Genomic DNA, 111,759 nt, shown 5'->3' on the forward strand with positions numbered 1-111,759 from the left:
TCGCTCTGTCCGACGCGATCGACTGGGCAGTGGAGAAGCGCCTCGTCTCGGCGAAGGCGACGCCCCTCACCGACTCGGTCTCCGCCGTGTCAGTGGGGATCGTGTCGGGGAGGCCCATGCTTGATCTGGCATACACGGAGGATGTCCGCGCCGAGACGGACATGAACATCGTGGTGAACGGCTCCGGCGACTTCATTGAGGTGCAGGGGACGGCGGAGGGGGCTCCGTTCAACCGGGACGAGCTCAACGCCCTGCTCGACCTGGGTGTCCTCGGCGGTTCCCGGCTGGCTCAGCTGCAGCGCGAGGCGTTCGCGTGAGCGGGTTCCCCGTCGTCCTGGCCACCCACAACGCCCATAAGGTGACCGAGTTCCAGGAGATGCTCGCCCGCGAGGTCCCCGGGCTCACCGTGCTGCCCTACGACGGGCCCGAGCCGGTCGAGGACGGGACCAGCTTCGAGGAGAACGCGCTCCTCAAGGCGCGGGCCGCAGCCATCCACACGGGCCGGATCGCCCTGGCCGACGACTCCGGCATCGCCGTCGACCTGCTCGGCGGCTCGCCGGGGATCTTCTCCGCACGATGGGCCGGCAGCCGGAAGAGCGACGAGGCCAACCGTCACCTGCTCCTGGAGCAGCTGTCCGACATCGCCGATGAGCACCGAGCCGCGCATTTCGTGTGCACCATCGCGGTGGTCGTGCCTGACGGCCACGGTGGTGTCGCGAGTGAGCGGATCGCGGTCGGTCGGTGGGACGGGCGCGTCGCGAGAGCGGAAAGCGGGGACAACGGCTTCGGCTACGACTCTGTCTTTCTCCCCGACGGGGTCGAAGGGTCAGCAGCCGAGCTGACTCCCGATCGCAAGGCCGCGCTCAGCCACCGTGCCCGAGCCCTGGGCGCGCTCGTTCCGATCCTCGCCGAGCTCCGCGGCGCCTAGCCCCGGGGCGTGGCCGCTGCGGGGGCGGTCTTCGCCTTCCTCCTGGCCGAGTAGTAGTGCCAGCCGACGGGGATGATCGTCGCCAGCACGACCACGATGAGGATCAGGTCGATGTAGCTGGAGACGAACCGGGCCAGCGGCGGGATGTAGCCGAGCAGGTACCCGGCGAGGGTGACGCCCGCCCCCCACAGGCTCGCGCCGATGAGGTTGAAGAGCGAGTAGGTGCTGTAGCGCATGCGCGCGGTGCCCGCGGCGACCGGCACGAACGTCCGCAGGATGGGGACGAATCGCGCGAGGATGACGCTGAGGCCGCCGAAGCGGTCGAAGAATCCCTGAGCCTTGTCCACGTTCTCTTTCGAGAACAGACCGGTCTCCCTCCGGTCGAAGACCCGTGGGCCCAAGACCTTCCCGATGAGGTACCCGACCTCCCCACCGAGGAACGCGGCGAGCGCGATCGCCGCACAGACCCAGACGATGTCGACGCCGATTCCCGGGGTGTGCGCCAGGAGGCCCGTGGCGATCAGAAGCGTGTCTCCGGGCAGGAGGAACCCGACGAGGAGCCCTGTCTCGCTGAAGATGACGAGACAGACGACCAGGAGGGCGTAGGGGCCGGCCGCTGCGAGGATCGTCTCGGTGTCCAGCCAGGGGATCAGGGCATGAGGGTGCATTGTGCTCCGTGTGAGGAGGGCGGGCGCGGCGTGGGCCGCGCGCGGGCGCGCGATGGTGCGTCCGTTGCCGATAGTACGCCGCCGGTCCTCATCCCCGCGGGCGCGCGTCGTCGTCCTCGCGGCGTACCCGGTGGCGATGAGCGCGTGCGCTGCGTCCCGGCTGCGGCGGCGGCGACGGTAGCCTGAGGGCATGTCCGTCTCCGAGCTGTCGCCGAGCGCCCAGAACTATCTCAAAGCGGTGTGGGGTCTGACGGAGTGGTCGAACGCACCGGTCACGCCGAGTCTCGTCGCTGAGCGGACCGGACTGAAGCTGTCGTCGGTGTCGGACGCCATCCGTCGGCTCACCGCCCAGGGGCTGCTCTCGCACGCCCGCTATGGCTCGGTCGAGCTGACGGAAGCGGGGCGGGGGTATGCGCTGGCGATGGTCAGGCGGCACCGGCTGATCGAGGCGTTCCTCGTCAGCGTCCTGGGCTACTCCTGGGACCAGGTGCACGATGAGGCGGAGCATCTGGAGCATGCCGTGTCGGACTTCATGATCGACCGGATCGACGCGTTCCTCGGGTTCCCGTCGCGCGACCCCCACGGTGACCCCATCCCCACGGCGGACGGGACGGTGAGCATCCCCACGGCGTCACAGCTGAGCGAGCTCGGCCCGGGTGCGCGGGTCGTCGTGGAGAGGATCTCCGACTCGGACTCCGCGCTCCTGCAGTTCTTCGAAGGGCACGGCATCGTCGTCGGTGCGGAGCTGGACGTGGCCGAGGGGCCTGCCTTCTCGGACGCGATGGGCGTCCGAGTCGTCGGGCGGCCCGGGGCTGTGACGCTGGGCCGGACGGCGACGGACGCGCTCTACGTGTCGCTCGCCCCCGCCTGACCGCGAGTGGTCGTGGACGGTGTAGCGCTTGCCCGTCCCCGATCGAGTGCGGCGCGTCTGCGCCGTGCCGCGATCCGGCTGCCGAGGAGGCCGTGGCGCGGGCCGAACAGGTAGGCGAGGGCGAACGCCGTCCCCTGTGCCAGGACGATCATCCCCCCGGATGCGGTGTCGAGGTAGTAGCTGAGGTAGAGGCCGACCACGGCGCACACGGCCGACATGGCTGGGGCGATCAGGAGCATGCGAGAGAAGCGGTCGGTGAGCAGGTACGCGGTCGCCCCCGGGATGATGAGCATCGCCACGACGAGGATCACTCCGACCGCCTGCAGGGCGACCACGGCGGTCAGCGCGAGCAGTCCGAGCAGAACGGCGCCGAGGACGCGCGGGTTGAGCCCGATGGCGTGCGCGTGTGTCGGGTCGAAGGCGTACAGCGTGAAGTCCCTCCGTTTCGTCAGGAGCACGATCAGCACGACGGCGCCGAGGACGACCACCTGCACGAGGTCTCCGACGGAAACGCCGAGCAGGTTGCCGAAGATGATGTGGTTGAGGTCGGTCTGCGACGGGGTGATCGAGATCAGGACAAGGCCGAGGGCGAACAGCGTCGTGAAGACGATGCCGATCGCCGCGTCCTCCTTCACCCGGCTGGTGTCGCGCACGGCCCCGATCAGGGCCACGGCGAGGAAGCCGAACACGACGGCACCGAGTGCGAAGGGCGCCCCGACGATGTAGGCGAGCACCACCCCCGGTAGCACGGCGTGCGAGACCGCGTCGCCCATGAGAGACCATCCGATGAGGACGAGCCAGCAGGACAGGACCGCGCAGACGACGGAGGCGATGAGCGCCGTCGCGAGAGCTCTGACCATGAAGTCATAACCAAGCGGCTCGAGAAGGACGTCCAGAAGTGTCATCGTGAGCCCCCGTCCGAGAGCACATCGAGGCCGAAGGCGAGCGCCAGGGCATCGGGAGTGAGAACCTCCTCCGGCGAGCCGTGCAGCAGGACGCGGCGCATCAGCAGGACGGCCTCGTCGGCGAGGGAGGGCAGCGCCTGGAGGTCGTGGGTGGAGACCAGGATGGTCGCCCCCTCGGCGGCGAGCTCACGGAGCAGGCGCGTGATGGTGGCCTCCGAGCGCTTGTCGACCCCGGCGAAGGGCTCGTCGAGCAGCAGGATGCTCGCGCCCTGGGCGATGCCCCTGGCCACGAAGGCGCGCTTCTTCTGCCCGCCGGACAGCTGGCCGATCTGGCGGTCGGCCAGCTCGGTCAGCTCGACGCGCGCGAGCGCCTCCTCGACGGCGGCGCGGTCCGCGGGGCGGGGGCGTCGGGTGAGGCCCATGCGGCCGTATCTGCCGGTCATGACGACGTCCCTGACCGAGAGGGGGAAGCTCCAGTCGACGTCCTCGCTCTGCGGCACGTAGCCGATGACGCCGGCCGATCGCGCGGCGGCGGGGGGAGCGCCGTTGATCAGAACCGTTCCGGCGTCGGGCTTGACCAGGCCCATGATCGTCTTGAACAGCGTCGACTTGCCCGAGCCGTTCATGCCGATGAGCCCGCAGATGCGCCCGGCGTCGAGCCGGAGGGTCGCGCCGTCTAGTGCGAGTACCTCGCCGTAGTGCACCGTGACGTCCGTGACGTCCAGTGCCGCGGTCATCGGCTCTGGCCCGTCAGCGCCTCGGCGATCGTGTCCGCGTCGTGCCGGATCAGGTCCAGGTACGTGGGGACGGGGCCGTCGGCGGCCGAGAGCGAGTCGACGTAGAGGGTCCCGCCATAGCTCGCATCGGTCGCCTCGACCACCTGCTTCATCGGGGCATCGGACACGGTGGACTCGCAGAAGACCGCGGGAACGTCATTGTCGCGCACGAATTCGATGGCCGAGGCGATCTGCTGCGGTGTGGCCTGCTGCTCCGCATTGACCGCCCAGATGTACTTCTCGGTGAGCCCGGCGTCGCGGGCCAGGTAGGAGAACGCGCCCTCACAACTGACGAGGGCGCGCTGGCTCTCGGGCAGGGTGGCGAGCTCGTCGACGAGGTCGTCCTGGACCTGCTGCAGCTGGGCTTTGTAGGCCTCGCCGTTGTCCGCGTACTCGGCGGCGTTGGTCGGGTCGAGCTCGCTGAACGCGGTGACCATGTTGTCGACGTAGATCTGCACGTTGAGCGGGCTCATCCAGGCGTGCGGGTTGGGGAGCCCGGCGTACGCGTCTTCGCTGATGTCGATCGGTTCCACCCCCTCGCTGACGACCACGTGGGGCACGTCGATGCCGTCGACGAACTGAGCGAACCAGGACTCCAGGTTCATCCCGTTGTCGATGATGAGCTCGGCGCCGGCCGCGCGACGGATGTCGCCGGGGGTGGGCTCGTAGCCGTGGATCTCGGCGCCCGGCTTCGTGATCGACTCGACCCGCAGCTCGTCCCCGGCGACGTTCTGCGCGATGTCCGCGAGCACGGTGAAGGTGGTGAGGACCAGGGGGCGGTCGTCATCGGCCTCCGGCGCCTGGGTGCTGCAGGCGGCGAGGGGGAGCACGAGGGCGGCGAGAAGGGGAAGGAGAGCTCGTCGGGGGGTGTGCGTCATATCGGGTTTCCTCTCCGTGCGCCGGGCGGACCGTCGGTCCTGTCCCTGCAGTGTGCTCTGATCGCCACGGTCGTTCGTGGCGGCGACTCACAGCCTAATGTTCGTGGCAACGTAGTTTCAACTCATGTGCGAGCGTATGTCGTGGGCGGGCGCAATCGACGCCACTCGGAGCCGGGTCGGGCACGAGAGAACGCCCGTGCGGCGGAAGCGGTCACATCGCGGAAGTGGATCGGAGGGGCCGTCGCGACGGCGCTGGCCCGCGGATGCCCCGGCTGGACATCAGGGGAATGCCGATGGCGAGGCCGCTCCGCACGATGATCAGGGCGCCAGGGGAGCAGCCGCTCCGGGGCCGGACGCCGGGAACGCGCCGGCGTGATCGCCGCCGTGGGGGACCGTGCGGGAGAAGGGACTTGAACCCTCACGCTCGAAAGCACAGGAACCTAAATCCTGCGTGTCTGCCGATTTCACCACTCCCGCGTCCCCCCAGAGTATCCGCCCACCGAGGTGCCGTTGTGGACATCGCGCCCGGAGGGCGATCCGCTGTCGCATGATGTCGGGCGTGGAGCGGGCAGTGGAGGACGTGGTCAGGCGCGTGCAACGGCGCATCGGCGCGGATGCGGACAGGGACGAGGTCGCGGAGCTGGCCAGACGCGAGAGCGCCCGCCGTGCCGAGCAGGGTCGTGCGGGGCGTGACACGGCCGTGCCGGACGAACGCGCTCTGGAGCGGAGCGCGCTCGCCGCGCTCCTCGGCTACGGCGCGCTCCAGCCACTCCTGGACGACCCGGCGGTCGAGGAGATCTGGATCAACTCGCCGCGGGCGGTGTTCGCGTCGGCCGGCGGCGTCACCCGGCGTGTTCCCCTCGAGCTGACCGCCCAGGCCGTGAGAGAGACGGTGGAGCGCATGCTGCAGACGACGGGGAGGCGCCTGGACCTGAGCTCCCCGTTCGTCGACGCCTCGCTACCCGACGGATCGCGCCTGCACGTGGTCATCCCCGACATCACCGCGGGGGACTGGGCCGTCAACATCCGCAAATTCCTGCGAGGCACCGGTGACATCGACGCGCTGGTCGGCAGAGGGATGATCCCGGCCGATGTCGTCGGTTACCTTCGCGGGCGCGTCGCGGCCGGGGGCAGCATCGTCGTATCCGGTTCCACGCACACGGGGAAGACCACGCTGCTCGGGGCGATGTTGACGAGTCTGTGCGCCACCGAGCGCATCCTCACGGTGGAGGAGACCTTCGAGCTGTCGATCCGCGTCCCCGACCGCGTCGGGCTTCAGGGCCGCGAGGCGAACCTCGAGGGCAGTGGCGCCGTGGACCTGCGGCGGCTGATCCGCGAGGCGCTCCGTATGCGACCCGACCGTCTCGTGGTCGGAGAGGTCAGGGGCGCCGAGGCGCTCGACCTCCTCATCGCCGTCAACACCGGTGTCCCCGGCGGTTGCACCGTGCACGCGAACTCCGCCGGCGACGCGCTGCGCAAGCTCACCCTGCTTCCGCTGCTCGCGGGAACGACCGTCGACCGCGGCTTCGTCGTCGAATGCATCGCCGCGGGAATCGACACCGTCGTCCACTTGGAACGGGACCGCGACGGAGCGCGTCGTGTCGCCGAGGTCGCGCACCCGGAGCTCGGCGATGGCGGGCTGACCGCGCGAACCGTCTATCGTGCCGAGCAGGTGCCCGGAACACGGGAGGGGCGACCGTGACCGCGCTCGCCCTGGCCTTTCTCACCGGTACGGGTGCCGCGCTCCTGGCGTGGAACCTGATCGCGCCTCGGCGTTCCGTGTCCGATCGCGCGCGGAGCCGAGCCTCGCGGCGACGGGTGCGGGCGGCGCTCGCCGAGGCCGGGCTCGGGCGTGTGCCGGTTCCGGTCGCTCTGATCTTCGGGGTCATGCTCGCGACGCTGTGTGCCGCCGTCCTCGGCGCCGTCACGGGGGTCCCGGCCGTGGCGGGTGCCGGGGCATGCCTCGGCGTGGTGATCGAGGTCGCCTGGGTTCGCGGTCGCGTGCGGCGCACCCGCGAGGCGCGGAGGGCGGAGTGGCCCGACGTGATCGATCAGTTCGTCGCCGAGCTGCGCGCCGGGCGCACCATCGCGAGTGCGGTGGGCGAGGTCGCCGACTCGGGGCCTCGCGGTATGCGTGACGGATTCAGCCAGATCAGTGACGAGATGACGGCCTCGGGGGACACGGATACGGCGCTGCACCGGGGCAAGGGCGTCTTCGCCGACCCGGTAGCCGACCGTCTGCTCGAGACGCTCCGGATCGCGCGCTCCGTCGGCGGGACGGACACCGTCAGGGTTCTCATCGAGCTCGGCGCTTATGTCAGGGAGAACGAGGCCGTTCGGCGCGAGGTGCACTCCACGCAGGCCTGGGTGCGCAACGCCGCCGTCCTCGGTGCGGCAGCACCGTGGCTGATCCTCGTGCTCCTGTCCACGCGTCCCGAGACGGCGGCGGCGTATCGCAGTCCGGCGGGGACCGTGCTCATCGTCGCGGGGGTGGCCCTGACGCTGGCCGCGTTCGCGGCGATGCTCGCGATCGGGCGCCTGAGGGACGAGCAGAGGTGGGTCGGGTGACGTCGATCGAGTGGGGTGCGATCGGGTGGGGCATCGTTCTCGGGCTCGGCGCGTGGATGATTGTCGGCGCCGTTCCGCGGCTGTCGCGGCCTCGTCTGGTCGAGCGAATCGCCCCGCACCTCCAGGACGTCTCCGCCGGTGCGAGAGCAATCGTTCGGCGGCGTGCGGCAGAACCGTCCGGGGCGTTGCGGGAGCTTCTCCGTCCGCTGTTCGATCTCGCTGTTGTGATCGTGTCCCGCCTCGGAGCGACGGAGCAGAGGATCGAGCGCCGGCTGCGCATCGCCGGCGTCACGGAGACCGTCGACCAGTACCGCCGTCGCGTGGCCGCCGTGGCGCTCGCCGGCGTCGGGGTCGGGCTGCTCCTCGCCGCAGTGCTGTGGGCACTCGGCCGCACGGGCTTGGAGTCGCTCCTGCCCGCGACGGTCGTGCTGGTCGCGCTGATCATGCCCGAGGTGCGGCTGCGAGCACGCAGTCGTCGCCGTCGCAGAATGATCGAGCAGGAGCTGCCGGTCGTGCTCGAGCTGATGAGCCTCGCCCTCACCGCGGGGGAGAGCGTACGCAACGCCGTATCCCGGCTGGCGGGGCAGAGCAACGGCGTCGTCGGCGAGGCGCTCCGTGCGGCTGTTGCGCGGACCGCCGCGGGGATCCCGCTCAGTACGGCGCTGACGACGAGCGCGTCGGCCGTCGACTCGGCCGAGTATGCGCGGGTCGTCGATCAGCTGGTCCTCACACTGGACAGGGGAGCTCCCGTGGCCGAGGTGCTCCGGGCACAAGCGGGTGACGCCAGGCAGAGCGAGAAACGTCGACTCGTCGAGGAGGCGGGACGCCGTGAGGTCGTGATGATGGTCCCGCTGGTGTTCGTGATTCTCCCGTTGTCGGTCGCGTTCGCCGTGTTCCCCGGGATCTTCGTCATCGACGCGGGCCTGCCGTGACCGGCGCGGCGCGGCGCGGCCGAGGTATCCGGGGGAACGGCGGTCGAGGGCGGGCGCGGTCGCCGCCGAAGGTCCGCAGTGAGAACACGCGGAGGCGGGCCGGACCCCGCCCGACGGGGACGCGATGACAGCACGACACGATGACGGCACGACACGATGACGGCACAACAGGAAGACGGAGAGTGATCAGGATGCGATGGACGACAATGCGGCGCCGGCGAACAACGATGGGACGCGGCAGCGCGTGGACAGCCCTCGGCGGCCCCCGCCGCGGCCCTGCCGCTCCGACCAGTGCGGCGTTGCAGGGGGCACCCGGTGGTGGCGAGCCCAGTCCCTCTGAGCGCGGCGATGTCCCCGGCTGGGTGCTCATCACGCTCATGACGACGGCATTGGTCGTCGCGATCTGGGCGCTTGCGGCTCCGGCGCTGACCGCACTGTTCGAGCAGGCGATCTCGCGTGTGTCCGAGCTGTGAGCGCTCCGCGCCGTCGAGGGCTCTCGGCCAGCCGGCGCCGCGCCGCGGTCGATCGCGTGGTTGGTTCGGGTCGCCGCCACGCGGTCGGGGGTCGGACGCTGACGCGTGGGTGGCCGACCCCGGTCGACGCCCGACGCGGTGACGACGGCTCCGCGCTGGTCGAGTTTCTGCTGGTCGCCGCGCTTCTGCTGACGGTGGTCGGTGGGATCGCGCAGCTGCTCGTCGTGGTGCACATCCGGGCGGTCGTGAGCGATGCGGCCGCGGATGCCGCCCGAATCGCCGCCTACGCCGACGGGGATGACGACGAGGGGCGCCGGCGTGCGGCGACGGTGATCGGACACTCGCTCGGACGGGAGGTCGCCGCCCAGAGCTCCGTCCGCGTCCATCGCGACGACCGCGGGGTCACGGTCGAGATCGACGCGCCGGTGATGGCCATCGGCTTCACGGCGCCGGTCGGCGTGTTCACCGTCGCGGGGTCCGCCCTGCTCGAGCGCGTCGAGGCGTCGGCATCCGATCCGGGAGGACGCTCAGCGGAGAACGTTGCGTCCCGTGGCGAGGGAGTCGGGGATGGGGGAGGGGCATGAGCGCGGGGACTTCCCTGATCTCGTCACGAATCCCGCGCCGCCGGGCCGTCGAGGGCTCTGATGTCCCGGCCCCTCGATGCAGGGGGCTTTTCCGGGGGGACGACCGCGGTTCCTCCAGCATCGAGTTCCTGTTCACCGCGCTGATCCTCCTCGTGCCGACCGTCTACCTGGCCCTCGCGCTCGCGGCGATCCAGGCGTCGGACGCGGCGGCCCGCTCCGCCGCGGTCGGCGCCGCGCGGTCGTGGGCGCGCAACGGGGACCCCGTCGAGGCGAAGCGGGTCGCGCAGGAGTCGCTGCAGCACCGCGTCGATGGTCCGGAAGTGACGGCTATCGACCTTGCCTGCGCTCCGACCGCCTGCACCTGGCCGCAGGGGGTGGCCTCCGCCACGGTGACGCTGAGCGTGAGTCTCCCCATCGTCCCGGCACTGCCAGGAGTTCCGGCGTTGACATCGGTGAGCGCGACGGCTGACTACCCCGTGGCCCGGTTCGGACGGGACGGCGCGACGAGATGACCGGTGCGGTGCGTCGGGCCGCCCCGGCCACGCAGGACACGCGGAGGCACAGCGCGACCGGGCGGGACGACGGCACCGTGCTCGTGCTGACCCTGTTCGTCGCGCTGCTCCTGGTGGTTCTCTGCTTCGGGGTCACCAGCCTGAGTGCCGCGCACGGCGCGAGGCAACTTCTCCAGTCCCAGGCCGACGCCGCAGCGCTCGTCGCCGTGGACTCCGTCGATCTCACTGGCGTGCCGGAAGCGACGGGCCGGGGTGACGCCCCCGCGCTCCGGATCGAGGTGGCCGAGGCGGAGCGGGCCGCCGCGGGCTTCCTCGATCGGACCGACTCCGCAGCGGACATCGTCGCGGTGATGTCGTCAGACGGCCGAACCGTGACGATCGAGCTCACCGAGCGATGGAGTGTGCCCTGGTTCGGCGACGTCCTGGCGGCCGATGTCGTCATCGAGGCGACCGGCAGGGCACGCATCGTGGTGAGGTGACCCGCATCGGTAGCGCGACCGCGGCCCTCGGGACCGGCGCCTCCATGGAGGGCACGGCACCGTTGCGCCGCGTGGCGGGGCGGCGCTGCTCAGTCGAGCTGCGCCGCTCAGGCGGGCAGCGCCGACGGTCGGGCCGGCGCCGTCGGGCCGGCCGAGCACCGACGGGTGGGGCAGCGGCCGTCAACTATGCTGGGGGAACCATGATTGACCTCGATCTCGGCGACGCCATCGCCCATCTCCGAACCACCTTCGCCGACATCGTCCAGGTCGTGAACCCCGACGACCTTCGACGTCAGATCGCGGAGCTCGAGGAGCAGGCGGGCGCTCCCGACCTCTGGGACAACACCACGCACGCGCAGAAGGTCACCAGCTCCCTGAGCCACCGGCAGTCCGAGCTCAACCGCGTCACGAGTGTGCAGAGCCGCCTCGACGACCTCGACGTGCTCATCGAGCTCGCCGTCAGCGAGGACGACGAGGACTCGGCGGCCGAGGCGCGCGACGAACTCCGCGCGCTTCAGGAGGTCGTCAACGACCTCGAGGTGCAGACCCTGCTCAACGGGGAGTACGACCCGAGGCCCGCGGTCATCACGATCAGAGCGGGCGCGGGCGGCGTGGACGCAGCCGACTTCGCCGAGATGCTCATGCGGATGTACCTGCGCTGGGCGGAGAAGCACGGCTTCACCGCGACGGTCATGGACACCAGCTACGCGGAGGAGGCGGGCGTGAAGTCGGCCACCTTCGAGATCGACGCGCCGTATGCCTTCGGCAAGCTCAGCGTCGAGGCCGGCACCCACCGCCTCGTGCGCATGTCGCCGTTCGGTGCCGCGGGCAAGCGGCAGACCAGCTTCGCAGCGGTCGAGGTGATCCCGCTCATGGAGGAGACCGAGTCGATCGACATCCCCGAGAACGACATCAGGGTCGACGTGTTCCGCTCCTCGGGGCCCGGTGGTCAGAGCGTGAACACGACGGACTCGGCCGTCCGCCTCACCCACCTCCCGACGGGGACCGTGGTGTCGATGCAGAACGAGAAGAGCCAGATTCAGAACCGGGCCGCCGCGATGCGGGTCCTGCAGTCCCGCCTCCTCCTGCTGCAGCGCGAGGAGGAGAACGCCAAGAAGAAGGAGCTCGCTGGCACCATCACGGCGAGTTGGGGCGATCAGATGCGCTCCTACGTCCTCGCGCCGTACCAGATGGTCAAGGACCTGCGGACGGAGCACGAGGTCAACTCCCCGCAGACCGTCTTCGACGGCGATCTGGACGGGTTCATCGCCGCCGGAATCCGCTGGCGCAAGCGTCCGAGCGACGACTGACCCGGCGCCGGCGCCCTGCACAGTTTCCCGCCGTCGCCCATCGTCCGGCTTCGGGTGTGTCCGACCCGGTTTCCGGGCGCCTCGCCGTAGGCTGACCTCGTCATGATTCGTTTTGAGAACGTCACCAAGAACTATCCGGGCAACCCCCGGCCGGCGCTGGACGACATCAACCTCGAGGTCCAGCGCGGCGAGTTCGTCTTCCTCGTCGGCGCGTCCGGGTCCGGGAAGTCGAGCTGCCTCCAGCTGATCCTCAAGGAGGAGCGCCCGTCCGAAGGCACGATCTTCGTCCTCGGCAACAACCTCGGCTCGATCTCGCACCGCAAGGTGCCGTTCTTCCGTCGCGACCTCGGCGTCGTGTTCCAGGATTTCCGGCTGCTGCCGAACAAGACGGTGTTCCAGAACGTGGCGTTCTCGCTGCAGGTGATCGGCAAGTCCCGCGGCTTCATCCAGGAGGCCGTCCCCGACGTGCTCGAGATGGTCGGGCTCGGCAACAAGAGCGACCGCCTGCCGAATGAGCTGTCGGGCGGTGAGCAGCAGCGCGTCGCCATCGCGCGCGCCGTCGTGAACAAGCCGCAGATCCTTCTCGCCGACGAGCCGACAGGCAACCTCGACCCGGCGACGAGTGCGGGCATCATGAAGATCCTCGAGCGGATCAACGCCGGCGGCACGACCGTGGTCATGGCCACGCACGAGGCCGGCATCGTCGACAAGATGCAGCGCCGCGTCATCGAGCTCGTCGACGGCAGCATCGTGAGGGACGAGGTGCGGGGCGGCTACGGACAGACGGCCGCGATCCCCGAGCTCACGCCCGAGATTCTCCTCGGAGCCCAGATCGATCAGGCCAGGCGCGACCTCGCCGAGGCCACCCGCCAGGCCGAGGACGAGGCCAATCGGGCTCGAGAGGCCCACGAGCGGGCGACCAAGGACGCGGAGCTCGCGGGCCGCCCCCGATTCGGTGCCGAGGACCCGGCCCCGTCCGCGCCCGTCGCGCCTGCGCGACCCGAGCTGTCGCGGACGGAGTCGACGGACGTCGACGTGGAGGAGCACCTCTCGCTCGCTCAGGACCTGGGGCTCCGCGACGACGAATCCGATGGTGACACGACGGTTGGGCCGGTGAAATGAGATTCTCCCTGATTTGGCAGGAGGCCGTCCTCGGTCTGCGCCGCAATGTCTCCATGGTGATCTCGGTCATTCTCGTGACCTTCATCTCGCTGACGTTCGTCGGGATGGCCGTGCTGACGCAGATGCAGATCGCCCAGATGAAGACGTTCTGGTACGACAAGGCACAGGTGGCGGTCTACCTCTGCACCGACGAGTCGCAGAGCGAGAACTGCGTGAGCGGTGCCGCGACGGACGACCAGAAGACCCTCATCGAGGAGCAGCTGGACTCCGACACCCTCGCCCCCTTCATCAACGAGTACTGGTTCGAGGACCGCGATCAGGCGTACGAGAACTTCAAGAAGCAGTTCGAGGACAACGACATCGCTGCTCTGGTCACGCCGGAGCAGCTGAACGAGACCTACTGGATTAACCTCAAGGACCCGAGTCAGTCGGCCGTGATCCAGGAGGGGCTGTCGAGTCAGTCCGGCGTGGACCAGGTCGTCGACCAGCGGACCTACCTGGACGGCATCTTCCAGGTTCTCAACGCCGGAAGTATCACCGCGATCTCGATCGCGGGCCTCATGCTCCTGGCCGCGGTGCTCCTCATCGCCACCACGATCCGGCTGTCGGCGTTCTCGCGGCGGAAGGAGATCGGCATCATGCGACTGGTCGGTGCCTCGAACAGGTTCATCCAGACGCCGTTCATCCTCGAAGGCGTGTTCTCCGCCCTCATCGGATCCGTGCTGGCCAGTGCCGCCGTCGTGGGGATCGTGCACTACTTCATCCAGGGCTACCTGGCCGACCGAGTGATGGCGGTCAACTTCGTCGGTGTTCCGGAAGCGCTGCTCGTCGCGCCTCTGCTGATCCTCGTCGGGGCGCTTCTGGCTGCCCTGTCCGCGAACTTCGCGATTCGCAGGTACATGAAGATCTAGTCCGTTCGGTCGGCGCGGGGGCTTTGTCCCTCGCGCTGACGGCGTTGTAGCGGGCTAAGATGGAAGGCTGTCGTCGGCGTTCGGCTCGACGACCGGAGCGAAGGAGTGTCAGAGGTGCCGAAGGAACGCGGACAGAAGGTGGTCGCCACCAACCGTAAGGCGCGCCACGACTACCTCATCGAGGACACCTTCGAGGCGGGGCTCGTCCTCAGCGGGACCGAGGTGAAGTCACTCCGTCAGGGGCGCGCCTCCCTCGTCGACGGCTACGCCTTCATCGAGGGAGGGGAGGCCTGGCTCGACGCCGTGCACATCCCCGAGTACCGGGCCGGGACCTGGACCAACCACCCGCCTCGGCGCAAGCGCAAGCTCCTGCTGCACAAGGCCCAGATCATCAAGATCTCCCAGAAGGTGGCGCCCGGCGGCTATACGATCATCCCGTTGCAGATGTACTTCAGCGACGGCAGGGCCAAGGTCGAGATCGCCATCGCCAAGGGCAAGAAGGAGTACGACAAGCGGCATGCCCTGCGCGAGCGTCAGGACAAGCGTGAGGCGGCGAGGGCCATGGCGACACGCAATCGCATGGGGGAGTAGCGTCGCGGGTGATCGCGGGTGATCGCGGGTGATCGCGGGTGATCGCGGGTGATCGCTCGGTGTCGGCTGTCCGGCTCAGTACCAGTTGGTCGCTTGCGAGTGCGACCACGCGCTGCACGGGGTGCCGTAGACGTCGGCGATGTAGGACAGACCCCAGTCGACCTGGGTGCGCGGGTTGGTCCGCCAGTCGGCGCCGGCGGTGATCATCTTGCCGCCGGGAAGCGCCTGCGGGATCCCGTAGGCGAGGCTGGACGGGTTCGTCGCCTGGTAGTTCCAGCCGGACTCCTTGTTCCACAGCTTGACCAGGCAGGAGAACTGCTCCTGGCCCCAGCCACGAGCGGACACCCGGGATGATGCGTAGGCCTGCGCGGCGGCCGGGGAGCGGTCCTGCGAGGATGCGCCGGACGACCCCGAACCACCGGACGACCCCGAACCGCCCGAGGAACCGGATCCCGAGGACGCGGAGCCGGAGGACGAGCCGGTCGACGACGCCGCGCTGGAGGAGCCGCCAGACCCGGTTCCCGAGGCTGAGGCCGCGGCCCGCGCCTGACGTGCGGCCTCGTCCTTGGCCGCCTGCGCCTCGGCGGCGGCCTGCTGCTCCCTGGCTACGCGGGCCATCTCCTGACCCTGTCGGTAGTCCTTCTCGACCTTCGCCGAGGTGTCCTTGAGCGTCGCGAGCTGGCTGTAGAGGGTCTTCTGACGGGCGGTCGTCTCCGCGACTGCCTCGTCCGCCTCGGCCGAGGCCGCCGCGGCTGCGTCTGCGGCCTGTGCCGCAGCCGCCGCCCGGTCCTGGCGGACGCGCTCCGCCTCCTCCGCGTCGGCTCGGAGGGAGGCGACGGTGCCACGCGCGCGCGACGCTGTGTCGAGAGCGCGCCGGCTCACGGAGGTCAGCTGCTCGAGGCTGCTCAGCGACTGCAGCAGCGATCCGGGGTCCTCGCTCATCGCGAGGCGGAGGGTCGCGGAGTCGCCGTTGCGCGCCAGACGCGCCGCGACCGCTCCGGCGGTCTGGGACGCCTGCTGCTCCTCGTCCTCGGCCTCGGAGAGACGTGACGTCAGCGCGGACACGTGCTTCTCGGCGTCTGCCAGCTCGGAGGCGCGCTGAGCCGACGTCTCGGACGCGGCAACGGCGTCGGCGCCGAGTGCCGCAGCGGTGGCGTCCAGATCGTCGAGGGCGTCGGAGACGCGAGCGACCTCGGCGGCAGTCGCGGATGCGCTCGACTTCGCCTTGGTGACGTCATCCCAGCTGGGGTAGTCGTCGGCCGTCGCGGCACCCGCCGGCCCAGCAAATACCGAGGCGGCGACGAGCGCGACCACGCCCAGGGGTGCGAGGGAGCGGCGGGGGAGCATGCGCACAGCCTAACCCCGGCACCACTCGGCACGGGAACCGCGCTCAGAGCGAACGCGACGACTCGGGTCGCCGATGGCGCCGCGTGGGCGGTAGACTCTGAGAGTCCGGCGCGTCCGGATCGTCGTGTGACAACTCAACAGCGCTACAACGACCCGCACGGATCGGCAACCATTGCCGTCCGAGCGCGCAGGGGGATGATCGGTTTCGACATTGCCTGTGAAACTGCGAGAAGCGGGCCGAGGATGCGGGGTTATCTCGTTAACGCTCTCCGCAAAACATAGGTGCCAATGCTAAGCGCACCGACTTCGCTCTCGCTGCCTAAGCAAGAGTAGAAAGTCCGTCAGACCGGGTTTGTCCCTGCCCCGGATCCTGGCGTCATTGAGGGGACTTGCTGCGTCATCGTGTATCAGGGTGACGCGGGACTTTTACTGATACTGGGCCCGTCGACCTAGGCGTCCGTGACAAAGGTCGGGGCCGAGCAGAACGCTTCCACGGACTACGCCCGTAGAAGGCGCAGAATCTCAGCAGTGGACGGGGGTTCAATTCCCCCCATCTCCACCATCGGTCGTTGTCGCGCTGTCCCGGTTATCCGGGTGGGATCCACACGACGCGGCCCCGCCATCTCAGCGATGGCGGGGCCGTTCTCCTGTGGGTGGCCCGTGGTCGCGTGGTGGCGCACGGTGGTGTCCCGACGTGGTGGGTTCGTGCTCGCGCGGTGGGGTGATGCGCGCGCGGTGGGGTGGTGCGCGCGCTTGGGGAAACGTCTCGGTCCGCGGGGGAGTGTTCCGTCGGGAGCGCCACGCGCCCGTGCCCTGCCCGCCCTGCTCGGACGGTCTAACTGAAGAGCATCATGAGGACGGTCGATCCCCCGGTGGTCAGCACGAGCGCGGCGATCACCAGCCAGGTGATGCGGCGCATGCGGCGGCGGCGTTTCTCGCTGTAGAGCGGGGTGTCGTCCTCAGTGGTCACGAATCAACCCTAGCCGTCGCTTCCCGCACATACACTGGGCGGAGGGGACAGCGGTCGAGGGAGATTCGCGAATGAGATGCCGGGCGAGTGCATGCGCCGAACGCGGTGTGCGTGGCCTCATGCTCCGCTCGTCCGGTCGTCCGAAGCGCACACGTCTTCGGCCCGTCATCGCCGCGACCGAGCTCTCGTCGGGTCGGCGGAGCGCGCCGGGACCGCAACGGCGCCCGGTGGGCGAGTGCATCTGCGCCTCTGCGTCTGTTGGTGCCTGTGCCTGTGCCTGTGCCCGTGCTTGTGCTTGTGTCCGTCGTGCCCGTGCGGCTGCCGCCGGACGCGATAGGCGACGCCGTGGCTGCCGGCCCACGATCGCACGCCAGCGGCCGCCGGCCGTTCGTGCGCCCGGCGTCCCCGCCGAGCCCCGGAAACCGCGATCCCGCGGTCTGCCGCCGAGGAAAAGGAAACGATGAACACCACCAGTTACGAAGACCATCAGCGACGCTGGATTCGCAACGTGGAGCAGGCCGAGCGAATCATCCCGCTCATCGGCTCGCTCTACCGCGACAGGGGGGTCGTCACCTCGATCCACGGGAGACGGCTGATCAACCTCTCCGCCGTCGACCTGCTCCGCGTGCACGCCTACGCCGCCGAGGCGGAGGGGGTCGAGTTGAGCGTGACCGAGTCCGCGGCACTGCTCCGCGCAATCACGCGCGTCGCCCCTCCGCCTGCCTCACTCGATGTTGCCCGCCTGGCCCGGCTCGCCGCGGCCGAACGGCCCGGCGAGCCGCTCGGCGACGACCCCGCAGCCCTGGACGCGGTCATCCGTGCGGAGCTGCGCGGCGTGCTCCGAGGCGGGGACACGGACGTGGCGATCGACGAGGTGCTGGAGCGCGGCAGGGACGTGGTCCTCTACGGCTTCGGCCGCATCGGGCGACTGCTCGCGCGCATCCTCATCGCCCACGCGGGCAACGGGCGTGGCCCTCGCCTGCGCGCCATCGTCGCGCGGCGGGGCTCGCCGGACGACCTGGTGAAGCGCGCGAGCCTGCTCGCCAGGGATTCCGTGCACGGACCCTTCGACGGCACCATCGAGGTCGACGAGCAGGCCGGCACGATCACCGCCAACGGCACCGTCATCCAGGTGATCTACGCGAACGACCCGTCCGAGGTCGACTACGAGGCCTTTGGCATCGTCGACGCGATCGTCGTCGACAACACCGGACGGTGGCGAGACAGGGAGCAGCTGAGCCGGCACCTCGCCAGCCCGGGCGCCTCGCGCGTCCTGCTCACGGCGCCCGGGTCCGGTGACGTACCGAACATCGTCCATGGGATCAACCACGACTCGATCGCCGATGACGACGTCATCCTGTCCGCCGCCTCGTGCACCACGAACGCCATCACCCCGGTGCTCAAGGCGCTCGACGACGCCTACGGGGTGGTGCGCGGCCACGTCGAGACCGTGCACTCGTTCACCAACGACCAGAACCTCATCGACAATTTCCACAGCGGCGACCGGAGGGGTCGGTCGGCCGCGCTCAACATGGTGATCACGGAGACGGGCGCGGCAAAGGCCGTGGCCAAGGCCCTCCCCGCTCTGGCCGGGCGCCTCACCGGCAGCGCCATCCGGGTTCCGACGCCCGACGTCTCCTTGGCCATCCTCAACCTGCGCCTGGGGCGTCGAGCCGACAGGGCCGAGCTGAACGGTTACCTCAGAGAGGTCTCGCGTCACTCCGCACTCCGTCAGCAGGTCGACTTCGTCGACTCGCCCGAGCTGGTCTCGACCGACATCGTCGGCAGCAATCGCGCCGGGGTCGTCGACGGGCAGGCGACCATCGCCGACGCCGAGGACGTGGTGGTCTACGTCTGGTACGACAACGAGTTCGGCTACGCCTGCCAGGTTGTCAGGGTGATCGAGGCGATGGCGGGGACGCACCCGGTCGTGGTTCCCCGACGGCGCGAGGTCACGCTCGCCTCGGGCTGAGCCGCACGGCGGGGGCCCGTCCGCACGCGGACGGGCCCCCGCCGCTCCCACCGGTCAGGCGGACGACGTGGCACGTCGGCGGCGTGCGCGCAGCTGCTGAACGATGCTGGCGGCCACCGCCAGCCCCATCACGATGTAGAGCACGACGGTGATCGGCGAGGACACCAGGATGGCGGGATCACCCTCGGAGACGGCGAGCGCCTGACGCAGCGTCGTCTCCGCGAGCGGACCAAGGATCGCCGCGATAAGCACCGGAGCGAGGGGGATGGAGTACACCCGCATGGCGAAGCCGAGCAGCCCGATCCCCAGCAGCAGCCAGAGGTCCGTCGTCGACGAGGCGATTGCGTAGACGCCGAGCGCGGCGAACACCGTGATGCCCGCGTAGAGGTAGTGCTTGGGCACGAGCAGCAGCTTCGCCCACACCGCGGCGAACGGCAGGTTGATGATCAGCAGGATGACGAGTCCGATGAACAGGCTGGCCAGCAGCGGCCAGACCAGATCGGCGCTGCGCTCGAACAGCAGCGGGCCGGGCTGCATGCCGTACTGCTGGAAGGCGGCGAGCATCATCGCCGCCGTGGCTGATGTCGGCAGTCCGAGCGCGAGCAGTGCGCCCATGGCCGTCCCCGCCGTCGCATTGCCGGCGGCCTCCGGCCCGGCGACGCCCTGGATGGCACCGCGCACCCCGAAATCGGGGTCGGCGCGCCGCTGTGCCAGCTTCTTCTCCGTCCCGTAGGCCAGGAACGTCGGCACCTCGCTGCCGCCGACCGGGATGGCGCCGAACGGCACGCCAAAGGCGGTGCCGCGGAGGAAGGCGGGAAGGGCGGTCCGGAACTCCCTCCAGTTCAGGAACGGTGACCCCGCCGCGACCACGCGCGACGCCGGCTGATCCGCTCCCGAGCGATGGGCCACGTGCAGCACCTCGCCGATGGCGAGCAGACCGACGGTGATGACGATGATGGAGATCCCGTCGAAGAACGCCGGCAGCCCGAGGGTGAAGCGCTCCGCGCCGCTCTGACTGTCGATCCCGACGAGTGCGAGGCAGAGTCCCAGCCCGAGAGCGATGAGGCCCCGCACGACCGACTCGGCGACGACCGCCGAGATCGCCACGAACGCGAACACCGCGAGGGCGAAGTACTCGGCCGGGCCGAACAGCGTCGCCAGCGTCACCAGGTAGGGGGAGAAGAACACCACGAGCGTCGTCGCGATCGTCCCGCCGATGAATGCCCCGATGGCGCTGGTGCCGAGCGCCTTGGCCGCGCGGCCGGACAGGGCCATCCGATGGCCCTCGAACGTCGTGGCGATGGCGGAGGAATTGCCCGGCGTGTTCAGCAGGATCCCCGCCGTGGAGTCGCCGAACAGGCCACCGAAGTAGATGCTCGCGAACATGATGAACGCGCCGGTCGGGTCGAGGCTGAAGGTGACCGGCAGCAGCAGCGCGACGGCCATCGCCGAGCCGAGGCCCGGCAGCACGCCGACGGCCGTCCCCAGGACCGCACCGATGAGCAGCCAGAGCAGGTTGATCGGCGTGAGGGCGCCCTGGAAGCCCTCGAGCAGGTGGGTCAGTTGATCCATGAGAACGCTCCCGTCAGGATCCCCGAGGGGAGGGTGAGGCCGAGACCGGCGGAGAACGCCAGCTGGACGGCGGAGGACATCAGGAGGGCGATGGCGATGTCGAACAGCGGTCGGGTGCTGCCGAGCGCTCTGGCCACCACCCAGAACAGGGCAGCGGCGCTGAGCAGCCAGCCGAGCGGGTCCAGAATGAGGATGAACCCGGCCAGTGCGGCGACGACCATCAGGACGGGCCGCACCCCGGCCGCCCGCGGTGCGGTGGGCGTGGCGCTGCGTGAGGCCAGATCCGGGTCGCCGCTGACGATGCGCAGCTCGGTCGTCGATTCGACGTTGCCGAGGTCGGCGAGCATGTCGGCGTTGAGCTCCGACGGCTCGTCGGGCCCTGGACGCCGGGGATGCCGGATGACGCCGACGGCGAGCGCCACCGCGAGCACGAGCATGAAGCAGCCGACGATCGTGGGGAAGAACTGCGGTCCGGGGGTTCCCGCACCCTCCGGCACGTCCATCGTGGCCGTCCCGAGCAGCATCAGCACTCCCAGCACGGCGACGCCGAGCGCCACGCCCAGTTCACCGCGTCCGTTCCACCAGCGCGTCGCCGGGGCGGCCGACGTGCCCCGCGTCGTCTCCGGGGCGCTCACAGTCCCAGCTCCTCGACGATGGCGGACACGCGGGCGCTCTCCTCCGCGACGAAGGCGTCGAGCTCGTCGCCGGTCATGAAGGTGTCCGTCCAGTTGTTGCGCGCCAGGGTGTCGCGCCACTGCTCGGTGTCGTGCATCTCGGTGAGGATCTGGACGAGCTCGTCCCTGGTCGCGTCGGGGATGCCGGGGGGAGCGACGTAGCCCCTCCAGTTCGACATCGACACGTCCAGACCCTCCTCGGCGAACGTCGGGACGTCGACGCCGTCGATCGGCTCGGCGGCGGACATGCCGAGAGCCTTCAGCGTGCCGGCCCCCAACTGGTCCCTGAAGTCCGTGTACCCGGAGATCCCGGCGACCGCGGTGTGCGAGAGCAGCGCGGTGAGGACCTCCCCGCCGCCGGGGTAGGCGATGTAGGTGATCTCGGTCGGCGCGATGCCGGCCTCCTCGGCGAGCATGCCGGAGAGCAGGTGGTCGATGCTGCCGAGCGAGCCCCCGGCCAGCGCCGTGCTGCCCGGAGCCTCGCGCCAGGCAGCGACGAACTCCTCGAGGGTGTCGTAGGGGGAGTCCGCCGGGACGACGAGGACGTTGTAGTCGTCGGCGAGGCGGGCGAGGAGCGTGGTGTCCTCGACCCGCTCCGGCGTCTTCGACAGCTCGGCTGCGCCCATCATCACGCCGCCGGTGACCATGATCATGTCGTCCCTTCCGGTCATCTGCATCAGCTGGCTCAGCCCGATCGTCCCCCCGGCGCCCGGCACGTTGACGACCTGGGCGCTGTTGGTGATCCCGTTGGTGCGAAGCGCCTGCTGGCTCTCCCTGGCGAAGGTGTCCCAGCCGCCGCCCGGCGCCGCCGGCGCCATGAGTGTGAGCGTGCTGCGGGCGCTGGCGCCCTGGGCGGTCGAGCCGGCGTCGACCGCGGCCGCCCCGACGAGTCCGATCGTTGCGATGGCCACAACCGTGGCCGTGAGTTGTCTTCTCATGTGTCGTGCCTTCCGTCCGGGCACTGCGCTGTGCCCGCGACGCCGTCCAATATCCCAGCCCTATGCCCCCGCCGGTGCGCGCAGGCGGGTTATGGTCGTAACTGGTCACACCAGTTCAGCGACGAACGTCAGGAGGCGCCGTGTCGGAGCACACACCGGTGCTGCGGGTCGCGGGGCGACTGCTGCCCCTGGTCCAGGTCGTCATCGTCGTCGTGTGCGTCGCTGTGACGGTCGCCGTCGCCGCGGCCGTCCACGCCGCCCAGCTTCGACAGGGCATCGGGGAACGGGTCAGGGCCGTGGCGCTCAGCCTCGCGGAGCTGCCCGAGGTCGGGGAGGTTCTCGCCGGCGCCGTCGACGACGGGGTGGACGAGCGGAGCACCGCCCGTCTGCAACCGGTCGCCGACCTCGTCGCCTCGGCGGCGGGTGTGGACTACGTGGTCGTCACGGATGACGACGGCGTCAGGTTCACCCATCCGACCCCTCGGCTCCGCGGCGAGCCGGTGTCGACCGATCCCGCAGAGGTGCTCGGGGGCGCGGAGTTCCTCGGAACGGAGACCGGAACCCTTGGGCCGAGCTACCGGGCGAAGGTTCCTGTCCTCGTCGACGGGACCGTCGTCGGGACCGCGTCGGTCGGCATCCTCGAATCGCGCATCTCTGCCGAGGCCGCGGCGGCCCTCGGCGGGGTGCTGCCCTGGGCACTCGGTGCCGGCCTCGTCGGCACCGCCATGAGCGCACTGCTCGGTGCTCGCGTCGACGTCAGGCTCCGCGCGGCCGCCGTACAGGGCATCGAGCTGGAGCACACCAGGGCGCGCGAGGCGGAGCTGGCCGCCCAGACGCACGAGTTCCGCAACCGCCTGCACGTCATCGCCGGCATGGTCGAGTCGGGCCGGTCGCGTGAGGCGCTCGGCTTCATCGGAGAGGTGGTCCCCGTCGTGCCGGGTGGCTCGCCGGCGGTCGTCGGCGATGCGCGGGTGGACGCTCTGCTCCGCGCGCTCGCGGCCGAGGCGTCAGCCGTGGGCGTTCGGCTGGCCGTGAGCGGGGCGGCCGACCCCGCGGCGGTCGATGTGGACGTCATCACCGTGCTCGGCAATCTCGCCGACAACGCGATCGAGGCCTGCGCCGGGGGCGACGGCCCGCGGGAGGTGCGGGTGCGGCTCGACGTCGACCGGTCGCGCGTCGAGATCGAGGTACAGGACTCCGGTCACGGCATCGATCCCGCGCTGGCGCCGGACGTTTTCGCCCGCGGGGTGACGACGCACGAACCCGACGGCGGCGGGGCGGCCAGGGGCGAGGGGCTCGCCACGGTCGCTGAGATCTGCCGCCACCGGGGCGGTGCTGCGGAACTGGGGTGCCTGCCGTCCGGGGGCACACGGTTCCGTGCCTCCTGGCCGTTGCGACGCCCTGCCGTGGCGGGTGGTCGCGATGGCTGAGCGCCGCGTCCTCGTCGTCGACGACGACCCGGACGTCGCCGAACTGCACGCGCGCCGTGTCGCGGCCGTCGAGGGGTTCCGGCTCGTCGGCGTCGCTCACACCGGCGTCGACGCCGTCAGGGCGGTCGGTGAGCTCGCGCCCGACCTCGTCCTGCTCGACGTGCACCTGCCTGACATCAGCGGCGTCGAGGTGCTGCACCGCGTGCGGACGCCGTCCGCGGGGTCGGCCGCGCCGGGCGCGGATACGGCGGCCGCCCCCGACGTGATCGTGATCAGCGCCGCGTCGGACCGCATCGCCGTCGGGCAGGCCCTCGCGGCGGGCGTCGCGGACTACATCGTCAAACCCGTATCGGCGAGCGAGCTCGCGCGCCGCCTGCGCCAGTACCGCGACCTGCCTCGGAACGGCGTCCCCGATGCGGTGGCTGGCAGCCTCGAGCAACGGTCGATCGACGCGCTCGTCGCCGCGGGAACGGGGCCGATCCGTACCGTGCCGTCCGCCCTCCTGCAGCGTCTGCCGAAGGGCCTGTCCGAGCCGACCGCGCGCGCCATCCTGAACAGCGTCCCCCTGGACGTCCCGCGGCCGGCGGCGTGGATCGCGGAGCGGGCGGGGGTCTCACGGATCACCGCTCGCCGATACCTGGAGCTGCTGCGCACGGCCGGTGTCGTGGAGCTGAGCCACCGCTACGGCGTCCCCGGCCGGCCGGAGCAGCGCTTCCTGCGGACGAGCGACTAGCCGGCGGACACCACGCCGAGCAGCTGTCCGTGCAGGAGTCCGTTGCTCGCCAGCGAGCTGCGCGTGGCGATGGTCTCGACGCCATCGATATCGGTGAAACGCCCTCCTGCCTCCCGAACGATCGGCACGAGCGCGGCGAGGTCGTACTCCTTGACGTCGAACTCCGCGACCGCGTCGAGCACGCCCTCGGCGAGGAGCATGTACGACCACATGTCGCCGTACGCCCTGTCGCGCCAGACGGTGCGGCTCAGCTCGGTGAGCTGTGCCAGCCGGCCGACCTGGTCCCACTGCTCGATGCTCTGGAAGCTCAGTGAGGCGTCGGCGATGTTGTCGACGGCGGACACCCCGAGTCGACGCGCACCGTCCTCGCCCGTCCTCCTCGTCCACGCGCCGAGGCCTGTCGCGGCCCACCAGCGCTGCTGGAACCCCGGCGCGCTGACCACACCGAGCTGAGGGACTCCGTCGACGGCGAGGGAGATCAGAGTGGCCCAGTTGGGGACGCCACGGAGGAAGTTCGCCGTCCCGTCGATCGGGTCGATGATCCACTGGCGGCTCGACGTGCCCTCCGTGCCGTATTCTTCGCCGAGGATGCCGTCGTCGGGGCGCCGCTCCGCCAGCAGGTCGCGGATCGCACGCTCGACCGCCAGATCGGCGTCCGTGACGTAGCTGCGGTCGGGCTTGGTGCTGATCTCCAGGTCGCGAGCCGTGAAGCGGGCAGCGGAGATCTGGTCGGCGGCGTCGGCGAGCGTGTGGGCGAACGCGAGGTCGTCGGCGAGGGAGTGAGCGCTGTCAAGCGTGGAGGGGGTGGAGGGGGCGGTCATGTCCCCACAGTATCTCCCGACACGCCGTCCCACCGATGCGATTGGCAGGGCCGATGCGGCGATGGTAACGTTACTTCCTGGTTCGAGCGGCTTGATTGCTCGCCCCGCACCTCTAGCTCAATCGGCAGAGCAACTGACTCTTAATCAGTGGGTTCTCGGTTCAAGTCCGAGGGGGTGCACCACCTCATCAGATGGCCCCGCTTCGGCGGGGCCTTTCTGCTGTGCGGTGCGGATGCCGCGGTGCTCGTCCACGGTACCGGGCTGCCCGTGGCGCGCGGGTGTCGGTGGTCACGGGCAGACTGGCGCAGGGCGCCGTCGAGCGCCACTCGATCACGAGGGGGCAGCATGCCGGAGGGTGATACCGTCCACCGTCTGGCCGAGCGCCTTGCGGCCGTCCAGCGCGGGAGGGAGCTCGTCCGGGCGGAGCTGCGCACCCCGTCGACGGCCACCGCCGATCTGACCGGTGCCATCGTGGACGACGTGGTCGCGCACGGCAAACACCTCTTTCACCACCTCGGCGGACGGAGTCTGCACACCCACCTGCGGATGGACGGGCGGTGGCAGGTGATCCCCGAGTCGGCTCCGCAGCGCTGGCAGCGCCCCTCCTGGGCGGCGCGGGCGATTCTCGGCACCTCGGACAGCCTGGCGATCGGTTTCGACCTCGGCGTCGTCGAGGTTCTCGACGCCGCGGGCGAGGCATCGGTCCGGGCCAGGCTCGGCCCCGATCCGCTGAGCGCGGAGTGGGACGCCCGCGTCGCGGCGCGCGGTCTCGCCGAGGCCTCGGCGACCGGGGTCGGCGCGGCCGTCGCGCTCGGCGACCAGTCCATCATGGCCGGACCGGGGCAGGTCTACGTGACGGAGGTCTGCTTCCTCGCGGGCGTCGACCCGCGGCGGCCCCTCGCGTCCACCGAGACGGAGCGTGTCGTGTCGCTGGTCGAACGGACGATGCGGGCCAACCTGCCGCGGCGACGGCGGGTGTTCACCGGGCGCGACCGGCCCGGCCAGCGCACCTGGGTCTACGGGCGTTCAGGGCGGAGCTGCCTGCGCTGCGGCACACCGCTGCGCGTCGACGAACTCGGCGCGACACCGCTGACCGCACGCGGTGTCGTCTGGTGCCCCTCCTGCCAGCGGTGACCCGCACGGGATCCGGCCGCCAGGCGGGCAGCGACATCGTCGGTGTCAGGACGCGGCGGACTCGCTGGCGGTCCGCCCCCGCGGGTGCACCATGTCCTCGCGGATGACCGACGGGTCGTGGCCGGCCGGGTCCGCCCAGACGGCGATCCCATTCAGCTCGCGCTCGATGTAGTCGCGCTGCTCCTTGGCGTCGCGTCGCTCGCTCGGCCCCGTCACAGCCGACGGCTCGGACGTCGCCACGACCGCCTCGACGATCTCCGCGGTCAGCGACGCGCACGAGATCCGCTGGAAAATGGTGTCCGACACGTCAGTCGCGTCCTCGCGGCGCTGCAGGACCCACCGGCCGTCGACGCCGATCTGCTCGGCGACGATTCTGAGGACGGCCGCCTCGATCCGGTCGCGGTCCAGCGGCGCGGGCGCCGGCGCAGCCGTCACCGGTGCGACGGGTTGTGCGCGATGCTTGCGACGACCGAACATGGCGGCGACTCCTCATGACGAATGGACTTCGTCACCAGTGTCCTGGCAAAACCGCGCGATCACGGGCGACACGCCGCCCCGAGCCGAAGCTAGCCGTCGATCTCGCCGCGCTCGATCCGCCCCTGCTCCCTGACGGCGCCCACGGCGAGGGCGACGCTGATGCCCCAGCTGACCCAGAGCAGCACGAGCCGCCAGTCGCGGGGGCCCGACCGGGTCGCCTTGACGACGCTCCAGGCGCCGGTCACGGCTCCGATGAGGGAGGTGTTCAGAAGATACTTGCGCATGCTCGCTCCGAGGGTGCGGGGACGGGGTGCGCACGAGTCTAGCCGTCGCGCTGGTCCTCGCCGTCGTTGTGGCCGTCCGGGGTGAGGTGCGCCCGGATGCTCCGGTGCCTGTGGCCGCGCAGGTGGTCGGTCCCCGTGCGGTTCTGGCCGAGATGGGTGCGGGCGAACTGCAGCGTCTCCTCCAGCAGCATCAGGCGTTCGACGTCGTCCTTCGCGCCGCGGGTGTTGATCTCCGCCACGACGTGACCGGCGAAGCCGTTCTCGACGGCGAAGCGCAGGGTCTCGGCGACGGGCTGAGCGCCGTGCCCGGGAACGAGGTGCTCGTCGAAGACGCGATTCTCGTCCTGCGAGCGCGAACCGTCGCACAGGTGGATGTGCTGGAGGCGCGGACCCAGGCGCCTCGCGAGCTCGAGCGAGTTCAGCCCGGACAGCGAGGCGTGGGAGAAGTCGAGGGTGACGTGGTCGCAGTCCATGTCCTCGGGGCTCCAGCCGGGGGAGTAGGCGGCCATGGTCCGGCCCCTGACAGCCCAGGGGAACATGTTCTCGACGGCGATGTCGACGCCGGAGTCCTGCTCCGTCTCGCGCACGATCGTCAGGAAGTTCTGCGCGTACCCCCGCTGCCACCTGAACGGAGGGTGCACGACGACGGTCTCCGCGCCGATCGCCGCCGCGAGCTCGGCCGACCGCCTGAGCTTGACGGCGGGGTCGCGGCCCCAGACGAAGTGCGTCAGCAGCAGGACCGGCGCGTGCACGGAGAGCACCGGCATCCGGTGCCTCTCGCTCAGCGCGCGGATGGCTTCGGCGTCACGAGTGATGTCCTCGTTGGTGACCATCACCTCGATGCCGTCGTAGCCGGCGTCCTCAGCGAGCGCGAAGGCGCGCTCGAGGCCGAGGGGATAGACGCAGGAACTGCTCATGCCGACACGGATCATGCGGCCAGGATAGTGTCGCCGACTGGCCGCCACCTCCGTGCCGCGGCGTGCCATCGCGCTGATAGCCTGTGAGCGTCGACGCTGCGGAGGGCCTCATGACAGAGCACGACCACCCGGACCACCCCCGATTCGATTTCGTGGTGGTGGCGAACCGACTGCCCGTCGATCGCGTGGTCGACGGCGACGGCAACGCCTCATGGCGCACCTCGCCCGGCGGTCTCGTCACCGCGCTCGAGCCGGTCATGCGGGAGACCGAGGGGGCCTGGATCGGTTGGCCGGGGGGAACGGTCAACGACATCGAGCCGTTCGACTACAACGGGACCTGGATCGAGCCGATGCCGCTCAGCGCTCAGGAGGTCGAGGAGTACTACGAGGGGTTCTCCAACGACACCCTCTGGCCGCTGTACCACGACGTGATCGCTCCGCCGAGCTACCACCGCGAGTGGTGGGACAGCTACCGCACGGTGAATCAGCGCTTCGCGGAGCGGGCCGCGCAGCTCGCGGCCCACGGAGCGACCGTCTGGGTGCATGACTACCAGCTTCAGCTCGTTCCCGGCATCCTCAGGGAGATGCGGCCGGACGTCACGATCGGGTTCTTCAACCACATCCCGTTCCCCGCCTACGGCATCTACTCCCAGCTGCCCTGGCGCACGCAGATCATCCGCGGGCTGCTGGGCGCGGACGTCATCGGCTTCCAGAGGGCGGCCGACGCCGGCAACTTCCAGCGGGCCGTCCGCCGGCTGCTGAGCTACGAGGCCAGCGGCACGACGATCACCGTGCCCACCGACGAGGACGGGAAGGTCACCAGCGGGTCGCGCAACACGAAGCGTCCGAGCGGGCCGACCCGCACGGTCGTCGCCCGGCACTACCCGATCTCCATCGATGCGCTCGCCTACGAGCGGCTGGCGAGGGAGCCGCGGGTGCAGGAGCGCGCGGCCCAGATCCGTTCGGAGCTCGGCAACCCGCGCACGATCATGCTCGGCGTCGACAGGCTCGACTACACGAAGGGCATCCGGCACCGGTTGAAGGCGTACGGCGAGCTGCTGGCCGAGGGGCGTCTGCAGATCGAGGACGTGTCGCTCATCCAGGTCGCCAGCCCCTCACGCGAGCGCGTCGAGACCTACAAGCAGCTCCGAGACGAGATCGAGCTGACGGTCGGCCGGATCAACGGCGACTTCGGCACGATCGGCCACAGCGCCATCAGCTACCTGCACCACGGCTACCCCCGCGAGGAGATGGTCGCGCTGTTCCTCGCGGCGGACATCGTGCTGGTCACGGCGTTGCGCGACGGGATGAACCTGGTGGCGAAGGAGTACGCCGCCGTGCGGTACGACAACGACGGGGTGCTGGTGCTCAGCGAGTTCGCCGGTGCCGCCGACGAGCTCAAACGTGCGCTCCTGGTCAACCCTCACGACATCGAGGGGTTGAAGGACACCATCATGACCGCGGTGGAGATGCCGAGGGCCGAGCGCTCGCGGCGGATGCGCGCGATGCGGAAGAGGGTGATGGAGCACGACGTGGCCGTGTGGTCGCGCAGCTTCCTCCGCGAACTGTCCCCGTATCAGCTCTCCCGCGGTGGGACGGATCTGCTCGCCGTCGTCGAGGCGCGGCCGGGTGCGGCAGACCACGCCTGAGGGCGCCTGACCGGTAGACAAGAAAGGCATGACCGTGCAGATCGATGACGCATTGCTCGACCCGCTCGTCGAGGCGGAGACCCTCCTGGTGGCGCTTGACTTCGACGGAACGCTCGCCCCCTTCGAGAAGGACCCGGCGGACTCGCGCATGGTCCCGGCCGCGGCTGAGGCTCTGGCGGAGCTCCGGGAGGCGCCGGGGGTGGCGCTGGCGCTGGTCTCCGGTCGGGCCGTGGAGAGCCTGACGGCGGCGGCGCGGCCGGCGGAGGGCGACTACCTCGCCGGTTCGCACGGACTCGAGATCCGGGAACCGGGGGAGAAGCTGCGGCTGCTCGCTCCCGAGGAGGCCCTGCAGCGGCGCGACGCGCTTCACGATGTCTTGCACTCCGTCGTCTCGGGCGTTCCCGACGCCTGGGTCGAGTCGAAGCCGGCCGGGTTCGCCGTGCACACCAGGGCCCTGTCCGAGCAGGCGGCCGAGGAGCTCGGCGATCGGGCGGCGGCAGCGGTCGTCGCCAGGGGCATTCCGGCGAGCAGCCGACGGGGGAACGGCGTCAGAGAGTTCGCGCTCGCAGAGGCGGACAAGGGGCAGGCCATCGAGCACTTCCGCCGGGTGGTCGGCGCCGACGCCGTGCTGTTCGCGGGCGACGACGTCACCGATGAGGACGGCTTCGCCGTCATGGGTTTACGCGACCTCGGGGTCAAGGTCGGCGAGGGACGGACGAGGGCTCGGGCGCGCGTGGCGTCGCCCGGCGAGCTGGCCGCGCTCCTGCTCCGCATTAAAAAACTGCGATCATAGTTTTTCGCTGTCCGGAGCGGCGTGCACGGGGTTCTAAACTGAGGCCATGCCAGACATCGACATGAAGCCGCGCAGTCGCGACGTCACCGACGGGATCGAAGCAACCACCTCCCGAGGCATGCTCCGCGCGGTCGGGATGGGCGACGAGGACTGGGACAAGCCGCAGATCGGCATCGCCAGCTCCTGGAACGAGATCACCCCCTGCAACCTCTCACTCGACCGCCTCGCCCAGGGGGCGAAGGAGGGCGTCCACTCCGGCGGGGGATACCCGCTGCAGTTCGGCACCATCTCCGTGTCCGACGGCATCTCCATGGGCCACGAGGGCATGCACTTCTCCCTCGTCTCGCGTGAGGTCATCGCCGACTCCGTCGAGACCGTCGTCATGGCCGAGCGCCTAGACGGCACCGTCCTGCTCGCCGGGTGCGACAAGTCGCTCCCCGGCATGCTGATGGCGGCGGCCCGCCTCGACCTGGCGAGCGTGTTCCTCTATGCCGGCTCGATCGCCCCCGGCTGGGTGAAGCTCAGCGACGGCACCGAGAAGGACGTCACCATCATCGACTCCTTCGAGGCCGTCGGCGCCTGCAAGGCGGGCACGATGAGCGAGGAGGACCTCAAGCGGATCGAGTGCGCCATCGCCCCCGGCGAGGGTGCCTGCGGCGGCATGTACACCGCGAACACCATGGCGAGCGTCGCCGAGGCGCTCGGCATGAGCCTGCCGGGATCGGCCGCACCGCCCTCCGCCGATCGGCGCAGGGACTACTTCGCCCACCGCTCGGGCGAGGCGGTCGTCACCATGCTCCGTCTCGGGCTGACCGCGCGCGACATCCTCACGAAGAAGGCGTTCGAGAACGCCATCGCGGTCGCGATGGCCTTCGGCGGGTCGACCAACGTGGTGCTGCACCTGCTCGCCATCGCCCGTGAGGCGGACGTCGACCTGACCCTCGACGACTTCAACCGCATCGGCTCGGCCGTTCCGCACATCGGCGACCTCAAGCCCTTCGGTAAGTACGTCATGAACGACGTCGACCGCCACGGCGGGGTGCCCGTCGTGATGAAGGCGCTGCTCGACGCCGGTCTGCTGCACGGCGACGCGATGACCGTGACGGGCAAGACGGTCGCGGAGAACCTCGCCGAGATCAACCCGGACCCGCTCGACGGCGAGGTCATCCGGACCCTCGACAACCCCATCCACGCCACGGGAGGCCTGACGATCCTGCACGGTTCGCTCGCCCCGGAGGGCGCGGTGGTCAAGACCGCCGGCTTCGACGCCGACGTGTTCGAGGGGCCGGCGCGGGTGTTCGAACGCGAGCGCGCCGCGATGGACGCCCTCACCGAGGGCAAGATCCAGAAGGGCGACGTCGTCCTCATCCGCTACGAGGGCCCCAAGGGCGGCCCCGGCATGCGCGAGATGCTGGCGATCACGGCGGCGATCAAGGGCGCGGGTCTCGGCAAGGATGTACTACTCTTGACGGACGGTCGATTCTCAGGCGGCACAACCGGACTGTGCATCGGCCACATAGCACCCGAAGCCGTGGACGCAGGTCCCGTGGCATTCGTGCGCGATGGTGATCTGATACGGGTCGATATCGCAGCTCGCTCGCTCGACCTACTTGTCGAGGCGGACGAGCTGGCCGCCCGCCGTGACGGCTGGGCTCCGCTTCCTCCGCGCTATACCCGTGGCGTCCTGGCGAAGTACTCGAAGCTCGTGCGCTCTGCTGCAGAGGGCGCGACCACCGGGTAGCGTCGCCGCTGTCCCATTCACTCACCACATTCGGGAACCACTGCTCTATGTCTTTGGAACACCAGACCGCAAAGCTGCCGTCGGACGTCGCGGCCTCACGGAAGAACGACAACGTCAGGATGACGGGAGCGAGCGCTGTGCTCCGCTCGCTCGAGCTCCTCGGCATCGACGATGTCTTCGGGCTGCCCGGCGGCGCGATCCTGCCGGTGTACGACGCGATGACCGACGTCCAGGACCTGCGGCACGTCCTCGTGCGGCACGAGCAGGGCGCGGGACACGCGGCCGAGGGCTATGCGTCCGCGTCCGGACGCGTCGGCGTCTGCATCGCCACGAGCGGGCCCGGCGCGACGAACCTCGTCACGGCCATCGCCGACGCCTACATGGACTCGGTCCCTCTCCTGGCGATCACCGGCCAGGTCTTCTCCACGCTCATGGGGACGGACGCGTTCCAGGAGGCCGACATCGTCGGCATCACCATGCCGGTGACGAAGCACTCGTTCCTGGTCACCCGCGCGGAGGACATCCCCGCCACGCTCGCCGCGGCGTACCAGATCGCCAGCACGGGCCGCCCCGGCCCGGTGCTCGTCGACATCACCAAGGACGCCCAGCAGGCGGAGTTCGCCTTCTCCTGGCCGCCGAAGGTCGAGCTGCCCGGCTACCGTCCGGTCACGAAGGCCCACGGCAAGCAGATCCAGGCCGCGGCCCAGCTGCTGGTCGAGGCGAGCAGGCCCGTGCTCTACGTCGGCGGCGGCGTCGTGCGGTCCGGGGCCGCGGAGGAACTGCGCCAGCTGGCCGAGTCGACCGGCGCACCCGTCGTGACCACCCTGATGGCGCGGGGCGTGTTCCCCGACTCGCACCGTCAGCACCTGGGCATGCCCGGCATGCACGGCACGGTCCCCGCCGTGCTCGCCCTGCAGGAGTCGGACCTCATCGTCTCCCTCGGCGCCCGCTTCGACGACAGGGTGACCGGCAAGGCGGAGCTGTTCGCGCCGAACGCCAAGGTCGTCCACGTCGACATCGACCCGGCCGAGATCTCCAAGATCCGTTTCGCGGACGTGCCGATCGTCGGAGACGCCAAGGACGTCCTCGTCGACCTCGACGCGGCGTTCACGGCGACCGCGAGGCAGGGCAGGGCGGACACCTCCGCCTGGTGGGAGCACCTCACCGAGCTGAGGGAGCAGTTCCCCCTCGGCTTCGCCCCGACCAGCGACGGCCGGCTGTCCCCGCAGCACGTCATCTCGCGCATCGGCGAGCTGACCGGCCCGGAGGGGATCTTCGCGGCAGGCGTCGGCCAGCACCAGATGTGGGCGGCGCAGTTCATCTCGTACGAGCGCCCCAACTCCTGGCTGAACTCGGGCGGGGCGGGGACCATGGGCTACGCGGTCCCGGCCGCGATGGGCGCCAAGGTCGCCGAGCCCGAACGGACCGTGTGGGCGATCGACGGCGACGGCTGCTTCCAGATGACCAACCAGGAGCTGGCCACCTGCTCGCTGAACAACATCCCGATCAAGGTCGCCATCATCAACAACTCCTCGCTGGGGATGGTGAAGCAGTGGCAGACGCTCTTCTATGACGGGCACTACTCGCACACGGAGCTCAACACCGGCCAGGAGTCGGTGCGCATCCCCGACTTCGTCAAGCTGGGCGAGGCGTACGGCTGCCTGGCGATCCGCGTCGAGCGCGAGGACGAGGTCGACGCCGCGATCGCCCTGGCGCTGGAGACGAACGACCGGCCCGTCGTCATCGACTTCGTCGTGTCCAAGGACGCGATGGTCTGGCCCATGGTCCCCCAGGGCGTGAGCAACAGCTTCATCCAGTACGCCCGCGAGAACGCCCCCGCCTTCGACGACGAGGAGATCTGAGCATGAGTTCCCACGTCCTGAGCCTCCTCGTCGAGGACAAGCCCGGTCTGCTCACCCGCGTCGCGGGGCTGTTCGCCCGTCGCGGCTTCAACATCGAGTCGCTCGCCGTCGGCAGGAGCGAGATCCAGGGCCTGTCGCGGATCACCGTCGTGGTCGACGTCGACGACTTCCCGCTCGAGCAGGTGACGAAGCAGCTGAACAAACTCGTCAACGTGATCAAGATCGTCGAGCTGGAGTTCGACCAGTCGGTGCAGCGGGACCACCTGCTCATCAAGGTCAGGGTGGACAACACCTCGCGCTCCGCCGTGCTCGAAGCGGTGAACCTGTTCCGCGCCCGCGTCGTCGACGTCGCCACCGACGCCCTCGTCATCGAGGTCACGGGCGACAGCGGCAAGACCGCCGCCTTCCTCAGGGTGCTCGAACCCTATGGGATCAAGGAGATGACGCAGTCGGGGCTCATCGCGATCGGCCGCGGCTCGAAGTCCATCACCGACCGCGTCTTCAAGAACTGACCCGAGACCACGACCACCGGCGCCAGCCGGGACCGAACCTCAACAACAAGGAGAAACCAACCGTGACTGAGATTGTGTACGACCAGGACGCCGACCTCGCGCTCATCCAGGGCAAGAAGGTCGCCGTCATCGGATACGGCTCGCAGGGCCACGCGCACGCGCTGAACCTCCGCGACTCGGGCGTCGAGGTCGTCATCGGCCTGAAGGACGGCTCGAAGTCGATCGCGAAGGCCGAGGAGGCCGGCTTCACGGTGAAGAACGTGGCCGACGCGTCCGCCTGGGCCGACGTCATCGTGCTGCTCGCTCCCGACCAGTTCCAGCGCACCATCTACGCCGAGTCGATCGAGGGGCAGCTCTCCGCGGGCAAGGCCCTGGTCTTCGGCCACGGCTTCAACATCCGCTTCGGCTACATCCAGGTGCCCGAGGGCGTGGACGTCTTCATGGTCGCGCCGAAGGGCCCCGGCCACACCGTTCGCCGCGAGTACGAGGCCGGCCGCGGTGTTCCCGTGATCGTCGCCGTCGAGAAGGACGCCTCCGGCTCGGCGTGGGGTCTGGCCTGGTCGTACGCGAAGGCGATCGGCGGCCTGCGTGCCGGTGGCATCAAGACCACCTTCACGGAGGAGACCGAGACCGACCTGTTCGGCGAGCAGGCCGTGCTCTGCGGTGGCGTCTCGCAGCTCGTCCAGTACGGCTTCGAGACCCTGACCGAGGCCGGCTACCAGCCGCAGATCGCCTACTTCGAGGTGCTGCACGAGCTCAAGCTGATCGTGGACCTCATGTGGGAGGGCGGCATCGCCAAGCAGCGCTGGAGCGTCTCCGACACGGCCGAGTACGGCGACTACGTCTCCGGCCCGCGTGTGATCGACCCGCACGTCAAGGAGAACATGAAGGCCGTCCTCGCGGACATCCAGTCGGGTGCCTTCGCGAAGCGCTTCATCGACGACCAGGACAACGGCGGCGCCGAGTTCCTGGAGCTGCGCGCCAAGGGTGAGGGCCACCCGATCGAGTCGACCGGTCGTGAGCTTCGCCGGCTCTTCTCCTGGAACGCCTCGAACGACGACGACTACACTGACGGCAGCGTCGCGCGCTAGTCATCGCGTCGACGCCTCGGGCCCGCGACCTCGGTCGCGGGCCCGAGGCATGTCTGCGGGGACACGCGTCCGGGGCGTCTGCCGGCACGACAGACCGCCGCAGTAGCATGGGGGCATGGCAGATCCAGACGACGACGCCCTCAGCTGGGCCGGCGACGAGGACCAGACCACGGCCAGACGCCCCCGTCCCGCCGCGGGTTCTCCCGTTGCCCCTGCGGCGACGGAGCGCGGCACCGCCGCGGAGGAGATCCCGTCCCGCACCGCGGCCCCGTCCAGCGGTGCGTCCGCGGCGGGTCCGTCGTCGACCGGGACCGCCGGCGTCGTGAGCCCCGAGGTGTGGCCGTCCCGCGCGGAATCCGCCAGTGCCGTGCCCTCCGATGCCGTGTCCTCCGGTGCCGGACCCGACGCCGCGACGCCGTCCGCCCCGGCAGCGGGGGAGTCGCGCGGCCAGGCGAGCTCGGCCGTCCTGATCAGCGTCGGCGTCATCGCGGGCATCTACCTGCTCTACACGATCGGCTGGTACGCGAGCGCCACCCGTGTCATCACGGTCGACGGGCTCAACCCCGTCGAGGCCTTCATGGCGACGCTCGGCGGGGTGTTCGCCGTGGCGGCGCCGGCGCTCTGGGCCGCGGCGGTCAGCTGGCTGGGCCGGCGGCGCAGCATCGGCTGGCGGCTCGGGCTGCTCGCCGTCGGTGTCGTTCTGCTCGTTCCGTGGCCGTTCGTGGTGCAGTCGTGACGGAGAGGCAGGGGGGTCCCGTGGAACACAGGCGAGCAGGCTCGGCGGCGGCAGCACCCGGCGCAGACGACGAGGTGCGCGTGGAGGGCGCCTCCGGGGCCACGGCTCGACGCTTCGGCGTCCTGGACATCGTCCTCGCGATCCCCTTCGGCCTGCTGCTTGCCTACGACGTGTTCGAGGCGATCGGGAACCTCATCGGCGGCCTCAGCCTCGCCGGTTCCCTCGACACGACGCTGTCCCCGATCGGCTGGGCGGCGCTGATCCTCGGGGTCGTCGCGCCGGTCGCCCTGTTCCTCCTCGCCGCGATCCTCGGCAGGGGGAGGGACCTGCTCGCCCGTGTGCTGCTCTATCTGGCCGCCCTCGGCCTCAGCGCGGTCATCGGACTCAACATCCTCGGGCAGTTCGGCTCGATGGTCTCCCTGCTGGCCTGACCGGCCCGAGCCGCGTGGCGCTGCACTAGGGTGGGGGTACGCGCTCCGAGGGTGCAGCGTGCCACCACATCGACAGTCTCGAAGGGTACACCCGTGTCACAACCGGTCGTTCTGATCGCTGAACAGCTCTCACCCGCCACCATCGATGCCCTCGGGCCGGACTTCGACGTCCGCTCGGTCGACGGCACCGACCGCCCCGCACTGCTGTCGGCCCTGGCCGAGGCCGACGCCATCCTCGTCCGATCGGCGACGCAGGTCGACGCCGAGGCGATCGCCGCCGCCCCGTCCCTCAAGGTCATCGCCCGCGCGGGCGTCGGGCTCGACAACGTCGACATCAAGGCGGCGACCACCGCCGGCGTCATGGTCGTCAACGCTCCGACGTCGAACATCATCTCGGCCGCCGAGCTCACCGTCGGCCACATCCTCAGCCTCGCCCGGCACATCCCCGCGGCAGACCGCTCGCTCGCGGACGGCCAGTGGAAGCGCTCCGCCTACACCGGCGTCGAGCTGTATGAGAAGACGGTCGGCATCATCGGCCTCGGCCGGATCGGTGCGCTCATCACCGCGCGTCTGCAGGCCTTCGGCGTGAACGTCGTCGCCTACGACCCCTACGTGACGTCGGCGAGGGCGCAGCAGCTGGGCGTGACGCTGCTCGGGCTCGACGAGCTGCTGTCGACATCGGACTTCGTGACCATCCACATGCCCCGTACGCCGGAGACGCTCGGCATGATCGGCGAGGCACAGCTCAAGCTGATGAAGCCCACCGCCTTCGTCGTCAACGTCGCGCGCGGCGGCCTCGTCGACGAGGAGGCGCTGTTCCAGGCGCTGACGGACAAGACGATCGCGGGCGCGGGGCTCGACGTGTTCGTGTCCGAGCCGCCCACCGGATCGCCGCTGCTCGGCCTGCCCACCATCATCACCACGCCGCACCTGGGCGCCTCCACGAACGAGGCGCAGGAGAAGGCCGGGGTGTCGGTCGCACGCTCGGTCAGGCTGGCGCTCGGCGGCGAGCTCGTCCCTGACGCGGTCAATGTCGCCGGCGGTGCGATCGACCCGTACGTGCGCCCCGGCATCCCGCTCGTCGAGAAGCTCGGCCAGGTGTTCGCCGCGCTCGCGACGGCGTCGCTGACGAGCGTCGACGTCGAGGTGCACGGTGAGCTCAACGACTACGACGTGAGCGTGCTCAAGCTGGCCGCGCTCAAGGGCATCTTCACCAACATCGTCAGCGAGTCGGTGTCGTACGTCAACGCGCCGCTGCTCGCGGAGCAGCGCGGCGTCGAGGTCCGGCTCATCACCGACTCCGACAGCGACGAGTACCGCAACGTCATCCGTCTGCGCGGTGCGCTCAGTGACGGAAGCCAGATCTCGGTCGCGGGGACCCTGACCGGAACCAAGCAGGTCGAGAAGATCATCGAGGTCAACGGCTACGACGTCGAGGTCCCGATCGAGCAGCATCACATCGTGATGCTCTACACGGACCGTCCCGGCATCGTCGCGCAGTTCGGCCAGGCCCTCGGTCAGGCTGAGATCAACATCGCGGGCATGCAGATCGCCCGGCGTTCGGCTGGGGGACAGGCGCTCGGCGTCCTGACCGTCGACTCCTTCGTCGACGACGAGATCCTCGACGGCGTCGGCCAGGCGATCGGCGCGTCCGTGGTCAAGCGGATCACGATCACCGACTAGTCGCCGGAGCGCGCCACGCTGGCGCCGGCCCTCCCGAGTGCGCGGAGGACCGGCGCCAGCTCCGTCTCCGTCACCGTCACGCCCGTGCTGGCCAGCGAGTACAGGCCGTCGGCGGCGACGGCGACGAGCGTGGCCAGGTCGGTGTCTCCGGTGGCCTCGGTGAGGACGTCGAGCCAGCGTCGGCGCATGCGCTCGACCGCCTCGGCCGCCTGGGCGTCCGGCAGCTGGGCGAGGCGCATCGTCGCAGCGATGGCGTAGTCGTAGCTGGAGTCCGTCACGATCGAGGAGCGCAGGAAGTAGGCGACGGCGCCGTCGGGCGCGGTGCGGATGGTCGCGATGTCCTCGTCGACCATCCGGTCGAGCCGGTCGAGCATGCCCTCTGTGAGAGCAGCCTTGCTGGGGAAGTGGTAGAGCAGCCCTCCCTTGGACACCTCCGCGTCCCTGGCCACGGCGTCGAGGGTGGCCGCTCTCTCCCCGTGGTCGATGATGAGCTCCTGGTAGGCGTTCAGGATCCGATCGCGGGTCGCCGCGCTGTCCCGGGGGTGATCGTTCATGTGCTCATCCTTCCACGGTTGATCCTTACCGTCCAGACGGTATAGTAGTGGCGACCCCGAAAGGAACTCCCGTGTCTCAGCGCGCGTCGATACCGACCTCATCAATCACCATCCCCTCCCGGGCAGGGCTGAGGGAATGGCTGGCGCTCACCGTGCTCATGCTGCCGGTGCTGCTCGTCTCCGTCGACAACACCGTGCTGCACTTCGCGCTCCCGGAGATCTCCGAGGAGCTGCGCCCGAGCGCGAGCGAGCTGCTGTGGATGGTCGACATCTACCCGCTCATCCTTGCCGGACTGCTCGTGTCGATGGGGAGCCTCGGCGACCGGATCGGACGCCGCCGGCTGCTCCTGATCGGTGCGACGGGCTTCGCCGCCGTGTCCATCGTGGCGGCGTTCGCGCCGAGCCCCCTCGCGCTGATCGGGGCGCGTGCCGCGCTCGGCTTCTTCGGTGCGATGCTGATGCCCTCCACGCTGTCGTTGCTGCGCAACCTCTTCCTCGACGCCCGCCAGCGCCGCCTCGCCATCGCGGTCTGGGCCTCCGGTTTCGCGGCCGGAAGCGCCTTGGGCCCGATCGTAGGCGGCCTGCTCCTCGAGCACTTCTGGTGGGGGTCGGTGTTCCTGCTGGCGGTCCCCGTCCTCGTGCCGCTTCTGGTCACAGCCCCGTTCCTGATCCCCGACTCGAAGGACCCGCACCCGGGGCCCGTCGATCCGGTGTCGATCGTCCTGTCGCTGCTGGCGATGGTGCCCCTCGTGTACGCCATCAAGGAGTTCGCCTCCGAGGGGGTGACCGCGGCCGTCATCGCGAGCGTGCTCGTCGGCACGGTGTCCGGCGTGCTCTTCGTGCGCCGTCAGCTGCGCCGGCCCTCGCCGATGCTCGACGTGCGGCTGTTCCGACTGCCGCAGTTCTCCTCGGCCATCCTCGTCAACCTGCTCAGCGTCGTGGCGCTGTCCGGCGGGCTCCTGTTCATCACGCAGCACCTGCAGCTCGTGCTGGGGCTGAGCCCCATCCAGTCGGGGCTGGTCATGCTGCCGGGGCTGGTCACGATGATCCTCGCCGGTCTCCTGGTCGTGCCGATCGCCGGCCGCATCCGACCGCGCTTCGTCATCCCCGTCGCGATGCTGTTCACGATCTCCGGCTACCTGATGGTGGCGCTGGCCGGCGTCGAACTGAGCCAGACGGACATCCTCGTCGCCTTCATCCTGCTGGGGCTCGGAATCGGCGCGGCCGAGACCGTGTCCAACGACCTCGTGATCGCCACGGCCCCCGCCAGCAAGGCCGGCGCGGCCTCCGCCGTGTCCGAGACCGCCTACGAGCTGGGCTCTGTGCTGGGGACCGCCGTGCTCGGCACCGTGCTGATGAGCGCCTACCGGCAGAACGTCGTCCTGCCCGAGGGGCTGACCGCCGCGGACCAGGCGGCCGCGGGGGAGACCCTCGGCGGGGCGGTGAGCGTCTCGCAGGGCCTCGGCGGCGAGGCAGGTGCCGAGCTGCTGCACTCCGCGCAGCTGGCCTTCGACAGCGGCATCGCCCCGACGGCCGCCATCGGTGTCGCCGTCGTGGCGGCGGCGGCGGTCATCGCCTTCCTCGGCCTGCGCCGGGTGGGGCTGGACGGCGCCAAGCACGAGTAGGCTGGGGGAACACACCCACCCACCGCACGGAGCGTTCATGTCACGTGAGTTTTCCCTGGCCGTCGTCGCCGGCGACGGCATCGGCCCCGAGGTCACCGCAGAGGCGCTGAAGGTCCTCGACGCGGTCACGGCGGGATCGCCGGTCTCGATCCGCACGACCGAGTACGCGCTCGGCGCCGGGCGCTACATCGAGACGGGGGATGTGCTCACCGACGAGGACCTCGCGGCACTCACCGGGCACGACGCCATCCTCCTGGGCGCGGTCGGCGGTGTGCCGGGCGACCCGAGGCTCGCCGCCGCCAACATCGAGCGCGGGCTGCTGCTGAGGCTCCGTTTCAGCCTCGACCACTACGCCAACGTCCGGCCGACTCGCGTGTACCCCGGCGTCGCCTCGCCCCTGGCCGACGCCGGCGACGTGGACTTCGTCGTCGTCAGGGAGGGCACCGAGGGACCGTACGTGGGCAACGGCGGGACCATCCGTCAGGGCACCCCGCACGAGGTCGCGAACGAGCTGAGCGTGAACACCGCCTACGGCGTCGAGCGTGTGGTGCGCTATGCCTTCGAGACGGCGACCCGTCGCCGCAACCGGCTGACCTGGGTGCACAAGACGAACGTGCTGACGAACGCGGGGGCGCTGTGGCGCCGGATCGTCGACGCCGTCTCCGCCGAGTACCCCGGCGTCGCGGTCGACTACCTCCACGTCGACGCGGCGACCATCTTCCTCGTCACCGACCCCGCCCGTTTCGACGTCATCGTCACGGACAACCTCTTCGGCGACATCCTCACCGACCTCGCCGGCGCGATCAGCGGCGGCATCGGCCTCGCGGCATCGGGGAACATCAACCCCGACGGTGCGTTCCCGAGCATGTTCGAGCCGGTCCACGGCTCTGCGCCCGACATCGCCGGGCAGCAGAAGGCGGACCCCACCGCGTCGATTCTGTCGCTCGCGCTGATGCTCGACCATCTCGGGCTCGCGGACGAGGCGAAGCGGGTGACCGACGCGGTCACCACGGACATCGCCCGACGACAGGGCGCACCCAGAACGACCAGCCAGATCGGCGACGCCATCGCGGCGCTCGTGTCCGATCCGGCGACCACCCTCAGCTAGGACACATGATGAGCACAACAGACCGCACCGCCTTCCGCCGCGAGCTCCACCCCACCCCCGTCGACGCCGCCGAGCGCGAGCGGATCCTTGCCAACCCCGGATTCGGCGAGCGCTTCACCGACCACATGGTGGTCGTCGACTGGAACGTCGATGGCGGCTGGACGGACGCGCGCGTCGTCCCCTACGGCCCGCTGAGCCTCGACCCCGCATCGAGCGTGCTGCACTACGGTCAGGAGATCTTCGAGGGGCTCAAGGCCTACCGTCACGCGGACGGTTCGGTCTGGACCTTCCGGCCGCAGAAGAACGCGGAGCGCCTGCGTCGCTCCGCCCACCGGCTCGCGCTGCCCGAGGTTCCCGAGCACGTCTTCCTCGACACCCTGCACGAGCTCATCGCGGTCGACGGCGCCTGGGTCCCCAGCGCACCGGAGACGAGCCTGTACATCCGCCCGTTCGAGATCGCCACCGAGAGCTTCCTCGGTGTGCGCGCGGCGCAGAGCGTCGGCTTCTTCGTCATCGCCTCCCCCGCGGGCGCCTACTTCACGGGTGGTGTCGCGCCCGTCGACATCTGGCTGGCGACCGAGTACTCGCGTGCCGGCCGCGGTGGAACGGGCGCGGCCAAGTGCGGCGGCAACTACGCGGCCTCGCTCCTGCCGCAGCAGGAGGCCTACGCCAACGGATGCCAGCAGGTGCTGTTCCTCGACGGCGAGACCCACTCCCGGATCGACGAGCTCGGCGGGATGAACATCTTCTTCGTCCGCAGCGACAACACCCTGGTGACGCCGGAGCTGACCGGTTCCATCCTCGAGGGCGTCACCCGCGACAGCGTGATTCAGCTCGCCAAGGACAGGGGCATGTCCGTCGAGGAGCGGGAGGTCACCATCGACGAGTGGCGCGACGGCGTCGCCGATGGCTCCATCACCGAGGTCTTCGCCTGCGGGACGGCGGCGGTCATCACCCCCATCGGACAGCTGAAGAGCCCCGACTTCACCATCGGTGCGCCCGGTCAGGAGCCGGGCGAGGTCACCATGTCGATCCGCGACGAGCTGACCGGCATCCAGTACGGCCGCGTCGCCGACCGCCACGGCTGGCTGTACCGACTCGACACCGACACGGAGGACGCACGATGAAGATCGCCCGTTTCTCGCACGCCGACGCGATCCTGTTCGGCATCCTCGACGACGAGGAGCTCGTCGTCCTCGACGGAGACCCCATGGTCGGTGGTTACGAGCCGACCGGAGAGCGGGTCCCCCTCGCGGACGTCCGACTGCTCGCACCGGTGATCCCGCGGTCCAAGGTCGTCGCCGTCGGCAAGAACTACCGCGAGCACGCGGAGGAGATGGGCGGTGAGGCCCCGGGCGAGCCGCTGCTGTTCCTCAAGCCGAACACCTCGATCATCGGCCCGAACGACCAGATCGTCCTGCCGTGGCAGTCCGGTCAGGTCGAGTACGAGGGCGAGCTGGCGATCGTCATCGGCCGCGTCGCCAAGAACGTCCCGCCCGAGCGGGCCGCCGAGGCGATCTATGGTTACACCGTCGCCAACGACGTCACCGCCAGGGACCTGCAGCGCGCCGACGGTCAGTGGACGAGGGCGAAGGGCTTCGACACCTTCTGCCCGATCGGCCCGGTCATCGAGACCGAGCTCGAGGGGGACGCAGTGCTCCAGACGCGGCTGAACGGCACCGTGGTGCAGCAGGCGCCGGTGACCGACATGGTCCACGGGATCGCCGCGATCGTCGCCCACGCCTCGTCGGTGTTCACCCTGCTCCCCGGCGACATCATCCTGACCGGCACCCCTGCCGGTGTCGGGCGGATCGCCTCGGGCGACCGCATCGACGTGACCGTCTCGGGGATCGGGACCCTCACCAACACCGTTCGCTGAGCGGCCGGCGGCGAAGGTCGCGGATGGCGCCGAGGGGGTGGACACCCCGTCGGCGCCGCGTCGTTCCCCACGGTCCTCGCGGTGCGCGGGCACTAGACTGGTGGCAGTATGTCTGACTCACGTGACTTCCCCTTCTCCACCGCGACCGGCTCCGACGTGCGGGTCCGCTTCTGCCCCTCGCCGACGGGCACGCCGCACGTCGGCCTGATCCGCACGGCGCTGTTCAACTGGGCCTACGCCCGGCACACCGGCGGAAAGCTCGTGTTCCGCATCGAGGACACCGATGCCGCGCGCGACAGCGAGGAGAGCTTCCAGCAGATCCTCGACGCGCTCGGCTGGCTCGGCCTCGGCTGGGACGAGGGTGTCAACGTCGGGGGCCCGCACGAGCCGTACCGTCAGTCGCAGCGCTCCGACATCTACGACCGTGTGATCGCGCAGCTGATCGAGTCGGGCAACGCCTACGAGTCCTACTCGAACGCGGAGGAGATCGACGCGCGCAACACGGCGGCCGGCCGGCCCACGCAGCTCGGCTACGACAACTTCGACCGCGGGCTGACCGCCGCGCAGCGCGAGGCCTTCCGTGCCGAGGGCCGCGAGCCGGCGATCCGGCTGCGGGTGCCGGACGAGGACATCAGCTTCACCGACCTGGTGCGCGGCGACATCACCTTCCCCGCCGGGTCGTTCACCGACTTCGTCATCGTCCGGCCGAACGGGAAGCCGCTGTACACGCTGGTGAACCCGGTCGACGACGCGCTGATGGGCATCACCCACGTGCTGCGTGGCGAGGACCTGCTCTCCTCCACGCCGCGGCAGATCGCCCTGTACCGCGCGCTCATCGACGCGGGCGTGACCACCTTCGTGCCGCGGTTCGGCCACCTGCCCTACGTCATGGGCGAGGGCAACAAGAAGCTGTCCAAGCGTGACCCCTCCTCGAACGTGTTCCACCACCGCGACCGAGGCTTCATCCCCGAGGGTCTGCTCAACTACCTCTCGCTGCTGGGCTGGTCGCTGTCCGCCGATCGCGACGTGTTCAGCCGTGACGAGCTCGTCGCGGCTTTCGACGTCGTCGATGTCAACCCCAACCCCGCCCGCTTCGACCTGAAGAAGGCCGAGTCGATCAACGGGGACCACGTGCGTCTGCTCGACCCGGAGGACTTCCGCGACCGGCTGGTCCCGTACCTCGTCGACGGCGGGGTGCTGCCGGCCGAGCCGACCGCCGCCCAGCTCGAGGTGCTGACCGCGGCCGCCCCGCTGGTGCAGGAGCGGATGACGCTGCTCGGCGAGGCGCCGGGCCTGCTCGGGTTCCTTTTCGTCTCCGATGCCGAGCTGGTGACCGACCCTGCCGCGCGCGACTCGCTGCCCGCCAACGCGGCGGAGGTGCTCGCCGCGGCCCGTGGTGCACTCGACGGGCTGGTCGGGACCGGCTGGGTCGCAGCCGACATCCAGCGCGTGCTCGCCGAGGCCCTGGTCGACGGCCTCGGCCTCAAGCCCCGCGTCGCCTATGGCCCCCTGCGTGTCGCGGTGAGCGGTCGGAAGGTCTCGCCTCCGCTGTTCGAGTCGATGGAGATCCTGGGAGCGGACAGCACCCTGGCCCGCATCGACGCCCTGGCCGCGTCCCTGACGGCATGACCGGCGCGCCCGAGCGGGTCGACGTGGTCGTCGTCGGCGGGGGGCCCGCGGGGCTGTCCGCCGCGTTGACGATCGTCCGCTCCGGCCTGACCGTGCGCGTGCTGGACGCGAACCGGCCGCGGCACGCAGCGACGCTGCTCTCGCACGGCTTCCTCACGAGGGACGGCATCCCGCCGAGCGAGTTGCGCCGGATCGGCCGCGAGCAGCTGGAGGAGTATGCGGATGCCGCGGTGTCGTTCGCGGCGGTGGCCTCCGTGGACGACGCAGGCGACGGCGAGGGGTTCCGGGTGCGTGCGACCGGCGTCAGGGGAGAGCCCGACGTCGATCTGCACGCGGACCGCGTGTTCGTCGCGACGGGGCTGCGCGAGGTGCTGCCGCGTGTTCCCGGGCTGCGTGCCTACTACGGGACCGCCCTGCACAGCTGCTTCTCCTGCGACGCCTACGAGAAAAGGGGTCTCGACCTCGCGCTGATCGGCACCGACGACGGCATTGTCGACCGTGCGCTGCTCATCGCCTCCGTCGCGCGCAGCGTGACACTGTTCCCGCACGACGCGGCCGTCGGCGCCGAGGCGCGTGTCGTCCTGTCCGAGGCCGGCGTCCGCGTCGTCGACGGACAGATCGCCGCCCTGGAGGGGGACAGGGGCGGCATGACGGGCGTCCGCGTCGGGGAGGAGCTGCACCCGCTCACCGCGGGCTTCGTCGTCCCCCGATTCGAGACGGGCCTCGAGTGGCTGGACGGCGTGTCCTGCGACCGTGACGGGGACGGCCTGATCGTCGTCGACGGCTTGGGCAGGGCCAGCCGCCGTGGCGTGTACGCGGCCGGCGAGGTGACCCGCTCCGGACCCTCGCAGCTGATCGTGGCGGCGGGGGAGGGCGCGCGCGCCGCGGCGACGCTCGTCCGCGACCACGTGCTCGGCGACGCGCCCGGCGGAGGTGGTTTGGCGGGCGGTCCGGCCGTGCGCTAGAGTTGTTTTCTGGTTGAGCTGCTGCTCGATCATTGGGGTATGGTGTAATTGGCAACACGGCGGTTTCTGGTACCGTTGTTCTTGGTTCGAGTCCAGGTACCCCAGCACATTGCTCCTCCGTTCCTTCGGGATCGGGGGAGTTTTTCGTGTCCGGGCACCGAGCGGTTGGGCCTTACTCGCCGAGGGACTGCAGGTGCATCCGCTCGCCGGTCTCGTTGAACATGCTGATCACCTGCGCGGGGGAGGACCCGACGGCGTGCATCGCGTGCGGGAGTCGCGTGTCGAACTCGGCCGCCTCGCCGCGGCCGAGCACCACGTCGGCGTCGCCCACCCGCAGCCGCAGCCGACCGCTGAGGACGTACAGCCACTCGTGCCCGTCGTGGCTGCGCAGCTTCGGCGGTTCCGTGCCCGGCGGGTAGCTGATCTTGTAGCTGTGCACGGGCGACTGCTCGTGGGTGAGGGGCGCGATGACGTGCCCGTCCCTGCGTGTCACCGTGCGGCGCACCCGCGGGTCGTGCTGCTCGTCGCGGACCAGCACGTCCAGGCTGAGGTCGAGCGCCGCGGCGACCGGCACGACGAGCTCGAGGCTCGCCTGCCGCTTGCCCGCCTCCAGGCGGGACAGCGTGCTCGTCGAGATCCGCGTCCGTGCGGAGAGCTCGTCGAGGGTGAGCCCGGCGGAGACACGCGCCTCCCTCAGCCGCCCCCCGACCCGGTGCAGCGCGCCCATCGATACTCCTCGTTGCTGATCTGGCAAATCTGATTGCTGTTCGGACAGTCTGTCACGACCATTGGGCCATGCACACATCGACTCTCGACGTCATCATCATCGGCGGCAGCGTGGCCGGCCTCAGCGCGGCTCAGATGCTCGGCCGGGCGCGGCGGAACGTGCTCGTCATCGACGACGGAGCGCCGCGCAACCGTTTCGCCTCGCACATGCACGGGGTGCTGGGGCTGGACGGCACCCCGCCCGCCGAGCTCATCCGCCGGGGGAGGGACGAGGCGAGCGGCTACGGCGTCCGGTTCCGGACGGGCAGGGTGCTCTCCGTCGACGAGGACGCCGGCGGCGGGGCGATGCTCGTCCGCCTGGAGGGTGCGGAGATCATCACGGCGCGCACCGTGCTCCTGGCGACAGGCATCGACGACGTCCTGCCCGATCTGCCCGGACTGCGCCGGCGGTGGGGCCAGACGGTGCTCCACTGTCCTTACTGTCACGGCTGGGAGGTGAGGGAGCGGCCGCTCGCCGTGCTCGGCACGGGGGCTTCGTCACCACACCAGGCGGAGCTGCTGCGGCAGTGGAGCGACGACGTCACCTTCTACACCGACGCGGCCGGTGAGCTCGCCGCCGACGTCCGCTCGCGGCTCGCCGCCCGGGGGGTCGAGCTGCGGCCGGAGCGGGTCGTCGCCATCGAGGAGTCGGGTTCCGGGGGCGATGCCGAGGGGCTCGTCGTGGTGACAGCCGAGGGGGCGCGGCGGGAGTTCACCGCGCTGTTCGCGGCGTCGTCACTCCGGCCGCGCGACGAGGCCGTCCGCGGAATCACTCTGGAGCGCACGTCGGAGCAGGGCGTCCCCCTCCTCGCCGTCGACGCGGGAGGGCGGACGTCGCATCCGCTGCTGTGGGCTGCGGGGAACGTCGTCGCCCCGATGCTCGCGGTGCCGGGCGCGATGGGCGCGGGGGCGGCGGCCGGGGCGTCCATCAACAGGGAGCTGGTCGCCGCCGACGGGCGGGCGGCGGAGGCCGATCGCGATCCGGAGGCCTTCTGGGAGGACCGCTACCGCGGTGCACGAGCCGTGTGGTCGGGAGAGGTCAACGCCGCACTGGCGGCCGTCGTCGCGGGTCTCGCGCCCGGTCGCGCGCTCGACCTGGGCTGTGGCGAGGGCGGCGACGCACTCTGGCTCGCCGATCGCGGCTGGTCGGTGACCGGCGTCGACCTCTCGGCGAGCGCCGTCATGCGCGCCGAGGAGGAGGCGTCGCGCCGGGGCCGTGGCGACGTCACGTTCGAAGTCCGCGATCTGGACGGTCCGCTTCCGCGCGTCGAGGGTGGCTGGGATCTCGTCACGGCGGCCTTCCTGCACTCGCCGGTGCGCCTCGACCGACTCGACGTGCTGCGCCGTGCGGCATCGGAGCTCGCGGTCGGCGGACGTCTCGTCGTCGTCTCCCATGCGGCACCGCCGCCCTGGGCTCCGCGGCACGGTGGGCACCTCCGGCTGCGCTCCGCCGCCGAGGATGCGGCGGAGCTCGCGCTGGATCCGGCGGAGTGGATCGTCGAGAGGGCCGAGGACAGGCCACGCGCGGTCACGGCCCCCGATGGTGCGGCCGCGGAGGTGCTCGACGGCATCGTCGTCGTCCGGCGCCTCGGCCGGACGGGCCACTGAGCCGCTGAGCCGCCGTGCGCGTCGGAGTCCCCGTCAGGGCGGGCCGATCCCACCGTGGGGTGAGACGCGACGGCAGCCTCAGCTCGCGTCGAGGCTCAGCGTGTCGCCCGCGCTGAGCGGCAGGTACTCGCCACCGCCGAGCTCGGTCGCCCAGCGGAGCCGGTCGTTCGCGAGGGCGAGCCCCGCCTCCGACAGCACGGCCTCGTGGATGGGGAAGCACCGCTCGGGTGCCACCGCCAGGACGTAGTCGATCGCCTCCGAGATCTTCAGCCAGGGGGCTCCGGCCGGCGCGGCGAGGACGGGCACAGTCGTCGGGGGAACCTGGAGGGAGTCCCCCGGGTGGTACACGAGCCCGTCGACCAGCACGCCGACGTTGTCGATCCGCGGGATCGAGGAGTGGATCAGTGCGTGGACGCCGCCGTGGAACTCGAGCCGGAACCCGTTCGCGGTCACCTCGTCGCCGGGGCCGACCCGGTCGACGTCGATCCCGGCCTCCTCCGCGGCCGCGACCACCCCGGCCGGACCGAGGATCCGCAGGGACGGGGCGGTGGCCGCGATGCCGGCGATCTGCTCGGGCGTCCAGTGGTCGGGATGCAGATGGGTGATCACGATGACGGCCGGCCGGGTGACGTCCTCGATCGGCGGCGTGAACCCGCCCGGATCGATGATCAGCGTCGCGTCGTCGTTGTCGAACCGGAGCGTCGAGTGGCCGAGCTTAGTCATGAGCATGCCTCGATTGTCCGCCGCCCGCCCCGCGCCGGCAAGGGCGTCACCCCGGCGCGGCGGTGCTTTCGTCGGTCACCGGCCGGGTCGTCGTCCCGCTGTGCCGGCTTTCGGCGCGCGAGCCGCCGCCGTTCACTGCCCCGTCACCGGACCGACCCCTCCGCGCCACCGGAGGGTCGGCACGTCGTCATCCCCTGCCGGGAGCGTGGACGGTGCCCCCCAGTCGGGGGGAGCCGACACCCATGTGAAATGAAGACGGAAGAGGAGACCATGTCCACCACCCCGCTCGGGCGCCGATCGCGCCTGATCGTCGCCGGAACCATCACCGGCCTTGTCTGCGGCGGAATCCCCGCCCTGGGCGCGGCCGCCGCACCGGGGGAGCCGCGCACCCCGAAGAACGTCATCGTCATGATCTCCGACGGCGCCGGGTACAACCAGTTCGACGCCGCCCGGCTCTTCGAGACCGGCGAGTCGTACCGCCAGGTCGCGGTCGACCCGGCAACCGGAGCGGTGGACCGCGTCCCCGGCACGCCCAGCCAGGTCTACGACTCCTACCCGGTCCAGGTGTCGCAGTCCCACTACTCGGCCTCGGGTCGCGCCGCGTACACAACCGAGGACGCCTGGGGTGACTTCGACTGGGTGGCGTCGGGCGCGACCGACTCGGCCGCGGCAGGAACGGCGCTCGGCACCGGTGTGAAGACGAACAACGGCGTCCTCGGCCACGACGCCTCGGGCGAGCGCCTGCTCACCGTGGGCGAGCAGGCGAAGGAGGTCGGCAAGAAGGTCGGGCTCGTCACCTCGGTCACCTTCAACCACGCCACCCCGGCCGGCTTCATCGCGCACAACCCCGACCGGAACGACTACCACGGCCTCGCGACCGAGATGATCGACAGCGGTGCCGACGTGATCATCGGTGCCGGCCACCCGGAGTACACCGACGCCAACGAGAAGCGCGCGGCGCACTTCGGCTCGGGGTCGTGGATCTCCGAGTCCGACTTCACCCGGGTCTCCACCGGGCAGACGCCCTTCGAGTACATCGAGGCGGCCGCCGACTTCGCCTCCGTCGCGGCGGGTGAGGACGTGCCGGACAAGCTCTTCGGCCTCGCCCGCACGGCCGAGACGTTCCAGTACAACCGTCCGGGGCTGGACAACGACAAGGCGACGCCCTTCACCGACCCGCTCAACGAGGATGTGCCCAGCCTGGCGACCTCGGCCCAGGCGGCTCTCAACGTGCTCGAGAAGGACGACGACGGCTTCTTCCTCATGGTCGAGGGCGGTGCCGTCGACTGGGCGGGGCACGCCAACCAGACCACGCGTCTGGTCGAGGAGCAGGTCGACTTCAACAGCGCCGTCGAGCAGGTTGACGCCTGGGTGGAGAAGAACTCCAGCTGGGACGAGACCCTCGTCGTCGTGACGGCTGACCACGAGACCGGGTACCTCTCCGGCCCCGGCGCCGACCCGAGCTGGACGCCGCTGACCGGTGAGAAGGGCGCGCTGCCCGAGGTGTCCTGGTCCTCCGGCGGTCACACGAACGCGCTCGTGCCGTTCTTCGCGAAGGGTGCCGGCTCCGAGCTGCTCGCGGCGCGCTCCGACAGCTGGGACGTCGTCCGCGGCGCATACCTGGACAACACCGACGTCGGAGAGGTCGTCTTCGACATCCTCGGCCACCCCGATGCCGCCGAGGACTCCGTCGCCCTCGAGGCCACCGTCCCCTCCGTCACGCCGGGCGGCGAGCTCAGCCTCGCCGTCGGCGGCGGGGGAGAGCCGGTCGCCTTCCACGGGGGCACCACGGCGCAGAGCGCGACGCTTCCCCGGGTCTCGGTCTCCGACACCCGCAACGAGGCGCAGGCGCAGGGCAAGGGCTGGACGGTGTCCGGACGGGCGAGCGACTTCACGGCCGGGAACAGGAGCTTCGGCGCGGACCGCCTGAGCTGGCTCCCGCAGGTCGTCGCCTCCGACTCCGGCGCGGCCGCGGGATCGCGTGCCTCGCTCGGCGCCCCGAGCACCCTCGCCGAGGCGGACCGTGTGACCCGCGTCGGCACGACCGTTGTCGGTGCAGCGCTGGACCTGTCGATCCCCGAGGACGCCAGGAGCGGACGGTACGGCAGCGAGGTCACGCTCACGCTGTTCCCGAAGGACTAGCCCGATCGGGCCGCCCCGCGTCGGGGCGGCCCGCCCGGCCGTCACGCGCGGACCGCGACGGCCGGGACCCGGCGGGGCGACCCGCCATCGACACCGAGAGCAGAGAACACCCATGACCACGAGCACCGAACGCCCACTCGCCCCCGTCGGGCCGGGCCTGCCCCGGGCGGAACGCCCCCGTCGCCGTCGTGCCACGCCGCGTGCGCTGGTCACGGCGGCCGTGCTTCTCGCCGGAGGACTGCTGACACCGACGGCGGCGACCGCCGTCTCCGCGGAGGAGGTCCGCTGGTCTGCCGTCCCCGTGGCGGAGGACGGCGAGCAGTCCCGGATATCGCTCCGTCACTCGGTCGACCCCGGCGGACGGGTCAGCGACGGCATCGCGGTGAGCAACCACGGCGCCGTTGACGCGGTCTTCACCGTGGCAGCCGGCGACGGGATCGTCGGCGACGACGGGGCCTTCGACATCTCCGCGGGCGAGCAGGAGGGTGCGGGCGCCTGGACGAGTGTCGGCGACGGCACGGCTCCCGGCGAGCAGATCGAGGTCCCCGTCGCCGCAGGCGAGAGCGTCGTGGTCCCCGTGACGGTCGAGGTGCCGACGAACGCGACGCCCGGGGACCACCCCGGTGGAGTGGTGGTGGCGCTCGCCGGTTCGGGGGAGCAGGTGAGCGTGACCCATCGCGTTGGCGTCCGGCTGCATCTGCGGGTGAAGGGGGACGTCGCACCCCGACTGGAGACGGCGGACACGAGCGTGACGTTCACTCCGGCGTGGGTGCCGTTCGCCCCCGGAACGGTGCGGATCGTGACGACCGTCGGCAACGTCGGCAACGTCCGTCTCGCTCCCGCGCTCACCCTCACGGCGACCGGGCCGTTTGGCTCCGTGCCACTCGAGGCGGCGCTGCGGGCGGACGAGGTGCTTCCGGGAGGGACGGCCGTGCTCAGCGGCGAGGCGGAGGCCTGGCCGCTGCTGCTCCTGTTCGGCGATCTCGAGCTCAGCGGCAGCGCGGTCGGCGACGATGAGGTCACCCCTCCCGCGGTGCACTCCGAGTCCGTTCTGGTCCCCGCGGTGTCGTGGACGGGACTGCTCGTTCTGCTGCTCGCCGCCGGCGCGGTCGTCCTCCTCGCTCGCCAGCGCAGGGCTCGGCGGGTAGGCTCGGCCGTGACGGAGCGTTCCGAATGACTCGCGCGCACGGCGACACGCCGCGCTCGGGAGCGGATTTTGTCGCCCGAGAAACGCTGTGACATACTCATCTTGTTGCAAACGCGGCCCCATCGTATAGCGGCCTAGTACGCCGCCCTCTCACGGCGGTAACGCGGGTTCGAATCCCGCTGGGGTCACCGCGGAAAGCCCCGGACATTGTGTCCGGGGCTTTCGTCGTGTCCGGGGCTTTCGTTGTGTCCGGAGGCGTCTCGGACACCGAGCCGGGGGAACGACGGCATCGCCTCTGCGAAGGACGGAGCCGGCCCGGACGGGGAGGCGTCGCCGACCTCATCCCCGACCACGAACGACGCGTCCCCCGCGACGGAGGGCGTCGGGCACCCGCCGACGTCGTCTCGGCGTGGATGGACTCCGACCGGCACGGGGTCAACTTCCTCAACCCCGACGACGCCGACATCCGCGGCCCCGATCCCGCGGTCGGCGGCGTGTGGTGTTCGGCTATGCTGGCCAACGCGAGAGGGAGTATCCCTGAAGTTCTCGAATCGTCAGCACGGGCCCTCGGACCCCGGTTCGGACGCGGAGTCACCGCGGGAGAGACTCTCGGGCACCGACGGCAGCCACTGCCATACCCCGAGAAAGGCACTCCATGCACCCCGCTCTGCCCGCGTGGTTCGAGATCGGCTCGATGATCGTCCTGGTCCTGGTCCTGCTCTTCGACCTGCTCTACGTGGTCAAGCGACCCCACATCCCCTCCATGAAGGAGGCGACGGCGTGGGTCGTGTTCTATGTGGGGCTGGCGCTCGTCTTCGCGCTGCTCATGCTCTGGTTCGCCGGCGGCGACTTCGCCGGACAGTTCCTGGCGGGCTGGCTCACCGAGTACAGCCTCTCCATCGACAACCTGTTCGTGTTCATCGTGATCATGTCGTCGATGTCGGTGCCGCGGAAGTACCAGCAGGAGGTGCTGATGGTGGGCATCATCATCGCCCTCATCCTCCGCGGGATCTTCATCCTCGCCGGCGCCGCCGTGATCGAGCGGTTCTCCTGGATCTTCTACCTCTTCGGCGCGTTCCTGCTGTACACGGCGTGGAAGCAGGCGTTCGGCAAGGATGACGAGGGGGAGGGCGACTCCAAGGTCACCGCGTTCCTGCGCCGTCGGCTCAACGTGGCCGAGGAGTTCGACGGCAACAAGCTGCGCACGACGATCGGCGGCAAGCGCTACTGGACGCCCATGCTCCTGGTGTTCATCACCATCGGTGCGACCGACTTCCTCTTCGCCATCGACTCGATCCCCGCCATCTTCGGGATCACGCAGAGCCCGTTCATCGTGTTCACGGCCAACGTGTTCGCGCTCATGGGGCTCAGGCAGCTGTACTTCCTGCTCGGCGGGCTGCTCGAGCGCCTCATCTACCTGCACTACGGCATCGCGTTCATCCTCGGCTTCATCGGAGTGAAGCTGGTCCTGCACGCCCTCGAGGTCAACGAGCTCGGCTTCATCAACGGCGGTCAGCCCGTCCCCGTCCCCCACATCGACACGTGGACGTCGCTCATCGTCATCATCGGTTCGATGGCCGTCGCGACGGTCGCGAGCCTCGTCGTGTCGCGGCGCAGGGAGCGTGCAGGCGTGGTGGGCGACTCGTCGGGTTCGAGCGGATCCGGCGGCGACGCCGACTGAGGTCGGCCAGGAGGTAGGCGGCACCGGGCCTCGGCAGGCAGACGGCCGACGGCAGGCCACGCGTCGGTTCGGGTCGAGCGTCGGCGAAACGGGAGGACCGGGGGCGTGCGTGGGCCGTGCGGGGGCTCAGGCGTGCGGCGCGTCGGAGTCCTCGGTGAGGACCGACGCGAGAACCGCCGCATCGCTGATGTCGACGGCGCGGGCGGAGGTCAGCAGCACGACAGGTCCCTCAGCCCGCAGCGAGCGCAGCCGAGCGAGCGCGTCTGCCTGCTCGCCCGAGCCCAGCTCCGTCCGGTACCGGGAGGAGAACTCCGCGAAGAGCGCGGGATCGTGCCCGTACCAGCGCCGCAGTTCCGTGCTCGGGGCGATCTCCTTGAGCCACAGTCCGAGCGCGGCGTGTTCCTTGCGCACCCCGCGTGGCCACAACCGGTCGACGAGGACCCGTGTCCCCGCCGTCGAGTCCGGGTTGTCGGAGACCCTCGCGACCGTGACCGCCGGCGCCTCGTTCATTCCGCTCCCGTCCGCTGACCCCGCGGCGGGCCCGCACAGGGAACGATACGCCGCGGCCGGGACGGTGTCCGGTCGCCGGTGGTCCGCCGTTCTTCCCCCCGGCCCGCGAACGCTGTCCGTCGCGGGCGCGGCCGCGTCGACGGAGCCGGTACCGGACGTCGCGTCGCCGAACACGGGACGGGGGAGCGGTCGCGAGGGGGTGCTCGAGACGGGGCGCGCGGCGCGAGGGCGGCATGGGCAGGTGTTATTCTTGCTCCATGCGCGTCGGCCGGCTCCTTCTTAGCTGCCGCGGCGAGTCCTCATCCCAGGCATAACTCGTCGCGGAGTCCGCTCCTGCCTGACCGGACATCGACAGAAAGCACTTCAGTGAGCACCGACAGCACTCCCTCGATCGACACCCCCTCCGCCCCCAGGACCCTGGCAGAGAAGGTCTGGGACGACCACCTCGTCGTCAAGGGCGAGGATGGCAACCCCGACCTGATCTACATCGACCTGCACCTCGTCCACGAGGTGACGAGCCCCCAGGCCTTCGACGGCCTCCGCGTGGCGGGCCGGCCGCTGCGCCGCGTCGACCTGACCATCGCGACGGAGGATCACAACACCCCGACGATCGGCATCGACCGGCCGATCGCGGACCTCACCAGCCGCACCCAGATCAACACCCTCCGCGCGAACGCGGAGGAGTTCGGCGTCCGACTCCACTCCCTCGGCGACATCGAGCAGGGCATCGTCCACGTCGTCGGCCCCCAGCTGGGCCTGACGATGCCGGGGATCACCGTCGTCTGCGGCGACTCGCACACCTCGACGCACGGGGCCTTCGGAGCGATGGCGTTCGGCATCGGCACGAGCGAGGTCGAGCACGTCATGGCGACGCAGACCCTGCCGCTCAAGCCGTTCAAGACGATGGCGATCAACGTCGAGGGCACCCTCAGGGAGGGTGTCACCGCGAAGGACATCATCCTCGCCGTGATCGCCAAGATCGGCACGGGCGGCGGGCAGGGCTACGTGCTCGAGTACCGCGGGTCCGCGATCAGGGCGCTGAGCATGGACGGGCGCATGACCATCTGCAACATGTCCATCGAGGCGGGAGCGCGCGCCGGCATGGTCGCCCCCGACCAGACGACCTTCGACTACCTGCAGGGCCGGCCGCACGCCCCGACGGGGGCGGACTGGGACGAGGCCGTCGCGTACTGGACGACGCTCGCCACGGACGAGGGGGCGAGCTTCGACGCCGAGGTGTTCATCGACGCCGACGAGCTCGAGCCCTTCGTGACCTGGGGGACCAACCCCGGCCAGGGCGTCTCGCTGAGCGACGTCGTCCCCTCTCCCGAGCAGTTCGACGACCCCAACGAGCGGGCCGCAGCGGAGCGGGCGCTGCAGTACATGGACCTCACCGCGGGCACCCCGCTGAAGGAGGTCCCCGTCGACGCCGTGTTCATGGGTTCCTGCACGAACAGCCGCATCGAGGACCTGCGGGCCTTCGCCTCCATCATCGACGGCAAGAAGAAGGCGGACGGCGTGCGCGTCATGGTCGTCCCCGGCTCGGCAAGGGTACGGATCGAGGCCGAGGCCGAGGGGCTGGACAAGATCATCACCGACTTCGGCGCCGAGTGGCGCTTCGCCGGCTGCTCGATGTGCCTCGGGATGAACCCCGACCAGCTCGCGCCGGGGGAGCGCTGCGCCTCCACCAGCAACCGGAACTTCGAGGGCAGGCAGGGCAAGGGCGGCAGGACGCACCTCGTGTCCCCCCTTGTCGCGGCGGCGACCGCCATCCGCGGCACCCTGTCCAGCCCCTCCGACCTGAACGGGAAGTGAGTTCATCATGGAAAAGTTCACGACCGTCACCGGGATCGCCGCCCCGCTGCGTCGCTCCAACGTCGACACCGATCAGATCATCCCCGCCCAGTTCCTCAAGCGCGTCACGAAGACCGGCTTCGAGGACGCGCTGTTCTACGGCTGGCGGCAGGACCCCGACTTCATCCTCAACCAGCAGCCGTATCTGGGGGCACGGGTCCTCGTCGCCGGGCCGGACTTCGGCACGGGCTCCTCGCGCGAGCACGCCGTCTGGGCGCTGAGGGACTTCGGATTCTCGGTCGTCGTGTCGCCGCGCTTCGGCGACATCTTCCGGGGGAACTCCGGCAAGCAGGGACTGCTGACCGCGCAGGTCCCCGAGGAGGACGTGGAGCGGATCTGGCGGGCGATCGAGCAGCAGCCCGGCGTGGAGATGACCGTCGACCTGGTCGAGCGTCAGCTCAGCATCGGCGAGCTGCGTCTCGCTTTCGAGATCGACGATTACACTCGGTGGAGGCTTCTGGAGGGGCTGGACGACATCGCCCTCACCCTCCGCAACGAGGAGGCCATCACCGCGTTCGAGAGCAGGCGCGCCGCCTGGCGGCCGACCACGCTTCCGGCCCGCTGACCGCGGCACGCGGATGACCATGGCTGGGAACAGCCCACGAACGACCAGGGGAGAACAGTGAGCTCATTGATCCAGGACTCGGCCCGCGCGGGCGCGAGCGTCGGCCTCAAGGGCGACCGCATGACGATCAACGGCGGGCGGCCCCTCTCCGGCAGGATCGAGCTCAAGGGCGCCAAGAACCTCGTGACCAAGGCGATGGTCGCGGCGCTGCTCGGCGAGACCCCCAGCGTGCTGAGGGACGTCCCGGCGATCAGCGACGTCGGTGTGGTTCGCGGCCTGCTCGAGGTGCACGGCGTCAAGGTCAGCGACGGCGATGCGGAGGGCGTGCTCCACCTGGACCCGTCCAACGTGGAGAGCGCCAACTTCGTCGACATCGACGCCCACGCCGGTTCCAGCCGTATCCCGATCCTGTTCTGCGGTCCGCTGCTGCACCGTCTCGGCGAGGCGTTCATCCCCGACCTCGGCGGCTGCCGGATCGGCGACCGGCCGATCGACTACCACCTCGAGGTGCTGCGGAACTTCGGCGCCGTCGTCGAGAAGCTGCCGAGCGGCATCCGGATGTCGGCGCCCAACGGCCTGCACGGCGCCAAGGTCGCACTGCCGTACCCGAGCGTCGGCGCCACCGAGCAGGTGCTGCTCACCGCCGTCCGCGCGGACGGCATCACCGAGCTGCGCGGCGCGGCGATCGAGCCAGAGATCATGGACCTGATCAACATCCTGCAGAAAATGGGCGCCATCATCTCGGTCGACACCGACAGGGTGATCAGGATCGAGGGCGTCGACGCGCTCAGCGGCTACGACCACCGCGCCCTCTTCGACCGCAACGAGGCGGCCAGCTGGGCCGCAGCCGCGCTGGCCACCAACGGCGACATCTTCGTCGGCGGCGCGAGGCAGCCCGAGATGCTCACCTTCCTCAACGTGTACCGCAAGGTCGGCGGCGGTTTCGAGATCCACGATGACGGCATCCGCTTCTTCCACCCCGGTGGCGAGCTCAACCCCGTCATCATCGAGACCGACGTGCACCCCGGGTTCATGACCGACTGGCAGCAGCCGCTCGTGGTCGCGCTGACGAAGGCGACCGGCGTCTCGATCGTGCACGAGACGGTGTACGAGCAGCGCTTCGGCTTCGTCGACGCCCTCGTCGAGATGGGCGCGACCATCCAGGTGCACAAGGAGTGTCTCGGTGGTCAGGCCTGCCGGTTCGGCCAGCGCAACTTCAAGCACTCCGCGGTGATCTCGGGACCGAGCCGCCTGCACGGCGCCGACATCGTCGTCCCCGACCTCCGTGGCGGCTTCTCCCACCTCATCGCCGCGCTGTCGGCCGAGGGGGTGTCCCACGTGAGCAACGTCGGCATCATCAGCCGCGGCTACGAGAACTTCATCAACAAGCTCGAGCAGCTGGGGGCGGACTTCGTCCTGGAGGCCTGAGCATGTCGAGACCCCGAGAACGTTCCGAACGGGCGCAGTGGACCATCTTCTGGCCGCTGTCGTTCATCGTGCTGCCTCTGCTGCGCGTGCTGATGAAGCAGCGCATCACCGGGGCGGAGAATCTGCCGCGAACGGGGCCGTTCATCCTCGTCCCCAACCACTACTCCGAGATCGACCCGATCGTGATCGCCGCCGCCGTCTGGAAGTCGGGTCGCATCCCCCGCTTCATGGCGAAGGCCTCGCTGTTTCGCATTCCCGTGGTGGGCGCGGTGCTTCGTGCCGCCGGGCAGATCCCCGTCGAGCGCGGCGGCGCCAGCCGCGGCCACGACCCGGTCGCGATGGCGACGGAGCTGGTCCGCGCCGGAACGGGCGTCATCGTCTACCCCGAGGGAACCCTGACACGGGACCCCGAGCTCTGGCCCATGCGGGGCAAGACGGGGGCGGCGCGGCTCGCCCTCGCCCACGAGCTGCCCGTCATCCCCGTCGTGCACTGGGGAACGCAGAAGGTCATGCCCCGCTACGGAAAGAAGATCAGCCTGTTTCCGCCGAAACGCGTGGACATCCGCTTCGGCGAGCCGATCGACCTGACGCCGTTCCGGGCTGAGCCGGTCAACTCCGCCATCCTCGCGGGGGCGACGGACGAGATCATGGCACGCATCACCGCACTGCTCGCCGAGGTCAGGGGCGAGCAGGCGCCGACCGAGCGCTGGAACCCCAGCGAGCACGACCAGAGGGAGACGGGACGTTTTGACTCGTAGGATTCCGGGACGGGTCAGTGTGCTCGGGGCGGGCAGCTGGGGGACGACCTTCGGCAAGATCCTCGCCGACGGCGGCTCGCAGGTGACCATGTGGGCGCGCAGGGACGACGTCGCCACCCAGATCAGGGAGCGGCACCGCAACAGCGAGTACCTGCCCAACATCGCCCTGCCCGCCTCGATGACGGCGACGAGCGACCTGCGCCACGCCGTCTCGGGCGCCGACGTGGTCTTCGTGTCCGTTCCCTCGCAGACGCTCCGCCCGCTGCTCGCCGACGTCAAACCGCACCTGAAGACGACGACGATCGTCGTCTCCCTGATGAAGGGGGTGGAGAAGGGCACGGGCCTGCGCATGAGCCAGGTCATCGCCGAGGCGCTGGAGATCGCTCCCGAACGCATCGCGGTGGCCTCGGGACCGAACCTGGCGGTCGAGATCGCCAGGGAGCAGCCGACCGCCGCCGTGGTGTCCAGCGTCAGCCTGGAGACGGCGCAGAAGGTGGCCCGCCGGGCGAGGAACGGCTACTTCCGCAGCTTCGTCAACACGGACGTGACGGGGACCGAGTTCGGCGGCGTGCTGAAGAACCTCATCGCGGTCGCCATCGGCATCGTCGACGGCGTCGGCTACGGCGAGAACACGAAGGCCTCCATCATCACGCGCGGCCTGGTCGAGATGACGGACTTCGCGGTCGCGCACGGGGCGCAGCCGGAGACCCTGTCCGGCCTGGCCGGTCTCGGCGACCTGATCGCGACCTGCCAGTCGCCGCTGTCGCGGAACAACACCGCGGGCAGGCTGCTGGGGGAGGGCTACTCCCTCACGGCGGTGACGAAGCAGATGCAGCAGACCGCCGAGGGTCTCGCATCGGTCGCCCCGGTGTTGGAGCTGGCGAAGAAGATCGGCGTCGACATGCCGATCGTCGAGCAGGTGAGCCGGGTCGTCGCCGGCACACTCGAGCCCAGGGACATTGCACCGCACCTGACGACGGACGAGTCGGACACACCGCAGGGGGAGAGGACCCAAGATGACAGAGAAGACGACGGTCGTGGTGCTGTTCGGGGGGCGTTCAAGCGAGCACTCGATCAGTTCCGCAACGGCGGGAGGCGTCCTCGGCGCGATTGACCGCGACCGCTTCGAGGTGATCCCCGTCGGGATCACGCGCGACGGGGCGACCGTGCTCGAGCGGGACGACCCCGAGGCGTTCCGGCTCGACCCGGAGCGCATGCCGGAGGTCGTCGACAACGGCAGCAGGGTGCGCTGGCCGGAGAAGGTCGGCGACCGCCTGCTGACGGTCGTCGAGGCGGACGGGACGGAGCGCACGCTCGGACCCGTCGACGTCGTGTTCCCGATCCTGCACGGGCCGTTCGGTGAGGACGGGACCGTGCAGGGCCTCCTGGAGCTGACCGGTCTGCCCTTCGTCGGCAGCGGCGTGCTCGGCTCGGCGGTGGGCATGGACAAGCACTTCACCAAGACGCTGCTGCGCGATGCGGGCCTCGCCGTCGCCCCGTGGCGGACGGTCACCCGGCGCTCCCTCGCCCGCGACCCTCAGCAGGCGGCGCGCGCGCTCGAGGAGCTGGGACTGCCCGTGTTCGTCAAGCCGGCTCGGGCCGGGTCGAGCGTCGGCGTCAGCCGTGTCGCGTCGGCCGACCAGCTCGACGCCGCGCTCGAGACGGCCTTCGCCGAGGACTCCCGGGTGCTGATCGAGGCGGGCCTGACCGGCCGCGAGCTGGAGATCGCGGTGCTCGACGGCCGCGACGGCGCCGCACCGCGCACCTCGGTCGCCGGAGAGGTCGTCGTCAGCGGTCGGGACTTCTACGACTTCGAGGCCAAGTACCTGGGGGCAGACGGCATCACCCTGTCCTGCCCCGCCGAGGTGAGCGAGTCCGAGCTGCGGGAGTTCTCCTCGCTGGCCGTGACGGCGTTCGAGGCGCTCGACCTCAGCGGCCTCGCCCGCGTGGACGTGTTCCTCACGGCCGACGGCTTCGTCGTCAACGAGGTCAACACGATGCCTGGCTTCACCCCGATCTCGATGTTCCCCAGCTGTTGGCTGGCCTCGGGCCTGAGCTACCCGGAGCTGATCACCGAGCTCGTCGAGCTCGCGCTGGAGGGCGGCTCGCGCTGAGCGGAGCCCCTCGGGGCATCGCCGCGCGGCCCGACCGGGCCGCCGCGCTCAGGAGCCGTCGGTCTCCGTGCCGAACAGGTCCTCGGCGCCCACGCAGCCTCCGGTCGCGGGGATCTGGCCGACGGCGCTGTTGAGGTCGACGATGACGGCCGTGCTGGAGAACGGCTCCTCGCCGTCCTTCGTGTCCCCGTCGAGGTACACCTCGACCGCGGGGCTGCGACCGTAGGTGGTCAGCCGGTAGTACGGGGCCTCGCTCTCGTCGATCACCCAGTCGATGCCGTCGACGTCGACGCACCTGTCCGTGGTCGGCGCGAGCTCGGGCACGCCGCAGTGCAGCAGGATGCGGGCGTCGCCGTCGTCGCCCCAGGCCCCGGTCGCCTGCGCGTCCGTCTGGATGCGCGGGAAGCCGCTGACCGACTCGGGGAGCCGGACGGTGACCTCGGCGCAGGCCGGGTCGTTGGCCTCGGGAGCCGCGGTGAGCGTGACGGTTGGACTGCACGCGGTCAGGGCGAGGGCGCCGGCGACGGTCGCGATCGCGGTCGCGGTGCGGGCGAGGGTTCGAGCGGTCATCGACACCAGGCTACCGTTGTCGTCATGGATGCTTCCTCCTCCGCGACCGTCGACAGCGCCGGAGAGGCCGCGGTCCTCGACGCGATCCTGCGGGTCCTGCCTGAGCCGTCGGCGCAGCTGCTCGGGCCAGGCGACGATGCCGCGGTCGTGGCGCAGCCCGACGGCCGCGTCGTGGTGACCACCGATCTCATGGTGGCCGGCCCCGACTTCCGCCTGGCGTGGTCGACCGGAGGTGACCTCGGCTGGAAGGCCGCGGCGAGCAACCTCGCCGACGTGGCGGCGATGGGCGCGGTCCCCACGGCGCTCGTCGTGGGCCTCGCACTGCCGGGGGACACGGCCGTGGGGTTCGTCGAGGATCTCGCGCGCGGTCTGGCGGAGGGGTGCCGGGCGATGGCGCCCGGCTGCGGCGTCGTCGGCGGCGACCTCAGCGTCTCGGACACGCTCACGATCGCGGTGACCGCCTTCGGCGATCTCCAGGGGCGCGCGCCGGTGCGGCGCTCCGGCGCGGGTGTGGGGGACACGGTCGCCCTTGCCGGCAGGGCCGGGCGCGCGTGCGAGGGGCTCGAGCTGCTGTTCCGTGACGGCGTCGACGCCCAGGGCGTCCCCGATGCGGCCCGCGCCTCCCGGCTGCGCGCGGAGCGCCCCGAGGCGATCCTGGCGCAGCTGCGCCCCGAGCCGCCGATCGTCGCCGGTCCGGTGGCCGCCCGTGCCGGGGCGACGGCGATGATGGACGTGTCGGACGGGCTCGCCCGTGACGCGACACGGCTGGCCGCGGCGAGCCGGGTCGCGATCGAGCTCGACCCCGCGCTCCTCGGTGCCTTCGGCGGGGACATCGCGCTCGTGCTGCGCGGTGGTGAGGACCACGCGCTGCTGGCGTGCTTCCCGCCGGGCCCGCTGCCCGAGCCGTTCCTCCCGATCGGCTCCGTCGTCGACGGCCGGGGCGTCCGTGTGGACGGTCGCGCCGTCGGAGCCGACAGCGGGTGGGACCCGTATCGTGCCTGGGACGGCGGGCGCGGCTAGCTCTCGGCGCCGGGGAGGGGGCGCTCCGCCCACCACACGGTCGTCTCCCCGTAGCGGCGCTCCCTGACCAGCTCCAGGCCCTCCGGCCAGCTCGGCTCGGGGGACCGCCGGGACCGTTCGACGACGACGACGCCGTCCGCGGACAGCACCGCCGCCACGCCGCGGAGCTCCTCGGCCAGCTGCTCCTCACCGACGTCGTACGGCGGATCGATGAGGACGAGGTCGGCCTGCTCGGCCGAGCCGAGGTACGAGGCGACCGGGGCGGCGACGATCCGGGCGCGCTGCGCGCCGAGCAGCCGGTTCACGGCGGCGGCGTTCGTGCGGCATGCGGCGACGGCGGCAGGGGCGCGCTCGACGAGGACGACGCTCCGCGCCCCGCGACTGAGCGCCTCCAGCCCGAGGGCGCCGGAGCCCGCGTACAGGTCGAGGACCCGTGCGTCCTCGACCGCCCCCGCTGCGTCGAGGGCGGAGAACAGCGCCTCCCTGACCCGCTCGCTCGTGGGCCGCGTCCCGCTCTTCGGCACGGTCAGGCTGAGGGAGCGGGCCGTGCCGGCAACGATTCGGGTCACCCGTCAAGGATACGGCGGCCGGGGAGCGGTCCGGTGCGTCGGGGGTGCGGCCTAGAATCGTCGCATGGCTGCCGCGTCCCTCGACGACCGCCTGAGCTCGCTCGTCGGCGGGCGCACGGCGTCGGCCCTCGAGCGCGCCTTCGGGATGACCAGGGTGGGTGATCTGCTCGAGCACTACCCGCGTCGCTACGCCCGCAGGGGGGAGCTCACGGCGATCGGCAGCGTCCCGCTGGGGGAGCCGGTCACGCTCGTCGCCGAGGTCCTCGAGGTCCGCGAGCGGCCGATGCGCCAGCGCAGGGGGTCGCTGCTCGAGGTGAAGATCTCGGACGGCCACGGCATCCTCACCCTGACCTTCTTCAACCAGGCGTGGCGGGCGAAGGAGCTCGTCCCCGGTGCGCGCGGCATGTTCGCGGGCAAGGCCAGCGAGTACCGCGGCGCCGTGCAGCTGTCGCACCCGGACTACGAGCTGTTCAGCCCTGACGACGCCCCCGCCGTGGCGGACGGCGCCACGGGAGCGGACGCCTGGGCGATGGAGCCGATCCCGATCTACGCGGCGACGTCGACGGTCTCCAGCTGGCAGATCCAGAAGGCGGTCGGCGTGGTGCTCGACGCACTGCCCGCGCTGGACGACCCGCTTCCGGGCTCCGTCGTCGCGGGCGAGGCTCTGCTGCCGTTCCGCGATGCCCTCGAGGGGGTGCACCGACCCCTCGACGACGCGTCGTGGAAGCGCGCACGCGCCACGCTGCGCTTCCACGAGGCGTTCCTGCTGCAGCTCGGCCTCGTGCAGGCGCGCCGTCGCCAGCAGGCCCACCCCGCCCGGCCCCGGCCGCTCGTTCCCGGCGGGCTCCGCGACCGCTTCGACGGCGCGCTTGGCTTCGAGCTCACCGGCGACCAGACCGCGGTCGGCGACGAGATCGCCGGCGAGCTCGCGCGGCCCCACCCGATGAACAGGCTCGTCCAGGGAGAGGTCGGCTCGGGCAAGACCCTCGTCGCTCTCAGGGCCATGCTCCAGGTGGCGCAGGACGGCGGCCAGGCGGCGCTCCTCGCCCCGACGGAGGTCCTCGCCCATCAGCACCTCGGCTCCATCGCGCGCGCCCTCGGTCCCGACCTCTCCGCTGAGCTCGGCCCGGTGCTGCTGACGGGAAGCATGCCCGTCGCCGAGCGCAAGCGCGCTCTCCTGCGCATCGTGTCGGGGCAGGCGCGCATCGTGGTCGGCACCCACGCCCTCCTGGCCGACCGGGTCAGCTTCGCCGACCTGGGGCTCGTCGTCGTCGACGAGCAGCATCGCTTCGGCGTGGAGCAGCGCGACACGCTGAGGGCGAAGGCGGCGATGCCTCCGCACCTGCTCGTCCTCACCGCGACCCCGATCCCGCGGACCGTCGCCATGACGGTGTTCGGCGACCTCGACATCTCCACCATCCGCGAGCTGCCGCGCGGCCGTGCCGGGATCTCCACCTTCACGGTGCCGCTGGCCGAGCGGCCGGGGTGGGAGCCGCGCGTCTGGCAGCGCATCGCGGAGGAGGTCGCGGCGGGACGCCAGGCTTTCGTCGTGTGCCCCGCGATCGAGCCGGGACAGGCCGAGCACGGCCAGGGTGACGACGCCAGGGACGACACCGCGGAGGAACACACCGGTCAGGGGCCCGCCCGTCCGCCCGCGACGGTGGTGCAGACGGTCGAGGAGCTGCGGGCGAATCCGGCGACGGCGGCGTTGCGCATCGCCGCGCTGCACGGACGGATGGGCTCGGACGAGAAGGACGCGGTCATGCGGCGCTTCGCCGCGGGGGAGCTCGACGTCCTCGTCGCCACGACCGTCATCGAGGTCGGGGTCGACGTGCCCAACGCGACGGTGATGGTGGTCAGGGACGCGGACCGCTTCGGCGTCTCCCAGCTGCACCAGCTGCGCGGGCGGATCGGGCGGGGGAGGCATGCCGGGGTGTGCCTGCTCGTCACCGCGGCCGAGCCGGACACCCTCGCCAGGGAGCGGGTCGACGCGGTCGCGGCGACGACGGACGGTTTCGAGCTGGCTCGCGTCGACCTGGAGCTGCGCCGCGAGGGCGACGTGTTGGGCACCCGCCAGTCGGGGGGCCGCTCGGGGCTCCGGCTGCTCAGGGTCGCCAGTGACGGGGAGCTCATCGGCCGGGCGAGGGAGCGCGCGAGCGAGGTGCTGGACGGCGACACCGAGCTCGAGTCCCACCCGCGGCTGGCCGCGGCGCTGCAGCGCCGTCTCGACGAGTCCGACCGCGAGGCGCTGACGCGGGGCTGACCGCGCCGCGTCACGCGTCGACGGGGCACGGTCGGGCACCGTCGACACGCGCTCCCGCCGACCCCGCGCACTAGGCTGGCCGTCATGGACAGGATCGCCGTCGTGCCCGGATCGTTCGACCCCATCACCCTGGGTCACCTCGACGTCATCGAGCGCGCGACGCGCCTCTACGACACCGTGCACGTGCTGGTGGTGCACAACCCCCGCAAGTCGCCGCTGCTCGGCGTCGAGGAGCGCGTGCGGCTGGTCGAGCGGTCGCTCGCCGAGCGCGGGGTGGACGCCGGCGTCGTCGTCGCGTCCTGGAGCGAGGGGCTCCTCGTCGACTACGTGCGCCAGGTCGGCGCGCAGGTGCTCATCAAGGGCATCCGATCCCAGGTCGACGTCGTCTACGAGACGCCGATGGCGCTGGTGAACCGCGACCTCGCGGGGGTCGAGACGGTGTTCCTGCTGCCCGACCCGGCACACGCCGTCGTGTCGAGCTCGCTCGTGCGGCAGGTCTCCGCGCTCGGCGGGGACATCGGACCCTACGTGACGGTCGCCGTCAGGGACGCGCTGGAGGGACGATGAGCGCGGAACGGGGCGACGCGCACGACGACAGGACCGCGCCGGTCGAGGCCGCAGAGGCGGCGGCCGCCGTGACCGGTCTGGACGACGACACCGCCAGACGGATCGTCGGCGAGGTCGTGTCCCGTGTGGGCACGGTCGTCGACGGCAAGGACGACGTCATCACCCTCGCCGCCGTCGTCCTCCTCGCCGAGGGGCATCTGCTCGTCGAGGACGTGCCCGGTGTCGGCAAGACGGTCCTCGCCCGCGCGTTCGCGAAGGCGATCGGCGGTCGGGTCAGCCGGATCCAGTTCACCCCCGACCTGCTGCCGAGCGACGTGACCGGTGTCACCACCTACCACCGCGACACGTCCCGGTTCGAGTTCGTCCCCGGGCCGGTGTTCGCGAACATCGTCATCGGCGACGAGATCAACCGCGCCTCGCCGAAGACCCAGTCCGCCCTGCTGGAGTGCATGGCGGAGCGGCAGGTCACCGTCGACGGCACCTCCCACCCGCTGCCGCGGCCGTTCACCGTCTTCGCCACGCAGAACCCGATCGAGATGGAGGGGACGTTCCCCCTGCCCGAGGCGCAGCGCGACCGCTTCATGGCGCGCGTGTCGATGGGCTACCCCGACGTGGACTCGGAGGCCGCCCTCGTCGCGGCCAGGGCGAGGCGGAACCCGCTCGACGCGCTCGAGCCGGTCACCGATGCGCGCCAGTTCGCGCTCGTCGTCGCGCGCGTGCACGAGGTGTTCGTCGCCGATGCGGTCACGCGCTACGCCGTCGACCTCGTCAGGGCGACGAGGGAGCACCCCGAGGTCAGGGTCGGCGCGAGCCCGCGCGCGACGCTGCACCTCGTCCACGCCGCACGGGCACTCGCGTTCGTGTCCGGCCGGGGCTTCGTCGTCCCTGAGGACGTCATCGGGCTCGCGGACGCCGTGCTGGCGCATCGGCTGGTCCTCGCCGACAGGGGAGCTGACGAGCGGGAGGCGCTGCGCATCGTCGCGGAATGCCGTGCGTCGGTCCCCGTCCCCCGGGGGCGCTGAGTCGTGGGCGTCGGCGCGCCCGCACGGGGACGCCGCTGGCGGCTGACGGGGCGCGGCTGGACGCTGCTCGTCGCCGGCGCGGGGCTGCTCGGTGCGTGGGCCGTCACGCACCGGGCGGAGCTGCTGTTCCTCGGCGCGCTCGCCGTGCTCCTTCCCGTGGCCGGGGTGCTGTTCACCCTCAGGCCCGCATCGGGGGCTGAGCCCTCGCGCCGGCTGAACACCCGGCACGGCGCCCCGTTCGTCGGCGTCGAGGCCCTGCTCGTCCATCCCGACGACGGGGCCGACTGGTTCGACACCTTCCCCGAGGAGTGGGTCGTCGACCGTGTCGGCGACCGGGTCAGCGCGCTGCCCGTGCACAGGGGCGTCGTCGTCCTGGGGCCCGTCGTCAGGGTCGACGTCGACCCCTTCGGGACGGTCGGCGTGCGCAGCGAGCACGGCAGGTCGACGGAGTTCGTCGTCTGGCCCGAGGTGATCCCCGGCGCCCGCGTGCCCTCCGCGCGGTTCCACTCCGAGCCGGGTCGCCGGTTCCGCGCCGGCAGCGGGCAGGACGAGGTCGGCGTGCGCGAGTACCGCGCGGGAGACCCGCTGCGCCAGGTGCACTGGAAGCAGACGGCCCACAGGGACGAGCTCATGGTGCGGGAGACGAACGCCGAGCAGCGCGTGCGCCTCCGGCTGTTCCTCGTCGTCCCGGCGGCGACGGCGGACAGGGAGGCCGAGGAGGCGGTCGCGCTGGTGGCGAGCGTCGCCGACGAGTCGCTCGCGTCAGGGGTCGACGTCGAGATCCACCTCGGTACGGCGGTGCCGACGTTCTCGGCCGCGGAGCGCTCGGGGATGCTCACGGCGCTGGCCCGTCTGGACGTCCGCGCGGGGATCATGCCGACGGCCAGGCTGCGGGCCGACGACGTGTGCGTGACGACGGCGGACCCCGACGGCTTGCCCGGCGCGGGTGTGACGGTGCTCGCCGTCGCTCACGCCGATGCCGCCGTGCGTGTCGAGCACGTCGCGGGGGGCAACGTGATCGTGACCGGCCCCGACGCCGACAGCGTCGTCGACGCGCTGGGGACGACCCCGTGAGCGTCGCCGGCCCCCGTCCCGACCGCACGCGTGCTCGCCGCGGCGGTACACGTGCCCGTCGCGGCGGTACCGGCGCCGGCACCGACCTCGGCCGGACGACGCTCCTGGCCGCCACGCTCATCCTGCCGCTCGGCGGTCTGGCGCCCCTGCTCCGGCAGGGGGAGGGGCTCGCAGGGGCGGCAGCGACGACGCTGATGATCCTGACCACGGGCTGGCTGCTGCGCCGGCTCGGCCTCACGGTGGCGAGGTCGATCGTCCTCCTCATCGTTCTCGTCACGGCCTCGGGTGCCGTTCTCACCGTCGGCTGGGCCGCGGCGCACGGGATCCCACCCGGGGACGCGGTGTCCGCGCTCGGCGAGGACGCGGTCGCGACGATCGTGTCGCAGAGCTACCCCGTCCGCCCGGGCGCCGGGCTCGCCGCGCTGCTCGTGGCCGGGTCCGCCCTGGTCGCGGTGGTCGGCGAACTGCTCGTCGTCGGCGCGCGGATCCCCGCCGCGGTGGCGCTGCTCCAGATCGCCCTTCTGCTGCCGGGGATCCTCATCACAGGGGTGACCCCCTGGCCCTGGGTCCTGTCCAGCGCTCTCGCGCTGCTGCTGCTCCTCGCCGCCGCCGGCGATGGGCGACCGGAGGGGGAGCGCACGCGCTCGCGGACGTCCCCCGGCCGGCTGCTGGCCACCCTCGGAGCGGCGACGGCGCTCGTCCTCGTCGCGGGCGCGCTCACCTCCGTGCTCCCCGGCTCTCGGTCCGGCACGCCCCTGGCCGGGCAGGGAGGGGGCAGCGCGGTGAGCCCGCTCATCGTGCTCGGGCAGGACCTGCGTCGCGGGGACGCGGTCGAGCTGCTCGAGATGCGTTCGACGGCGGAACAGCTGCCGTATCTGTGGACGGCGGTGCTCGACGAGGCGACGCCCACCGGCTGGAGGGAGGGCTCCGACGGTCGCCGCACGGACGCGGACTCGCCCGTGCAGAACCCCGTGCCGGGGCTCGCCGCCGGTACGCCGTCGACGCCCGTCGAGACGGAGGTGAGGATCACCGGGCTCCGGGGTGCCGCGCTGCCGGTGCCCTACCCGGCCGTCGCGGTCAGTCCGGCGCAGGAGGGCTGGACGTGGGACGCGGACGCCCTCACGCTCGGCGCCGGTGCCGGAGGGGTGCAGGAGGGCGCCTACGCGGTCCGGTCGCTCGACGTCGATGCCGCCGGAGCCGGTCAGGGGGCAGGCAGCACCGAGCTGGCTCCCGACGACGAGAGCAGGGCGGTCCCGGAGGACGTCCCTCCCGCCGTCGTCGAGGCGGCACGCTCCGCGGTCGGTGACGCCGACGGTGCCCTCGAGGTCGGGCGGGCGCTGCAGGACTTCTTCCGGTCGGGCGACTTCAGCTACTCCGAGTCGGCGCCCGTCGCGGAGGGCTACGACGGCGACAGCGCCCGGATGATCGAGGCGTTCCTCGCCGCGCGCAGCGGCTACTGCGTCCACTACGCCTCGGCGATGGCCCTGATGGCCAGGCTCGAGGGCGTGCCCGCGCGCATCGCCGTCGGCTTCCTCCCCGGCAGCGAGGGGCGCGAGAGCGAAGACGGTTGGAGGGTGGTGACCTCGCACGACGCGCACGCCTGGCCGGAGCTCTACGTCGACGGGGTCGGCTGGACCCCGTTCGAGCCGACCCCGTCGACCGGGTCGAGCCCCGTCGCCGAACCGAGCACCGCCGCGACGCCGGGGGCGGCGGAGGAGACGCCGAGCGCCGCCCCGAGCGCATCGGCCGCGCCGTCGTCCACCCCTGCGGAGTCCGCCTCAGCGCGGCCGGAGGACGGTGTTCCGGGGACCGAGGGGGCCGCGGTCGACCCGGTCGCCATCCCCGTCGCGCTGCTCGCGGTCGTCGCCGCGCTCGTCGTCGTCGCGCCCGCATCGCTCCGACTGCTCCAGCGCCACCGCCGGAGACGCCGGGGCGGAGCGGGGCCGGCGTGGGCCGAGCTGGAGGCCGTCGCGGTCGACCTGGGTCTTCCCGTCGGGGTATCCGACACGCACTCCGTCCTCGCCGAGAGGTGGGATTCCGGACCGGCCGGGCCCGCACACGCGGTCGCCGTCGCGGCCGACGCGGAGGCGTTCGCCCCGCGCGCCGGTGGCCGGCGCTCGGCCGATGCCGATGCCGAGGTCTGGGCCCTCGCGGCGGAGGCGTCGCGCGCCCTCCGCCGGCGGGCCTCCCTCGGTGCCGTGCTCCGTGCCCGCGTGCTGCCCTCCTCGCTGTTTCGCCGAGGGCGCACGCGCCGGGCCGGCGATGTCGCCCCTCCGTCGTAGGATGGGGGGATGAGTACTCGCGCCCACCCCTTCCGCATCCAGGTCAGGGACATCGTCCACCGCCCGGGCGAGATGCGCCAGGTCCACACGAGCATCCCCCTCCCCGAGACCTGGGGCGAGGGACTGCTCACCGTCCGCGCCGGATCCGAGCTCGACGAGGACCTGCGTCTCGAGTCCGTCCACGAGGGGATCCTCGTGTCGGGTACCGCCGAGGCCACCGCGGTCGGTGTGTGCGGTCGCTGCCTCCGCGACATCGAGCAGAGTGTCGAAGTCGAGATTCAGGAACTTTTCGCGTATCGTAAGGACGAATCATTTGAGTATGAGGTTCACGACGACCACGTGGATCTTGAACCCGTGCTCAGGGATGCGGTGGTGCTTTCACTGCCGTTCCAGCCGATTTGTTCGGAGGACTGCCCCGGTCTCGACCCCGAGACCGGTGAGCGTCTGACGAGCCAGCCGGCATCTGATTCCCGTCAGGCCATCGATCCGCGGTGGGCAGCCCTCACGGGATTCACCACGGACATCAGCACGGACGACTCCGGTGCTGGAGACAGAGAAGAGAGATAGACATGGCTGTTCCCAAGAGGAAGAAGTCCCGTGCCAACACCCACGCGCGTCGTTCGCAGTGGAAGGCTGAGGTTCCCGCGCTGGTGAAGACCGTCGAGAACGGCAAGACCACCTACAGCCTCCCGCACCGTGCGAAGGTCGTCGAGGACTCGGCCGGCACGCCGCTGTTCCTGGAGTACAAGGGCCGCAAGGTCGCGGACGTCTAAGTCCGTGGCGAACCGAACTCCGCCGCGCAACGCGGCATCGGATGTTTCGGCGCTTACCGAGAAGCTCGGGGTCTTCATCGACCCCGAGCTTCTCGACGTTGCGCTGACCCACCGTTCCTACGCCTACGAGCACGGCGGCATCACCCATAACGAGCGGCTCGAGTTCCTCGGCGACTCGGTGCTCGGGCTTGCCGTGACGATCACGCTCTTCCGGGAGAATCCGGACCTCTCCGAGGGCGAGCTCGCCAAGCGCCGCGCCGCGGTGGTGTCGACGGTCGCCCTGGCCGAGGTCGCCAGGCAGATCGGGCTGGGGCCGTTCATCCGGCTCGGCCGCGGCGAGGTCCTCACCGGCGGCAACGACAAGTCGTCGATCCTCGCGGACACTGTCGAGGCGATCATCGGCGCCACCTATCTGGCCGCCGGCCAGCAGGCTGCGACGGCGCTCGTTCTCCGTTTGCTTCGGCCGCTGCTCGAGGACCCGGAGCGCTTCGGCGCCGCGATGGACCCGAAGACGAGCCTGCAGGAGGCACTGGCCGGGACGGGTGCGCCCGCGCCGGAGTACACCATCCTGGCGAGCGGGCCCGACCATCAGCGTGTCTTCGACGCGACGGTGCGTGCCGGCGATGTGGTCACGGGGACCGGATCCGGCACGAGCAAGAAGACGGCAGAGATGGCGGCGGCGCTCGACGCCTGGACGCAGCTGACCGGGCGCGACTGAGCGGTGCCGGAGCTTCCCGAGGTTGAGGTGGTCAGGCACGGGCTTGAGCCCGCGGTGACCGGAGCCAGGGTGCTCTCCGTCGACGTCCTCGACCCGCGCGCGCTCAAACGCCACGGCGGCGATGCCGACAACTTCGAGCGCTGGCTGACCGGCCGGACGCTGTCGTCCGCCGTGCGCAGGGGCAAGTTCCTCTGGTTCCCGCTCGCCGCCGGGGCCGTGACGGAGCGCGACGATGCGGGCGGACCCGCCCCGGAGCCGCAGGCGCTCGTGGCGCACCTGGGCATGAGCGGCCAGATGCTGCTGCGCGAGCCGGGGATGGTGGACCGCTTGACGCGCATCGCGGTCCTGCTCGATTCGCCCGGGCACGGCGAGGTGCAGCTGAACTTCGTCGACCAGCGCCTGTTCGGCTCGCTCGCCCGCGACGTGCTGCTCCCGACCGGGGACGGCGCCCCCGGCGGCTGGGCGGGACGTCGACGCGAGGATGCGGCCGTGATCCCGTCGCAGGTGGCGCACATCGCCAGGGACGCGCTCGACCCCGCGCTGGACATGCCGGCGCTCGTCGCGACGATCGGGCGCAAGGCCAGTGCGATCAAGCGCGTGCTGCTCGACCAGACGGTCGTCAGCGGTATCGGCAACATCTACGCCGACGAGGCGCTCTGGGCGGCGCGCATCCACGGCGAGACGCCCGCGTCGCGCCTCGACCCCGCCACGGTGGAGGGCCTGCTCGAGGCGGTCAGGTCCGTGCTCCGTCGGGCGCTGGCCGAGGGCGGGACGAGCTTCGACGCCCAGTACGTCAATGTGAACGGGGCGTCGGGGTACTTCGCGCACTCGCTGAACGCCTATGGCCAGGCGGGCAGACCGTGTCCGCGTTGCGGGGAGCCGATCGTGCGGGAGAGCTTCATGAACCGGGGCTCGCACTTCTGCCCGCGCTGCCAGCGCGCGTAGTCTGTGTCGCCACGGGCTCAGGTCGTCGTGTTGTGCGGGCGCGGGCACACTCAGGCCGAGGTGTGCTCAGCCGGGAAATCCAGGCTGCTTCGTAGAATGGAACCGAAGATCCCATGCCGGGGATGTGCACCCGGAACCGCGGAGAACCGAGGCGGAGAATGGCTGTCCCTGCAACGAAGGACGACCTCCTCGCTGCCATCGAGAAGACCTTCGCGCAGCTGGAAGACGATCTCGATCGGGTGCCCACTGACGCGGCACGACAGCGTGTGCTGGACGGCCACGTGAAAGATACGCTGATGAGCCCCGCAGATCTGGTGGCCTACCTTGTTGGGTGGAACCAGCAGGTTCTTGTCTGGCATCGACGCCGAGAGCACGGGCTTCCGGACGAGTTTCCTGCTGTAGGGGTCACATGGAACGAGCTCGGTCTCCTGGCTCAGCGCTACTACGCCGAGCACGCGGAGGACTCGTGGCCCGCCCTGCGACGACAGCTGCGCGAAGCCAAGGACGAGATCGTCGCTGTGGTGGACGGGTACTCGGACGCGGAGCTCTACGGCTCACCCTGGTACGGAAAGTGGACCATGGGTCGGATGATCTCGTTCAACACCTCGTCCCCGTATGCCAATGCGCGCCGTCGTCTCCGTTCCTGGCTCCGGCGCGGATGAGCTGATCTCACCGGATCTCGAGGGCATATTGTGAGCGCCGCGCACTCGTCGAACCCCGACGGCCGGGCGGGGAGGCCGTGTCCACGCTGCAGCGCCCCGATCGTGCGGGGGAGCGTCTTGAACCGGAGCTCGCACTTCTACCCGCCCGCTGGCGGCAGCCGCCCTGACGGCGGGCGAAGCGCTTCCGGGGTGCCGGGGCGCCGTCGCTGCGCCGACGGGCAACCGGCGGCCTCACCCCGGCGCGCTGTCGCTGCCGCTCGGCTCATCGATGACGAGTCGGCGTCCGAGGACGCGCACGTCGTCGGGCCCGTACCCGAGCCGATCGTAGAACGTCACGGCGGAGACATTGTCCCCGCGCACCATGAGCTGGACCTTGGGGCAGCCCATCGCGGCGAGGCGTCGTTCGGCCTCCGCGACGAGTGCTCGCCCGATCCCGGCCCCGCGGTGCGAAGCGGCGGTCGCCAGGTAGTACAGCCAGCCGCGGTGGCCGTCGTAACCGGCCATGACGCTCCCGACGATGCGTGCGGCGGGGGCGTCCGCGGCGTCGGCGCTCTCGGCATCATGCGTGTCGGTGTCGGTGTCGGTGCCGTCCGTGCCGTCGCGGCTCTCGTCGACCGCGACGAGCAGGAGGCCGGACGGGGAGGCCGACGACCGCACGATGTCGGCGTACGGGTCGTTCCACGGGCGGGTCAGCCCGCTCCGCGTCCAGAGCTCGACGACGGCGTCGTGGTCGCCGTCGCGGGCGTCGCGGATCGTCACGTGGGGGTGGGGCGAGGTCATGGACTGACGCTAGCGGACGGCGGCGCGCTCAGGCATTCGCCGCACGCACGGCGGCGACGGCAGCGGCTGACCCGCGATCCCACGGGGCACCGTGACCGGGGAGAACCCAGCGCGCCCCGGTCGCGGCGACGGCGTCGAGGGAGGCCGCGGCTTCGGAGGGATCGTCGGTGAAGGGCGCCGGGCGCGGTCCCGTCGCACCCGTGAGGACGTCCCGAGTGGTCAGGCCGTCGCCGACGAACACGGCGTCGACCTCGGCCGAATGCACGGCGACGCTGCCGGGCGAGTGGCCGGGCAGCCCGATGATGCGGGGCGACCCGGGCAACGCGAGGGTGTCGCCGTCGTGGAGGGGCAGTGTCTCGTGGATCCAGCGGGGTCGGAGGCCGCCCTTCCCCGCGGTGTAGGCGAGGAATCCCGCGGTGGCGCCGAGGCGCATCCGCTGTCGGGCGCTCCGCGGCTTCGGACCCCCGGCGGCGCGGGAAGCGTCTGCGGGGTGCAGGTACACGGCGACGCCGTACTCGCGGTGCAGGCGGTCGGCGACGCCGATGTGGTCGGAGTCGCCGTGGGTGAGGATCAGTCCGCGCACCTCGGCGGGGGTCCGCCCGATCGCCGCGAGCTCGGCGATCAGTTCCGACCAGTGGCCGGGCAGGCCGGCGTCGATGACGGTGACACCGTCGGGTGTGCTGATCAGGTAGGCGGCAACGATGTCGTTGCCGATGCGGTGGAGTGAGGGGGCGAGACGCATGATGGCTACGATAGTTAGCTATGAGGCTATGGTCAATAGCTATGCTTGTCCCGTGCCCACCCCGGACCGGACCTCACTCGACGCCATCGTCGCCGCCGCGCGCGACATCCTCGAGGCCGACGGCCTCGCCGGACTCACCATGCAGCGCGTCGCACTGGCGGTCGGCGTCAGGGCGCCGTCGCTGTATAAGCGCGTCCGCAACCGCGACGAGCTCATCCGGCTCGTCGCGGAGTCCAGCTTCGCCGAGCTCGCCGAACGGCTCGACGCGGCCGCTGACCTCGCCGACGGCGCCACGAGGTTCCGCGCCTTCGGCCACGAGCGCCCCGCGGCGTTCCGACTGATCCTCGCGCCGGGTGCGGGTGCGGGTGCGGGTGCTGGTGCTGGTGCGGGTGTGCCCGTGGTGGGGGACGAGCACCGCGCCGCTGCGAGCGCGACCGTCATCCGACTGGCCGGTCAGGTCGCGGGGGAGCGGCACGCGCTCGACGCGGCGCGCACCCTGACGGCCTGGGCGGCCGGCTTCGTGCTCATGGAGCTCAACGGCGGCTTCGCCCTGGGCGGCGACGTCGAGGCGGCCTGGGCGTTCGGGCTGGACGCGGTCGTCGGGTCTCTCACGCCGCGCGGCTGAGACGGTCGGGTGCGGGTGCGGGTGCGGGTGCGGGTGCGGGTGCGGGCACGGGCCCGGGCGCGAGGTAGGCCAGGGGCCGACGCCGCCGTGCGAGGCGACGCCCGGGCGATCAGAGGATCTGAACGAGACGGATGAGGTACCCGTCCGGGTCCAGGACGAGGTACTCGCGCTGACTCTCCCAGCCGTCGCCGACGCGAGAGCGGCTCTCGTGCAGCTCCCGGAACGCGTCGTGGCCTGCCGCGAGCAGCCGGTCGCGCGCAGCCGACACGTCCGGCACCTCGATCTGAAGGTTGAGGCCGCGGCCACGGGGATGCTCCGGCGCGGCCGTGACCCACGCGCTCTCGTGGTCCTGCTCGAGCATGATCTGGGCGCCGTCCAGGTCGAGATACGCGAACGGCGGGTCCTCGCGGGTGTACCGGACGGCGAAACCGACGCCGTCGACGTAGAACCGCAGGCTCCGCGCGAGTTCGGTCACGGTCAGCTCCGGCACCAGCGGGTTCCACTCCATGACGCGATTGTGGCAGAGGCGCGGCCTCACCGCCCCGCCTGCCCGGCGCGGGCCCGCCCATCGGATAGCGTTGATCCAACGCCGTCGTGCCGTGGAAGGGGTGTCGCGTGTATCTGAAGAGCATGACGCTCCGCGGCTTCAAGTCGTTCGCGCAGAAGACCACCTTCGCCTTCGAGCCGGGCGTGACCTGTGTCGTCGGCCCCAATGGCTCGGGCAAGTCGAACGTCGTGGACGCCCTCGCCTGGGTGATGGGTGAGCAGGGGGCGAAGACGCTCCGCGGGGGCAAGATGGAGGACGTCATCTTCGCCGGCACGTCGACGCGCGGCCCCCTCGGCCGCGCGGAGGTCAGCGTCACCATCGACAACACCGACGGCGCCCTCCCCATCGACTACAGCGAGGTGACGATCTCGCGCACGCTCTTCCGCAACGGCGGCAGCGAGTACGCCATCAACGGGCGCTCCGTGCGGCTGCTCGACGTGCAGGAGCTGCTGAGCGACTCGGGCCTCGGCCGTGAGATGCACGTCATCGTCGGGCAGGGCCAACTGGACTCTGTGCTCAGGGCCAGCGCCGAGGAGCGACGCGGGTTCATCGAGGAGGCGGCGGGGATCCTCAAGCACCGCAGGCGCAAGGAGCGCACGGTCCGCAAGCTGGACGCCATGCAGGCCAACCTCACTCGGCTCAACGACCTCGCCGGGGAACTCAGGAGACAGCTCAAGCCGCTCGGCAAGCAGGCGGAGGTGGCGAGGGAGGCGCAGGGCATCCAGGCCGTCCTCCGTGACGCGCGGGCCCGGCTGCTCGCGGACGAGGTCGTCGGGCTCCGGCGCCAGCTGGGCGAACACGACCGCTCCGAGCAGGAACGGCACACCGAGCGGATCGTGTTGCAGGAGAAGCTCGAACAGAACCAGATCCGCTCGGCCAGGATCGAGCAGGACCAGAGCAGCGACGCCGTCGACGGTGCCCGCGCCGTGCTCTTCGCCCTCGAGTCCGTCCACCAGCGCCTGCGCAACCTGCACACGCTCACGCAGCAGCGACTGGCGCTCCTCGACGCGCAGGAGGAGTCCGCGCAGGTCACCCGGACGGTCACGGAACAGGCGGTGACGGAGGCTCGCGAGGAGGTCGCCGCGCTGCGCGAGGCCATCGGGGGTGCCGAGCGCGCCGTCGAGCAGGCCAGGGCCGCGACGGCCGGACGGCGGGAGGCGCTGGACGCGATCGACCGCGAGATCCAGGCGCAGGCCGAGCTCGTCTCGGCGCACGACCTGGAGCTGTCCACCCTGCAGGGTGCGGCCGATGCGGCGGCATCCCGCCTCGCCGCCGTCCGTGGCGAGGCACAGCGTCAGAGCGCCGCAGCCGCGGACGCGGAACAGCGCGAGTCGGCGGCGATCGCCGAGCAGGAGCAGCTGCGCGCCTCCGCCCCGACGGCTCCCGAGGAGGGCGACGACGTCAGCGCCCGCTACACCGCCGCGCAGGCCGAGGTCATCGACCGGGAGGCAGCGCTCGACGCGGCGAGGACCGCTCTGCACGAGGCGCAGAGCGCCAGGGACTCCCACGCGGCCAGGGCGGCCGCGCTCGGCAGGGCGCTGGAGGTGTCGGCCGGCGGTTCGGAGCTGGACCTGGACGGGGTGCCCGGCGTCGTCGGGCTCGTCGCCGACAGCGTCCACCCCCGTGCCGGCTCCGAGGCCGTCGTCGCCCGCGCGCTCGGATCGCTGGCTGAGGCCGTTCTCGTCGACGACTTCGCGGCGGCGTCCCGGGTGCTGGCGCTCGCCGCAGAAGCCGACACCTCGGTCGATGTGGTGGTCGCCGGGGCGGGCAGGCCGGAGGTGAGCGGCGGCGTCCCGGCCATGACCCGGGTGTCGGAGTTGGCGACGGCCCCCGACGGCGTGCTCGCCGTCCTCGACCTGTTCCTGCTCGCGGAGGACCTCGACGGTGCCGTGGCGGCGCTTGCCCTCGCCCCCGTGGCGATGGGCGCGGTGACGGCGGCGGGGGAGGTCGTGACGGCGTCGACGCTCTCCGGCGGTGGCTCACGCGAGCGGGGCCGCATACAGCTCACGGCCGAACGCGATGCCGCGGTCGCCGAACGCGACGCGGCAGCGACGGCGGCCGTGGGGCGGGACGAGGAGCTCGTGGCGGCCCGTGTGGCTCTCCGCGCGGCCCAGGAGCGGAGCACCTCGGCTCTTGCCGCGCTGCGTGAGCAGGACGGCCTGCTCGCCGAGTACAACGAGCGCGTCAACGGCCTCCGCGTCCGCGTCGATGCCGCGCGAGCGGAGCGGGAGCGCGCGGGTGCGGCGCAGCTGGCCGCCTCGGCGGCGCTCCGCGATGCCGAGGCACTGGCCGCGTCGACGTCGGCGGCGGTGGACGTCGCGCGGTCGAAGCCCCGACCGATCGTCGACGCGCACGCGCGGGATGAGGCCGCCGCCGAGCTCGAGCGCGCCAGGGATGAGGAGATCGAGGCGCGCTTCGTCGTCGAGACCGCGAAGGAGCGCGTGCGCCAGGCGGAGGGTCGTGCCGCCTCGCTGCGACGCAGGCGCGAAGCCGAGGGTCAGGCGGCTGAGGCAGCCGCGCGAAAGGCCGTCGTCCGGCGCCGCCAGCGTGAGGCGGCCGAGCGTGTCGCCGCGTCGTTGCCGGAGCTCATCGCCTCGGCGGAGCGGTCTGTCGCCGAGGCCAGGGTGCGCCTGGTCAGGGCGGAGGACGAGCGCCGCGAGCAGAACGCCGAGCTCGCGGAGCTGCGCAGGGACGGGGCTCAGCTGCGGGACCGTCTCCAGCTCATCACCGAGGACGTCCACTCCCTCGAACTGCAGATCTACGAGAAGAAGCTGCAGCTGTCGAGTCTACTGGAGCGGGCGGCGAGCGAGCTCGGCCTGGTCGAGCAGGTGCTCGTCGCCGAGTACGGTCCCGACCGTCTCGTCCCCCGCGACGGCGAGGACGTCGCCGAGATGGCACGGCGCGCCGTCGCACGCTCGCGCGCCCGCTCGGCCGCGGCGTCGGCGGACGCCGACGTGCCCGTGCCGTCCCCCGACGCGGACGTGACCGTCGCCGGCGGTGCCGAGGCGGAAGCGACCGAGGCCACTGTGACTGCTGCGTCGACCGAGGCCGCCGCCGTGCCCGCGGACCCGGCGGAGTGCACCCCGGACGGGGACGGGCCGGACGGCGACGTCCCGGACGGGGACGGGCCCCTGACTCCCGAGGACGGCGTCCCCTTCGTCCGCGCCGAGCAGCAGCGTCGCCTGGCGAGGGCGGAGCAGATGCTCTCGCGGCTCGGCCGGATCAACCCGCTCGCGCTGGAGGAGTTCGCCGCGCTCGAACAGCGGCACCTCTTCCTCACCGAGCAGCTCGCCGACCTGGCCAAGACCCGCAGCGACCTCGAGACGATCATCACCGAGCTCGACGAGCGCATGCAGCTGATCTTCCGCGAGGCGTTCGAGGACACCAGGGAGGCCTTCAACGAGGTCTTCCCCGTTCTGTTCCCCGGCGGTACGGGGACCCTCGCACTCAGCGACCCGGACAACCTGCTGACGACGGGCATCGAGGTCAGCGTCCGCCCCGCGGGCAAGAAGGTCGAGCGGCTCTCGCTGCTCTCCGGGGGCGAGCGCTCCCTCGCAGCGGTCGCGCTGCTTGTGGCCATCTTCAAGGCCAGGCCGAGCCCGTTCTACATCATGGACGAGGTCGAGGCGGCGCTGGACGATGCCAACCTCGGTCGGCTGCTGCAGATCTTCGAGGACCTGCGCGCCAGCTCGCAGCTCATCGTCATCACTCACCAGAAGCGGACGATGGAGATCGCGGACGCCCTCTACGGCGTCTCCATGCGGCAGGACGGCGTGTCCGCCGTCGTCGGCCAGCGCATCAGGACAGACGGCGAGGAGTCCGAGGCAGGATAGCCTGGGAGCATGGCACGAACTCCCTGGTCCCTCGGCGGCGCCCTCCGCGGGCTCTTCACGAAGGCGACGATCGACGACAGTACCTGGGACGACCTGGAGTCCGCGCTCATCACCGCCGACTTCGGCCCCGACATCGCCGACGAGATCGTCGAGGAGCTGCGCCGCAACGTCGCCACCTACCGCACGACGGATCCCGCCGACCTGCAGCGCATGCTGCGCGAGACGATCGAGGAGCGGCTCGCGCGCTACGACACGAGCCTGGTCCTGACCGAGCGGCCGGCCGTCGTTCTCGTCGTCGGCGTGAACGGCGTCGGCAAGACGACGACGATCGGCAAGTTCGCGCGATTCCTGCGCACGCACGGCCGCACGGTGGTCGTCGGCGCGGCCGACACCTTCCGCGCGGCCGCGGTCGAGCAGCTGGCCACCTGGGCTGAGCGTGCCGGGGCCGAGGTGGTCCGCCCGCAGCACGAGGGGCAGGACCCCGCCTCGGTTGCCTTCCAGACGGTCGAGTACGCGAAGCGGACGGGGACCGAGATCGTCGTCATCGACACCGCCGGCCGGCTGCAGACCAAGTCCGGCCTGATGGACGAGCTGTCGAAGATCCGCCGCGTCGTCGAGAAGCAGGCCCCGGTGTCGGAGGTGCTTCTCGTGCTCGACGCCACGACGGGTCAGAACGGTGTCGCGCAGGCGGAGGCGTTCATCCAGCACGCCGGTGTCACCGGTCTCGTCCTGACCAAGCTGGACGGCTCGGCGAAGGGCGGCTTCGTCCTCTCCGTCCAGGAGCGCACGGGACTGCCGATCAAGCTGATCGGCCAGGGCGAGGGCATCAACGACCTCACCGGGTTCACCCCGCACGTCTTTGCACAGAAGCTCGTCGGCTGATGGCGGCGAGGGAGCACGACTACTTCGGTGCGCTCGGCGCCGCGCCCCGGTTGTGGTCGGAGACGATCGAGGTCGGCGAGCAGCGTGTCGAGGTGGTGCTTCGGACCGACTCGGCGGTCGAGTCCAGCCCCGGCGCTCTGGAGGCCGCGGCCGCGCTCATCGCCGCGGCGGAGGGCCTGGACCTGCGCGGGCGCAACGCGATCGTCGCGGGTATGGGGGAGCGCGGCGGTGACGTCACGCTGTTCCTGCAGGCGGCCGTCGACGAGCTCGGGGACGAGCTGGAGGACGTGCTCGTGGACCGGTCGGGTGACGTCGAGATGGACCTCATCCGTTCGCTGCTTTGGGAGAGGCTCGACATCGGTGTCGACAGCACCGGCGAGGGCGAGCCGTTCGCCCGCCTCGTCTACGGGATCGACTCGGACGCGACCGATCAGCGGATCGCTGTGTCCCTCGCCGTCGATCTGGCGACGGTCGCGATCCAGGTGCTCGACGGCATCGACGACTGACCCCGCCCCGCGGGCCGCTGTTCGGCGCCACGCTCAGCCCGCGGCGCGTTGACCGTCGGCCGCGCGGGGGACCGCCGCAGCGCGGAGGAATCCCGACTCGCGGGCCTGGCGGGCCAGATGGGTCAACTGCGGCGGGACGGTGCGGCCGGTGGCCTGCATCGCCGTCGCCCAGAGCCGTCCGGCCCGGTAGCTGGAGCGCACGAGCGGACCGGCGAGTACGCCGGCGAAGCCGATCTCCTCGGCCTCCTCCGCGATCTCGACGAACTCCTGGGGCGGGAGCCACCGGTCGACGGGGAGGTGCCGCGGTGTGGGGCGCAGGTACTGCGTGACCGTGATGATGTCCGTCCCCGCCTCGTGCAGGCCCTGCAGCGCGTCCGAGATCTCCTCGCGCGTCTCACCCATCCCGAGGATGAGGTTCGACTTGGTCACCAGCCCGTCGGCGCGTGCGAGCCGCAGGACGTCGAGCGAGCGCTCGTAACGGAACGCGGGGCGGATGCGCTTGAAGATCCGGGGGACGGTCTCGACGTTGTGCGCGAAGACCTCAGGGCGGGAGTCGAAGACGAGCTGGAGCAGCTCGGGGTTGCCGGAGAAGTCGGTGGCCAGCAGCTCCACCCCCGTTCCGGGGTTCAGCTCGTGGATCTGCCGCACCGTCTCGGCGTGCAGCCAGGCTCCCTCGTCGTCGAGGTCGTCTCGGGCGACGCCGGTCACGGTCGCGTATCTCAATGCCATGGTGCGCACGGACTCGGCGACGCGTCGGGGCTCGTCGGTGTCGTAGTCGGCCGGCTTGCCCGTGTCGATCTGGCAGAAGTCGCATCGCCGGGTGCACTGCGAGCCTCCGATGAGGAAGGTCGCCTCCCGGTCCTCCCAGCACTCGAAGATGTTGGGGCAGCCGGCCTCCTGGCACACCGTGTGCAGCTCGGTGTCGGCCACGAGAGCGCGCATCGCGGTGTACTCGGGGCCGGTCTTCGCCGTGGTCTTGATCCAGGGCGGCTTGCTCTCGATCGGGGTCTGCGCGTTGCGGACCTCGAGCCGGAGCAGCTTGCGTCCCGACGCGGTGGGGGCGCTCATCGTGCTCCTCCGGCCAGCGACCCGCTGCGCGGTGGGGGAGTGCTGTCGTGCCCTGTTCCGGCGCCGGCGGTGAGCAGCGCCTCCGACACCGTGGTGGCGATCACGTCGAGCAGCTGGGCGGGGGTGACGGTCCGTCCGAGAACAGTGCTGATGCTGGTGACCCCGCGGTCGGTGATGCCGCACGGGACGATGCGGTCGAAGGGGGACAGCTCGTTGCTGCAGTTGAGTGCGAAGCCGTGCCTGGTCACGTTGCGTTCGACCCGCACGCCGATCGCGGCGATCTTCGACTCGGATCCGCCGGGGTCCCTGACCCAGACGCCGCTGCGCCCGGCGACGGTGTACCCCGTGATCGACGCTGTCCGCAGCGCTGCGATCAGGCCCTGTTCGAGGCGTCGGACGTGGGCCACGACGTCGAGCGGCTGGGGGAGTCGCACGATCGGGTACCCGATGAGCTGTCCCGGTCCGTGCCAGGTGATGCGCCCGCCGCGATCCACCCGTTCGACCACGGCAGGGGGCTCCGGCAGCTCTGAGCGGCGGGTCTGCGCGCCGGCGGTGTACACCGCCGTGTGCTCGAGCAGGAGCATCGTGTCTCCGGCGCGGTCGGCAACGCGCTCGGCGTGCAGGCGGCGCTGCTCGGCGAGCGCGGTGCGGAAGGGGACGTAGCTGGGGGCGAGGCCCAGAGGGATGACGTCGATCACGACACCAGTAGACCATTAAGTAGACCGAGTCCAAAAAGTCGAATCGATCGGGGGAGGAGCGTGGGTCGGTCGTGGAGGATCCGACGGCTAAACTGGTCGCCAAATGGCTACTTTCGGAACTCTCTCAGACCGCCTCGCGGAGACCTTCAAGAATCTGCGCACCAAGGGCAAGCTCTCCGCCTCGGACGTCGACGGCACCGTCCGTGACATCCGACGCGCGCTCCTCGAGGCCGACGTCGCCTTCGAGGTGGCGAAGACGTTCAGCACCACCGTGCGCGAGCGGGCCCTCGGTGACGAGGTCAACCGCGCGCTCAACCCGGCGCAGCAGGTCGTCCAGATCGTCAACGAGGAGCTCGTGGGCATCCTCGGTGGCCAGCAGCGTCGGCTGGAGTTCGCGAAGAACCCGCCGACGGTCATCATGCTCGCCGGCCTCCAGGGTGCCGGAAAGACGACCCTCGCCGGAAAGCTGGCGAAGTGGCTGGCCAAGGAGGGGCACACCCCGCTCCTGGTCGCCGCCGACCTGCAGCGCCCCAACGCGGTGACCCAGCTGGGCGTCGTGGCCGAGCAGGCGGGTGCGGCGATCTTCGCGCCCGAGCCGGGCAACGGTGTCGGGGACCCGGTCACGGTTGCCAAGAACTCGATCAAGTACGCCAGGGACAAGCAGTACGACACGGTCATCGTCGACACCGCCGGCCGTCTCGGCGTCGACGCCGAGATGATGGACCAGGCCGCGAGGATCCGCCGGGCGGTCGACCCCGACGAGGTCCTGTTCGTGATCGACGCGATGACCGGTCAGGACGCGGTCGCGACGGCGAAGGCCTTCCAGGACGGGGTCGACTTCACCGGGGTCGTGCTGTCGAAGCTCGATGGCGACGCGCGCGGCGGTGCTGCGCTCTCGGTGGCCTCGATGACGGGGCGGCCGATCATCTTCGCCTCCACCGGTGAGGGACTCGACGACTTCGAGCCCTTCCACCCCGACCGCATGGCCAGTCGCATCCTCGACCTCGGTGACATCCTCACCCTCATCGAGCAGGCGCAGTCCGCCTTCGACGAGGAGGAGGCGCGCAAGGTCGCGGAGAAGTTCGCCACCGACACCTTCACCCTCGACGACTTCCTCACCCAGATGCAGCAGCTGCGCAACATGGGCTCCCTGAAGAAGATGATGGGGATGCTCCCCGGCATGGGGCAGATGAAGCAGCAGCTGGACGGGTTCGACGAGCGCGAGATCGTCCGGACCGAGGCGATCATCCAGTCGATGACCCGCGCCGAGCGGGTGAACCCCAAGCTGCTCAACGGCTCACGCCGGCTCCGCATCGCGCGCGGAAGCGGCATGACCGTGACCGACGTCAACCAGCTGGTCGCTCGATTCGAGCAGGCCGCCAAGATGATGAAGACCGTCGCCAAGGGCGGCGTTCCCCAGGTCCCGGGTATGGGCCCCGTTCCCGGTGCACGCGGCGGCAAGTCGCGCAAGCAGCAGAAGACGAAGAAGGGCTCCCGCTCGGGCAACCCGGCCAAGCGGGCCCAGGAGCTCCAGTCCGGCGCGGCGGATCGCGCGGCCGCACCGAGCGGCTCGGGCTTCGGCGTCGCCGGCGGGGCATCGTCCCAGCCGAGCGAGGACGACCTCAAGGCGCTTCAGGGCTTCCTCGGGCGCGGCGGAGGGGCTTGAGCATGCGCGCGTCGGCGCGGGCGCTCGTGGTTCTCGGTGCACTGTGCGCCGTGCTGCCGCTGGCGGCGTGCTCGCCGCGCGCCTCGGCCGAGATGCTCGGCGAGTGGAGGACGGGACTGAGCTACGACGGCGACGAGCCGTACCTGCTGCTGGAGGAGAACGGGCGGTGGTCGGCGTCGGACGGCTGCAACACCGTGGTGGACGCGCGCTGGTCGCTCGGCGCGGACGGGGCGCTGACGGTCGACGACCAGCCGATGACGATGATCGGTTGCGACGGCGACGCGGTGCCGTCGGCGTTCAGCACGGCGCGATCGGTGACGGTCTCGGACGGGACCCTGGTGCTGCACAGGGACGAGGGCGACGTCGTCCTCGTCCGACCCGGCGCGGATGCGCCCGGGCTGACGGCGCAGGAGCTGGCCGGCCGGTGGGCGGACGTCGACGCTCCGGAGGTGGTGCTCGACCTCGCCGCGGAGGGAACCCTCAGCGGCTCGGACGGCTGCAACCGGCTGATGGGCTCGTGGGAGCTCCACGACGGCCGTCTGCAGTGGCAGGGCGGGCTCGCCACGACCCGGATGCACTGTCCCGGTGTCGACACCTGGCTGAGCGGATCGGCCTTCGCACAGCCGCGCGGCTTCGGCAGCTGGCTGCGGATTCTCGACGCCGACGGGGTCGAGCTGGGGCATCTGCAACGCTCAGCCCCCGACGCCGCCGATCCGTCGGCGACACCGGATCCCGGAGGGAGCTGAGCGCCAACGGGCGTCCAGGCGTCAGCGGGTGCCGAGGCCTTCTCTGAGCTCGCGGGCGAGTGCGGCCACGACCGCGGACAGGTCCCCGGCTGACGCCGTGGCGTTGGCCCGCTGCCTCTGATAGCTCCCGCCCCTCCTGGCGATGTCGGCGACGAAAGCGAGCTCCCTGGCGCAGCCCAGATCTCCGGCGATCCCTGCGAGCCGGTCGAGCCAGAGTTCGAGGTCGTCGGTGACGAGGCGTTCATCGCCGTCCGCGGAGACGATCAGCTCCGCGTCGAGCCCGTACCGTGCCGCGCGCCACTTATTCTCGCTGACGAACCAGCGCGGGAGCGTGACAAGGGGGCGACCCGCGTCGAGCTCGCGGTTGAGGTGCTCGACGAGGCAGTGGATGAGCGCCGCGACCGCGGCGAACTCGTCGACCGTCGAGGTCGCGTCGCAGGAGCGCATCTCGAGGGTGCCCCAGCGTGGCGCCGGGCGGAGGTCCCATCGGACCTCGGTGCAGTCGTCGATGACCCCGGTCCGCGTCATGTCCGTGACGTAGCGCTCGAACTCGGACCACGCGCGGAACTGCTGGGGGAGCCCCGCCGTGGGCAGCTGCTGGAACATCAGCGCGCGGTTGGAGGCGTAGCCGGTGTCGACCCCGGCCCAGAACGGGCTCGAGGCGGTCAGCGCCTGCAGGTGGGGGCTGAGCGTGAGCAGCCCGTCCAGTAGCGGGAGCACCCGGTCGACGCTGTCGACGCCGACGTGGACGTGGACGCCCCAGATCATCATGTTGCGGCCCCACCACTGGGTCCGGTCGATGAGCTTGTGATAGCGCTGCTTGTCGGAGATGGGCTGCTCGAACCACTGGCCGAAGGGATGCGAGCCGGAGGAGATCAGATCGATGCCCCTGGGGGCGGCGACGGCCCTGACCTCGTCGAGCTGGTGCCGGAGGTCGTCGATGGCCCCGCCGGCGGTGGTGTGCACGCCGCTGACCAGCTCGACGGTGTTCTGCAGGAGTTCGCCGGTGATGTGCGGGTGGGGCGAGCCGTCGGGGAGCCGAAGGGCGTCGAGGACCTCGTCGGCGCGCTGGACGAGGCCGCCGTCGTCGGGATCGACGAGCGCGAGTTCCCATTCGAGACCGATGGTCCCCCGTGCGGACGGGGCGAAGTCGATGTCCATTGACCGCCTGACCCGACCCCTGCGGGGCCGTCTGCCGCCATCCTGCCAAATGCCGCGGCAGCGGAGAAATCGGGGATCATGGATCGTCATCTGCCCGGAGGCGTCGTGCTGGAGCGCCGGGTGCGGGCGTGGTGGTCGCGGGGGCTGGCCGACGTGCTGTCGTGAGGCACGGCGGGCCGTGGCGAGCGGGCGACACGGTCGCGGCACGCGCGCGGGATTACCCATCGGGGCGAGGAATCTGACAGAATGATCCGTTGAGTGCGCTCTGCCCGACCCTCTATCAGGCAGAACGCGACACCATTCAGCTTTCGTACCGAGTGTGACCCCACCTTTCGGTATCGAGCACGTCACGCACACACACGAAACTCAGGAGAATTGTGGCTGTCAAGATTCGTTTGAAGCGGTTCGGCAAGATCCGCGCCCCCTACTACCGCGTCGTCGTCGCGGACTCGCGCACCAAGCGCGACGGTCGCGTCATCGAGGAGATCGGCAAGTACCACCCCACCGAGGAGCCCTCGATCATCGAGATCAACTCCGAGCGTGCCCAGTACTGGCTCGGCGTCGGCGCACAGCCGACCGAGCAGGTCGCTGCTCTGCTGAAGCTCACCGGCGACTGGGGCATCTTCAAGGGCGACAAGGACGCGAAGTCCACCGTCAAGGTTGCTGAGCCCAAGGCGGCGTTCGTCGCCGACGAGGCCAAGAAGCCGGTGCTCAAGCCCAAGGTGGAGAAGGCTGCTGAGCCCGCCCCCGCCGAGGCTGAGGCCGAGACCGAGGCCGCCGAGGCGACTGCTGAGGAACAGGCCTAACATTGCTCGACTCCGCACTCGCGCACCTGGTCAAGGGGATCGTCGATCACCCTGACGACGTGCGTGTCGTCGCGAAGGACACCGCCCGTGGCGAGGTCCTCGAGGTTCGTGTGAACCCCGAGGACCTCGGCCGGGTCATCGGTCGTTCGGGGCGCACAGCCAAGTCCCTGCGCACGCTCGTCGCCGCCCTGGCGGACGGCCGTCGTGTCCGCGTCGACGTCATCGACACCGACGCCTGACGTGAACGCTGCAACGACCCCCGCGCCGCAGCTCCGCGTCGGGCGCCTGACGAAGGCCCATGGCCTGAAGGGCGCCATCAAACTCGAGCTCTTCACCGACGACCCGGAGAAGCGCTTCGTCCCCGGCGCCGTCTTCACCCTGCAGGTGCCGACCTCGTCGCCCTGGCACGGGCGAACGCTGACGCTCACCCAGCTGCGCTGGTTCAACTCTCACCCCGTCGGATTCTTCGACGGCGTCGACGACCGCACCGCGGCGGAGGGGCTGGCGAAGGCCATCCTCTGGATCGACGACGACTCCGACGAGGACCAGGAGGACGACGCCTGGCACCACCACCAGCTCATCGGCCTCGACGTGGTCCGCGACGGCGTGGTTCTCGGAACCGTCGCCCGGATCGATCACCTTCCCGCACAGGATCTCCTGGCCGTCGACACTGCGTCCGGCGAGGTGCTCGTGCCCTTCGTCCGCGCGCTCGTCCCCGAGGTCGATGTCGCAGGCGGCAGGATCGTCGTGACCCCTCCGGCCGGCCTCTTCGAGGAGGTCGCCGACGGCGCCGATGACGACGCCGACACCGGCACCGACGATGGGGCCGATACCGACGGCACCGACGTCGGCTCCGACTGAGCCGACCGATGCGAGTCGACATCGTCACGATCTTCCCGGCGTTCTTCGACGTGCTGGATCTGTCCCTCATGGGCAGGGCGCGGAGCAACGGCGTGCTGGACGTGCGCATTCACGATCTGCGTGACCACGCCCACGACCGTCATCGCACGGTCGACGACACCCCCTACGGCGGCGGCGCCGGAATGGTCATGAAGCCGGAGCCGTGGGGTGAGGCGCTCGACGCGATCCTCGCGGACGCCGACGACCCTCTCGTGGTCTTCCCCTCGCCGGCGGGACAGGTGTTCCGTCAGTCCACCGCCCATGAGCTGAGCGAGGAGCAGCACCTCGTGTTCTGCTGTGGTCGTTACGAGGGCATCGACCAGAGGGTCATCGACGACACCGCCGGCAGGTCGAGGACGATGATGCTCAGCATCGGAGACTACGTTCTCAACGGCGGCGAGTCGGCGACGATGGTGGTGCTCGAGGCCGTCGCTCGCCTCATCCCGGGGATGGTCGGCAACCCCGAGTCGCTTCTGCACGAATCCCATGAGCAGGACGGGCTCCTGGAGTACCCGGTCTACACGAAGCCCTCGTCGTGGCGGGGCCATGATGTCCCCCCGGTGCTTCTCAGTGGTCATCACGGACGTGTGGGGGAGTGGCGGCACGCGCAACAGCTGGAGCGCACCCGACTCGTCCGCCCCGAGCTGCTCCGCGCCGAGGACCCGCGTCCCGCTGACGGCGAAATCGGGCGGGAGCCCAGCTGAGGCTCCGTATCATGGGAGCATGACACTGCGACGCGCGCTCTACCGCTGGATGTGGATCGCCTGCCTGGCACTTCCGGCCTGGACCCTGCTCGGCTGGACGCTGTTCTCCCGGGGCGGATGGGCGCTTGCCGGCGTACTTCTGGCGCTGCCGCTGCTGTTCATCGCACTCTCCGGAGTCGCCGGGGTGACGGCGCTTCGGCCTGGCGTCCGTGGCGAACGCGCCCTCGAGTCCCGCGACGCCGTCATCCTGCTGCTCTGGCATGCCTCGATCGTCGTGTTCGGCACGTTCCAGTTCGATGCAGGCTGGACGGTCACGGCGATGGTCCTGCTCGGGCTCGTCGCGTTCTGGAACGCGCTGTGGCGTCTGATCGTCGCGCTGCGCCGCAAGGCGGCGGAGTTCACCGCCGAGTACCAGCAGATGCGCACCCCGCCGTCGGTGACGAAGCCGGAGCCCGACTGGCAGGGAGAGATGATCGTCATCGACGAGGACCAGCCGCGCCGGGACTGACGCCTTTGCATGAGCGGTGCCGTTCTGGCATCATTGACCCTTGTGCTCGGACAGATCTCTGCTTCCGGGGAGATCACCGCACGGCGGAGAGCACACCCCCATTCATCAGATTCCTACCCCGCGGTTGACCGGACGCCGCCGCAGAGAGCGAAAATAATGAGCATTCTGGATCAGGTTGACGCCGCATCGCTGCGTAGCGACATCCCCGAGTTCCGCGCCGGTGACACCCTCAAGGTGCACGTCAACATCGTCGAGGGCAACCGCTCGCGTGTGCAGGTCTTCCAGGGTGTCGTGATCGCTCGTCAGGGTGACGGCGTGCGCGAGACCTTCACGGTCCGCAAGGTCAGCTTCCAGATCGGTGTCGAGCGCACCTTCCCCGTGCACTCGCCGATCATCGACAAGATCGAGGTCGTCTCCCGCGGTGACGTCCGCCGTGCCAAGCTCTACTACCTGCGCGAGCTTCGCGGCAAGAAGGCGAAGATCAAGGAGAAGCGCGAGAACTAGGCCGCGCCCACCCCGTCTCGAGCGAGCTCCCCACCCCTACACTGGTGGGGAGCTCGCTCTGTGAGCGTCAACGAGAGGACACCAGGCGTCGTGACGTCGGAAGAACAACCACTTGTGCGGCCGCGTCGCCCCGCTCGGAGGAGCGGTTTCCTCGGCTTCCTCCGGGACCTGGTCATCATCGTCGTGGTGGCGGTGGTCATCTCGTTCGTCGTCAAGACGTTCCTGGTCCGTTCGTTCTACATCCCCTCGGGGTCGATGGAGAACACCCTCCAGATCGACGACAGGATCCTGGTCAACCAGCTGGTTCCCGAGGTGGTCGGCCTCGAGCGCGGGGACGTCGTCGTCTTCAAGGATCCGGGAGGGTGGCTCGAGGGCTCGGGCGTTCCGCCCACGGCCTCGTCGTGGCTGACGAACCTGATCGGCCTCACCAGCCCCGACGACGATGAGCACCTCATCAAGCGGGTCATCGGCCTGCCGGGCGACCACGTGGAGTGCTGCAACGCCTCGGGACAGCTCAGCGTCAACGGGGTCCCCATCTCGGAGCCGTACGTGCTTCTTCCCGCGGGAAAGGAGAGCGTGTCGGAGCGCGAGTTCGACGTGACCGTTCCGGAGGGCTCGCTCTGGGTCCTCGGCGACAACCGCTACAACTCTGCCGACTCGCGGTACAACCAGGACAAGCCCGGTCAGGGCTTCGTCCCCGTCGAGAACGTGGTCGGTCGCGCGTTCGTCATCAGCTGGCCGGTGTCGCGCTGGAGCGTTCTCGGCAACTACCCCGAGGTGTTCCGCGGCGTCCCCGACACGGCCGATGCCGGCGAGTGACCCGCACGATCACGTCGAACGGGCACTGATCGCGGAAGGGTCGCGCCTCGTGATCGGTTGCGACGAGGTGGGCAGGGGGGCGATCGCCGGCCCTGTCGCGGTCGGGGTGAGCGTTTTCCGCACCGATGTTCCCGCCCCGGACGGGGTGAGGGACTCGAAGCTGCTGTCCGCGAAGCGTCGGGCGCTGCTGGCGCCGCTGATCAGCGAGTGGACGCCGTCCGCTGTCGGCTACGCGGATCCGGAGGAGATCGACCGCGGTGGGATCGTCGCCGCGCTGGGAGCGGCGGCGAAGCGCGCACTCGCCGAGCTGCACACCAGGGGTGTCGCGGTGGCGCAGGCCACGATCCTTCTCGACGGGAGCGCTGACTGGCTCTCACCCGTGCTGAGCAGTCCGCTCGACGTCCGCGCCCGTGTCAAGGCGGACCGCGACTGCATCAGCGTGGCCGCGGCCTCGGTGGTGGCGAAGGTCGCCAGGGACGAGCTCATGACGGCGGCCGCGCTGAGACATCCTGGTTATCTCTGGGAGAGCAACAAGGGCTACGGCAGCGGAGCCCACTATGCGGGTCTCGCTGAGAAGGGCCCGAGCCCGCTTCACCGGCTCACGTGGCTCCACGAACGCGGATAAGATGGTGGCGATGGACGACGAGGAACTTGAGGACTACGACCGCGAGGTCGAGCTGGCGCTGTATCGCGAGTATCGCGACGTGGTCGGCCAGTTCGCGTACGTGATCGAGACGGAGCGACGGTTCTATTTGGCGAACGAGGTCAGCCTCGACCGCAAAGACACCGAGCACGACTTCTACTTCGAGTTGAACATGAAGGACGTCTGGGTCTGGGACGTGTACCGCTCCGACAGATTCGTGTCGTCGGTCCGCGTCCTCACATTCAAGGACGTCAACGTCGAGAAGCTGTCCCAGCGGGACTTCGAGCTTCCCAAGGACCTCTCGCTCGACAAGTAGCGTCTCCAGGCGGGCCCGCCGTTTCGAGGCGTGCGGTACCGGCCGACCCGTCTGTGGCCCCGAGTACGGCTGCCGGGGGTCCCTGGCTCCTCCACAGCGATCCGCTCTCCGGTGCTGTGCCCGGATGCGCGCGGAGCATTCCTGCTCGCCCGGGGACGGCCGACGATGGCCGTGTCGGAGGGGGAGCGGGATGCAGACACGGATCGAGACCGGTCGATGGGGAGAGGACCGCGCGGCTGACTACCTTCGGTCGCTCGGGTACACGGTCATCGCGCGGAACTGGCGAGGTGCCGCGGGCGAGGTGGACATCGTCGCCGCCCTCGGCGGACGCACCGCCATCGTCGAGGTCAAGACGCGCCGAGGGACCGGCTTCGGCCACCCGCTCGAGGCGATCACACCGATCAAGCTGCATCGGTTGCGGGTGCTCGCCGCCCAGTGGGGGCGCGAGAACCCCGGCCATGGCCCGCTCCGGATCGACGCCGTCGCCGTCGTCGGCACTCCCGCATCCTGGCGCATCGAGCACCTGACGGCGATCGGCTGATGGCCGTCGCACGCACGTGGGCGGTCGCGGTGGTGGGGATCGGGGGAACGGCCGTTGAGGTCGAGGCCGACCTGGGTGCGCAACTGCCGCGGTTCAGCATCATCGGCCTCGCCGATCGCGCTCTGGCGGAGGCCGAGGACAGGGTCAGGCAGGCCGCGGCCAACGCCGGCGTCTCCTTGCCTGCCAGACGGTTGACGGTGAACCTCGCCCCGGCCGACCTGCCCAAGCACGGGACGGGCTTCGATCTGGCGGTCGCTCTCGCCGCCCTCGCTGCCGGGGGCGTCGTCGACGCGGCGAGGATCGATCGTGTCGTGCACATCGGCGAGCTGGGGCTCGACGGCCGCGTCCGCTCCGTTCCCGGAGTCCTTCCGGCGTGCATCGCCGCGCGCGACGCCGGCTTCACGACGGTCGTCGTTCCTGCCGACAACGTCGACGAGGCTCGGCTCGCCGCAGACGACCTGCAGGTCCTGCCCGTGTCCACGCTCAGGGAGGCGGTTCTCGGCTGCGCCGATGACGATCAGCGCGCACGGCTGGAGGCCCAGCCGGTGCCTGCTCTGGGTGCTCGCTGGGCTCCGCGTCGGAGCGGTGATGCATCGCGTCCGCATCCCACGTCGGTCGTTCGCTCCGACTTCGCCGACGTCCACGATCAGGACGACGCCATCAGGGCGGCGCAGATCGCCGCAGCGGGAGCGCATCACCTGTCGATGGTGGGGTCACCGGGCACGGGGAAGAGCATGATCGCGGAACGTCTCGCCGGGATCATGCCGCGCCTGGACGACCACAGCGCGAGAGAGCTCAGCTGCATTCGCTCCATCGCGGGGGAGGGCGCGCTGACCGCACTGGAGAGAACCCCGCCGTTCGTCGCGCCACACCACACGGCGTCGACCGTCGCGCTGCTCGGTGGCGGGAGCGGTCGCATCAGGCCGGGGGCGGTGACCCTCGCCTGTCACGGCGTGCTCTTCCTCGACGAGGTGTCCGAGATGAGCCGACACACACTCAACGCCCTGCGCCAGCCCATCGAGACGGGCGAGGTCCGGATTCATCGCGCGAGCGGCAACGTCACCTTCCCCGCGCGATTCCAGCTCACCCTCGCCTCGAACCCCTGCCCGTGCGGATTCGCGGGAACGGGCGAACGCGAGTGCACCTGTAGCCCGGATGCTCTCCGGCGGTACCGCTCGCGGTTGGCTGGGCCGATCATGGACCGTATCGATGTGCGGGTGCGGGTCGCGGCCCCGCGGCGAACCCGGCCGGGCTCGCAGGCGACGACCGCCCGGCTCGCTGAGGCCGTCGACAGGGCGCGCCGTCGTGCGGTGGAACGAGCGGGCAAGCCCAACGCCGCGCTTTCCCGCGCCGAGCTCGGCACGGCGTCCCTCGCGATACCGCCGTCGGCTCGTCGGCACCTCGACCAGGCATGGGACAGGGGCATCCTCAGCATGCGCGGGTATGACCGGGTACGCCGGGTCGCGTGGACGATCGCCGACCTGGAGGACCGGGACCGGCCCGGAGCGGACGACGTGGATCAGGCGCTGTATTTTCGCCGAGGCGAAGCATGACGGGCACCGGGCGCGGAGTCGACCGCCGTCGATCGGGTCACGCGACAGGAGGCGCCCCCTCGGTCGAACGCCGCAGCGTCGACGAGTGCCTGGGCACGGCGGGGCTGGCGCTCGAACTGAGCCAGCGGCTCGTGCCGTGGCGCACGGTGACCGCCGGGGAGGTCGACGACGTCGCCGCGACCGCGATCGTCAGCCTGCTCGGCGGCGCGGATGACGCGGCCGTCGCCGCGATCAGGGCGGTCATCGACCCCGTGCTCCTTCTTGACGCCCTGACCAGGGACTCCGCTGCGCTCCTCGACGCCGTGGTCCCCGCAGGCGCGGGGGCGGGGCGGCAGCGCGATGCAGCACGGTGGCTGCGCGCACGGTGCGCCGAGCAGTCACCGGCGGAGGCGGTCAGGCGTGCGACACGCTCGGGCCTCTGGATGATCACGGCTGCGGTCCCGGAGTGGCCGGAACGGCTGAGTGGCCTGGGCCGGGGGGAGCCTCGAGAGCTGTGGGGGCGCGGCGATGTGGACGCGGTTCGCGTTCCGCCGTCGGGAACGCTGGCGACCGTCGGGGCACGGGCCGCGAGCGGCTATGGCGAGGCGGCAGCCCGTGGCATCCTGGCGGACCTGGCGGCGGACGGCCTCGTCATCGTCTCGGGTGCGGCCTACGGCATCGATGCGGTCGCCCACCGTGTGGCACTCGAAAGCGGTTCGGCCACGGTCGCGGTTCTCGCCTCAGGGGCGGACCTTGCGTCGCCGTCCGGGCACCGTCGTCTGATCGAGCAGATCGCCGAGTCCGGAGCAGTGATCAGCGAGCACCCTCCTGCGACACGTCCGCGGGCGCACGGGTTCCTCCATCGCAACAGGCTGATCGCGGCGCTCGCCGATGCGACGCTCGTGATCGAGGCCGGGGCTCGCTCCGGTTCGCTCAACACCGCAGGCCATGCGGCGACGATCGGACGCCCTGTCGGTGCCGTCCCCGGACCGATCACCGCTCCGGCCTCGGCGGGTTGCCATCGACTCCTGCGCGAGTACGGCGCGATCTGCGTGACCAGCGCCGTCGAGGCCGCCGAACTCGTCGGATGGAACGTCGAGGTGCCGGCGGCTCGGGGACGGCGGCGTTCAGGGCACGCGACTCCGAGCGCCATCGAGGCCGCCCGAGAACATCCGGTCGTCGCCGGTGTCGAGGAGCCGCTCGTCCGGTCGATCGCCCGAAACCCCGGAATGACGATCACAGAGATCATCGATTCCGATTCCGATTCCGGTTCCGGGTGGAAGCGCGACGGATGGGCGGTTCGTGGTCAGCTGGCCGCACTCGAATCGGCCGGGGTGCTCACCCAAACCGACGGCAGGTGGTGGCCCACCGCGCCGAAGCAGAGCTCGGGCGCGTGAGGCTGCCATCGTCCACGGGGCCGTGGGAGCATGGGGCCTATGGAACTCGGCAGGGCAATCGACGGCTACATCGATGCCGTTCTGTCCTCGTCGCGTCTGTCGACGCGGACCCTGACCGCATACGCGTCAGATCTCGAGGCGCTGCACCGATACTGCTCGTCGCGCGACGTGACCGACACCGGCCAGATCGACCTCGAGCTTCTGCGCGACTGGCTGTGGTCCGACGCCCAACAGGGGCATGCACCCGCGACTCTCGCCCGGCACCGTGCCGCGGTGCGCGGCTTCGGCGAGTGGCTGCGCGACACGGGGCGTACGGCGGCGAACCCGGCCGCCCGTCTCCGGGCCCCCAGCCCGGGGCGCTCCCTGCCGCACCTCGTCCGCTCGGAACGGATCGCCGATGCGGCTGCCGCGCTCAGGGACGCGTCCGCGCAGGGCGACCATCGTGCCGGGCGCGACCTGTGTGTCCTCGAACTGCTGTACGCCACCGGCATGCGCGTGTCGGAACTGGTCTCCCTCGACGTCGACGGGGTCAACCTCGATGAGCTGACCGTCCGGGTGACGGGGAAGGGCGACAAGGAGCGGGTCATCCCGTTCGGCGTGCCCGCACGGACAGCAACGATCGACTACGTGACGCGGGATCGGCCCGCCCTGCTCGGGAACCGGCCGTCCCGGGCGACAACGGCCGCGTTGGTCCTCGGTGTGCGCGGCGAACGCGTGAACGCCAGGACCGTGTATCGCATCGTCAACGGGCTCTTCCCCGAGGCGGGCGGCCCGGCCGGTGCCGGGCCACACACGCTTCGGCACAGCACGGCCACTCACCTTCTGGACGGGGGAGCCGACCTCCGGAACGTGCAGGAGTTCCTCGGGCACTCCTCACTGGGCACCACCCAGATCTACACGCACGTGTCCGCCGAGCGTCTCGCCGCGAGCTATCGTCAGGCACACCCGCGGGCCTGACCGGTGTGCGGTGACCCGTCCACGCCGGTCGCAGACGGCGCGTCTACCGGAGGAGGTGCGCCTGCCGCATGGTGCGGCACTCTCCGCCGGGAGTCCGCCGTTCGTCGGGTGTGCCCCGTCCGTCGCGGCTGCCGGCTCCGCCGGGCAATCCTTGGCCGCCGGGCGGGCCGGTCGAAGGGCGGGGCGGCGCCGGTGACGTCAGCCGCCCGCAGAGGGAAGGAGGCGCGCATGCCGACGTGGCTCCAGAACCAGAAGAGGGTCGCGGTAGACGCCGTCGACCCGGAGGCCCAGGTGCAGCACGGCATCATCGGCGCACCGATCCTCCGCACAGGGCTGCGCGGTGTCGCACCCCGGAGGCGAGTCGCGCAGATGACTCGTGCCGACGACCCGACCCAGGCGCTCGCCGCCGTCGAGTCGCTCGCCGACACGAACGGCCGCGTCCACCGGGAGGTACGAGCTGATCCTGCCGTGCCCGTGATCGACGCTGACCACCGGTGTTCCGGCAACACAGCCGACGAACGACACCGTCCCTGATGCGATCGCCATCACCGTCGAGTCGTCCGAGCCGAGGTCCACACCCCTGTGGCCCGGACCGAAGTCGCTCGCAGGCGGATCGAAGGCCCGGAGGACGCGTGCGTCCTCCACCGGCCAGAACCCGTCGGGAGGAGTCCGCTCGTCACGGTGGGAGAACCGTCGGTGTGGCCCCCGATCCTCGCCCCACGGCGATCCCGTCGTGACGGCGGAGAGCCGCGGATCCGGGAGTGCCGCTGCGAGGCCGGCATCGCCGCTCCTCGCGGTGCCGACCGTCAGTGCGAGGAGGCCGGCGACGAGACGCAACGTGGCGTCCCTACGAGGACGTCGCGGTCGATGCGCCGGCGCATCGCCGGGGCCGCCCCGGCCCCCGGGCGACGCGGGTTCAGCCTCCGTGCGATCCGACGGTCGCACACCTCCGTGGCGGGGATAGACTCTCCTGGTCATCACGGCAGCATCTCTACGATGGGGTGCGGCCGGGAGGGCGACCGTGTTCCGACGAACCGGCGGCGTGTCCGCCGGGTTGTGCAGGGGCGAGGGTGCAGAGGTGCGCTCGACCGGCCTCCCCGCTCTGACCGCTGCGATGCGGAGAGAGCGCGGACCGGGCGACGACGCGCGTTCACGGGAACGAGGGGGAAGCATGACCGGTCCGACCACCGCGCAGGGAGACGAGAGCCGCCGACTCGGGCGGCGTGTCAACGCGCTCGCCGCGGCCGCCGCCGTCGGCGGATTCCTGTTCGGCTTCGACTCGTCCGTCGTCAACGGTGCGGTCGATGCCATCGAGGCGGACTTCTCGCTCGCGGCGACGGCGACCGGATTCGCCGTCGCGTCGGCCCTGCTCGGGTGCGCCGTCGGCGCCTACCTGGCCGGGCGTCTCGCCGACCGCTGGGGTCGCGTTCCCGTGATGCTCCTCGGCGCCGTGCTGTTCTTCGCGAGCTCCCTCGGTGCGGGGCTGGCCTTCGCCGTCTGGGATCTCGTGGTGTGGCGGGTCATCGGCGGTCTCGGCATCGGCATCGCCTCGGTCATCGCCCCGGCGTACATCGCCGAGGTCGCGCCGAGTAACGCCCGCGGACGGCTCGGCTCGCTGCAGCAGCTGGCCATCACACTCGGAATCTTCACCGCCCTGCTCAGCGACGCTGTGCTCGCCCAGACCGCCGGGGGTGCGGGGGAGACGCTCTGGTTCGGCATGCCCGCCTGGCGGTGGATGTTCCTCGTCGGGGTGGTCCCCGCGCTCGTCTACGGTGCGCTCGCGCTGACGATGCCGGAGTCACCCCGCTTCCTCGTGCTGAGGGGGAGGAACCCCGAGGCGAGGGGGGTGCTGGCCACCCTCATGCCCGAGGGGCAGGTGGAGACGGCGATGACCGAGGCCATCGAGACGGTCGAGGAGGACCGCAGAAACAAGCGGACCGCGTCACTCCGGGGGCCCCTGCTCGGGCTGCTCCCCGTGGTGTGGGTCGGTGTGGTCCTGTCCATGCTGCAGCAGCTCGTCGGCATCAATGTGATCTTCTACTACTCGACGACGCTGTGGAAGGCCGTCGGCTTCGACGAGTCGAACTCGCTTCTGATCTCGGTGATCACGAGCGTGACGAACGTGCTCGTCACCCTGATTGCGATCGCGCTGGTCGACCGGGTTGGGCGACGACCGTTGATGCTCGTCGGCTCGGCAGGGATGGCCCTGTCTCTCGGCGCGATGACCCTGGCGTTCAGCCAGGCGGGGATGAACGCGGCGGGCGAGCCCGAGCTCACCGGTGCCTGGGCGCCCATCGCACTCGTCGGGGCGAACGCGTTCGTTGTCGCCTTCGGCGCGAGCTGGGGTCCTCTGGTGTGGGTGCTGCTGGGTGAGATCTTCCCGAACCGGATCAGGGCGCGCGCCCTCGGGGTCGCCGCCGGTGCCCAGTGGCTCACCAACTTCGCGGTGTCCGTGTCGTTCCCGTTCCTGTCGCAGGAGGTGTCGCTGACGCTCGCCTACGGGCTGTACACCGCGTTCGCGGCGCTGTCGTTCGTTTTCGTGTTCCGGGTCGTCCCCGAGACGAAGGGGACGAATCTGGAGGACGCCGATCGCCTGTTCGATGTCGCTCCCCGCGGGCGGCGACGACGGTCATGAGCTGAGCCGCGCGGGCGGAGTCCGGGCGGATTGCTGAGATCGTTGTCGGGCGGCGGCCGGATCGGCGGTGAACGGTGTCGCCAGACCGCTCGCGGGACGTGCCGGAGGTGACCGCGGGCGCGCATGTCTGGTGCTACGATGAACCAGCACCCCTGTGTGGGGTGACTTCGCGCGTCGATATGACGACACATCCTTCGGTCCCCGCAACGGGGTGGCTGTGCGTCCGGCGCCAGGGCCGCGGCGATCGCCGCGACATCAACCGTGAGGCATCGCCGTGTGCGATGCAGAGAAGGAGAACGACCATGGCCGTCGTTACCGTTCGCCAGCTGCTCGACAGCGGCGTGCACTTCGGGCACCAGACCCGCCGCTGGAACCCCAAGATGAAGCGATTCATCTTCACCGAGCGTTCCGGCATCTACATCATCGACCTGCAGAAGTCGCTGTCGTACATCGACGCGGCCTACGACTTCGTCAAGGAGACGGTCGCCCACGGCGGGACCGTCCTCTTCGTCGGAACGAAGAAGCAGGCGCAGGAGTCCATCGCCGAGCAGGCGACCCGCGTCGGTCAGCCCTACGTCAACCAGCGGTGGCTCGGTGGTCTGCTGACCAACTTCAACACCGTCTCCAAGCGTCTCGCTCGCATGAAGGAGCTCGAGGAGCTGGACTTCGAGGACGCCTCGAAGTCGGGCTTCACCAAGAAGGAGCTCCTCATCAAGAAGCGCGAGCTCGACAAGCTGCACAAGTCGCTCGGTGGAATCCGCAACCTGTCGAAGACCCCCAGCGCGCTCTGGGTCGTCGACACGAAGAAGGAGCACCTCGCGATCGACGAGGCCAAGAAGCTCGGCATCCCCGTCGTCGCGATCCTCGACACCAACTGCGACCCCGATGACGTCACCTACCCGATCCCGGGCAACGACGACGCGATCCGCTCCGTCAGCCTGCTGACGCGTATCGTCGCCGACGCTGCGGCCGAGGGCCTCATCCAGCGTCACCAGAAGCCCGCCGAGGGCGAGCAGGCCGAGCCTCTGGCCGAGTGGGAGCAGGAGCTGCTGAACGCAGACGCCCCCGCCGAGACCGAGACGGCGTCGACCGAGGCTGCTGCCGAGACCGAGGCTCCCGCCGAGGAGACCGCGGCCCCCGCGACGGCCGACGCCGCTGAGGCGCCCGCCGCCGAGTCCGCCGCCGAGTAATCCACCGAAGGAGACTGCACGTCATGGCTAACTTCAACATTGCCGACCTCAAGGCGCTGCGCGAGCAGCTGGGCACCGGCATGACCGACACCAAGAACGCTCTCGTCGAGGCCGACGGCGACGTCGAGAAGGCGACCGAGATCCTTCGCCTCAAGGGCGCCAAGGGCAACGCGAAACGTGCCGACCGCTCGACGAGCGAGGGCCTCGTCGCCGTCGCCGAGGGCGACGGCCGCGCAACGATGATCGAGCTCGCCTGCGAGACCGACTTCGTCGCCAAGAACGACAAGTTCATCGCCCTCTCCGAGAAGGTGCTCGAGGCCGTCGCGGCCTCCGGTGCCACCTCGGCCGAGGCCGCGGTCGCCTCCGCCTTCGGCGAGGGCACCATCGGCAGCCTCATCGAGGACCAGGCGGCCACCATCGGCGAGAAGATCGAGCTCCGCCGCGTCGCGGTGCTCGAGGGCGAGAAGTTCGCCGTCTACCTGCACCGGACCTCGAAGGACCTGCCGCCGCAGATCGGTGTCGTCGTCGCCTACACGGGTGACGATGCCGAGACCGCCCGCGCCATCGCACAGCACATCGCGATGTTCGACCCGCAGTACCTCACGCGTGATGAGGTCCCCGCGGACGCCGTCGAGAAGGAGCGCGAGCTCGTCACCGAGATCAGCCGCAACGAGGGCAAGCCCGAGGCCGCCCTGCCGAAGATCGTCGAGGGTCGCCTCACCGCGTTCTTCAAGCAGGTTGCGCTCGTCGAGCAGGCCTACGCCCGCGACAGCAAGGTCCAGGTCAAGTCGGTCCTCGCCGACGCCGGTCTGACCGTGACCGGGTTCGCCCGCTTCAAGGTCGGCGCCTAGTCGGCAACAGGGTCCGGGTCGCGTGCGACCCGGACCCTTTTCCGTGCCCACCGCGGCGCGCTAGCTTTACCCCAGACGAGCCAGAACCACCGAATCAGAGGAGACCCGCCCCATGACTTCCACCCCCAAGCCCCGCCGTGTTCTCCTGAAGCTCTCCGGCGAGGCGTTCGGCGGCGGCTCCCTCGGGGTCAACCCCGATGTGGTCAGCGCGATCGCCAGGGAGATCGCCGAGGCGGCCAAGACGGTCGAGATCGCGATCGTCGTCGGTGGCGGCAACTTCTTCCGCGGTGCCGAGCTGTCGCTCCGCGGCATGGACCGTGGGCGCGCGGACTACATGGGCATGCTCGGCACCGTGATGAACTCTCTCGCTCTGCAGGACTTCCTCGAGCAGGCCGGCGCCGAGACCCGCGTGCAGTCGGCGATCGAGATGACGCAGGTCGCCGAGCAGTACATCCCTCGACGCGCGGAGCGCCACATGGAGAAGGGTCGGGTCGTCATCTTCGGCGCCGGCGCGGGACTGCCCTACTTCTCGACGGACACGGTCGCGGCGCAGCGGGCGCTCGAAATCGACGCCGATGTCGTGCTCGTGGCCAAGAACGGTGTCGACGGGGTGTACTCCGCGGACCCGCGCGTCGACCCGACCGCGGTCAAGATCGACCACATCACCTATCAGGACGCCCTGCAGCGGGGCTTGAAGGTCGTCGACTCGACGGCGTTCAGCCTCTGCATGGACAACAACATGCCGATGCAGGTATTCGGCATGGAGCCCGCGGGCAACGTCACCGCCGCACTGCTCGGGGCCGACATGGGCACCGTTGTGAGCAACGCCTCCTGAGCCGGGGTGCCGCGTGGTCGGAGGCCCGATCCGCCCGGCTAGACTGAGACAGAACACCAACGCAACGCAAAGGAGTCCCCGTGACCGCGGACGTGCTGACTGAGACCGGATCCCGCATGAGCAAGGCCGTCGAGGTCGCGAAGGACGACTTCGCGACCGTTCGGACGGGCCGCGCGAACCCCCAGCTCTTCCAGAAGATCCTGGTCGACTACTACGGCACGCCGACGCCGCTGGCTCAGCTCGCTGCGCTGCAGAACCAGGAGGCACGGACGATCGTGATCTCCCCGTACGACAAGTCGGCGCTCCGTGACATCGAGCAGGCCATCCGCGACTCACCGAACCTGGGCGTGAACCCCTCGAACGACGGGACGATCATCAGGGCCACGATGCCGGAGCTCACCGAGGAGCGGCGTCGCGAGTACGTGAAGATGGTCAAGAGCAAGGCCGAGGATGCGCGCGTGGTGATCCGCAACCTGCGCCGCAAGGGCAAGGACGATCTCGAGGCGCTGAAGACCGAGGTCGGCGACGACGAGGTCGCACGTGCCGAGAAGGAGCTCGAGTCCCTGACCAAGAAGTACATCGAGGCCGTTGACGAGGCCCTCAAGCGCAAGGAAGCCGAGCTGCTCGAGGTCTGAGCCGGCGTTGGTGTGTGTCGTGTCGCGGTCGAGGGGCGGTGAGCGGTGGTGAAACTCCACGAGGAGAGCGGGTCGCCCTCGGGCGACCGCGATCGCGGCTCCGAGCTGCGTGCGCAGTTCAACTCGACACGTGAGGACATCGAGCGGCAGGTGCAGGCGACGCGGCAGCACCTGGACGAGGTCAACGAGCGGATCGAGGCGAAGGCCGGACGCAACCTGATCGCGGCGATCGGCATCGGTCTGCTCGTCGGGGGTGGGGTCCTGCTCAGCCTGATCTTCGTCAAGGAGATCTTCCTCGTCGCCGCGACCGCGTTGATCGCCGCAGCGTCCGTCGAGCTGGCCAACGCCTTCCGCACGGCCGGCAGGCGGATTGACGTCATTCCGCTGGCGACCGGCTCGGTCCTGGTGATGCTCAGCGGCTACCTGCTGGCGCCCGAGTGGCGCTGGGGCGTGCTGGTCGTTGTGCTCCTCGCCCTCGTGCTCTGGCGCGTGCTCGCTGCCCGCCTCGGCGCGGAGGCCGGACCGGCGCGGCTCACCGATGTGACGGCCACCGTGCTCGTCCTGGTCTACATCTCCGTTCTCGGCAGCGTCGCGATGACCCTGCTTGCGCAGGACGGCGGGCAGTGGTGGGTGCTCGCGTTCATCATCCTCGTCGTGAGCGTCGACACCGGCGCCTACGCGGCGGGGGTGCTGCTCGGACGTCACCCGATGGCGCCACGGATCAGCCCGAAGAAGACCTGGGAGGGTTTCGCCGGTGCGGCTGTCGCGTCGCAGATCGCCGGCATCCTTGTGTCCGTGCTGATGCTCGGCCAGTCGTGGGTGCTCGGTGTCGTCTTCGGCGCGCTGATCCTCCTGACCGCGACGATGGGCGACCTCGGCGAGTCGCTGATCAAGCGCGACCTCGGCATCAAGGACATGAGCTCGTGGTTCCCCGGTCACGGCGGCATCCTCGACCGGCTCGACTCGATGCTCCCCTCCGCGCCGATGGCCTTCGGCGTGTTCATCGTCAGCACTCTGCTGTGACCGCCGCGCAGCATCCCGAGAGGTTCTCCCACCCATGACCACCCCGAGTTTCCCGATGTCGAAGCGCGGTGCGCGAGGCTACCGCGTGGCCGAGGTGGACCGGTTCCTCACGGCGGCGCGCGCGGCCTTCGACGGTGACGACGCCGACGCCGACGATCCTCTGACCTCCGCGGACATCCGAACGACCTCGTTCCGGCTGCGACGGAAGGGGTACTCCGTGCCTCACGTCGACGCGGCGCTGGAGCGGCTGGAGGATGCCTTCGCCCTGCGCGAGCGCGAGGGCGCGCAGGCGCTGGAAGGCCCGGATGCCTGGCTGGGGGAGGCGCGCGACTCGGCGCAGGTGATCCTCGACCGGCTCTCCGCACCCGACGGTGAGCGGTTCGACCGTGCCGCTCGGCTGAAGCTGGGGTACAGCGTCGAGGACGTCGATGCCTTCGCGGCCGCGGTTGCCGACTACTTCCAGGGCCGACGTGGCCTGACCGTCGCCGAGGTCCGCCAGGTGGCCTTCCGCCCGCAGCGTGGCGGGTATCGCGATACGGACGTCGACGCGCTCCTCGGCGACGTCGTCGCGGTGATGCTGGCGGTTCGCTGACGGCCGTGTGTCGTTCCTGGCATTGCCGAGACCGTTTCGTTACACTCGCTCTATCGTGAGTAAACATCTGGCAGTGAACCCGAACCCTGCGCCCTCCGCTCGACCCCGCCAGGGGTCGTCGTCGGTCAGGCGAACGTCCTTCAGCGCTCTGGCGTTCGTCGCGTCCTTCGGATTCGTGCTGACCATGGTCGTCGACCCGACCTCCGTGGCGGTCGCCTCCCCTTACTACGCGGCGCCGCAGATGCGCGACACCTCCGGGGGAGATGCGCAGTCACTCCGTCTCGCCGGCGACTACGAGACCTCGTTCAGTCGCGACGAGTTCGAGACGGTCGCGGCCCCCGAGCCTGAGCCCGAGCCCGAGGAGACGGAGGATGCCGTCGAGGTCGACGTCGACGCGGCCGACGGCGCCGCTGAGGCAGAGGCCGAGACCGACGTCGCCGCGGCTCCCGCCGTGGCCGCGCCCGATCCCGGCACCGCCCAGGCGATCGCCTACGACATGGTCGTGGCCAAGGGCTGGAGCGACTCGGAGTTCGCCTGCCTGGTGTCCCTGTGGAACAGGGAGTCCGGCTGGAACGCCTCCGCCCACAACGCGGGCAGCGGCGCCTACGGCATCCCGCAGGCCCTGCCCGGTTCCAAGATGGCATCGGCCGGAGCCGACTGGGCGACCAACCCGGCGACGCAGATCACCTGGGGGCTCGGCTACATCGAGGGCCGCTACGGCAGCCCCTGCGGTGCGTGGGGCCACTCGGAGAGCGTCGGCTGGTACTGAGCCGCGCCGTCGACCGCCGTCACCACCCCCGATGCCACGCCGACACCGTCGCCTCCACGAGCCAGCGGACAGCGACCGCCTCGAGAGCCTGAACGCGTCATGGCGGCGGACCGAGCAGCGCCGTGGGGTCAGCTGGACCGTGCAGCCGATCACGGCGGCGCGCGCTCTGAAGGCGTACCGCTGCCCTGGCTGCGACCGGGTGATTCCGATCGCGACCGCTCACCTGGCCGTGTGGCGTGCCGACGGGGTACTCGGGGACCGGTCGGATCTGGATGCGCGGCGCCACTGGCACGAGCACTGCTGGCGGATCGCATGAGGATGGAGCGCAGCGCGTCCCGGTCGGCCGTCGACCTGACCGATGGCCGGTCGGCTGGCACCGTGACCGATACGTGGGAGAGGACAGCGCCGTGAGCACGGAGATCCGATCGAATGTGGTGCTTCCCGCGAGGCGCGAGGACGTCGTCCTGCGGACCGCCGACGGCCTGACTCTCGTCGGCGAGCTCGCCCTCCCGCTCGACAGGGAGCCGGTCGCGACGCTGGTCACCCTCCACCCGCTGCCCACCGCCGGCGGATTCATGGACTCTCACGTGCTGCGCAAGGCCGCCGCGCGCCTGCCGGCGCTGGCCGACCTGGCCGTGCTCAGGTTCAACACGCGGGGGACGACATCGCCGCGGGGAACCAGCGACGGTGCGTTCGGTGAGGGCGACCTCGAGGCGCTCGACTTGGCGGCGGCGATGGACCTCGTGGCGGACCGCGCGCTGCCCCACCCCTGGCTGCTCGGCTGGTCGTTCGGCACGGAGGTCGCACTCAAACACGGGAGGGAGCATCCCGTCGAGGGCGCGATCCTGCTGTCGCCGCCGCTGCACAGGACCAGCGAGGCGGAGCTGTCCGCCTGGGCCGACGACCCGAGAAGGATCGTCGCGCTCGTCCCCGAGCACGACGACTATCTGCGGCCCGTCGAGGCCGCCGAGCGCTTCGCGGCGATCCCCGGGGCGGAGGTCATCGGGATCGACGGCGCGAAGCACCTCTGGGTGGGGGAGAGGCAGGCCGGCCGTGTCCTCGAGGAGATCGTGCGGGTCGTGAACCCGGCCGCACGTCCCCTGCCGAGCGTGTGGTCCGGTCCGTCCCCGGCGTGACCCGGTGGCAGCCTCTCAGGCTCTGCCGCTAACCTGGACTGTCTGTGTTCGCCCCGTCTCAGGCGTTGGCAGCCCCCGATCGCTATCGGGGACGCGCCGTCGGGGCCCAACGAGGAGTTTTACGTGCGTTTTGTCTACGCGATTGCGGCCTTCATCATCGCCGCGGTGATGATCCTGACCGGTCTGGCTCAACGGACCGTGTTCTTGGGGCCGTCGGCGGTGCGGTCGGACGTGACCGTGAGCGGTGAGAACCCGTACATGGTCATCGACGGCAGCGTGCTGACGTCGCACGAGGGGCAGCAGAGCCTCACGGTGACGGGTGCGGACGAGGTGTTCCTGGCCTACGGCAGGACGGCCGACGTCATGGCCTGGCTCGGGCAGGCCGGCGCCAGCTACGACCGCGTCACCCTCACGGCTGACCCGAACAGCGACACCCCCATCCAGACGACCTCCGCGACGGCTGAGCCGGTCGACCGTGTCGACGTCGACCCCGAGGCTAACCCTGACCCGCGCGGCTCCGACCTGTGGCTCTCGGAGACGAGCGACGACCTCTCGGCTCTGGCCACGATGAGCGTCGACGAGGACAAGTCGGTGCTCATCGCCGCGGACGGCGTCGAGGCGGTGCCCGGCGAGGTCAAGCTGTCCTGGCCCCTCGACAACTCGACGCCGTGGGCCGGACCCCTCATCGCCGGGGGTCTGCTGATGCTCGCCGTCGGGATCGTGCTCTATATTCTCGCGTTCGTGCACCACAAGCGGTCGAGGGGGCCGAGGAGGCGCGGCAACCCGGAGCTCACGGACGGGTCGGGGCGTCGACGCCTCGGCGGCCGCTCGCGGACCCGGTCGATGGTCGCCGTCACCGGGCTCGGCGTCGGCACCGCGATCGTGCTCTCCGGCTGCTCCCCGGCGTACTGGCCCGACCTGGCGCCCACGCCGACGGCGACGGGCGAGGCCGAGCAGATCGAGGAGGCGCTCGAGGACGCGGCTCCCCCCGCGCTGACCGGCCCGCAGCTGGAGCGCATCGTCGTCAAGGTCTCCGACGTCGCCACCCAGGCCGACGCCGATCTGGACCGCTCGCTGATCGAGACCCGTTTCGACGGTGTCGCGCTGGAGAGCCGTCTGGCCAGCTACACGATCCTGGCCGAGCAGGAGGAGCGGGACGTCAACGACGAGGACAAGGCCGCGGCCCCGGAGGCGATCCCCGCCAGCCCGGTCAAGCTCACGCTTCCCCAGGCGGTCAGCGGCTGGCCGCGGACCGTGTTCACGGTCGTGAACGCGGGTGAGGAAGCCACCGTCGCCCCGACCGCCCTCGTGCTGACACAGAACAGCCCGCGCGACAACTACACCGTGCGCCGCGTCGTCAAGCTCGAGCCGGATGCGAGCATCCCCGAGCTGGCGCCGGCGACGATCGGGGCATCACTGGTGCCCCCGGACTCGAGCTTCCTCACGATCGCCCCGAATGCGATGGCCGGCGCCTACGCCGACCTCGTCGAGAACGGCGAGAAGAGCGAGTGGGCCGAGTACTTCCCCGAGGAGTCCGATGCGCTGCGCGAGAGCATCGCGACGAACCTGAAGAAGGCGAGGGAGTCGCTCGGCGACACCGGTGAGCTCTCCAGCGAGGTCGTCGCGGGCGAGAGCGATCCGGTGGCGTTCGCGACGCTGAACTCCGGCGCCCTGGTCTCGGTCGACATCCTGGAGACGCAGAAGGCGACGCCGTCCGAAGAGGGCGTGACGCTGACGACCTCGGGGCGCATCCAGCTGCTCAGCGGCGTCGACGAGACCACGACGGGCGTCGAGACCCGGTACGGGGACCAGCTGCTGTTCTACGTTCCGCCCGCGGGCAGCGAGGAGAAGATCCAGCTGCTCGGATTCAGCCAGGACATCCTGTCGTCGAAGGAGATCGAATGAGTTCCGACCGCTACAGCCTCCCCTCCGACACCGGGGTGGGGAACGCTCCCGCCACGTCGGCCGCTGCCGCCTCGCCCGCGGGGCAGGGCGCCGGCGCCGAGGTTGTCGTCCCGTCGCTCGTGGCCCCCGTCACCGAGGAGACCTTCCAGGGCTTCATCGAGCTCTCGGCGACGCTGCCCCTCGTCGTTCTCATCCGCTCGGCGCAGGACCTCGTCTCCGTGGAGCTCGGTCCCGTCCTGGAGGCCGCCGTCGAGCGCCTGCACGGCCGTGTGCTGCTGCTGACCGTCGAGGCGGAGCAGAGCCCCGGCATCGTTCAGGCGTTCCAGGCCCAGAGCGTTCCGACCGTCGTCGCGGTCATCGGCGGGCGCCCCGTCCCGCTGTTCGAGGGCCAGGCGACGGCGGAGCAGATCGACGGCGTCCTCGGCCAGCTGGTGGAGCTCGCCGCCCAGTCGGGTGTGAACGGACGCGCCAGGGTCGACGACAGCGAGCCCGAGCCCGAACCGCTCCCTCCGCTGCACCAGGAGGCCTACGACGCCATCGCGCGGGGCGACTATGCCGCCGCGGCGACCGCGTACCGGACGGCCATCGCGCAGCAGCCGGGCGACGCCGACGCGGTCGCCGGTCTGGCCCAGGTGGAGCTGCTCAGCCGCGTGCAGGGGCGGACAGCCGACGACATCCGCTCCGCGGCCGCGGCCGCGCCGTCGGACGTCGACGCGCAGCTTGCGGTGGCGGACCTCGACCTGTCCGGCGGCCACGTCGAGGACGCGTTCGACCGTCTGCTCACGCTGTTCGCGGATGCCGACCCGGATGGCAGGACGGCCATCAGGGAGCGTCTGCTCGACTACTTCCAGGTCGTGGGAACGACCGACCCGAGGGTGGCCTCCGCCAGGGCGCGTCTGACCAACCTGCTGTTCTGAGCGCGTCAGGAGCCGGGGTGTCCGTCTACATCGATCACGCGGCGACGACGCCGCTCCGGCCCGAGGCCAGGGACGCCGCCCTGGCGGAGTGGGAGCTGACCGGCAACCCCGCGTCGATCCACGCCGCCGGACAGGCGGCGAGGACGCGTCTGGAGTCGGCCAGGGAACGCCTCGCGGCCGTGCTCGGCTGCGACCCCATCGAGGTCGTGCTGACCTCCGGCGGCACGGAGTCCATCAACGCCGCGCTCAAGGGGTTCTTCTGGCAGCGGAACGCGGTGTCCGCCGCACCCGTCGTCGTCGTGCCGGAGGGGGAGCACCACGCGACGCTCGACACGGTGGACTGGCTCGCGCAGCGCGCGGGGGCGCGCCCCGTTCTCGTGCCGTTGGCGCGGGACGGCGCTGTTCCCGTCGACGCCGTGGCCCGGGCACTGGGCGCGGAGCCGGGACGGGTCGCCTGGGTGAGCGTCATCTGGGTGAACAACGAGGTCGGGACGGTGAGCGATATCGACGCCATCGCCCGACTGTGCGCCCAGCGCGGGGTGCCCCTGCACGTGGACGCGGTCGCCGCGGGGGGACTCGCGCTCGACTTCGCCGAACGGCGGCGGCGCACGGGCTCCCGTGACGGCGCGGGCCTGGTCGCGGTCAGCGTGTCCGCGCACAAGGTCGGCGGGCCGGTCGGCGTCGGGGCGCTCGTGCTGTCGCGGGACGTCGCGCCCGAGGCACTGCTCCACGGTGGAGGGCAGCAGCGCCGGCTCCGCTCGGGGACGCAGGACGTCGCGGCGGCGGCGGCCTTCGCGGCGGCGGCCGAGGCGGCCGCGAGGGATGCCGCGTCCGAGTCCGCCCGCCTCCGTTCCCTCCGGGACCGTCTGATCGCCGGGGCACGGAGGCTCGTGCCGGGCGTCCGCGTCAACGGTGCGGTCGGGGAGGGGCACGACGCGACGGCCTCCGACGCGATCGCGCATCTGAGTTTCCCCGGCTGCGAGGCCGACTCGCTGCTCTTCCTGCTCGACATGGCCGGCGTGCAGGTCTCGACGGGCTCCGCATGCCAGGCGGGGGTGCCCGAGCCGTCCCACGTTCTCCGCGCGATGGGGCGGAGCGAGTCGGAGACCCGCGGGGCGCTGCGGCTCAGCCTCGGGTGGACCAGCAGCGAGGCCGACGTCGACGCCTTTCTCGCCGCGCTGCCCGAAGCCCACGCTCGTGCCGTCGCGGCGGGACTGTCCGACCGGGTCGTCGCCGGCCGCGGCCCCGCACCGGGCTGGGTGACGGACGACGCGGGTGCCGAGGGCACGTAGACTGCCGGGGTGAAGGTTCTCGCAGCGATGTCCGGTGGTGTCGACTCCGCCGTCGCGGCCGCGCGCGCGGTCGAGGCGGGGCACGAGGTGGTCGGGGTCCACCTGGCGCTCAGCCGCATGCCCGGCACTCTTCGAACCGGCAGCAGAGGGTGCTGCACGATCGAGGACTCGATGGACGCCCAACGCGCCGCCACCGTGATCGGCATCCCCTACTACGTGTGGGACTTCTCCGAGCGGTTCAAGCTCGACGTGGTCGACGACTTCATCAGCGAGTACAGCGCGGGCCGAACCCCGAACCCGTGCATGAGGTGCAACGAGAAGATCAAGTTCGCCGCCCTGCTGGAGAAGGCGCTCGCTCTCGGCTTCGACGCCGTGTGCACCGGGCACTACGCGACCATCGTCGAGGACGCGGACGGCCGCCCCGAACTGCACAGGGCCAGCGCCTGGGCGAAGGACCAGTCCTACGTCCTCGGCGTCCTCACCGAGGAGCAGCTGCGACACACGCTGTTCCCGCTGGGGGACACCCCGTCCAAGGACCTGGTCAGGGCTGAGGCGGCGGAGCGGGGGCTCAGTGTCGCGGCCAAGCCGGACAGCTACGACATCTGCTTCATCCCCGACGGCGACACGCGGGGCTGGCTCGCGGACAGGGTCGGCGCGGAGCCGGGCGAGATCGTCGATCGTTCGGGTGCCGTGGTCGGCAGCCACGACGGCGCCCACGCGTACACCGTCGGCCAGCGTCGCGGGCTGAACCTCGGCGTCCCCGCACCGGATGGCCGTCCCCGCTTCGTCCTCGAGGTGAAGCCGAGGACGAATCAGCTCGTCGTCGGGCCGAAGGCGGCGCTCGCGGTCGCGGAGATCGCCGGGACGCGGATGAGCTGGGCCGGCCCCGAGCGGTCGGAGGGGGAGACCTTCGACTGCGAGGTGCAGATCAGGGCTCACGCCGACCCCGTTCCCGCCACCGCCGTTCTGATGCGCGGGACGGAGGGCACCGAGTGGATCGTGCGGCCGGCGACGCCGCTGGACGGGGTGGCCCCCGGTCAGACCGCCGTCGTGTACGACGGCACCCGCGTCGTCGGGCAGTTCACCATCGCACGGACGGTCAGCGCGGTTCCCGTCGACGCGTGAGGGGCGTGCCTCCTGGCCCGCGTGCGGGCGAGCCGGCCGTCCGGGCTGACGGGGGCGGGGCCAGGGCAGCGCCGACGTGGCGGGCGTGGGCGGAGCGAATCCTCGACGGGCGCTGCCGTCGCCGTCGCCCTGCCGGTGGGGACCGTCGGTGGTCGGGCCTAAACTGTCCGGGTGACGC

113 protein-coding genes, 4 tRNA genes and 1 other RNA gene (1 of these 118 cut by a window edge) are annotated in these 111,759 nt (G+C 70.8%); 91 read left to right on the plus strand and 27 right to left on the minus strand.

What is annotated here, in order from left to right:
* Positions 1–317 carry the 3' portion of a ribonuclease PH gene (gene rph, locus FM119_RS06175; protein ID WP_087136810.1) on the plus strand. Its footprint begins 412 nt before the window's first position, so only the last 317 of its 729 coding nucleotides appear in the window; the start codon falls outside the window, past its left edge; it ends in the stop codon at positions 315–317.
* Entirely contained in the window at positions 314–928 is a 615-nt protein-coding gene (rdgB, locus tag FM119_RS06180) for an RdgB/HAM1 family non-canonical purine NTP pyrophosphatase (protein ID WP_087136811.1), read from the plus strand. Before rph ends, rdgB begins: the two co-directional genes overlap by 4 nt.
* On the opposite strand, the gene FM119_RS06185 is transcribed toward rdgB, so the two are convergent.
* Positions 925–1,596 carry a DedA family protein gene (locus tag FM119_RS06185; protein ID WP_087136812.1) on the minus strand — a complete coding sequence of 224 codons (672 nt, stop codon included), beginning with the start codon at positions 1,594–1,596 and terminating at the stop codon, positions 925–927. The genes rdgB and FM119_RS06185 overlap by 4 nt on opposite strands.
* A gap of 190 nt (positions 1,597–1,786) precedes the next feature.
* Between FM119_RS06185 and FM119_RS06190 the strand changes: the two genes are divergently transcribed.
* Positions 1,787–2,467 (plus strand): metal-dependent transcriptional regulator, encoded by a 681-nt coding sequence (locus tag FM119_RS06190; RefSeq protein WP_087136813.1) that lies wholly within the window; start codon positions 1,787–1,789, stop codon positions 2,465–2,467.
* Here the strand turns inward: FM119_RS06190 and FM119_RS06195 are convergent.
* The 4 genes from FM119_RS06195 to FM119_RS06210 form a co-directional block, all read right to left on the minus strand.
* Positions 2,443–3,372, minus strand: coding sequence for a metal ABC transporter permease (locus tag FM119_RS06195; protein WP_087136814.1), 930 nt, complete (start codon positions 3,370–3,372; stop codon positions 2,443–2,445). The genes FM119_RS06190 and FM119_RS06195 overlap by 25 nt on opposite strands.
* Entirely contained in the window at positions 3,369–4,109 is a 741-nt protein-coding gene (locus tag FM119_RS06200; RefSeq protein ID WP_087136815.1) for a metal ABC transporter ATP-binding protein, read from the minus strand. The genes FM119_RS06195 and FM119_RS06200 overlap by 4 nt, the downstream gene beginning before the upstream one ends.
* Entirely contained in the window at positions 4,106–5,026 is a 921-nt protein-coding gene (locus FM119_RS06205; protein ID WP_087136816.1) for a metal ABC transporter substrate-binding protein, read from the minus strand. Before FM119_RS06205 ends, FM119_RS06200 begins: the two co-directional genes overlap by 4 nt.
* Before the next feature lie 395 nt (positions 5,027–5,421).
* A tRNA-Leu gene (locus FM119_RS06210) sits at positions 5,422–5,503 on the minus strand.
* A gap of 73 nt (positions 5,504–5,576) precedes the next feature.
* Between FM119_RS06210 and FM119_RS06215 the strand changes: the two genes are divergently transcribed.
* From FM119_RS06215 to smpB, 11 genes are all read left to right on the plus strand, one after another.
* Positions 5,577–6,728 carry a TadA family conjugal transfer-associated ATPase gene (locus FM119_RS06215; protein ID WP_420845576.1) on the plus strand — a complete coding sequence of 384 codons (1,152 nt, stop codon included), beginning with the start codon at positions 5,577–5,579 and terminating at the stop codon, positions 6,726–6,728.
* On the plus strand, positions 6,725–7,594 hold the full coding sequence (locus FM119_RS06220) for a type II secretion system F family protein (protein ID WP_087136818.1): 870 nt from the start codon (positions 6,725–6,727) through the stop codon (positions 7,592–7,594). The genes FM119_RS06215 and FM119_RS06220 overlap by 4 nt, the downstream gene beginning before the upstream one ends.
* On the plus strand, positions 7,591–8,526 hold the full coding sequence (locus FM119_RS13870; protein WP_179205238.1) for a type II secretion system F family protein: 936 nt from the start codon (positions 7,591–7,593) through the stop codon (positions 8,524–8,526). The genes FM119_RS06220 and FM119_RS13870 overlap by 4 nt, the downstream gene beginning before the upstream one ends.
* Positions 8,527–8,825: 299 nt before the next feature.
* Complete coding sequence (locus tag FM119_RS13875) at positions 8,826–8,999, plus strand: hypothetical protein (RefSeq protein ID WP_179205239.1); 174 nt, start codon at positions 8,826–8,828, stop codon at positions 8,997–8,999.
* Positions 9,000–9,055: 56 nt separating this feature from the next.
* Complete coding sequence (locus tag FM119_RS06230; protein WP_179205240.1) at positions 9,056–9,583, plus strand: TadE/TadG family type IV pilus assembly protein; 528 nt, start codon at positions 9,056–9,058, stop codon at positions 9,581–9,583.
* Positions 9,580–10,095, plus strand: coding sequence for a hypothetical protein (locus tag FM119_RS06235; RefSeq protein ID WP_087136821.1), 516 nt, complete (start codon positions 9,580–9,582; stop codon positions 10,093–10,095). The genes FM119_RS06230 and FM119_RS06235 overlap by 4 nt, the downstream gene beginning before the upstream one ends.
* Positions 10,092–10,574 carry a pilus assembly protein TadG-related protein gene (locus FM119_RS06240; RefSeq protein WP_087136822.1) on the plus strand — a complete coding sequence of 161 codons (483 nt, stop codon included), beginning with the start codon at positions 10,092–10,094 and terminating at the stop codon, positions 10,572–10,574. Before FM119_RS06235 ends, FM119_RS06240 begins: the two co-directional genes overlap by 4 nt.
* Positions 10,575–10,774: 200 nt before the next feature.
* Positions 10,775–11,884: a peptide chain release factor 2 gene (prfB, locus tag FM119_RS06245; RefSeq protein ID WP_087136823.1), complete on the plus strand. Its 1,110-nt coding sequence runs from the start codon at positions 10,775–10,777 to the stop codon at positions 11,882–11,884.
* A gap of 102 nt (positions 11,885–11,986) precedes the next feature.
* Positions 11,987–13,006, plus strand: coding sequence for a cell division ATP-binding protein FtsE (ftsE, locus tag FM119_RS06250; RefSeq protein ID WP_087136824.1), 1,020 nt, complete (start codon positions 11,987–11,989; stop codon positions 13,004–13,006).
* Positions 13,003–13,917: a permease-like cell division protein FtsX gene (gene ftsX / locus FM119_RS06255; protein ID WP_087136825.1), complete on the plus strand. Its 915-nt coding sequence runs from the start codon at positions 13,003–13,005 to the stop codon at positions 13,915–13,917. The genes ftsE and ftsX overlap by 4 nt, the downstream gene beginning before the upstream one ends.
* Before the next feature lie 114 nt (positions 13,918–14,031).
* Positions 14,032–14,508 carry an SsrA-binding protein SmpB gene (smpB, locus tag FM119_RS06260; RefSeq protein ID WP_087136826.1) on the plus strand — a complete coding sequence of 159 codons (477 nt, stop codon included), beginning with the start codon at positions 14,032–14,034 and terminating at the stop codon, positions 14,506–14,508.
* A 75-nt stretch (positions 14,509–14,583) separates the two neighbouring features.
* On the opposite strand, the gene FM119_RS06265 is transcribed toward smpB, so the two are convergent.
* Positions 14,584–15,855: an aggregation-promoting factor C-terminal-like domain-containing protein gene (locus FM119_RS06265; protein WP_087136827.1), complete on the minus strand. Its 1,272-nt coding sequence runs from the start codon at positions 15,853–15,855 to the stop codon at positions 14,584–14,586.
* Between the two features lie 191 nt (positions 15,856–16,046).
* Between FM119_RS06265 and ssrA the strand changes: the two genes are divergently transcribed.
* Positions 16,047–16,417: a transfer-messenger RNA gene (gene ssrA, locus FM119_RS06270) on the plus strand.
* 273 nt (positions 16,418–16,690) lie between these two features.
* Here the strand turns inward: ssrA and FM119_RS14325 are convergent.
* Complete coding sequence (locus tag FM119_RS14325) at positions 16,691–16,825, minus strand: hypothetical protein (protein ID WP_276327865.1); 135 nt, start codon at positions 16,823–16,825, stop codon at positions 16,691–16,693.
* 460 nt (positions 16,826–17,285) lie between these two features.
* Between FM119_RS14325 and FM119_RS06275 the strand changes: the two genes are divergently transcribed.
* Positions 17,286–18,797, plus strand: a complete 1,512-nt coding sequence (locus FM119_RS06275; protein ID WP_087136828.1) for a glyceraldehyde-3-phosphate dehydrogenase — start codon at positions 17,286–17,288, stop codon at positions 18,795–18,797.
* Positions 18,798–18,851: 54 nt separating this feature from the next.
* Here FM119_RS06275 and FM119_RS06280 read toward each other — a convergent pair whose 3' ends face one another.
* The 3 genes from FM119_RS06280 to FM119_RS06290 are packed head-to-tail and all read right to left on the minus strand — an operon-like array spanning position 18,852 to position 21,981.
* A complete protein-coding gene (locus FM119_RS06280; RefSeq protein WP_087136829.1) occupies positions 18,852–20,369 on the minus strand; it encodes a tripartite tricarboxylate transporter permease in 1,518 nt (505 codons plus the stop codon).
* Complete coding sequence (locus FM119_RS06285) at positions 20,357–21,004, minus strand: tripartite tricarboxylate transporter TctB family protein (RefSeq protein WP_087136830.1); 648 nt, start codon at positions 21,002–21,004, stop codon at positions 20,357–20,359. Before FM119_RS06285 ends, FM119_RS06280 begins: the two co-directional genes overlap by 13 nt.
* Entirely contained in the window at positions 21,001–21,981 is a 981-nt protein-coding gene (locus FM119_RS06290; RefSeq protein ID WP_087136831.1) for a Bug family tripartite tricarboxylate transporter substrate binding protein, read from the minus strand. Before FM119_RS06290 ends, FM119_RS06285 begins: the two co-directional genes overlap by 4 nt.
* Positions 21,982–22,121: 140 nt before the next feature.
* Between FM119_RS06290 and FM119_RS06295 the strand changes: the two genes are divergently transcribed.
* Together FM119_RS06295 and FM119_RS06300 are read left to right on the plus strand one after the other, a co-directional pair.
* Positions 22,122–23,411, plus strand: a complete 1,290-nt coding sequence (locus FM119_RS06295) for a sensor histidine kinase (protein ID WP_087136832.1) — start codon at positions 22,122–22,124, stop codon at positions 23,409–23,411.
* Entirely contained in the window at positions 23,404–24,144 is a 741-nt protein-coding gene (locus tag FM119_RS06300; RefSeq protein ID WP_143822638.1) for a response regulator, read from the plus strand. Before FM119_RS06295 ends, FM119_RS06300 begins: the two co-directional genes overlap by 8 nt.
* Here the strand turns inward: FM119_RS06300 and FM119_RS06305 are convergent.
* Positions 24,141–24,965 carry an inositol monophosphatase family protein gene (locus FM119_RS06305; RefSeq protein WP_087136834.1) on the minus strand — a complete coding sequence of 275 codons (825 nt, stop codon included), beginning with the start codon at positions 24,963–24,965 and terminating at the stop codon, positions 24,141–24,143. The two genes, FM119_RS06300 and FM119_RS06305, sit on opposite strands and share 4 nt — an antisense overlap.
* A 106-nt stretch (positions 24,966–25,071) precedes the next feature.
* Here FM119_RS06305 and FM119_RS06310 point away from each other — a divergent pair.
* Positions 25,072–25,147: transfer RNA gene (locus tag FM119_RS06310), tRNA-Lys, on the plus strand.
* 163 nt (positions 25,148–25,310) lie between these two features.
* Positions 25,311–26,099: a DNA-formamidopyrimidine glycosylase family protein gene (locus FM119_RS06315; protein WP_087136835.1), complete on the plus strand. Its 789-nt coding sequence runs from the start codon at positions 25,311–25,313 to the stop codon at positions 26,097–26,099.
* A 45-nt stretch (positions 26,100–26,144) separates the two neighbouring features.
* On the opposite strand, the gene FM119_RS06320 is transcribed toward FM119_RS06315, so the two are convergent.
* The 3 genes from FM119_RS06320 to FM119_RS06330 all read right to left on the minus strand — a co-directional run bounded on the left by FM119_RS06320 (position 26,145) and on the right by FM119_RS06330 (position 27,792).
* Positions 26,145–26,576, minus strand: coding sequence for a hypothetical protein (locus tag FM119_RS06320; RefSeq protein WP_087136836.1), 432 nt, complete (start codon positions 26,574–26,576; stop codon positions 26,145–26,147).
* 89 nt (positions 26,577–26,665) lie between these two features.
* Positions 26,666–26,860: a hypothetical protein gene (locus tag FM119_RS06325; protein WP_087136837.1), complete on the minus strand. Its 195-nt coding sequence runs from the start codon at positions 26,858–26,860 to the stop codon at positions 26,666–26,668.
* Between the two features lie 38 nt (positions 26,861–26,898).
* Positions 26,899–27,792 carry a sugar phosphate isomerase/epimerase family protein gene (locus FM119_RS06330; RefSeq protein ID WP_087136838.1) on the minus strand — a complete coding sequence of 298 codons (894 nt, stop codon included), beginning with the start codon at positions 27,790–27,792 and terminating at the stop codon, positions 26,899–26,901.
* Between the two features lie 95 nt (positions 27,793–27,887).
* Here FM119_RS06330 and FM119_RS06335 point away from each other — a divergent pair, with 95 nt between their 5' ends.
* The 9 genes from FM119_RS06335 (at position 27,888) to serA (ending at position 38,275) form a co-directional block, all read left to right on the plus strand.
* Positions 27,888–29,426: an alpha,alpha-trehalose-phosphate synthase (UDP-forming) gene (locus tag FM119_RS06335; protein ID WP_179205241.1), complete on the plus strand. Its 1,539-nt coding sequence runs from the start codon at positions 27,888–27,890 to the stop codon at positions 29,424–29,426.
* A gap of 28 nt (positions 29,427–29,454) precedes the next feature.
* Complete coding sequence (gene otsB, locus FM119_RS06340; RefSeq protein WP_087136839.1) at positions 29,455–30,219, plus strand: trehalose-phosphatase; 765 nt, start codon at positions 29,455–29,457, stop codon at positions 30,217–30,219.
* A gap of 46 nt (positions 30,220–30,265) precedes the next feature.
* Complete coding sequence (gene ilvD, locus FM119_RS06345; RefSeq protein ID WP_087136840.1) at positions 30,266–31,960, plus strand: dihydroxy-acid dehydratase; 1,695 nt, start codon at positions 30,266–30,268, stop codon at positions 31,958–31,960.
* A 47-nt stretch (positions 31,961–32,007) separates the two neighbouring features.
* Positions 32,008–33,822 carry an acetolactate synthase large subunit gene (locus tag FM119_RS06350; RefSeq protein ID WP_087136841.1) on the plus strand — a complete coding sequence of 605 codons (1,815 nt, stop codon included), beginning with the start codon at positions 32,008–32,010 and terminating at the stop codon, positions 33,820–33,822.
* Positions 33,823–33,824: 2 nt separating this feature from the next.
* Positions 33,825–34,334: an acetolactate synthase small subunit gene (gene ilvN / locus FM119_RS06355; protein WP_179205242.1), complete on the plus strand. Its 510-nt coding sequence runs from the start codon at positions 33,825–33,827 to the stop codon at positions 34,332–34,334.
* Between the two features lie 62 nt (positions 34,335–34,396).
* Positions 34,397–35,425, plus strand: a complete 1,029-nt coding sequence (ilvC, locus tag FM119_RS06360) for a ketol-acid reductoisomerase (RefSeq protein WP_087136843.1) — start codon at positions 34,397–34,399, stop codon at positions 35,423–35,425.
* Positions 35,426–35,540: 115 nt separating this feature from the next.
* Complete coding sequence (locus FM119_RS06365; protein ID WP_087136844.1) at positions 35,541–36,161, plus strand: hypothetical protein; 621 nt, start codon at positions 35,541–35,543, stop codon at positions 36,159–36,161.
* Positions 36,162–36,181: 20 nt separating this feature from the next.
* On the plus strand, positions 36,182–36,592 hold the full coding sequence (locus tag FM119_RS06370; RefSeq protein WP_143822639.1) for a hypothetical protein: 411 nt from the start codon (positions 36,182–36,184) through the stop codon (positions 36,590–36,592).
* Positions 36,593–36,685: 93 nt separating this feature from the next.
* On the plus strand, positions 36,686–38,275 hold the full coding sequence (gene serA, locus FM119_RS06375) for a phosphoglycerate dehydrogenase (RefSeq protein WP_087136846.1): 1,590 nt from the start codon (positions 36,686–36,688) through the stop codon (positions 38,273–38,275).
* Here serA and FM119_RS14330 read toward each other — a convergent pair.
* Entirely contained in the window at positions 38,272–38,829 is a 558-nt protein-coding gene (locus FM119_RS14330) for a TetR/AcrR family transcriptional regulator (RefSeq protein ID WP_179205243.1), read from the minus strand. The genes serA and FM119_RS14330 overlap by 4 nt on opposite strands.
* A 71-nt stretch (positions 38,830–38,900) precedes the next feature.
* Between FM119_RS14330 and FM119_RS06385 the strand changes: the two genes are divergently transcribed.
* The 7 genes from FM119_RS06385 to FM119_RS06415 all read left to right on the plus strand — a co-directional run bounded on the left by FM119_RS06385 (position 38,901) and on the right by FM119_RS06415 (position 46,140).
* Positions 38,901–40,454 carry an MFS transporter gene (locus tag FM119_RS06385; protein ID WP_179205244.1) on the plus strand — a complete coding sequence of 518 codons (1,554 nt, stop codon included), beginning with the start codon at positions 38,901–38,903 and terminating at the stop codon, positions 40,452–40,454.
* A gap of 37 nt (positions 40,455–40,491) precedes the next feature.
* Positions 40,492–41,562, plus strand: coding sequence for a 3-isopropylmalate dehydrogenase (locus FM119_RS06390; protein ID WP_087136849.1), 1,071 nt, complete (start codon positions 40,492–40,494; stop codon positions 41,560–41,562).
* 5 nt (positions 41,563–41,567) lie between these two features.
* On the plus strand, positions 41,568–42,689 hold the full coding sequence (locus FM119_RS06395) for a branched-chain amino acid aminotransferase (RefSeq protein WP_218778731.1): 1,122 nt from the start codon (positions 41,568–41,570) through the stop codon (positions 42,687–42,689).
* Positions 42,686–43,441 (plus strand): fumarylacetoacetate hydrolase family protein, encoded by a 756-nt coding sequence (locus FM119_RS06400; protein WP_087136850.1) that lies wholly within the window; start codon positions 42,686–42,688, stop codon positions 43,439–43,441. The genes FM119_RS06395 and FM119_RS06400 overlap by 4 nt, the downstream gene beginning before the upstream one ends.
* Positions 43,442–43,549: 108 nt before the next feature.
* Positions 43,550–45,070 (plus strand): glutamate--tRNA ligase, encoded by a 1,521-nt coding sequence (gene gltX / locus FM119_RS06405; protein WP_087136851.1) that lies wholly within the window; start codon positions 43,550–43,552, stop codon positions 45,068–45,070.
* Positions 45,067–46,035 (plus strand): NAD(P)/FAD-dependent oxidoreductase, encoded by a 969-nt coding sequence (locus FM119_RS06410; protein ID WP_087136852.1) that lies wholly within the window; start codon positions 45,067–45,069, stop codon positions 46,033–46,035. The genes gltX and FM119_RS06410 overlap by 4 nt, the downstream gene beginning before the upstream one ends.
* A gap of 33 nt (positions 46,036–46,068) precedes the next feature.
* Positions 46,069–46,140 (plus strand) — tRNA-Gln (locus FM119_RS06415).
* A 67-nt stretch (positions 46,141–46,207) separates the two neighbouring features.
* On the opposite strand, the gene FM119_RS06420 is transcribed toward FM119_RS06415, so the two are convergent.
* Positions 46,208–46,762: a helix-turn-helix domain-containing protein gene (locus FM119_RS06420; RefSeq protein ID WP_087136853.1), complete on the minus strand. Its 555-nt coding sequence runs from the start codon at positions 46,760–46,762 to the stop codon at positions 46,208–46,210.
* Positions 46,763–46,830: 68 nt separating this feature from the next.
* Between FM119_RS06420 and FM119_RS06425 the strand changes: the two genes are divergently transcribed.
* Complete coding sequence (locus tag FM119_RS06425; RefSeq protein ID WP_087136854.1) at positions 46,831–48,408, plus strand: FAD-dependent oxidoreductase; 1,578 nt, start codon at positions 46,831–46,833, stop codon at positions 48,406–48,408.
* Positions 48,409–48,486: 78 nt separating this feature from the next.
* On the opposite strand, the gene FM119_RS06430 is transcribed toward FM119_RS06425, so the two are convergent.
* Positions 48,487–49,137, minus strand: coding sequence for an MBL fold metallo-hydrolase (locus tag FM119_RS06430; protein WP_087136855.1), 651 nt, complete (start codon positions 49,135–49,137; stop codon positions 48,487–48,489).
* A gap of 264 nt (positions 49,138–49,401) precedes the next feature.
* On the opposite strand from FM119_RS06430, the gene FM119_RS06435 reads away from it, so the two are divergent.
* The 4 genes from FM119_RS06435 (at position 49,402) to FM119_RS06450 (ending at position 54,101) form a co-directional block, all read left to right on the plus strand.
* Positions 49,402–51,273 carry an alkaline phosphatase gene (locus tag FM119_RS06435; protein ID WP_087136995.1) on the plus strand — a complete coding sequence of 624 codons (1,872 nt, stop codon included), beginning with the start codon at positions 49,402–49,404 and terminating at the stop codon, positions 51,271–51,273.
* A 112-nt stretch (positions 51,274–51,385) separates the two neighbouring features.
* Positions 51,386–52,450, plus strand: coding sequence for a hypothetical protein (locus tag FM119_RS06440; RefSeq protein WP_087136856.1), 1,065 nt, complete (start codon positions 51,386–51,388; stop codon positions 52,448–52,450).
* Between the two features lie 85 nt (positions 52,451–52,535).
* Positions 52,536–52,608: transfer RNA gene (locus FM119_RS06445), tRNA-Glu, on the plus strand.
* A 467-nt stretch (positions 52,609–53,075) separates the two neighbouring features.
* The gene (locus FM119_RS06450) at positions 53,076–54,101 is read left to right on the plus strand and encodes a TerC family protein (RefSeq protein ID WP_087136857.1); all 1,026 of its coding nucleotides are present in this window, start codon (positions 53,076–53,078) and stop codon (positions 54,099–54,101) included.
* Positions 54,102–54,227: 126 nt separating this feature from the next.
* Here the strand turns inward: FM119_RS06450 and FM119_RS06455 are convergent, their stop codons facing one another.
* The gene (locus FM119_RS06455) at positions 54,228–54,611 is read right to left on the minus strand and encodes a DUF488 domain-containing protein (protein ID WP_087136858.1); all 384 of its coding nucleotides are present in this window, start codon (positions 54,609–54,611) and stop codon (positions 54,228–54,230) included.
* Positions 54,612–54,977: 366 nt separating this feature from the next.
* Between FM119_RS06455 and leuC the strand changes: the two genes are divergently transcribed.
* The 6 genes from leuC to FM119_RS06485 all read left to right on the plus strand — a co-directional run bounded on the left by leuC (position 54,978) and on the right by FM119_RS06485 (position 61,330).
* Positions 54,978–56,426 carry a 3-isopropylmalate dehydratase large subunit gene (gene leuC, locus FM119_RS06460; RefSeq protein ID WP_420845574.1) on the plus strand — a complete coding sequence of 483 codons (1,449 nt, stop codon included), beginning with the start codon at positions 54,978–54,980 and terminating at the stop codon, positions 56,424–56,426.
* Between the two features lie 7 nt (positions 56,427–56,433).
* Positions 56,434–57,030, plus strand: a complete 597-nt coding sequence (leuD, locus tag FM119_RS06465) for a 3-isopropylmalate dehydratase small subunit (protein ID WP_087136859.1) — start codon at positions 56,434–56,436, stop codon at positions 57,028–57,030.
* Positions 57,031–57,150: 120 nt separating this feature from the next.
* A complete protein-coding gene (murA, locus tag FM119_RS06470; protein WP_420845577.1) occupies positions 57,151–58,458 on the plus strand; it encodes a UDP-N-acetylglucosamine 1-carboxyvinyltransferase in 1,308 nt (435 codons plus the stop codon).
* A gap of 2 nt (positions 58,459–58,460) precedes the next feature.
* Positions 58,461–59,216 (plus strand): lysophospholipid acyltransferase family protein, encoded by a 756-nt coding sequence (locus FM119_RS06475; RefSeq protein WP_087136861.1) that lies wholly within the window; start codon positions 58,461–58,463, stop codon positions 59,214–59,216.
* Positions 59,206–60,330: an NAD(P)H-dependent glycerol-3-phosphate dehydrogenase gene (locus tag FM119_RS06480; RefSeq protein WP_245827324.1), complete on the plus strand. Its 1,125-nt coding sequence runs from the start codon at positions 59,206–59,208 to the stop codon at positions 60,328–60,330. Before FM119_RS06475 ends, FM119_RS06480 begins: the two co-directional genes overlap by 11 nt.
* A complete protein-coding gene (locus FM119_RS06485) occupies positions 60,233–61,330 on the plus strand; it encodes a D-alanine--D-alanine ligase family protein (protein WP_087136863.1) in 1,098 nt (365 codons plus the stop codon). Before FM119_RS06480 ends, FM119_RS06485 begins: the two co-directional genes overlap by 98 nt.
* A gap of 48 nt (positions 61,331–61,378) precedes the next feature.
* Here the strand turns inward: FM119_RS06485 and FM119_RS06490 are convergent, their stop codons facing one another.
* The gene (locus FM119_RS06490; RefSeq protein ID WP_087136864.1) at positions 61,379–61,900 is read right to left on the minus strand and encodes a DUF3515 family protein; all 522 of its coding nucleotides are present in this window, start codon (positions 61,898–61,900) and stop codon (positions 61,379–61,381) included.
* A 24-nt stretch (positions 61,901–61,924) separates the two neighbouring features.
* Between FM119_RS06490 and thiL the strand changes: the two genes are divergently transcribed.
* Complete coding sequence (thiL, locus tag FM119_RS06495; protein ID WP_087136865.1) at positions 61,925–62,920, plus strand: thiamine-phosphate kinase; 996 nt, start codon at positions 61,925–61,927, stop codon at positions 62,918–62,920.
* Here thiL and rsmD read toward each other — a convergent pair.
* A complete protein-coding gene (rsmD, locus tag FM119_RS06500; protein ID WP_087136866.1) occupies positions 62,917–63,489 on the minus strand; it encodes a 16S rRNA (guanine(966)-N(2))-methyltransferase RsmD in 573 nt (190 codons plus the stop codon). The genes thiL and rsmD overlap by 4 nt on opposite strands.
* Positions 63,490–63,553: 64 nt before the next feature.
* On the opposite strand from rsmD, the gene FM119_RS06505 reads away from it, so the two are divergent.
* The 10 genes from FM119_RS06505 (at position 63,554) to FM119_RS06550 (ending at position 73,795) form a co-directional block, all read left to right on the plus strand.
* On the plus strand, positions 63,554–65,752 hold the full coding sequence (locus FM119_RS06505; RefSeq protein WP_087136867.1) for an ATP-dependent DNA helicase RecG: 2,199 nt from the start codon (positions 63,554–63,556) through the stop codon (positions 65,750–65,752).
* Positions 65,753–65,836: 84 nt separating this feature from the next.
* Positions 65,837–66,319: a pantetheine-phosphate adenylyltransferase gene (gene coaD, locus FM119_RS06510; RefSeq protein WP_087136868.1), complete on the plus strand. Its 483-nt coding sequence runs from the start codon at positions 65,837–65,839 to the stop codon at positions 66,317–66,319.
* Entirely contained in the window at positions 66,316–67,341 is a 1,026-nt protein-coding gene (locus FM119_RS06515) for an AAA family ATPase (protein ID WP_087136869.1), read from the plus strand. The genes coaD and FM119_RS06515 overlap by 4 nt, the downstream gene beginning before the upstream one ends.
* 3 nt (positions 67,342–67,344) lie before the next feature.
* A complete protein-coding gene (locus FM119_RS06520; protein ID WP_087136870.1) occupies positions 67,345–68,415 on the plus strand; it encodes a DUF58 domain-containing protein in 1,071 nt (356 codons plus the stop codon).
* Positions 68,412–70,697, plus strand: a complete 2,286-nt coding sequence (locus tag FM119_RS06525; protein WP_087136871.1) for a transglutaminase TgpA family protein — start codon at positions 68,412–68,414, stop codon at positions 70,695–70,697. Before FM119_RS06520 ends, FM119_RS06525 begins: the two co-directional genes overlap by 4 nt.
* Positions 70,698–70,706: 9 nt before the next feature.
* A complete protein-coding gene (locus tag FM119_RS06530; protein ID WP_087136872.1) occupies positions 70,707–71,264 on the plus strand; it encodes a YceD family protein in 558 nt (185 codons plus the stop codon).
* A gap of 2 nt (positions 71,265–71,266) precedes the next feature.
* A complete protein-coding gene (rpmF, locus tag FM119_RS06535; RefSeq protein ID WP_087136873.1) occupies positions 71,267–71,470 on the plus strand; it encodes a 50S ribosomal protein L32 in 204 nt (67 codons plus the stop codon).
* 4 nt (positions 71,471–71,474) lie between these two features.
* A complete protein-coding gene (gene rnc, locus FM119_RS06540; protein WP_087136874.1) occupies positions 71,475–72,188 on the plus strand; it encodes a ribonuclease III in 714 nt (237 codons plus the stop codon).
* A 3-nt stretch (positions 72,189–72,191) separates the two neighbouring features.
* Positions 72,192–73,133 carry a bifunctional DNA-formamidopyrimidine glycosylase/DNA-(apurinic or apyrimidinic site) lyase gene (mutM, locus tag FM119_RS06545; RefSeq protein WP_087136875.1) on the plus strand — a complete coding sequence of 314 codons (942 nt, stop codon included), beginning with the start codon at positions 72,192–72,194 and terminating at the stop codon, positions 73,131–73,133.
* 158 nt (positions 73,134–73,291) lie between these two features.
* Positions 73,292–73,795 (plus strand): ClbS/DfsB family four-helix bundle protein, encoded by a 504-nt coding sequence (locus FM119_RS06550; RefSeq protein ID WP_087136876.1) that lies wholly within the window; start codon positions 73,292–73,294, stop codon positions 73,793–73,795.
* A 231-nt stretch (positions 73,796–74,026) separates the two neighbouring features.
* On the opposite strand, the gene FM119_RS06555 is transcribed toward FM119_RS06550, so the two are convergent.
* Both FM119_RS06555 and FM119_RS06560 read right to left on the minus strand, forming a co-directional pair.
* Positions 74,027–74,575, minus strand: coding sequence for a GNAT family N-acetyltransferase (locus tag FM119_RS06555; RefSeq protein WP_087136877.1), 549 nt, complete (start codon positions 74,573–74,575; stop codon positions 74,027–74,029).
* A gap of 28 nt (positions 74,576–74,603) precedes the next feature.
* The gene (locus FM119_RS06560) at positions 74,604–75,317 is read right to left on the minus strand and encodes an MBL fold metallo-hydrolase (RefSeq protein WP_087136878.1); all 714 of its coding nucleotides are present in this window, start codon (positions 75,315–75,317) and stop codon (positions 74,604–74,606) included.
* A gap of 52 nt (positions 75,318–75,369) precedes the next feature.
* On the opposite strand from FM119_RS06560, the gene FM119_RS06565 reads away from it, so the two are divergent.
* Positions 75,370–75,942: a TetR/AcrR family transcriptional regulator gene (locus tag FM119_RS06565; RefSeq protein WP_087136879.1), complete on the plus strand. Its 573-nt coding sequence runs from the start codon at positions 75,370–75,372 to the stop codon at positions 75,940–75,942.
* 109 nt (positions 75,943–76,051) lie between these two features.
* Here FM119_RS06565 and FM119_RS06570 read toward each other — a convergent pair whose 3' ends face one another.
* Entirely contained in the window at positions 76,052–76,450 is a 399-nt protein-coding gene (locus FM119_RS06570) for a bleomycin resistance protein (RefSeq protein WP_087136880.1), read from the minus strand.
* A 107-nt stretch (positions 76,451–76,557) separates the two neighbouring features.
* Between FM119_RS06570 and FM119_RS06575 the strand changes: the two genes are divergently transcribed.
* The 3 genes from FM119_RS06575 to FM119_RS06585 are packed head-to-tail and all read left to right on the plus strand — an operon-like array spanning position 76,558 to position 81,710.
* Positions 76,558–80,322: a chromosome segregation SMC family protein gene (locus FM119_RS06575; RefSeq protein WP_087136881.1), complete on the plus strand. Its 3,765-nt coding sequence runs from the start codon at positions 76,558–76,560 to the stop codon at positions 80,320–80,322.
* Positions 80,323–80,331: 9 nt separating this feature from the next.
* Complete coding sequence (ftsY, locus tag FM119_RS06580) at positions 80,332–81,204, plus strand: signal recognition particle-docking protein FtsY (RefSeq protein WP_087136882.1); 873 nt, start codon at positions 80,332–80,334, stop codon at positions 81,202–81,204.
* Positions 81,204–81,710: a hypothetical protein gene (locus FM119_RS06585; protein WP_087136883.1), complete on the plus strand. Its 507-nt coding sequence runs from the start codon at positions 81,204–81,206 to the stop codon at positions 81,708–81,710. The genes ftsY and FM119_RS06585 overlap by 1 nt, the downstream gene beginning before the upstream one ends.
* Positions 81,711–81,743: 33 nt before the next feature.
* Here FM119_RS06585 and FM119_RS06590 read toward each other — a convergent pair whose 3' ends face one another.
* Both FM119_RS06590 and lipB read right to left on the minus strand, forming a co-directional pair.
* A complete protein-coding gene (locus FM119_RS06590) occupies positions 81,744–82,778 on the minus strand; it encodes a lipoyl synthase (RefSeq protein WP_087136884.1) in 1,035 nt (344 codons plus the stop codon).
* Entirely contained in the window at positions 82,775–83,476 is a 702-nt protein-coding gene (gene lipB / locus FM119_RS06595; RefSeq protein WP_087136885.1) for a lipoyl(octanoyl) transferase LipB, read from the minus strand. Before lipB ends, FM119_RS06590 begins: the two co-directional genes overlap by 4 nt.
* A 103-nt stretch (positions 83,477–83,579) precedes the next feature.
* On the opposite strand from lipB, the gene ffh reads away from it, so the two are divergent.
* Entirely contained in the window at positions 83,580–85,142 is a 1,563-nt protein-coding gene (gene ffh, locus FM119_RS06600) for a signal recognition particle protein (RefSeq protein WP_087136886.1), read from the plus strand.
* A 2-nt stretch (positions 85,143–85,144) separates the two neighbouring features.
* Positions 85,145–85,888, plus strand: a complete 744-nt coding sequence (locus tag FM119_RS13885) for an META domain-containing protein (RefSeq protein ID WP_143822640.1) — start codon at positions 85,145–85,147, stop codon at positions 85,886–85,888.
* 21 nt (positions 85,889–85,909) lie between these two features.
* Here FM119_RS13885 and FM119_RS06610 read toward each other — a convergent pair whose 3' ends face one another.
* A complete protein-coding gene (locus FM119_RS06610; RefSeq protein ID WP_087136887.1) occupies positions 85,910–87,049 on the minus strand; it encodes a glutamate--cysteine ligase in 1,140 nt (379 codons plus the stop codon).
* A 377-nt stretch (positions 87,050–87,426) separates the two neighbouring features.
* On the opposite strand from FM119_RS06610, the gene rpsP reads away from it, so the two are divergent.
* The 13 genes from rpsP to FM119_RS06675 all read left to right on the plus strand — a co-directional run bounded on the left by rpsP (position 87,427) and on the right by FM119_RS06675 (position 96,676).
* Complete coding sequence (gene rpsP / locus FM119_RS06615; protein WP_087136888.1) at positions 87,427–87,855, plus strand: 30S ribosomal protein S16; 429 nt, start codon at positions 87,427–87,429, stop codon at positions 87,853–87,855.
* A 2-nt stretch (positions 87,856–87,857) separates the two neighbouring features.
* Complete coding sequence (locus FM119_RS06620) at positions 87,858–88,094, plus strand: RNA-binding protein (protein ID WP_087136889.1); 237 nt, start codon at positions 87,858–87,860, stop codon at positions 88,092–88,094.
* Between the two features lies 1 nt (position 88,095).
* Positions 88,096–88,716 (plus strand): ribosome maturation factor RimM, encoded by a 621-nt coding sequence (rimM, locus tag FM119_RS06625; RefSeq protein WP_087136890.1) that lies wholly within the window; start codon positions 88,096–88,098, stop codon positions 88,714–88,716.
* Positions 88,717–88,724: 8 nt separating this feature from the next.
* Positions 88,725–89,459 (plus strand): tRNA (guanosine(37)-N1)-methyltransferase TrmD, encoded by a 735-nt coding sequence (gene trmD / locus FM119_RS06630; RefSeq protein ID WP_087136891.1) that lies wholly within the window; start codon positions 88,725–88,727, stop codon positions 89,457–89,459.
* A 19-nt stretch (positions 89,460–89,478) separates the two neighbouring features.
* Positions 89,479–89,967 (plus strand): hypothetical protein, encoded by a 489-nt coding sequence (locus tag FM119_RS06635; protein ID WP_087136892.1) that lies wholly within the window; start codon positions 89,479–89,481, stop codon positions 89,965–89,967.
* Between the two features lie 156 nt (positions 89,968–90,123).
* Positions 90,124–90,471 (plus strand): 50S ribosomal protein L19, encoded by a 348-nt coding sequence (rplS, locus tag FM119_RS06640; protein ID WP_087136893.1) that lies wholly within the window; start codon positions 90,124–90,126, stop codon positions 90,469–90,471.
* Between the two features lie 114 nt (positions 90,472–90,585).
* Positions 90,586–91,290: a signal peptidase I gene (lepB, locus tag FM119_RS06645; RefSeq protein WP_245827354.1), complete on the plus strand. Its 705-nt coding sequence runs from the start codon at positions 90,586–90,588 to the stop codon at positions 91,288–91,290.
* A 49-nt stretch (positions 91,291–91,339) separates the two neighbouring features.
* Positions 91,340–91,915, plus strand: a complete 576-nt coding sequence (locus FM119_RS06650) for a ribonuclease HII (RefSeq protein ID WP_338065663.1) — start codon at positions 91,340–91,342, stop codon at positions 91,913–91,915.
* 10 nt (positions 91,916–91,925) lie between these two features.
* A complete protein-coding gene (locus FM119_RS06655) occupies positions 91,926–92,249 on the plus strand; it encodes a DUF2469 family protein (protein WP_087136999.1) in 324 nt (107 codons plus the stop codon).
* Between the two features lie 190 nt (positions 92,250–92,439).
* On the plus strand, positions 92,440–92,790 hold the full coding sequence (locus tag FM119_RS06660; RefSeq protein WP_087136895.1) for a YraN family protein: 351 nt from the start codon (positions 92,440–92,442) through the stop codon (positions 92,788–92,790).
* Positions 92,790–94,343, plus strand: coding sequence for a YifB family Mg chelatase-like AAA ATPase (locus tag FM119_RS06665; RefSeq protein ID WP_087136896.1), 1,554 nt, complete (start codon positions 92,790–92,792; stop codon positions 94,341–94,343). The genes FM119_RS06660 and FM119_RS06665 overlap by 1 nt, the downstream gene beginning before the upstream one ends.
* Complete coding sequence (locus FM119_RS06670; RefSeq protein WP_087136897.1) at positions 94,340–95,719, plus strand: DNA-processing protein DprA; 1,380 nt, start codon at positions 94,340–94,342, stop codon at positions 95,717–95,719. Before FM119_RS06665 ends, FM119_RS06670 begins: the two co-directional genes overlap by 4 nt.
* A 39-nt stretch (positions 95,720–95,758) precedes the next feature.
* Entirely contained in the window at positions 95,759–96,676 is a 918-nt protein-coding gene (locus FM119_RS06675; RefSeq protein WP_087136898.1) for a tyrosine-type recombinase/integrase, read from the plus strand.
* Positions 96,677–96,874: 198 nt separating this feature from the next.
* Here FM119_RS06675 and FM119_RS14385 read toward each other — a convergent pair whose 3' ends face one another.
* Entirely contained in the window at positions 96,875–97,849 is a 975-nt protein-coding gene (locus FM119_RS14385; RefSeq protein ID WP_143822641.1) for a M23 family metallopeptidase, read from the minus strand.
* On the opposite strand from FM119_RS14385, the gene FM119_RS06685 reads away from it, so the two are divergent.
* From FM119_RS06685 to mnmA, 14 genes are all read left to right on the plus strand, one after another.
* Positions 97,848–99,311 carry a sugar porter family MFS transporter gene (locus tag FM119_RS06685; protein WP_087136900.1) on the plus strand — a complete coding sequence of 488 codons (1,464 nt, stop codon included), beginning with the start codon at positions 97,848–97,850 and terminating at the stop codon, positions 99,309–99,311. The genes FM119_RS14385 and FM119_RS06685 overlap by 2 nt on opposite strands.
* 302 nt (positions 99,312–99,613) lie before the next feature.
* Positions 99,614–100,501 carry a 30S ribosomal protein S2 gene (rpsB, locus tag FM119_RS06690; protein WP_087136901.1) on the plus strand — a complete coding sequence of 296 codons (888 nt, stop codon included), beginning with the start codon at positions 99,614–99,616 and terminating at the stop codon, positions 100,499–100,501.
* A gap of 23 nt (positions 100,502–100,524) precedes the next feature.
* Positions 100,525–101,352 carry a translation elongation factor Ts gene (gene tsf / locus FM119_RS06695; RefSeq protein ID WP_087136902.1) on the plus strand — a complete coding sequence of 276 codons (828 nt, stop codon included), beginning with the start codon at positions 100,525–100,527 and terminating at the stop codon, positions 101,350–101,352.
* Between the two features lie 112 nt (positions 101,353–101,464).
* Positions 101,465–102,187 carry a UMP kinase gene (gene pyrH / locus FM119_RS06700; RefSeq protein WP_087136903.1) on the plus strand — a complete coding sequence of 241 codons (723 nt, stop codon included), beginning with the start codon at positions 101,465–101,467 and terminating at the stop codon, positions 102,185–102,187.
* Between the two features lie 80 nt (positions 102,188–102,267).
* Positions 102,268–102,822 (plus strand): ribosome recycling factor, encoded by a 555-nt coding sequence (gene frr / locus FM119_RS06705; protein ID WP_087136904.1) that lies wholly within the window; start codon positions 102,268–102,270, stop codon positions 102,820–102,822.
* 45 nt (positions 102,823–102,867) lie between these two features.
* Positions 102,868–103,845, plus strand: coding sequence for a phosphatidate cytidylyltransferase (locus FM119_RS06710; RefSeq protein WP_245827328.1), 978 nt, complete (start codon positions 102,868–102,870; stop codon positions 103,843–103,845).
* A 34-nt stretch (positions 103,846–103,879) separates the two neighbouring features.
* Positions 103,880–104,437 (plus strand): DivIVA domain-containing protein, encoded by a 558-nt coding sequence (locus tag FM119_RS06715; protein WP_087136905.1) that lies wholly within the window; start codon positions 103,880–103,882, stop codon positions 104,435–104,437.
* Positions 104,438–104,492: 55 nt separating this feature from the next.
* Positions 104,493–105,206, plus strand: a complete 714-nt coding sequence (locus FM119_RS14190; protein WP_245827330.1) for an aggregation-promoting factor C-terminal-like domain-containing protein — start codon at positions 104,493–104,495, stop codon at positions 105,204–105,206.
* A gap of 31 nt (positions 105,207–105,237) precedes the next feature.
* Positions 105,238–105,522 (plus strand): hypothetical protein, encoded by a 285-nt coding sequence (locus tag FM119_RS14195; RefSeq protein ID WP_087136906.1) that lies wholly within the window; start codon positions 105,238–105,240, stop codon positions 105,520–105,522.
* A gap of 91 nt (positions 105,523–105,613) precedes the next feature.
* A complete protein-coding gene (locus FM119_RS06730; protein WP_179205246.1) occupies positions 105,614–106,342 on the plus strand; it encodes an alpha/beta hydrolase in 729 nt (242 codons plus the stop codon).
* Between the two features lie 123 nt (positions 106,343–106,465).
* The gene (locus FM119_RS06735; RefSeq protein WP_087136908.1) at positions 106,466–108,247 is read left to right on the plus strand and encodes a DUF8094 domain-containing protein; all 1,782 of its coding nucleotides are present in this window, start codon (positions 106,466–106,468) and stop codon (positions 108,245–108,247) included.
* Positions 108,244–109,164, plus strand: coding sequence for a co-chaperone YbbN (locus FM119_RS06740; RefSeq protein WP_087136909.1), 921 nt, complete (start codon positions 108,244–108,246; stop codon positions 109,162–109,164). Before FM119_RS06735 ends, FM119_RS06740 begins: the two co-directional genes overlap by 4 nt.
* A 17-nt stretch (positions 109,165–109,181) precedes the next feature.
* Complete coding sequence (locus tag FM119_RS06745; RefSeq protein WP_087136910.1) at positions 109,182–110,456, plus strand: cysteine desulfurase family protein; 1,275 nt, start codon at positions 109,182–109,184, stop codon at positions 110,454–110,456.
* A 9-nt stretch (positions 110,457–110,465) separates the two neighbouring features.
* Positions 110,466–111,581, plus strand: a complete 1,116-nt coding sequence (gene mnmA / locus FM119_RS06750) for a tRNA 2-thiouridine(34) synthase MnmA (RefSeq protein WP_218778732.1) — start codon at positions 110,466–110,468, stop codon at positions 111,579–111,581.
* The last annotated feature ends 178 nt before the right edge of the window (positions 111,582–111,759 follow it).

It is taken from the genome of Mycetocola reblochoni REB411, from assembly GCF_900163835.1.
Lineage (GTDB): Bacteria > Actinomycetota > Actinomycetes > Actinomycetales > Microbacteriaceae > Mycetocola_B > Mycetocola_B reblochoni.

Excerpts from the sequence above, each read along its gene's own strand:
- FM119_RS06685 (WP_087136900.1), top strand. The coding sequence starts at position 97,848 with ATGACCGGTCCGACCACCGCGCAGGGAGACGAGAGCCGCCGACTCGGG.
- FM119_RS06265 (WP_087136827.1), bottom strand. The coding sequence starts at position 15,855 with ATGCTCCCCCGCCGCTCCCTCGCACCCCTGGGCGTGGTCGCGCTCGTC.
- FM119_RS06675 (WP_087136898.1), top strand. The coding sequence starts at position 95,759 with ATGGAACTCGGCAGGGCAATCGACGGCTACATCGATGCCGTTCTGTCC.
- FM119_RS06515 (WP_087136869.1), top strand. The coding sequence starts at position 66,316 with ATGAGCGCGGAACGGGGCGACGCGCACGACGACAGGACCGCGCCGGTC.
- FM119_RS06200 (WP_087136815.1), bottom strand. The coding sequence starts at position 4,109 with ATGACCGCGGCACTGGACGTCACGGACGTCACGGTGCACTACGGCGAG.
- gltX (WP_087136851.1), top strand. The coding sequence starts at position 43,550 with ATGTCTGACTCACGTGACTTCCCCTTCTCCACCGCGACCGGCTCCGAC.
- FM119_RS06590 (WP_087136884.1), bottom strand. The coding sequence starts at position 82,778 with ATGAGCGCCCCCACCGCGTCGGGACGCAAGCTGCTCCGGCTCGAGGTC.
- rplS (WP_087136893.1), top strand. The coding sequence starts at position 90,124 with ATGAGCATTCTGGATCAGGTTGACGCCGCATCGCTGCGTAGCGACATC.
- thiL (WP_087136865.1), top strand. The coding sequence starts at position 61,925 with ATGGATGCTTCCTCCTCCGCGACCGTCGACAGCGCCGGAGAGGCCGCG.
- FM119_RS06280 (WP_087136829.1), bottom strand. The coding sequence starts at position 20,369 with ATGGATCAACTGACCCACCTGCTCGAGGGCTTCCAGGGCGCCCTCACG.
- FM119_RS06550 (WP_087136876.1), top strand. The coding sequence starts at position 73,292 with ATGGCTGTCCCTGCAACGAAGGACGACCTCCTCGCTGCCATCGAGAAG.
- trmD (WP_087136891.1), top strand. The coding sequence starts at position 88,725 with ATGCGAGTCGACATCGTCACGATCTTCCCGGCGTTCTTCGACGTGCTG.
- ffh (WP_087136886.1), top strand. The coding sequence starts at position 83,580 with ATGGCTACTTTCGGAACTCTCTCAGACCGCCTCGCGGAGACCTTCAAG.
- FM119_RS06450 (WP_087136857.1), top strand. The coding sequence starts at position 53,076 with ATGCACCCCGCTCTGCCCGCGTGGTTCGAGATCGGCTCGATGATCGTC.
- FM119_RS06560 (WP_087136878.1), bottom strand. The coding sequence starts at position 75,317 with ATGCGTCTCGCCCCCTCACTCCACCGCATCGGCAACGACATCGTTGCC.
- FM119_RS14195 (WP_087136906.1), top strand. The coding sequence starts at position 105,238 with ATGCCACGCCGACACCGTCGCCTCCACGAGCCAGCGGACAGCGACCGC.
- FM119_RS06665 (WP_087136896.1), top strand. The coding sequence starts at position 92,790 with ATGGCCGTCGCACGCACGTGGGCGGTCGCGGTGGTGGGGATCGGGGGA.
- FM119_RS06390 (WP_087136849.1), top strand. The coding sequence starts at position 40,492 with ATGTCACGTGAGTTTTCCCTGGCCGTCGTCGCCGGCGACGGCATCGGC.
- FM119_RS06410 (WP_087136852.1), top strand. The coding sequence starts at position 45,067 with ATGACCGGCGCGCCCGAGCGGGTCGACGTGGTCGTCGTCGGCGGGGGG.
- FM119_RS06350 (WP_087136841.1), top strand. The coding sequence starts at position 32,008 with ATGTCTTTGGAACACCAGACCGCAAAGCTGCCGTCGGACGTCGCGGCC.
- FM119_RS06635 (WP_087136892.1), top strand. The coding sequence starts at position 89,479 with ATGACACTGCGACGCGCGCTCTACCGCTGGATGTGGATCGCCTGCCTG.
- FM119_RS06400 (WP_087136850.1), top strand. The coding sequence starts at position 42,686 with ATGAAGATCGCCCGTTTCTCGCACGCCGACGCGATCCTGTTCGGCATC.
- ilvN (WP_179205242.1), top strand. The coding sequence starts at position 33,825 with ATGAGTTCCCACGTCCTGAGCCTCCTCGTCGAGGACAAGCCCGGTCTG.
- FM119_RS06395 (WP_218778731.1), top strand. The coding sequence starts at position 41,568 with ATGATGAGCACAACAGACCGCACCGCCTTCCGCCGCGAGCTCCACCCC.
- FM119_RS06185 (WP_087136812.1), bottom strand. The coding sequence starts at position 1,596 with ATGCACCCTCATGCCCTGATCCCCTGGCTGGACACCGAGACGATCCTC.
- ftsE (WP_087136824.1), top strand. The coding sequence starts at position 11,987 with ATGATTCGTTTTGAGAACGTCACCAAGAACTATCCGGGCAACCCCCGG.
- FM119_RS06335 (WP_179205241.1), top strand. The coding sequence starts at position 27,888 with ATGACAGAGCACGACCACCCGGACCACCCCCGATTCGATTTCGTGGTG.
- FM119_RS06435 (WP_087136995.1), top strand. The coding sequence starts at position 49,402 with ATGTCCACCACCCCGCTCGGGCGCCGATCGCGCCTGATCGTCGCCGGA.
- FM119_RS06290 (WP_087136831.1), bottom strand. The coding sequence starts at position 21,981 with ATGAGAAGACAACTCACGGCCACGGTTGTGGCCATCGCAACGATCGGA.
- murA (WP_420845577.1), top strand. The coding sequence starts at position 57,151 with ATGACGATCAACGGCGGGCGGCCCCTCTCCGGCAGGATCGAGCTCAAG.
- ftsX (WP_087136825.1), top strand. The coding sequence starts at position 13,003 with ATGAGATTCTCCCTGATTTGGCAGGAGGCCGTCCTCGGTCTGCGCCGC.
- FM119_RS06325 (WP_087136837.1), bottom strand. The coding sequence starts at position 26,860 with ATGCGCAAGTATCTTCTGAACACCTCCCTCATCGGAGCCGTGACCGGC.
- ftsY (WP_087136882.1), top strand. The coding sequence starts at position 80,332 with ATGGCACGAACTCCCTGGTCCCTCGGCGGCGCCCTCCGCGGGCTCTTC.
- FM119_RS06425 (WP_087136854.1), top strand. The coding sequence starts at position 46,831 with ATGCACACATCGACTCTCGACGTCATCATCATCGGCGGCAGCGTGGCC.
- FM119_RS06455 (WP_087136858.1), bottom strand. The coding sequence starts at position 54,611 with ATGAACGAGGCGCCGGCGGTCACGGTCGCGAGGGTCTCCGACAACCCG.
- rpsB (WP_087136901.1), top strand. The coding sequence starts at position 99,614 with ATGGCCGTCGTTACCGTTCGCCAGCTGCTCGACAGCGGCGTGCACTTC.
- FM119_RS06490 (WP_087136864.1), bottom strand. The coding sequence starts at position 61,900 with ATGACCGCTCGAACCCTCGCCCGCACCGCGACCGCGATCGCGACCGTC.
- FM119_RS06660 (WP_087136895.1), top strand. The coding sequence starts at position 92,440 with ATGCAGACACGGATCGAGACCGGTCGATGGGGAGAGGACCGCGCGGCT.
- tsf (WP_087136902.1), top strand. The coding sequence starts at position 100,525 with ATGGCTAACTTCAACATTGCCGACCTCAAGGCGCTGCGCGAGCAGCTG.
- otsB (WP_087136839.1), top strand. The coding sequence starts at position 29,455 with ATGACCGTGCAGATCGATGACGCATTGCTCGACCCGCTCGTCGAGGCG.
- FM119_RS06315 (WP_087136835.1), top strand. The coding sequence starts at position 25,311 with ATGCCGGAGGGTGATACCGTCCACCGTCTGGCCGAGCGCCTTGCGGCC.
- FM119_RS06205 (WP_087136816.1), bottom strand. The coding sequence starts at position 5,026 with ATGACGCACACCCCCCGACGAGCTCTCCTTCCCCTTCTCGCCGCCCTC.
- FM119_RS06240 (WP_087136822.1), top strand. The coding sequence starts at position 10,092 with ATGACCGGTGCGGTGCGTCGGGCCGCCCCGGCCACGCAGGACACGCGG.
- FM119_RS06190 (WP_087136813.1), top strand. The coding sequence starts at position 1,787 with ATGTCCGTCTCCGAGCTGTCGCCGAGCGCCCAGAACTATCTCAAAGCG.
- FM119_RS06275 (WP_087136828.1), top strand. The coding sequence starts at position 17,286 with ATGAACACCACCAGTTACGAAGACCATCAGCGACGCTGGATTCGCAAC.
- rpmF (WP_087136873.1), top strand. The coding sequence starts at position 71,267 with ATGGCTGTTCCCAAGAGGAAGAAGTCCCGTGCCAACACCCACGCGCGT.
- FM119_RS06330 (WP_087136838.1), bottom strand. The coding sequence starts at position 27,792 with ATGATCCGTGTCGGCATGAGCAGTTCCTGCGTCTATCCCCTCGGCCTC.
- FM119_RS06485 (WP_087136863.1), top strand. The coding sequence starts at position 60,233 with ATGACAGAGAAGACGACGGTCGTGGTGCTGTTCGGGGGGCGTTCAAGC.
- FM119_RS06195 (WP_087136814.1), bottom strand. The coding sequence starts at position 3,372 with ATGACACTTCTGGACGTCCTTCTCGAGCCGCTTGGTTATGACTTCATG.
- FM119_RS06215 (WP_420845576.1), top strand. The coding sequence starts at position 5,577 with ATGTCGGGCGTGGAGCGGGCAGTGGAGGACGTGGTCAGGCGCGTGCAA.
- FM119_RS06300 (WP_143822638.1), top strand. The coding sequence starts at position 23,404 with ATGGCTGAGCGCCGCGTCCTCGTCGTCGACGACGACCCGGACGTCGCC.
- FM119_RS06320 (WP_087136836.1), bottom strand. The coding sequence starts at position 26,576 with ATGTTCGGTCGTCGCAAGCATCGCGCACAACCCGTCGCACCGGTGACG.
- FM119_RS06585 (WP_087136883.1), top strand. The coding sequence starts at position 81,204 with ATGGCGGCGAGGGAGCACGACTACTTCGGTGCGCTCGGCGCCGCGCCC.
- FM119_RS06420 (WP_087136853.1), bottom strand. The coding sequence starts at position 46,762 with ATGGGCGCGCTGCACCGGGTCGGGGGGCGGCTGAGGGAGGCGCGTGTC.
- FM119_RS06505 (WP_087136867.1), top strand. The coding sequence starts at position 63,554 with ATGGCTGCCGCGTCCCTCGACGACCGCCTGAGCTCGCTCGTCGGCGGG.
- FM119_RS06475 (WP_087136861.1), top strand. The coding sequence starts at position 58,461 with ATGTCGAGACCCCGAGAACGTTCCGAACGGGCGCAGTGGACCATCTTC.
- FM119_RS06715 (WP_087136905.1), top strand. The coding sequence starts at position 103,880 with ATGACCACCCCGAGTTTCCCGATGTCGAAGCGCGGTGCGCGAGGCTAC.
- FM119_RS06655 (WP_087136999.1), top strand. The coding sequence starts at position 91,926 with ATGGACGACGAGGAACTTGAGGACTACGACCGCGAGGTCGAGCTGGCG.
- FM119_RS06670 (WP_087136897.1), top strand. The coding sequence starts at position 94,340 with ATGACGGGCACCGGGCGCGGAGTCGACCGCCGTCGATCGGGTCACGCG.
- FM119_RS13885 (WP_143822640.1), top strand. The coding sequence starts at position 85,145 with ATGCGCGCGTCGGCGCGGGCGCTCGTGGTTCTCGGTGCACTGTGCGCC.
- FM119_RS06530 (WP_087136872.1), top strand. The coding sequence starts at position 70,707 with ATGAGTACTCGCGCCCACCCCTTCCGCATCCAGGTCAGGGACATCGTC.
- FM119_RS06305 (WP_087136834.1), bottom strand. The coding sequence starts at position 24,965 with ATGACCGCCCCCTCCACCCCCTCCACGCTTGACAGCGCTCACTCCCTC.
- prfB (WP_087136823.1), top strand. The coding sequence starts at position 10,775 with ATGATTGACCTCGATCTCGGCGACGCCATCGCCCATCTCCGAACCACC.
- FM119_RS06440 (WP_087136856.1), top strand. The coding sequence starts at position 51,386 with ATGACCACGAGCACCGAACGCCCACTCGCCCCCGTCGGGCCGGGCCTG.
- FM119_RS06235 (WP_087136821.1), top strand. The coding sequence starts at position 9,580 with ATGAGCGCGGGGACTTCCCTGATCTCGTCACGAATCCCGCGCCGCCGG.
- FM119_RS06570 (WP_087136880.1), bottom strand. The coding sequence starts at position 76,450 with ATGGAGTGGAACCCGCTGGTGCCGGAGCTGACCGTGACCGAACTCGCG.
- FM119_RS06555 (WP_087136877.1), bottom strand. The coding sequence starts at position 74,575 with ATGACCTCGCCCCACCCCCACGTGACGATCCGCGACGCCCGCGACGGC.
- ilvD (WP_087136840.1), top strand. The coding sequence starts at position 30,266 with ATGCCAGACATCGACATGAAGCCGCGCAGTCGCGACGTCACCGACGGG.
- FM119_RS06610 (WP_087136887.1), bottom strand. The coding sequence starts at position 87,049 with ATGGACATCGACTTCGCCCCGTCCGCACGGGGGACCATCGGTCTCGAA.
- FM119_RS06740 (WP_087136909.1), top strand. The coding sequence starts at position 108,244 with ATGAGTTCCGACCGCTACAGCCTCCCCTCCGACACCGGGGTGGGGAAC.
- FM119_RS14330 (WP_179205243.1), bottom strand. The coding sequence starts at position 38,829 with ATGAACGATCACCCCCGGGACAGCGCGGCGACCCGCGATCGGATCCTG.
- leuD (WP_087136859.1), top strand. The coding sequence starts at position 56,434 with ATGGAAAAGTTCACGACCGTCACCGGGATCGCCGCCCCGCTGCGTCGC.
- pyrH (WP_087136903.1), top strand. The coding sequence starts at position 101,465 with ATGACTTCCACCCCCAAGCCCCGCCGTGTTCTCCTGAAGCTCTCCGGC.
- FM119_RS06430 (WP_087136855.1), bottom strand. The coding sequence starts at position 49,137 with ATGCTCATGACTAAGCTCGGCCACTCGACGCTCCGGTTCGACAACGAC.
- FM119_RS06365 (WP_087136844.1), top strand. The coding sequence starts at position 35,541 with ATGGCAGATCCAGACGACGACGCCCTCAGCTGGGCCGGCGACGAGGAC.
- coaD (WP_087136868.1), top strand. The coding sequence starts at position 65,837 with ATGGACAGGATCGCCGTCGTGCCCGGATCGTTCGACCCCATCACCCTG.
- FM119_RS14385 (WP_143822641.1), bottom strand. The coding sequence starts at position 97,849 with ATGCTTCCCCCTCGTTCCCGTGAACGCGCGTCGTCGCCCGGTCCGCGC.